Annotated in this window: 100 protein-coding genes and 2 pseudogenes (2 of these 102 running past the window's edge); 40 read left to right on the plus strand and 62 right to left on the minus strand. The window is 71.2% G+C overall.

Features of this window, described 5'->3' with window-relative positions:
* Nucleotides 1–337, plus strand: partial view of a YciI family protein gene (locus IPH07_25885; protein ID MBK6920853.1) — the 3' portion only. Its footprint begins 14 nt before the window's first position; only the last 337 of its 351 coding nucleotides appear in the window; its start codon lies off the left edge, out of view; the stop codon is at nucleotides 335–337.
* A gap of 20 nt (nucleotides 338–357) precedes the next feature.
* On the plus strand, nucleotides 358–1,617 hold the full coding sequence (locus tag IPH07_25890) for an RNA polymerase subunit sigma-24 (protein ID MBK6920854.1): 1,260 nt from the start codon (nucleotides 358–360) through the stop codon (nucleotides 1,615–1,617).
* 19 nt (nucleotides 1,618–1,636) lie between these two features.
* Here the strand turns inward: IPH07_25890 and hemN are convergent, their stop codons facing one another.
* Nucleotides 1,637–3,022, minus strand: a complete 1,386-nt coding sequence (gene hemN / locus IPH07_25895; GenBank protein MBK6920855.1) for an oxygen-independent coproporphyrinogen III oxidase — start codon at nucleotides 3,020–3,022, stop codon at nucleotides 1,637–1,639.
* A 3-nt stretch (nucleotides 3,023–3,025) separates the two neighbouring features.
* Here hemN and IPH07_25900 point away from each other — a divergent pair, with 3 nt between their 5' ends.
* The gene (locus tag IPH07_25900) at nucleotides 3,026–3,574 is read left to right on the plus strand and encodes a group II truncated hemoglobin (GenBank protein MBK6920856.1); all 549 of its coding nucleotides are present in this window, start codon (nucleotides 3,026–3,028) and stop codon (nucleotides 3,572–3,574) included.
* 31 nt (nucleotides 3,575–3,605) lie between these two features.
* On the opposite strand, the gene IPH07_25905 is transcribed toward IPH07_25900, so the two are convergent.
* Nucleotides 3,606–5,915 carry a hypothetical protein gene (locus IPH07_25905; protein MBK6920857.1) on the minus strand — a complete coding sequence of 770 codons (2,310 nt, stop codon included), beginning with the start codon at nucleotides 5,913–5,915 and terminating at the stop codon, nucleotides 3,606–3,608.
* Nucleotides 5,916–6,067: 152 nt separating this feature from the next.
* Between IPH07_25905 and IPH07_25910 the strand changes: the two genes are divergently transcribed.
* Nucleotides 6,068–7,513: a hypothetical protein gene (locus IPH07_25910; GenBank protein ID MBK6920858.1), complete on the plus strand. Its 1,446-nt coding sequence runs from the start codon at nucleotides 6,068–6,070 to the stop codon at nucleotides 7,511–7,513.
* Here the strand turns inward: IPH07_25910 and IPH07_25915 are convergent.
* A complete protein-coding gene (locus IPH07_25915; protein ID MBK6920859.1) occupies nucleotides 7,501–9,345 on the minus strand; it encodes a hypothetical protein in 1,845 nt (614 codons plus the stop codon). The two genes, IPH07_25910 and IPH07_25915, sit on opposite strands and share 13 nt — an antisense overlap.
* 134 nt (nucleotides 9,346–9,479) lie before the next feature.
* Between IPH07_25915 and IPH07_25920 the strand changes: the two genes are divergently transcribed.
* Entirely contained in the window at nucleotides 9,480–11,228 is a 1,749-nt protein-coding gene (locus tag IPH07_25920; GenBank protein ID MBK6920860.1) for a hypothetical protein, read from the plus strand.
* Between the two features lie 42 nt (nucleotides 11,229–11,270).
* Nucleotides 11,271–13,268 carry a hypothetical protein gene (locus IPH07_25925; protein MBK6920861.1) on the plus strand — a complete coding sequence of 666 codons (1,998 nt, stop codon included), beginning with the start codon at nucleotides 11,271–11,273 and terminating at the stop codon, nucleotides 13,266–13,268.
* A gap of 143 nt (nucleotides 13,269–13,411) precedes the next feature.
* On the opposite strand, the gene IPH07_25930 is transcribed toward IPH07_25925, so the two are convergent.
* On the minus strand, nucleotides 13,412–14,149 hold the full coding sequence (locus IPH07_25930) for a DUF4331 family protein (GenBank protein MBK6920862.1): 738 nt from the start codon (nucleotides 14,147–14,149) through the stop codon (nucleotides 13,412–13,414).
* An 11-nt stretch (nucleotides 14,150–14,160) separates the two neighbouring features.
* Nucleotides 14,161–14,829: a DUF4331 family protein gene (locus IPH07_25935; protein ID MBK6920863.1), complete on the minus strand. Its 669-nt coding sequence runs from the start codon at nucleotides 14,827–14,829 to the stop codon at nucleotides 14,161–14,163.
* 224 nt (nucleotides 14,830–15,053) lie between these two features.
* Between IPH07_25935 and IPH07_25940 the strand changes: the two genes are divergently transcribed.
* Entirely contained in the window at nucleotides 15,054–15,812 is a 759-nt protein-coding gene (locus IPH07_25940; protein ID MBK6920864.1) for a hypothetical protein, read from the plus strand.
* Nucleotides 15,813–15,879: 67 nt separating this feature from the next.
* Here IPH07_25940 and IPH07_25945 read toward each other — a convergent pair whose 3' ends face one another.
* Entirely contained in the window at nucleotides 15,880–16,233 is a 354-nt protein-coding gene (locus IPH07_25945) for a hypothetical protein (GenBank protein MBK6920865.1), read from the minus strand.
* Nucleotides 16,234–16,310: 77 nt separating this feature from the next.
* On the minus strand, nucleotides 16,311–16,613 hold the full coding sequence (locus tag IPH07_25950; GenBank protein MBK6920866.1) for a hypothetical protein: 303 nt from the start codon (nucleotides 16,611–16,613) through the stop codon (nucleotides 16,311–16,313).
* A 312-nt stretch (nucleotides 16,614–16,925) separates the two neighbouring features.
* On the opposite strand from IPH07_25950, the gene IPH07_25955 reads away from it, so the two are divergent.
* The gene (locus IPH07_25955) at nucleotides 16,926–17,582 is read left to right on the plus strand and encodes a hypothetical protein (GenBank protein ID MBK6920867.1); all 657 of its coding nucleotides are present in this window, start codon (nucleotides 16,926–16,928) and stop codon (nucleotides 17,580–17,582) included.
* Between the two features lie 42 nt (nucleotides 17,583–17,624).
* Nucleotides 17,625–19,832, plus strand: coding sequence for an MMPL family transporter (locus IPH07_25960; GenBank protein MBK6920868.1), 2,208 nt, complete (start codon nucleotides 17,625–17,627; stop codon nucleotides 19,830–19,832).
* Here IPH07_25960 and IPH07_25965 read toward each other — a convergent pair.
* The 4 genes from IPH07_25965 to IPH07_25980 are packed head-to-tail and all read right to left on the minus strand — an operon-like array spanning nucleotide 19,820 to nucleotide 22,533.
* Nucleotides 19,820–20,344 carry a hypothetical protein gene (locus IPH07_25965; protein ID MBK6920869.1) on the minus strand — a complete coding sequence of 175 codons (525 nt, stop codon included), beginning with the start codon at nucleotides 20,342–20,344 and terminating at the stop codon, nucleotides 19,820–19,822. The genes IPH07_25960 and IPH07_25965 overlap by 13 nt on opposite strands.
* Nucleotides 20,341–21,387, minus strand: coding sequence for a stilbene synthase (locus tag IPH07_25970; GenBank protein ID MBK6920870.1), 1,047 nt, complete (start codon nucleotides 21,385–21,387; stop codon nucleotides 20,341–20,343). Before IPH07_25970 ends, IPH07_25965 begins: the two co-directional genes overlap by 4 nt.
* Nucleotides 21,384–22,193 (minus strand): nitroreductase family protein, encoded by an 810-nt coding sequence (locus IPH07_25975; protein MBK6920871.1) that lies wholly within the window; start codon nucleotides 22,191–22,193, stop codon nucleotides 21,384–21,386. The genes IPH07_25970 and IPH07_25975 overlap by 4 nt, the downstream gene beginning before the upstream one ends.
* A gap of 52 nt (nucleotides 22,194–22,245) precedes the next feature.
* Nucleotides 22,246–22,533, minus strand: a complete 288-nt coding sequence (locus IPH07_25980; GenBank protein ID MBK6920872.1) for a hypothetical protein — start codon at nucleotides 22,531–22,533, stop codon at nucleotides 22,246–22,248.
* A 126-nt stretch (nucleotides 22,534–22,659) separates the two neighbouring features.
* Here IPH07_25980 and IPH07_25985 point away from each other — a divergent pair, with 126 nt between their 5' ends.
* The 4 genes from IPH07_25985 (at nucleotide 22,660) to IPH07_26000 (ending at nucleotide 26,578) form a co-directional block, all read left to right on the plus strand.
* On the plus strand, nucleotides 22,660–24,519 hold the full coding sequence (locus IPH07_25985) for a thioredoxin domain-containing protein (GenBank protein ID MBK6920873.1): 1,860 nt from the start codon (nucleotides 22,660–22,662) through the stop codon (nucleotides 24,517–24,519).
* Between the two features lie 26 nt (nucleotides 24,520–24,545).
* On the plus strand, nucleotides 24,546–24,974 hold the full coding sequence (locus tag IPH07_25990; GenBank protein MBK6920874.1) for a hypothetical protein: 429 nt from the start codon (nucleotides 24,546–24,548) through the stop codon (nucleotides 24,972–24,974).
* Nucleotides 24,975–25,112: 138 nt separating this feature from the next.
* Nucleotides 25,113–25,742, plus strand: coding sequence for a hypothetical protein (locus IPH07_25995; GenBank protein ID MBK6920875.1), 630 nt, complete (start codon nucleotides 25,113–25,115; stop codon nucleotides 25,740–25,742).
* A complete protein-coding gene (locus IPH07_26000; GenBank protein ID MBK6920876.1) occupies nucleotides 25,739–26,578 on the plus strand; it encodes a hypothetical protein in 840 nt (279 codons plus the stop codon). The genes IPH07_25995 and IPH07_26000 overlap by 4 nt, the downstream gene beginning before the upstream one ends.
* A gap of 10 nt (nucleotides 26,579–26,588) precedes the next feature.
* On the opposite strand, the pseudogene glgX reads toward IPH07_26000, so the two are convergent.
* From glgX to IPH07_26015, 3 genes and pseudogenes are all read right to left on the minus strand, one after another.
* Nucleotides 26,589–28,698: pseudogene (gene glgX / locus IPH07_26005) on the minus strand (glycogen debranching protein GlgX).
* A gap of 28 nt (nucleotides 28,699–28,726) precedes the next feature.
* The gene (locus IPH07_26010; GenBank protein ID MBK6920877.1) at nucleotides 28,727–30,403 is read right to left on the minus strand and encodes a VCBS repeat-containing protein; all 1,677 of its coding nucleotides are present in this window, start codon (nucleotides 30,401–30,403) and stop codon (nucleotides 28,727–28,729) included.
* A 205-nt stretch (nucleotides 30,404–30,608) separates the two neighbouring features.
* Nucleotides 30,609–31,562: a hypothetical protein gene (locus IPH07_26015; protein MBK6920878.1), complete on the minus strand. Its 954-nt coding sequence runs from the start codon at nucleotides 31,560–31,562 to the stop codon at nucleotides 30,609–30,611.
* Between the two features lie 158 nt (nucleotides 31,563–31,720).
* Here IPH07_26015 and IPH07_26020 point away from each other — a divergent pair, with 158 nt between their 5' ends.
* Entirely contained in the window at nucleotides 31,721–34,204 is a 2,484-nt protein-coding gene (locus IPH07_26020) for a serine/threonine protein kinase (GenBank protein MBK6920879.1), read from the plus strand.
* Here IPH07_26020 and IPH07_26025 read toward each other — a convergent pair.
* From IPH07_26025 to IPH07_26035, 3 genes are all read right to left on the minus strand, one after another.
* The gene (locus IPH07_26025) at nucleotides 34,201–34,824 is read right to left on the minus strand and encodes a sigma-70 family RNA polymerase sigma factor (protein MBK6920880.1); all 624 of its coding nucleotides are present in this window, start codon (nucleotides 34,822–34,824) and stop codon (nucleotides 34,201–34,203) included. The genes IPH07_26020 and IPH07_26025 overlap by 4 nt on opposite strands.
* Before the next feature lie 80 nt (nucleotides 34,825–34,904).
* On the minus strand, nucleotides 34,905–35,795 hold the full coding sequence (locus IPH07_26030) for a hypothetical protein (GenBank protein ID MBK6920881.1): 891 nt from the start codon (nucleotides 35,793–35,795) through the stop codon (nucleotides 34,905–34,907).
* Nucleotides 35,795–36,601, minus strand: a complete 807-nt coding sequence (locus IPH07_26035; protein MBK6920882.1) for a hypothetical protein — start codon at nucleotides 36,599–36,601, stop codon at nucleotides 35,795–35,797. The genes IPH07_26030 and IPH07_26035 overlap by 1 nt, the downstream gene beginning before the upstream one ends.
* 173 nt (nucleotides 36,602–36,774) lie before the next feature.
* Between IPH07_26035 and IPH07_26040 the strand changes: the two genes are divergently transcribed.
* Entirely contained in the window at nucleotides 36,775–37,611 is an 837-nt protein-coding gene (locus IPH07_26040; protein MBK6920883.1) for a site-specific DNA-methyltransferase, read from the plus strand.
* A gap of 59 nt (nucleotides 37,612–37,670) precedes the next feature.
* Here IPH07_26040 and frr read toward each other — a convergent pair whose 3' ends face one another.
* The 4 genes from frr to rpsB form a co-directional block, all read right to left on the minus strand.
* Nucleotides 37,671–38,228 (minus strand): ribosome recycling factor, encoded by a 558-nt coding sequence (frr, locus tag IPH07_26045; GenBank protein MBK6920884.1) that lies wholly within the window; start codon nucleotides 38,226–38,228, stop codon nucleotides 37,671–37,673.
* Between the two features lie 46 nt (nucleotides 38,229–38,274).
* Nucleotides 38,275–38,994 carry a UMP kinase gene (locus tag IPH07_26050; protein ID MBK6920885.1) on the minus strand — a complete coding sequence of 240 codons (720 nt, stop codon included), beginning with the start codon at nucleotides 38,992–38,994 and terminating at the stop codon, nucleotides 38,275–38,277.
* Between the two features lie 168 nt (nucleotides 38,995–39,162).
* Nucleotides 39,163–39,819 (minus strand): translation elongation factor Ts, encoded by a 657-nt coding sequence (gene tsf / locus IPH07_26055; protein ID MBK6920886.1) that lies wholly within the window; start codon nucleotides 39,817–39,819, stop codon nucleotides 39,163–39,165.
* A gap of 12 nt (nucleotides 39,820–39,831) precedes the next feature.
* Nucleotides 39,832–40,743, minus strand: a complete 912-nt coding sequence (gene rpsB / locus IPH07_26060) for a 30S ribosomal protein S2 (GenBank protein ID MBK6920887.1) — start codon at nucleotides 40,741–40,743, stop codon at nucleotides 39,832–39,834.
* A 401-nt stretch (nucleotides 40,744–41,144) separates the two neighbouring features.
* Between rpsB and IPH07_26065 the strand changes: the two genes are divergently transcribed.
* The 4 genes from IPH07_26065 to IPH07_26080 are packed head-to-tail and all read left to right on the plus strand — an operon-like array spanning nucleotide 41,145 to nucleotide 45,584.
* The gene (locus tag IPH07_26065; GenBank protein ID MBK6920888.1) at nucleotides 41,145–42,320 is read left to right on the plus strand and encodes a rhomboid family intramembrane serine protease; all 1,176 of its coding nucleotides are present in this window, start codon (nucleotides 41,145–41,147) and stop codon (nucleotides 42,318–42,320) included.
* A gap of 20 nt (nucleotides 42,321–42,340) precedes the next feature.
* A complete protein-coding gene (locus tag IPH07_26070; protein ID MBK6920889.1) occupies nucleotides 42,341–42,970 on the plus strand; it encodes a hypothetical protein in 630 nt (209 codons plus the stop codon).
* Nucleotides 42,967–43,566 carry a hypothetical protein gene (locus IPH07_26075; protein ID MBK6920890.1) on the plus strand — a complete coding sequence of 200 codons (600 nt, stop codon included), beginning with the start codon at nucleotides 42,967–42,969 and terminating at the stop codon, nucleotides 43,564–43,566. The genes IPH07_26070 and IPH07_26075 overlap by 4 nt, the downstream gene beginning before the upstream one ends.
* Nucleotides 43,567–43,595: 29 nt before the next feature.
* Nucleotides 43,596–45,584, plus strand: a complete 1,989-nt coding sequence (locus IPH07_26080) for a hypothetical protein (GenBank protein MBK6920891.1) — start codon at nucleotides 43,596–43,598, stop codon at nucleotides 45,582–45,584.
* A 123-nt stretch (nucleotides 45,585–45,707) separates the two neighbouring features.
* Here the strand turns inward: IPH07_26080 and IPH07_26085 are convergent, their stop codons facing one another.
* Nucleotides 45,708–46,565: a hypothetical protein gene (locus IPH07_26085; protein MBK6920892.1), complete on the minus strand. Its 858-nt coding sequence runs from the start codon at nucleotides 46,563–46,565 to the stop codon at nucleotides 45,708–45,710.
* Between the two features lie 173 nt (nucleotides 46,566–46,738).
* Between IPH07_26085 and pcnB the strand changes: the two genes are divergently transcribed.
* From pcnB to murE, 3 genes are all read left to right on the plus strand, one after another.
* Nucleotides 46,739–48,142 (plus strand): polynucleotide adenylyltransferase PcnB, encoded by a 1,404-nt coding sequence (pcnB, locus tag IPH07_26090; GenBank protein ID MBK6920893.1) that lies wholly within the window; start codon nucleotides 46,739–46,741, stop codon nucleotides 48,140–48,142.
* On the plus strand, nucleotides 48,139–49,011 hold the full coding sequence (locus IPH07_26095; GenBank protein ID MBK6920894.1) for a class I SAM-dependent methyltransferase: 873 nt from the start codon (nucleotides 48,139–48,141) through the stop codon (nucleotides 49,009–49,011). The genes pcnB and IPH07_26095 overlap by 4 nt, the downstream gene beginning before the upstream one ends.
* 70 nt (nucleotides 49,012–49,081) lie before the next feature.
* The gene (gene murE, locus IPH07_26100) at nucleotides 49,082–50,323 is read left to right on the plus strand and encodes a UDP-N-acetylmuramyl-tripeptide synthetase (protein MBK6920895.1); all 1,242 of its coding nucleotides are present in this window, start codon (nucleotides 49,082–49,084) and stop codon (nucleotides 50,321–50,323) included.
* Here the strand turns inward: murE and IPH07_26105 are convergent.
* Both IPH07_26105 and IPH07_26110 read right to left on the minus strand, forming a co-directional pair.
* Nucleotides 50,307–51,299 (minus strand): hypothetical protein, encoded by a 993-nt coding sequence (locus IPH07_26105; GenBank protein MBK6920896.1) that lies wholly within the window; start codon nucleotides 51,297–51,299, stop codon nucleotides 50,307–50,309. The two genes, murE and IPH07_26105, sit on opposite strands and share 17 nt — an antisense overlap.
* Before the next feature lie 2 nt (nucleotides 51,300–51,301).
* Nucleotides 51,302–51,922: an LDL receptor domain-containing protein gene (locus IPH07_26110; protein ID MBK6920897.1), complete on the minus strand. Its 621-nt coding sequence runs from the start codon at nucleotides 51,920–51,922 to the stop codon at nucleotides 51,302–51,304.
* A gap of 309 nt (nucleotides 51,923–52,231) precedes the next feature.
* On the opposite strand from IPH07_26110, the gene IPH07_26115 reads away from it, so the two are divergent.
* On the plus strand, nucleotides 52,232–54,346 hold the full coding sequence (locus IPH07_26115) for a VWA domain-containing protein (protein MBK6920898.1): 2,115 nt from the start codon (nucleotides 52,232–52,234) through the stop codon (nucleotides 54,344–54,346).
* A gap of 4 nt (nucleotides 54,347–54,350) precedes the next feature.
* Here the strand turns inward: IPH07_26115 and IPH07_26120 are convergent, their stop codons facing one another.
* Nucleotides 54,351–55,616, minus strand: a complete 1,266-nt coding sequence (locus IPH07_26120) for an MFS transporter (GenBank protein ID MBK6920899.1) — start codon at nucleotides 55,614–55,616, stop codon at nucleotides 54,351–54,353.
* 33 nt (nucleotides 55,617–55,649) lie between these two features.
* Between IPH07_26120 and IPH07_26125 the strand changes: the two genes are divergently transcribed.
* Nucleotides 55,650–56,732, plus strand: coding sequence for a Rieske 2Fe-2S domain-containing protein (locus tag IPH07_26125; protein ID MBK6920900.1), 1,083 nt, complete (start codon nucleotides 55,650–55,652; stop codon nucleotides 56,730–56,732).
* Nucleotides 56,733–56,738: 6 nt separating this feature from the next.
* On the opposite strand, the gene IPH07_26130 is transcribed toward IPH07_26125, so the two are convergent.
* The 3 genes from IPH07_26130 to IPH07_26140 form a co-directional block, all read right to left on the minus strand.
* Nucleotides 56,739–58,463 carry a sigma 54-interacting transcriptional regulator gene (locus tag IPH07_26130; GenBank protein ID MBK6920901.1) on the minus strand — a complete coding sequence of 575 codons (1,725 nt, stop codon included), beginning with the start codon at nucleotides 58,461–58,463 and terminating at the stop codon, nucleotides 56,739–56,741.
* 86 nt (nucleotides 58,464–58,549) lie between these two features.
* Nucleotides 58,550–60,373, minus strand: a complete 1,824-nt coding sequence (locus tag IPH07_26135) for a protein kinase (protein MBK6920902.1) — start codon at nucleotides 60,371–60,373, stop codon at nucleotides 58,550–58,552.
* Nucleotides 60,374–60,429: 56 nt separating this feature from the next.
* Entirely contained in the window at nucleotides 60,430–61,947 is a 1,518-nt protein-coding gene (locus IPH07_26140) for a serine/threonine protein kinase (protein ID MBK6920903.1), read from the minus strand.
* Nucleotides 61,948–62,314: 367 nt separating this feature from the next.
* On the opposite strand from IPH07_26140, the gene IPH07_26145 reads away from it, so the two are divergent.
* Genes IPH07_26145 through IPH07_26155 form a run of 3 tightly spaced genes read left to right on the plus strand, consistent with a single transcriptional unit; the run spans nucleotide 62,315 to nucleotide 64,908 of the window.
* A complete protein-coding gene (locus IPH07_26145; protein ID MBK6920904.1) occupies nucleotides 62,315–63,625 on the plus strand; it encodes a hypothetical protein in 1,311 nt (436 codons plus the stop codon).
* Between the two features lie 26 nt (nucleotides 63,626–63,651).
* Nucleotides 63,652–64,257 carry a YdcF family protein gene (locus IPH07_26150; protein MBK6920905.1) on the plus strand — a complete coding sequence of 202 codons (606 nt, stop codon included), beginning with the start codon at nucleotides 63,652–63,654 and terminating at the stop codon, nucleotides 64,255–64,257.
* 60 nt (nucleotides 64,258–64,317) lie between these two features.
* A complete protein-coding gene (locus IPH07_26155) occupies nucleotides 64,318–64,908 on the plus strand; it encodes a hypothetical protein (GenBank protein ID MBK6920906.1) in 591 nt (196 codons plus the stop codon).
* Nucleotides 64,909–64,945: 37 nt separating this feature from the next.
* On the opposite strand, the gene IPH07_26160 is transcribed toward IPH07_26155, so the two are convergent.
* The 4 genes from IPH07_26160 to IPH07_26175 form a co-directional block, all read right to left on the minus strand.
* Nucleotides 64,946–66,658 (minus strand): AAA family ATPase, encoded by a 1,713-nt coding sequence (locus tag IPH07_26160; GenBank protein MBK6920907.1) that lies wholly within the window; start codon nucleotides 66,656–66,658, stop codon nucleotides 64,946–64,948.
* Nucleotides 66,659–66,710: 52 nt separating this feature from the next.
* On the minus strand, nucleotides 66,711–67,061 hold the full coding sequence (locus IPH07_26165) for a hypothetical protein (GenBank protein MBK6920908.1): 351 nt from the start codon (nucleotides 67,059–67,061) through the stop codon (nucleotides 66,711–66,713).
* A 204-nt stretch (nucleotides 67,062–67,265) separates the two neighbouring features.
* Nucleotides 67,266–67,673, minus strand: coding sequence for a YeeE/YedE family protein (locus IPH07_26170; protein MBK6920909.1), 408 nt, complete (start codon nucleotides 67,671–67,673; stop codon nucleotides 67,266–67,268).
* A gap of 17 nt (nucleotides 67,674–67,690) precedes the next feature.
* On the minus strand, nucleotides 67,691–68,110 hold the full coding sequence (locus tag IPH07_26175) for a YeeE/YedE family protein (protein MBK6920910.1): 420 nt from the start codon (nucleotides 68,108–68,110) through the stop codon (nucleotides 67,691–67,693).
* A gap of 228 nt (nucleotides 68,111–68,338) precedes the next feature.
* Here IPH07_26175 and IPH07_26180 point away from each other — a divergent pair, with 228 nt between their 5' ends.
* Both IPH07_26180 and IPH07_26185 read left to right on the plus strand, forming a co-directional pair.
* A complete protein-coding gene (locus tag IPH07_26180) occupies nucleotides 68,339–69,124 on the plus strand; it encodes an enoyl-CoA hydratase (GenBank protein ID MBK6920911.1) in 786 nt (261 codons plus the stop codon).
* 18 nt (nucleotides 69,125–69,142) lie between these two features.
* Entirely contained in the window at nucleotides 69,143–69,367 is a 225-nt protein-coding gene (locus IPH07_26185; GenBank protein ID MBK6920912.1) for a hypothetical protein, read from the plus strand.
* Here the strand turns inward: IPH07_26185 and IPH07_26190 are convergent.
* The 5 genes from IPH07_26190 to IPH07_26210 form a co-directional block, all read right to left on the minus strand.
* Nucleotides 69,327–70,811: a DUF4215 domain-containing protein gene (locus IPH07_26190; GenBank protein MBK6920913.1), complete on the minus strand. Its 1,485-nt coding sequence runs from the start codon at nucleotides 70,809–70,811 to the stop codon at nucleotides 69,327–69,329. The genes IPH07_26185 and IPH07_26190 overlap by 41 nt on opposite strands.
* Nucleotides 70,812–70,915: 104 nt before the next feature.
* On the minus strand, nucleotides 70,916–71,644 hold the full coding sequence (locus tag IPH07_26195) for a peptidylprolyl isomerase (GenBank protein ID MBK6920914.1): 729 nt from the start codon (nucleotides 71,642–71,644) through the stop codon (nucleotides 70,916–70,918).
* 44 nt (nucleotides 71,645–71,688) lie between these two features.
* Nucleotides 71,689–74,472, minus strand: coding sequence for a serine/threonine protein kinase (locus tag IPH07_26200; protein ID MBK6920915.1), 2,784 nt, complete (start codon nucleotides 74,470–74,472; stop codon nucleotides 71,689–71,691).
* Nucleotides 74,469–76,970 carry a glycoside hydrolase family 31 protein gene (locus IPH07_26205; protein ID MBK6920916.1) on the minus strand — a complete coding sequence of 834 codons (2,502 nt, stop codon included), beginning with the start codon at nucleotides 76,968–76,970 and terminating at the stop codon, nucleotides 74,469–74,471. Before IPH07_26205 ends, IPH07_26200 begins: the two co-directional genes overlap by 4 nt.
* A 69-nt stretch (nucleotides 76,971–77,039) precedes the next feature.
* Nucleotides 77,040–78,074, minus strand: a complete 1,035-nt coding sequence (locus tag IPH07_26210; GenBank protein ID MBK6920917.1) for a pirin family protein — start codon at nucleotides 78,072–78,074, stop codon at nucleotides 77,040–77,042.
* 119 nt (nucleotides 78,075–78,193) lie between these two features.
* On the opposite strand from IPH07_26210, the gene IPH07_26215 reads away from it, so the two are divergent.
* Both IPH07_26215 and IPH07_26220 read left to right on the plus strand, forming a co-directional pair.
* Nucleotides 78,194–79,231: a hypothetical protein gene (locus IPH07_26215; protein ID MBK6920918.1), complete on the plus strand. Its 1,038-nt coding sequence runs from the start codon at nucleotides 78,194–78,196 to the stop codon at nucleotides 79,229–79,231.
* 42 nt (nucleotides 79,232–79,273) lie between these two features.
* A complete protein-coding gene (locus IPH07_26220) occupies nucleotides 79,274–80,332 on the plus strand; it encodes a hypothetical protein (GenBank protein MBK6920919.1) in 1,059 nt (352 codons plus the stop codon).
* A gap of 280 nt (nucleotides 80,333–80,612) precedes the next feature.
* On the opposite strand, the gene IPH07_26225 is transcribed toward IPH07_26220, so the two are convergent.
* Nucleotides 80,613–80,834: a hypothetical protein gene (locus IPH07_26225; GenBank protein MBK6920920.1), complete on the minus strand. Its 222-nt coding sequence runs from the start codon at nucleotides 80,832–80,834 to the stop codon at nucleotides 80,613–80,615.
* Between the two features lie 84 nt (nucleotides 80,835–80,918).
* On the opposite strand from IPH07_26225, the gene IPH07_26230 reads away from it, so the two are divergent.
* Entirely contained in the window at nucleotides 80,919–83,279 is a 2,361-nt protein-coding gene (locus tag IPH07_26230) for a glycogen-debranching protein (GenBank protein MBK6920921.1), read from the plus strand.
* A gap of 8 nt (nucleotides 83,280–83,287) precedes the next feature.
* On the opposite strand, the gene IPH07_26235 is transcribed toward IPH07_26230, so the two are convergent.
* The 3 genes from IPH07_26235 to IPH07_26245 form a co-directional block, all read right to left on the minus strand.
* Nucleotides 83,288–85,006 (minus strand): glycosidase, encoded by a 1,719-nt coding sequence (locus IPH07_26235; GenBank protein ID MBK6920922.1) that lies wholly within the window; start codon nucleotides 85,004–85,006, stop codon nucleotides 83,288–83,290.
* A gap of 165 nt (nucleotides 85,007–85,171) precedes the next feature.
* Complete coding sequence (locus IPH07_26240) at nucleotides 85,172–85,558, minus strand: hypothetical protein (protein MBK6920923.1); 387 nt, start codon at nucleotides 85,556–85,558, stop codon at nucleotides 85,172–85,174.
* 127 nt (nucleotides 85,559–85,685) lie between these two features.
* Entirely contained in the window at nucleotides 85,686–88,886 is a 3,201-nt protein-coding gene (locus tag IPH07_26245; protein ID MBK6920924.1) for a hypothetical protein, read from the minus strand.
* A gap of 256 nt (nucleotides 88,887–89,142) precedes the next feature.
* Between IPH07_26245 and IPH07_26250 the strand changes: the two genes are divergently transcribed.
* Nucleotides 89,143–89,289 (plus strand): hypothetical protein, encoded by a 147-nt coding sequence (locus IPH07_26250; GenBank protein MBK6920925.1) that lies wholly within the window; start codon nucleotides 89,143–89,145, stop codon nucleotides 89,287–89,289.
* Nucleotides 89,290–89,621: 332 nt separating this feature from the next.
* Here the strand turns inward: IPH07_26250 and IPH07_26255 are convergent, their stop codons facing one another.
* Nucleotides 89,622–89,894 carry a hypothetical protein gene (locus IPH07_26255; GenBank protein ID MBK6920926.1) on the minus strand — a complete coding sequence of 91 codons (273 nt, stop codon included), beginning with the start codon at nucleotides 89,892–89,894 and terminating at the stop codon, nucleotides 89,622–89,624.
* 142 nt (nucleotides 89,895–90,036) lie between these two features.
* Between IPH07_26255 and IPH07_26260 the strand changes: the two genes are divergently transcribed.
* Complete coding sequence (locus IPH07_26260; protein ID MBK6920927.1) at nucleotides 90,037–90,183, plus strand: hypothetical protein; 147 nt, start codon at nucleotides 90,037–90,039, stop codon at nucleotides 90,181–90,183.
* A 160-nt stretch (nucleotides 90,184–90,343) separates the two neighbouring features.
* Here IPH07_26260 and IPH07_26265 read toward each other — a convergent pair whose 3' ends face one another.
* The 8 genes from IPH07_26265 to IPH07_26300 form a co-directional block, all read right to left on the minus strand.
* Nucleotides 90,344–90,727, minus strand: coding sequence for a hypothetical protein (locus IPH07_26265; GenBank protein ID MBK6920928.1), 384 nt, complete (start codon nucleotides 90,725–90,727; stop codon nucleotides 90,344–90,346).
* 8 nt (nucleotides 90,728–90,735) lie between these two features.
* Nucleotides 90,736–92,223 carry a caspase family protein gene (locus IPH07_26270; GenBank protein ID MBK6920929.1) on the minus strand — a complete coding sequence of 496 codons (1,488 nt, stop codon included), beginning with the start codon at nucleotides 92,221–92,223 and terminating at the stop codon, nucleotides 90,736–90,738.
* 53 nt (nucleotides 92,224–92,276) lie between these two features.
* Nucleotides 92,277–93,581, minus strand: a complete 1,305-nt coding sequence (locus tag IPH07_26275) for a hypothetical protein (protein ID MBK6920930.1) — start codon at nucleotides 93,579–93,581, stop codon at nucleotides 92,277–92,279.
* 63 nt (nucleotides 93,582–93,644) lie between these two features.
* Entirely contained in the window at nucleotides 93,645–94,067 is a 423-nt protein-coding gene (locus IPH07_26280; GenBank protein ID MBK6920931.1) for an FKBP-type peptidyl-prolyl cis-trans isomerase, read from the minus strand.
* 16 nt (nucleotides 94,068–94,083) lie between these two features.
* A complete protein-coding gene (locus tag IPH07_26285; GenBank protein ID MBK6920932.1) occupies nucleotides 94,084–94,770 on the minus strand; it encodes a DUF2007 domain-containing protein in 687 nt (228 codons plus the stop codon).
* A 70-nt stretch (nucleotides 94,771–94,840) separates the two neighbouring features.
* Nucleotides 94,841–95,065, minus strand: coding sequence for a hypothetical protein (locus tag IPH07_26290; GenBank protein MBK6920933.1), 225 nt, complete (start codon nucleotides 95,063–95,065; stop codon nucleotides 94,841–94,843).
* 14 nt (nucleotides 95,066–95,079) lie between these two features.
* Nucleotides 95,080–95,298: a hypothetical protein gene (locus tag IPH07_26295; protein MBK6920934.1), complete on the minus strand. Its 219-nt coding sequence runs from the start codon at nucleotides 95,296–95,298 to the stop codon at nucleotides 95,080–95,082.
* A gap of 78 nt (nucleotides 95,299–95,376) precedes the next feature.
* Nucleotides 95,377–96,015 (minus strand): GNAT family N-acetyltransferase, encoded by a 639-nt coding sequence (locus tag IPH07_26300; protein MBK6920935.1) that lies wholly within the window; start codon nucleotides 96,013–96,015, stop codon nucleotides 95,377–95,379.
* 189 nt (nucleotides 96,016–96,204) lie between these two features.
* Here IPH07_26300 and IPH07_26305 point away from each other — a divergent pair, with 189 nt between their 5' ends.
* Nucleotides 96,205–97,449 carry an MFS transporter gene (locus IPH07_26305; GenBank protein ID MBK6920936.1) on the plus strand — a complete coding sequence of 415 codons (1,245 nt, stop codon included), beginning with the start codon at nucleotides 96,205–96,207 and terminating at the stop codon, nucleotides 97,447–97,449.
* Here the strand turns inward: IPH07_26305 and IPH07_26310 are convergent, their stop codons facing one another.
* The 4 genes from IPH07_26310 to IPH07_26325 form a co-directional block, all read right to left on the minus strand.
* Complete coding sequence (locus IPH07_26310) at nucleotides 97,450–99,348, minus strand: IgGFc-binding protein (GenBank protein MBK6920937.1); 1,899 nt, start codon at nucleotides 99,346–99,348, stop codon at nucleotides 97,450–97,452.
* Between the two features lie 121 nt (nucleotides 99,349–99,469).
* On the minus strand, nucleotides 99,470–101,308 hold the full coding sequence (locus IPH07_26315) for a phosphoenolpyruvate carboxykinase (GTP) (GenBank protein ID MBK6920938.1): 1,839 nt from the start codon (nucleotides 101,306–101,308) through the stop codon (nucleotides 99,470–99,472).
* Between the two features lie 247 nt (nucleotides 101,309–101,555).
* Complete coding sequence (locus IPH07_26320) at nucleotides 101,556–102,116, minus strand: class I SAM-dependent methyltransferase (protein ID MBK6920939.1); 561 nt, start codon at nucleotides 102,114–102,116, stop codon at nucleotides 101,556–101,558.
* Between the two features lie 7 nt (nucleotides 102,117–102,123).
* Nucleotides 102,124–103,413: a hypothetical protein gene (locus IPH07_26325; GenBank protein ID MBK6920940.1), complete on the minus strand. Its 1,290-nt coding sequence runs from the start codon at nucleotides 103,411–103,413 to the stop codon at nucleotides 102,124–102,126.
* 56 nt (nucleotides 103,414–103,469) lie between these two features.
* Between IPH07_26325 and IPH07_26330 the strand changes: the two genes are divergently transcribed.
* Nucleotides 103,470–104,441, plus strand: coding sequence for a hypothetical protein (locus IPH07_26330; protein MBK6920941.1), 972 nt, complete (start codon nucleotides 103,470–103,472; stop codon nucleotides 104,439–104,441).
* An 18-nt stretch (nucleotides 104,442–104,459) separates the two neighbouring features.
* Here IPH07_26330 and IPH07_26335 read toward each other — a convergent pair whose 3' ends face one another.
* The 4 genes and pseudogenes from IPH07_26335 to IPH07_26350 form a co-directional block, all read right to left on the minus strand.
* The gene (locus tag IPH07_26335) at nucleotides 104,460–105,089 is read right to left on the minus strand and encodes a hypothetical protein (protein MBK6920942.1); all 630 of its coding nucleotides are present in this window, start codon (nucleotides 105,087–105,089) and stop codon (nucleotides 104,460–104,462) included.
* A gap of 9 nt (nucleotides 105,090–105,098) precedes the next feature.
* Nucleotides 105,099–105,173, minus strand: a pseudogene (locus IPH07_26340) (hypothetical protein).
* 61 nt (nucleotides 105,174–105,234) lie between these two features.
* Nucleotides 105,235–106,365, minus strand: coding sequence for a serine/threonine protein kinase (locus IPH07_26345; protein ID MBK6920943.1), 1,131 nt, complete (start codon nucleotides 106,363–106,365; stop codon nucleotides 105,235–105,237).
* 97 nt (nucleotides 106,366–106,462) lie between these two features.
* Complete coding sequence (locus IPH07_26350; protein MBK6920944.1) at nucleotides 106,463–107,347, minus strand: ChaN family lipoprotein; 885 nt, start codon at nucleotides 107,345–107,347, stop codon at nucleotides 106,463–106,465.
* Between the two features lie 74 nt (nucleotides 107,348–107,421).
* Between IPH07_26350 and IPH07_26355 the strand changes: the two genes are divergently transcribed.
* The 4 genes from IPH07_26355 (at nucleotide 107,422) to IPH07_26370 (ending at nucleotide 112,805) form a co-directional block, all read left to right on the plus strand.
* Nucleotides 107,422–107,838 (plus strand): OsmC family protein, encoded by a 417-nt coding sequence (locus tag IPH07_26355; GenBank protein MBK6920945.1) that lies wholly within the window; start codon nucleotides 107,422–107,424, stop codon nucleotides 107,836–107,838.
* Between the two features lie 5 nt (nucleotides 107,839–107,843).
* Complete coding sequence (locus IPH07_26360; GenBank protein ID MBK6920946.1) at nucleotides 107,844–108,521, plus strand: glutathione S-transferase family protein; 678 nt, start codon at nucleotides 107,844–107,846, stop codon at nucleotides 108,519–108,521.
* A gap of 157 nt (nucleotides 108,522–108,678) precedes the next feature.
* A complete protein-coding gene (locus tag IPH07_26365; protein ID MBK6920947.1) occupies nucleotides 108,679–111,561 on the plus strand; it encodes a hypothetical protein in 2,883 nt (960 codons plus the stop codon).
* A 41-nt stretch (nucleotides 111,562–111,602) separates the two neighbouring features.
* Complete coding sequence (locus tag IPH07_26370) at nucleotides 111,603–112,805, plus strand: hypothetical protein (protein MBK6920948.1); 1,203 nt, start codon at nucleotides 111,603–111,605, stop codon at nucleotides 112,803–112,805.
* Here IPH07_26370 and IPH07_26375 read toward each other — a convergent pair.
* The 4 genes from IPH07_26375 to fdhF form a co-directional block, all read right to left on the minus strand.
* Complete coding sequence (locus IPH07_26375) at nucleotides 112,792–113,247, minus strand: DUF2203 domain-containing protein (protein ID MBK6920949.1); 456 nt, start codon at nucleotides 113,245–113,247, stop codon at nucleotides 112,792–112,794. The genes IPH07_26370 and IPH07_26375 overlap by 14 nt on opposite strands.
* A gap of 105 nt (nucleotides 113,248–113,352) precedes the next feature.
* A complete protein-coding gene (locus IPH07_26380) occupies nucleotides 113,353–113,811 on the minus strand; it encodes a hypothetical protein (GenBank protein ID MBK6920950.1) in 459 nt (152 codons plus the stop codon).
* A 105-nt stretch (nucleotides 113,812–113,916) separates the two neighbouring features.
* Nucleotides 113,917–114,153, minus strand: a complete 237-nt coding sequence (locus IPH07_26385) for a formate dehydrogenase subunit delta (protein MBK6920951.1) — start codon at nucleotides 114,151–114,153, stop codon at nucleotides 113,917–113,919.
* A protein-coding gene (fdhF, locus tag IPH07_26390) for a formate dehydrogenase subunit alpha (protein ID MBK6920952.1) crosses the window boundary here: on the minus strand, nucleotides 114,150–114,409 show its end. The gene runs 2,587 nt beyond the window's last position; the window shows 260 of its 2,847 coding nt (coding positions 2,588–2,847); its start codon lies off the right edge, out of view; its stop codon occupies nucleotides 114,150–114,152. The genes IPH07_26385 and fdhF overlap by 4 nt, the downstream gene beginning before the upstream one ends.

A 114,409-nucleotide genomic window follows, 5' to 3' on the forward strand; every position in this document is an offset into this window, starting at 1 on the left:
CCTCATCTACGAATCCGAGGCCGAGACCGAGACCCGCGGCCCGGCGGCCTTCCAGGAGATGCTCGCCGAGTACCGCAGCTTCAGCGCCGCACTCAAGGACAGCGGCAAGCTCGTCGGCGGCGATGCGCTCGACGGCATCGCCACCGCCACCACCGTACGCGTGCGCGACGGCAAGACCCTGATCACCGACGGACCGTTCGCCGAGACCCGCGAGCAGCTCGGCGGCTACTACCTCGTCGACGCGACCGACCTCGACGACGCGATGGCGATCGCCGCGAAGATTCCCTCGGCGCGGTACGGCAGCATCGAGGTGCGGCCGATCATGCGGTGGTCGTAGCCACCGCGGACGCCGGGGTTATGCTCGCAACCGTGAGCGACGCCCGCAACGAGCTGCAGGAGACCGTGCGCGCGCACCACGGCTGGGCCCTGGCCCGACTGGTGCGATCGATCGGCGACCTGCAGCTGGCCGAGGACGCGCTCTCGCGGGCGATCGAGGCCGCGCTGGTGCAGTGGCCGCAGCAGGGCGTGCCCGAGGCGCCACGGGCGTGGCTGGTCCGCACCGCGCGACACAAGGCGATCGACGAGCTGCGTCGGCGCGACACCTGGACGCGCACGCGTGACGAGCTCGCGCTGCTCGATGCGCTCGGTGACGACGACGCTCGCGGCGACGATGCGCCGCTGGGCGACGACATGCTGCGGCTGCTGTTCACCTGCTGTCACCCTGCGCTGGCCGAGGATGCCCGCGTCGCGCTCACGCTGCAGGTCGTCGGTGGCCTCCAGGCCGACGAGATCGCCCGCGCGTTCCTGGTGCCGACCGCGACCATGGCCCAGCGGCTCGTGCGGGCGAAGCGGAAGATCAAGCACGCCGGCGTGCCTTACCGCGTGCCCGCAGCCGACGAGATCGACACGCGCGCCAGCGGGGTGCGAGCGGTGGTCTATCTCATCTTCAACGAGGGCTATGCGGCGACCCACGGCGACGCGTGGATCCGCCACGACCTGTGCCGCCATGCGATCCGCGTCGGTGAGGCACTGTGCGAGCTGCTCGGCGACGCCGAGACCACCGCGCTGCTGGCCCTCATGCTGCTGCACGCCGCTCGCCACGCGACCCGCGAGGACGAGCACGGCGATCTGGTGCTGCTGGCCGATCAGGATCGCAGCCGCTGGGACCACCCGCAGATCGCCCGCGCCACCGCGCTCACGACCGCCGCGCTGCGCCAGGGCCCGCCGGGGCCGTACGCCCTGCAGGCCGCGATCGCGGCGGTGCACGCCAACGCTGGCGACGCCGCCGACACCGACTGGCGCGAGCTCGTCGGCCTCTACGATCGTCTGCTCGCGCAGGTGCCGAGCGCCGTCGTCGCGCTCAACCGCGCGGTCGCGATCGCCCACGTCGCAGGCCCGCGCGACGGCCTCGCCGCGATCGATGCCATCACCGCCCGTTTCGGCGACGCCCTCGACGACTACTTCCCGCTGCACGCCGCACGGGCCGATCTGCTGCGCCGCGCGGGCGACGTCGACGACGCCATCGCGGCCTACCGCCGCGCGCGCGCGCTGTGCCGCAACCGCGCCGAGCTGCGCTTCCTGGCCCGCCGCCTCGCCGAGCTCGGGGCCGACGATTGAGCTGGGCTTGCGCTGCGGCTCAGGCGGTGCGGCTGAAGCTCGGCTGCGCGGCCCCCGGGCTCGGCACGTCGAGATAGGCGTCGAACGCCATCGCGACGTTGCGCACGAAGTAGCGTCCGCGCGGTGTCACCCGCAGCCGCGTGCCGGTGCGCGTGATGATGCCATCGAGCTCGAGCCCATCGAGCTCGTCGCGGGTGCGCGCCGAGGCCAACAACGAGGTCGCGCCCGCCAGCTCGACCTCGCCGTAGCACATGAGGTCGTGGATGATGCGTTCGCGCAGCAGATCGTCGTCGCCCAGCCGCATGCCGTGGACGATGGGCGAGCGCCCCTCGCCGGTGGCCTGCATGTATGCCGGCAACTCCTTGGTGACCTGCCCGAAGTCGCGACCGACCCGGCTGATCGCGCTCACGCCGAGCGCGAGCAGATCGGTACCGGCGCGGGTGGTGTAGCCCATGAAGTTGCGCCGCAGCGTGCCATCGTTGCGGGCGCGCGTGAGCTCGTCCTCCTGCAGCGCGAAGTGATCCATACCGATCGCGTCGTAGCCGGCGCGGGTCAGCGTGCGCGCGGCCACGCGAAACAGCTCGACCCGCAGCTCGGCGTCCGGCAGCGTGGCAGGCCGGATCGCCCGCTGGTGCTTCACGCGCTCGGGCAGGTACGCGAAGTTGTAGACCGCGACGCGATCGACCCCGAGCGAGGCCACCGTCTGCACGGTGCGCTGGAACGACTCGATGCTCTGGTGCGGCAGGCCGTACACGAGATCGACCGAGATGCTGCGGATGCCCAACGAGCGCGCCCCCAGCACCATCGACTCGATCTGCGCGACGCTCTGGTGGCGACCGATCGCGCGCTGCACGTCGCCGTCGATGTCCTGCACGCCCATCGAGAGCCGGTCGAGTCCCAGCGAGACCAAGGTCTCGAGCTGGGCCATCGTGGTGACGCGCGGATCGACCTCGATCGACTGCTCGCGGTCGGGCAGCAGCGCGACGCGCTCGTCGATCGCACGGAACAGCGCCCGCAGATCGGCGATGTCGAGCCACGTCGGCGTTCCGCCGCCCCAGTGCATCTGGACCACCTCGGGCCGCACCCCGCCGGTCTTCGCGAGCGTGCGATCGAGTTCGCGGCGTACGTGGTCGACGTAGGCGCTGCCGCGGGTGTGCACCCGGCTCAGCACCACGTTGCAGGCACAGAACAGGCACCGCTGCTCGCAGAAGGGCACGTGCACGTACAACGAGATCGGCTGCCCATCGGCGCCGAGCCCCGCGAGCGCGTCGTCCCACTGCGCCGCGCCGTAGCCCGTGGGCCAGTGCGGCACCGCGGGGTAGCTGGTGTAGCGAGGCCCTGGGCGGCTGTACTTGCTCAGCAGTGCTGCGCTGGGTGCGTGGGGAGCGGTCGGGGTCGCGAGCATCCGATGGGCCTCGTTCGAAACAATGTACCGCCGGCACGTCGCACCGGCCGCGCGCAAAGCCGGCCCGCGCACCGAAGAATCGGAACGCCGCGGGCGGGCATCTGCGCAGCGATTGCGCGGGCGCACGCGCACGCCTGCGTTGGTCGGTGCCATCATCTCGCACCACCCGTGACCGTCAGCCCCTACGAGCTGCTCGGCGGCGATGCAGGCGTCCGCGCGCTGGTCGATCGCTTCTACGACGAGATGGACGCCGCGCCGGCTGCCGCGAGCATCCGTGCGATGCACCCCGCCGATCTCGCGAGCAGCCGCGAGAAGCTGTGGCTGTTCCTGTGCGGCTGGCTCGGCGGTCCGCCGCGCTACGTCGAGCGCTTCGGCCACCCGCGTCTGCGCGCCCGCCACCTGCCGTTCACGATCGGCGGCGACGAGCGCGATCAGTGGATGGCGTGCATGCGCACCGCGCTGGCGACCTGCGTGGACGATGCCCAGCTGCGCGCGAGTCTCGACCAGGCGCTCGCCCAGCTGGCCGATCACATGCGCAACCGCGTCGAGTGACGCCGCAGCCGCGCCGGCACACCGTGGCCTGCTAGCGCCCTGCGAACTCGCGGACCTGCTTGCACAGGAACTCGCCGTTTTCGTAGAGCTTGAACTCGAAGTCGAGCGCGCTGGCCTTCTCGACGTCGAACACCACGTTGCTGCACGAGCCGTCGTAGTAGTCGGGCGCCGCGCGGCAGTAGGCCAGCTCGACCGCCTGCGTGAGGTCGAGCAGCTGCTGCATCTGCGCGTCGGTCATCAGCGTGGTGGTGAGCGCGGGCTTGCTGGCCTTGGGCTTGGCGAACCGTGTGACGGTGAACGCGACCGGCTCGCCGGGCAGGAACGCGGCGATGACGTTCTCGGCGACCGTGCCGCTCTTGGGGTTGGTGACGACGTTGTTGCCCTTCTGGCTCGAGAAGGTGTAGCCGTACACGCCGCTCGAGTTGAGCACGCGGGTGATCACCACCGAGTTGGCCGCGATGTCGCCGCGTTCCTTGTAGCGCGCGACCACGGCCAGGCCCATCGCGGAGGTGGCGTGGTCGAGCCGCGCGAAGCTGCGCTCCTCGACGGCGCGCTTGTTCCACAGACTCGCGTAGACCGCCTTCACCGCGCACGACACCGTGCGTGGCGAGACCTCGAGGTCCTCGTCGTCGGTCGGTACGACCTCGCAGTGGTGCTCGGCGTTGTCGAGCGCGTCGAAATCGCCGCGGAAGCTGTCGTAGAGCCCGGCGCCGTCGAAGCCCGGGATGTCCTCGGCGTTCGCGCTCGAGCGTACCTTGACGCTCTTGGTGCCGGCCGGCAGCTCAGCCTGCGCGGCGGCGACGATCTCGGCGACCAGCCCCTCGGGCAGCTCGGCGTCGAGGAACTGCTGCCGCAGCAGGTCGAGGTGGGCGGCGCGCTGCAGCGGCGAGAAGCTGCCTTCGCGCTCGGCCGCCACCGCCGCGGCGATCGACTCGCGCAGCGCGGCGTTGGGCTCGAACGCGACGACCTGCTGGTAGAAGCGCACCGGCACCCCGACCCCGGCCGGAGTCGCGTCGTAGCCGAGCTCGGCGCTGACGCTGCCGGCATCGCCGGCGCGACCGAGCACCTTGGGGTGGACCAGGAACCCGAGGTTGCCGGCCTTGTTGCCGAAGCTCGCGGACTGGTCGAGGCACTCCGCGGGATCGGCCGCGCACATCTGCGAGAACGCGGTGATCTCGGCGGTGGGGTCGACGTCGAGCTCGACCCACGGCTTGTTCATGCGCTCGGCCAGCTTGGCGGCGACCTCGGCGTCGGTCGAGGGCTCGATCACGAAGCCGGTGGCCGTGACCGACATGTGCACCGGACGATCGGCGAACTGCCGCAGCAGCGTGTGGTCGAGCGCGGCGCTGCGCAGCACCATGTTCGGCGTGCCGCGCTCCTTGGCCTTGAGGTTCACGTGGGAGCTCGCGTCCTGCACGTCCTTGGTGATGGTCGCGGCCACCACCGTGAGATCGAGCGGCAGCGTGGCGAACACCGGGATGTCGAGCGCCGAGAGGGCGTCGTTGTTCTCGGGGAACACGCGCAGGTAGCCCCACGCCTCGCCGAGCTGCATCGGAATGAAATCGAGCTGGCCGAGCACGCCGTCGATGGTGAGGTTCTCGACCTCGATCGCCGCCAGTGCGGCGTCGATGGTATCGGCGTGTTGCTGGCTGCCGGTCGCGACGAAGCCGACCCGCGCACCCTCGACGTGGAAGTGCTCGCGCACCGCCTGGACCCCGCGCACGATGGTCTGCTCGGCGAGCACGTCCTGGGGGTAGAACTGGATGCCGTAGAGCGTCGGCTGGTCGGCCGCGATGCGGTAGGCCTGGATGGTGCCGGCGAAGAAGCGCTTGTCCTGGCTGAAGTAGGTGGTCTCGTTGAACTGCTCGAGACTGTCACCGACCTGCAGCACCTGCTTCGCGAACGCGTAGTGGTACTTCGCCGCGTCACCACCGCCCGGGAAGTTGGCGTTGATGAAGTGGACCTGCGGCGCGGCCGGGTTGCGCGCATCGACCAGGAACTTCACCGAGCTACCGAGCACCAGGCCACCGTCGCCGGTGAACGCCAGCGCGTCGAAGCTCGCAGCGCTGCCGATCTCGAGCAGCTCGCGGCCGAGCTCGTCGAGCTCACAGACCGCCTCGCGATCGCTGCAGCAATCGCCGAACTCGGTGCACTGCTCGTCGCACCAGCAGTTGCCGTTGGACTTGCCGCCGCAGTGATCGTCGTCACCGTCGCGGCAGCTGCCGATCGCGTCGGCCTTGCCGAGCGGGTGGCGGTCTTCGGCGTCGCGGGCGTCGAGCGAGGTGACCGAGCAGGCGCCGAGCACGGCGAGCAGCGACCAGGGGAGCCAGGGCGAGCGCATCGACGCGCGCCGTTTCCAAGTCGCGTGCCGGCCGCAAGTGCGCGGGATCGCGTGCGGGTCGTGGTCCGCAGCGCCGAGCCCTGGGATCGATTGCGCCCGACGCGTGGCCACAGTCGGCGCCACCCGAGTCGGATGGGGGCATCATGGGCGCCATGCGTGCGAGCCGGGTGGCGTGGCGGGCGGGGTGGATGACGGGGCTGCTCGCGTGCGGCCCGCTGGTCCCCGCGCTCGGCGATGGTGGCAGCGACAGCTCGAGCGGCGGTGGCGAGGTCGACACCGGCGACCCGAGCGACACCGACACGCCGGGCGACCCGTCGGTGCCGGGCACGACGATCGGCTCGAGCGGTGATCCGACCGTGGGCAGCGGCCCCGACACCACCACGAGCGGCGGCAACGATCCCGTCTGCGGCGACGGCCTGGTCGAGGGCGACGAGCAGTGTGACGATGGCAACGTCGACGACGGCGACAGCTGCACGTCGCAGTGCACGAACGTCGTCGAGGTGCCGTGGACCTACAGCCATGACGGTCTGGCGTCGTCGTTCGACGAGGCGACCGACGTCGCGATTGCACCCGACGGATCGATCTGGGTGCTGGGCTCGACGCGAACCATCGCCGCCAGCTCCGACGTATGGCTGCAGCAGCTCTCGCCCGACGGCGCGCCGCTGCTGACGTTCACGTACGATGGCCCCGAGGGTCTCGACGACCACGGCACCGCGCTGGCGTGGACACTCGACGGTCACCTCGCGATCGCGGGCAGCAGCGAGTCGAGCGCGACCCGTGACGATATCCTCGTGCTGCGGGTCGATCCCGCGAGTGCACAGCTGGTATGGGCGCAGACCTTCGACGGCCCCGACGCGGGCAACGGCCGCTACGACGACACCGACGTCGGCAACGGCATCACCACCACGGCGACCGGTGCACTCGCGGTGGCCGGCACGATCCGCATCGGCAACGGTGACTATGATGCCTGGCTCGCGCAGCTCGACGCCACCAACGGCGCGCTGCAGTGGGTACGCACGATCGCGGGCCCGGCCGGTGGGCGCGACGAAGGCCGCGACGTGCTCGCGGATGCAACCGGCGGCGTGATGTTGCTGATGACCGAGGACGACGACCACGGCTCGTCGCTGCGCCAGTTCGACGCCAGCGGGCTCGGCTTCAGCAGCATCCCCATCGAGGGTGCGATGGTCGCGGCGGCGTGGCGCAGCGACGCCGGCATCGTCACGACCGGCGCCGGCGACCCGCAGGAGGGCGACATCGTGGTGCAGGCGATGCAGCCGAGCGGCGTCACCGACTGGCGCGTGTCGTACGGCAACGGCGGCTTTGGCGACGACGCCGGCGCCGGCGTGGCGGTGGGGCCCGGCGACACCGTGATCGTGGTGGGCTCGGTCGGCACCGGGGGGCAGCAGGACAACGCCTTCATCGGCGGCTACGACGGTGCCGGCCACCTGGACTGGATCGACGCGTACGACGGCCCCGCGAGCCTCAACGACAGCTTCGCGGCGGCGGCGGTGCTCCCCGATGGCGGCGTGATCGCGGTCGGGCAACAGACCGAGCTCGGGCAGCAGACCAACGCGCTGGTGCGACGCTACCTGCCGTGACGATCGCGCGCGCTCGCGAGGCCCATCGCGACCGCGACCGCGTGCGCGAGATCGAAGCCCTCGAGCGCGACTTGCTCACCCACGGCGGGCGGTCGCCACGGCACGAAGCCGTCGCGGGTCCACGCGCGCCAGAGGTAGTGAGGATCGTCGAGGTCGAGCGGTAGCGTCACGCGGACGCGCGCAGGCCTGGCATCGTCGGTGATCGCCACGACCTCCACCTGCCCACCGCCGCCCAGCAATGCACGCTCGCCGACCGCGAACGGCACGCGCGTCGATCGGAACATGCGCTCGATCGGCGTGGTCAGCAGGCCGTCGCGGGCGTCGATCACCAGCGTGCGTCGATCGACGCGGCGGATCGAGACCGACCCCGTCGAGGTCGCCAGCACGCGCGCGGCCGTCGGCGCAGGCACGCCGGCCGACACCCGCGTGACCCCGAGGTACGACGCCGGACCGTCGTTGGGCGCGAACACGACCATCACCTCGCGACCGACGATCGACCCATCGCGCGGCACCGTGACGTCGAGGGTCGCGAGGGCCTCGCGCACGGTGACCATCGAGCGACTGCGCACCGGCAGCAGCAGCGGCGCAAGCACCAGGTGCACCACCATCAGCGCCCCGATCGCGAGCCGGGTCGGCCACCGCATCGCCACGCCGGCGGCGGCCCGCGTGATCGCGGGCATCAACACCAGTGCGAGCGTGGCGGCGCCGCCGAGGCCGACGAAGCCGAGCAAGCGATCGGCGGGGAACGTGCCCGCGATCGGCACGCACGCGAACACCGCGCCGATCGAGAACACCCACGCGCCGACGGCGTCGCGACCATGGCGACGCAGCGCCAGCAACATCGCGGCGCTCACGAGCGCCGCAAAGCTGCCGACGATGAGCGCGAGCCACCCGGGATAGGCCAGCCAGAAATCCGACCACGGTCCGAACCACTGCGCGCCGAGCAGCGCCAACATGCGCCCGGGCAACACCGCCAGGAACGCCAGGGGCTCGCGCCCCGGATCGATGTAGATGTCGGAGCCATGGCTGCCATAGCCGGTGAGCTTGTACAGCACGGTCCACGCGATCCCGATCGCGAGGTACGGCCACAGCGCCACGGGCCGACGCAGCGCAGGGCCGCGCTCGAGCAGGCACGCGTGCGCGAACAGATAGCCCGCGACCGCGACCGTGCCCTCACCGGCGAGCAATCCGGCCGCGAACGCAGCGGGACCGACGATCGCGCCCGCGCGCCAGCCCCCACGACGCCAGCGATCGTGGGCCCACAGCGCGACGAACCCGAGCGTGGCCATCAAGAGCGCGTTGCGATTGGAGATGTAGCCCACGACCGGCCCACGCGCGTCGTCGAGGGCGAACAGCGCCAGCGCGAGGCCGGCCGTGGTGGCGGGCAGTAGCCTTCGGAACACCGCGCGCGCGGCCACCAGCATCAGCACGAAGTACACGATCGAGTGCACGTACATCGCCGCCGGCGAGCTCGGCCACACCGCGAAGTCGAGCGCGTGGGTGATCGACGACAGCGGCCGCAGGAACCCGATGCGGTAGTGCGGCGCCGTCCACCACGACAACATGCCCGACTCGAGCAACGCCTGCCGCTGGGCCGGATCGTCGCGCACGAAGACGAAGAGGTCCCAGCGCGACGGCGGGAGCCCGCCGAAGCCGAGATCCTCGCCGGCCCGCACCCGCAGCATCGCGTCGTCGGCCGCGAAGCCGAGCGGCACGCATGGCAACACCAGCAGCACCGCGAGCACGATCACGGCGCGATCGAACGCCGGCGTCGCGAGCAGCCGGAGGCTCCGCGCCGCAAGCGACCGCAGCGGGCTCGTGGACGACGTCACGTCGCGGGCCCGACGATACCCGGCTTTCGCGAGCACGCCAGCGGCGAATTGCATGCGACGACCGACGACCTGCGGCGTCGTCCACCCGAACGGGCCACGCAACAGCCCCTCTCGCCCGCCAGGACCCTTGGACGATGTCGATCCTCAACACCCTGTTCGCCACGTGGGCACTCGCCCTGACGACGACCGCCGAGCCGCCGACACCGCTGGCCCCCGACCCCGCGATCGTTCGCGCCTGCATGACCGAGGGCGGTCACGAGTCGGAGTGCACGCAACAGGCGCTCGTCGCCGCGCTGGCGCAGGCGTGCGTCGACGACGGCGGCACCGAGGACGCCTGCGTGGCCCAGGCGCAGGCCCAGCTCGCGGCCGACGCGGCAGCGGCCGCCGACGGCGAGGTGGTCGAGATTGCCGAGGATGCTCCGGCCGCGGCGGCAGCCGGCGAGCCGGAGGTCGCTGCGGCGCAGGCCGAGGCCGCGATCGCCGAGGGCGACGCGCCGGCCGGCGAGACGATGGAAGAGGCCCACCCAGGCATCGATCCAGGGGAATACCTCGCGTTGCTCCGCGAGGTGCTGCGCGCCCAGAAGGAGAAGGTCGCCGAGCGCCTCGAGGAGAAGATCGCCGCCAAGCAGGACGCCAAGATGGCGACCATGTCGAGCGTGCTCAGCTGGTTGTCGCTCGCGGGCCTGCTGTTGCTGGCGATGCCGCTGGTGCTGCGCAAGAAGTACCCCGGGCAAGGCCCTCTGCTGTTCAAGTACTCGGCGATCGCCGCTGGCGTGTGCACGGTGGCGATCTTCCTGTTCGCGCAGGTGCTGCTGCTGCTGCGCGCGGTACAGGGAGCGCTCAGCTCGCTGACCAACCCCCAGGTTGCCGTGATCGACGCGACCTTTCAGGTGCTCGACGACAACGTCGAGGACCTGGTCGAAGTCGGGCCGGCGCTGATCGAGGCCCCGCTCGCGCAGGTCGCCAGCGGCGAGCAGGACAGCCTTCCGCTCGCGATCCTCGACAACGTCAGCCGCATCAACGAGGACATCACCGTCTTCAAGACCATCGCGCGCCAGTTCGAGGGCGTGTTCGCGATGTTCGGCTACCTGCCGATCGTGCTCACGGTCGTCGCGGTGGTGCTGTTCCTGCTCTCGATCAAGCCGGTCATCGTGCAGATCGTCGCGATGCCGGCCCGCGTGGCCTCCGGTGAGGCGCAGGCGAGCGCCGTGATCAAGGACGTCTTCCGCACGATCGGTCGCGAGGTCCTCGCGACGCTGTGCCTGATCGGCGGCCTGATCGTGGTGACGATCTTCTCCGGCATCATGTTGTCGTTCGCCGTGCAGCCCGCGATCGAGGCCTTCCTCGCCTACGTGTTCACCTCGCTGCTCTACACCATGGCGGCCAGCGACTTCTCGAAGTTCGCGGTCTACGCGAGCGTGCTCGGGGCGCTGTTGTTCCTGGTGCTGAACATCGCCGCGGTGCTGGTCACCAACGTGCTCTTCCTCGGCAAGCTGCAGAAGATCTGCAAGCGGCGCTTCCACGAGAAGGTGCCGTTCGCGGCGCACCGCCGCTTCTGGGGCTGGGGCAGCCTCTCGTTGGTGTGGGCCCACGTGCTGCCGCTGCTGTTCGTCAGCGGCGCGCAGGAGGGCGTGGGCGTGCTCATCGAGCGCATGACCAAGGGCGACGGCGAGCCGCCGTGGACGGCGTTGCTGCTGTCGGGCCCCGCAATCCTCGTGTTCGGTTTCATCGTGGTGTTCTGGGCGGCGCGAGGGCTCGCCGCGATTCGCTTCATCCTGCGCTATCGACCGCAGGACGCCCAAGCTGCGGGGATGCCCGGGGTCGAGTCCGCGGGCGCGCGCAGCGGCACGGCGCGATACCGATCGACCTCGGGCGCGCGCTAGGCGGGTCGCTGCGATGCCGCGGGCTATACTCGCGGGATCGCCATGCGCACTCGCCCTTCGCTCCTGCTCGCCCTCGCGCTCGTCCCCGCCTGCAGTGATCCCAAGGGCGGCGACGCGGCGGACTCGAGCGAGGGCGGCACCACGGCCGGCGATCCCGATCCGGTGGTCGACTGGCCGACGCTCGCGTGCGATCCGCTGGTGCCCGAGTACTGCGGTCATCCGTTCCCCTCGAACGTCTTCACCAAGGCCGACGACACCACGCCCACGCTGCGGCGGGTGGTGCTGGCCGACGAGACCATGCCCACCAGCTACTACGGGGTCCGCGGCGACCCCGGCCCGTGGCTGCGCAGCGACGGCTTCTCCCCCGGCGCAGCGATCCTCACCTTCTTGCCGCGCGCGAGCGCAGCGGGGTTGCCCAGCGCGGCCGACATCGCAGCCTCGCTCGCCGACGACGCGCCGACCATCGTGCTACACGCCGAAACCGGCGAGCGTGTGCCCCACTTTGCCGAGCTCGACCTGTCGGCGACCGATCCCGACAAGCGCACCTTGTTCATCCGCCCGGCGGTCCGGCTCGAGAACGGCGCCCGCTACATCGTCGCGCTGCGTGGCGTGGTCGACCACGAAGGCGCCGTGATCGCGCCCTCCCCCGCCTTCGCCGCGCTGCGCGACCGCACGCCCTCCGACGAGCCCTCGGTCGAGTCACGTCGTCCGCTCTACGCCGACATCTTCACGCGCCTCGAGTCGGCCGGCTTCGCGCGCGACCAGCTGCAGCTGGCGTGGGACTTCACCACCGCCAGCGACGAGAACCTCGTGACCCCGCTGCTGCACATGCGCGACCAGGCGCTGAGCCTCGTCGGTGACGCGCCCGCGTTCACCATCGACGACATCCAGACCGACTTCGATCCGCGCGTCGCCTACCGCGTGCGCGGCACCTTCGAGGTGCCGCTGTTCGTCGACCAGCCGGGGCCCAACGCGGTCATGAACCTCGACGGCGCGGGCCTGCCGACCGCGATCGGCACCCACGACTTCGAGTTCGAGCTGCTGGTACCGACGCGCGCGCTCGAGCAGCCGGTGCAGCTGCTGCACTACGGCCACGGCCTGCTCGGCACCCACGCCGAGATCGAGCGCGACGAGTTCCTCGAGCTGTGCCAGAACCATGGCTGGGCCATCTACTCGACCGACTGGATCGGGCTCGCGAGCGCCGACCAGGCCTACACCGGCGTGATCCTGCAGACCGGCGAGATCGAAGACTTCGACGGCATGTTCGCGCGCCTGCAGCAGTCGGTCGTCAACGCCATCGTGCTCGACCGCGTGATGACCCGCGCGATGGTCGACGAGCCCATGATCGGCCCCACGATCGATGCCTCGCAGCAGGCCTACTACGGCATCAGCCTGGGCGGGATCATGGGCGCGCTGTACATGAGCGTCACGCCCGACGCGACCCGCGGCGGGCTCGAGGTGATGGGCACGCCGTTCGGCGTCCTGCTCGGGCGGAGCGCGCAGTTCGACGCGTTCTTCCAGATCGCGCAGTCGACCTACACCGACCCGCGCGACATCCAGTTCGTGCTCGGCTTGGTGCAGATGCTGTGGGATCGCGTGGAGCCGAACGGCTTCCTCACGCACCTGCGCGACAACCCGCTGCCGGACACCCCTGCGCACGAGGTGCTGATGCGCGCGGCGGTCTCCGACCACTCGGTGAGCACGGTCGGTGCCCACATCATGGCGCGCTCGCTGGGCGTGCCGCTGGTCGACGCCGGCGTGCGCGACGTCTTCGGGCTCGAGACCGTGCCCTCGCCGGCACCCGCGGGCAGTGCGTTCATCGAGTACGACTTCGGCCTGCCGCCCGAGCCGGCGTGCGCGCTGCCCCAGCGCGCCTGCGACGATCCCCATGGCTCGATCCGCGTGCTGCCCGAGGCCGCCGAGCAGCTCGATCACTTCCTGCGCGAGGGCGAGGTCGTGAACACCTGCCCCGGCGGCGTCTGCAAGTTCCCGCAGAGCGGCTGCGACCCGACGCCGGCCGCGGACGTCTGCGCCGAGTAGCCGCCACCACGCGAAGCGCCGCCACCACGCGAAGCGCCGCCACCACGCGAAGCGCCGCCACCACGCGAAGCGCCGCCGCAACGCCCGCCGGACCGGTAAGGTCCCTGCGAGGCGACGACGGCGGCGTGGGTGGGTCGACCGGATTAGTGCGGGTCGGCGAAGTACGGGAAGTCCGCCGGCAGATCGAGGTCGCCCTCGGCGGGGTTGAGCGGCAGCCCCGCGAGCACGCCCGGCGAGTGCACGCCGAGGTCGAGCAACACCACCGCCAGCGTGATGTCGATGACCTGATCGGTCGGCGTGCGCCCGTTGGGGAAGCCCGCGTCGGCGGTGAGGTCGATGTGCAGCACGTCGGGGATGACCAGCGGAGCCCCCTGCGCCACGCAGGTGTCGATGTCGCACGGCGTGAGCCCGGCGAGCATCAGATCGTCGTCGAGTGCGGCGTGCAGGCCGGTGAGGTTCTCGACGATCTGCGGCACGAAGTCGCCAGCGACGTCGTCGTCCGGGGTCGACTGGTTGTAGAGGTCCTTGTCGGTGATCACTGCAGTCGCGACCGCCGGCATGCCCATGCGATCGACCTGCGTGAAGTCGGTCGGGTCGGCGTCATCGAAGGCGTACTCGCTGCCGCCGGTGCTGTCACCGGTCGCGGTGGTGTCGGTGGTCGGGTCGGTATCCGTCGTCGTCGACGTCGTCGACGCGGTGGTCGATGCGGTCGTCGATGCGGTGGTCGATGCCGTCGTCGATGCCGTCGTCGAGGCGGTGGTGGCATCGCCGGTCGAGTCGGCGCCGGTGGTGTCGTCGCCGCGCTGGTCACCGTCGTCGGTGCAGGCCAGCGGAGCCGTGATGAGCGCGAAGAGGGCGAGGGTCTTGATGTTGATCTTCATGGCGTCGTTCCTCACCCGTTGCGTCCGCTGCTGACCCACAGCGTCAGGTTGTCGCCACCGCCGGCGACGGCGTCGAGGCTCATCTCGACCACGAACATGGTCACGTTGGTGCCCGCGAAGGTGTCGCGGGTGTTCACGAAGCTGAGATCGCCAGTCCTGAGCGTCTGGTGGAACCCATCGAGATCGAAGAAGAACGCGTCGTCACGCTGCCCCGCGAACACGTGCAGGTCGAGGCCGGCGTCGATGACGGTGTCGACCGGGCCGATCACTGGGTCGGCCACACCCGGAAGGTCTTCGACCTTCACGCCCCACTCGCCGGCATCGTTGCTACCGAAGCGGACGTAGACCTGGTGGTCGTCGGTGCCGTCACCATCGTTGTCGATGTGGACGGTGTAGAGCACGTGGGGGTCGTACATCGCGGGCTGGCCGGCCTCTGCGAGGCCCGCGAAGCCCACGCCGACGACGAGCTTGCTGCCGCTGTGCCACGCGAACACGTCGGTGATGTCGGCGGCGGGATCGTCCTGCGTACCGGGCGAGTCGGCGTGGTCGGCCGCGCGGCCGGGCGTCGAAGCCCACGGAGCGAAGGCGAGCGCGATGGCCGTGAGCGCGGTCGCGCGCATCGCGAGGCGTCCGCGGCGTGGTGGATTGGGGGCCTGCGGCCCGTGAAGGTGCATGAACATGTCGGTCCTCCCGCCGGGGCTCGAGAAGCGCTCCGGGTCGGCAGGTCTACGGGCCGAGTCCCCGCCGCGGATCGGTCAGCCGGTCGCTTCGTTGCGCAGTGGAGTGGATACGGCCGCGCGAACCGAGCGACCGATCCGAACCTCTGCGCGGCGCCGTACCCCCACGCAACAGGGTCGGGGGGCGACAGGCCGCTCGAGCGGCCGACTCGACCGAGGAGTTCAACATGCGAAACGCGATGTCATGGTTTTGGTACGCACTGCTCGTGGGCGGCTGCGCGAGCGGCAACGGCAACGACGATGGCGCGGGCGACAGCTCGGCCTCGGTCGGTAGCGAGGACAGCGGCGGCAGCAGCAGCACCGCCGCCAGCGATGGCATGACGACCGCGCCGACCAGCGCCGCCACGCTCACGACCTCGGCCTCGACCACCGACGCGACCGACACGGATGCGACCACCGCCACGACCACCGACCCCACGATCGGTGACAGCAGCGGCGGCACCACGCTCGACTGCGCCGAGTACTGCGACGTGTACATGTCCTCGTGCGTCGACCACAACGAGTACGCCAACGACGAGGACTGCATGGCCAACTGCGCGCAGTGGCCCATCGGCGAGGCCACCGACACCGGCGTCGACACCCTCGGCTGTCGCATCTACCACGCCACGGTCGCCGGCAGCACCGACCCGGCCATGCACTGCCCGCACGCCGGCCCGAGCGGCGCTGCGACCTGCGTCGACGCCGAGGCGCCGGCCTGCGACCTCTACTGCATGCGCTACTTCTCGAACTGCGACGGTGACCTCAATGCGTTCGCCGACGAAGCCGAGTGCATGAGCGAGTGCAGCGCCTGGTACCCCGGCACCGAGGGCGACGTCGATGGTCACACCATCGGATGTCACAGCTACCACGCCAACGCGGCGCTCGGCGATCCCGACACCCACTGCCCGCACGCCGGTCCCGGCGGCGGTGGCATCTGCGTGCTCTGATCCGCTACCCGAGCGTCGTCGCCGGCCCGCGCGAGGATGTGCGGGCCGAAGCAGCCGACGCGCTCGATCACTGCCCCGGGCAGGCCGGGAATTCGCAGCTCGCCCCGGTGCGAGAGAGCACCGAACCGTCGGGGCAGCGCTTCGCGTCCTTCGTGCAGCCGTGAGCCGGCGGCGGCGCGTCGGGGTGGGCGGTCGACGGGTTGGGCTCGGCACCCGAGTCCTCGGGCACCACCTCGCCGCCCGCGGGGCACGGCGCGAACTCGCAGTCGGGGGCGGTGCGGCCGACCGCGGATCCGTCGGGGCAGATCTTCGCTTCCATCGTGCAGACCACGTCGCCCCCATCGGGTGGCGCGCTGGCGGGGGGCTTCTTCTCGCACGCGGGGACGAGCGCGAGCAGCAGGAGGGCGACGGCGGTGCGCATCGCCGACAGGTTGTCACGTCGCCCGTGGCTTTCAACTGCGGTGACGTCGCCGCAATCGGCCGCGTTCGCGCCGGTGATCAGGGGGCGAGGGCCACGAACAGGGCCAGCCCCACCGCGAACGTCACGAGGTGGTCGAGCACGAGCAGGCCCACGAGCTCGACGCCTTGGCCCTCCCACAGCGGGTAGCTGATCGCCAACAGCACCGGGAAGCCGAAGTGGATCGCAAAGAAGCCCAGCTGGAGCGCCCACTCCAGCTCGAAGTGGTGCAGGAGCCAGATGACCAGCGGCAGCAGTGCGTGCACCGGCACCGTCCATCGCCACAGGCCGAGCACGTCGATCCGCTCGGGCGCGCCGCCACCGGGCTCGGGGGCCGTCTCCACCCAGCAAGGCCTAGCGCAGCCCCCCGCGCGACGTGAAGCGAAGAAGCTGCCGGCGTTGCGTCCGAGCCCCTGCGCGCGGGTACGGCGTGCTCGCGCGTTCGATGGCGAGAAGAAGCTGCGTGGTACGATCGTCGAGGTTCCATGCGAATTTCGGCCGCGCTCGCCCTCCCCACGCTCGCCCTCGGACTGATGTGTGCACTGGGGTGTGGGCCACGGCCGGGCGCTCCCGTGCAGACCAGCGCGCCGACATGCCCGGCGTGCAAGTGCGAGTGCGGTAGCGCGACAGCGCCCGCCACGGGGCCGGCGCCGACGGTGACCGGCACCGCCTCGACGGGCGGCGCCGCAACGAACCCCGCCCAGCTGAGCGCACTGCTCGACGCGGCGCAGAAGAAGTCCGCCAAGCGTGACGGCCGCGGCTGCCTCGCCGATCTCGATGCCGCCGCCAAGATCGATGCCTCGGCGGTCGCCCGCATGGACTTCTTGCGCGCGCAGTGCACGATGTTGGCGGGACGGTGCGACGACGGCAAGTCGCTGGCGCGCCGCTACTTGAGCGAGAACATGGACATGCTCACCGAGCAGGTGAGCATCGCGGTCGACAGCTACGCGAGCATGTACTGCGAGGGCAAGATCTCCGATCGCGACGCACTGCTGCGCGCCAGCATGCAGCTCAGCCGCGGCGCGTACCAGGGCAACATCGGCATCCGCGCGTGCGAGCAGGCCAGCGCCACGGTGGCGAGGCTGGTGACGTCCGTGCGACCGCGCGACGACGACGACCACCAGATCTCGTCATTGCCGGATCACTGGCACTTCACCGCCGCCGCCTGCTTCGCGCGCGCGGGCGACTGCGCAGCGGCGTGGCGGGTGTTCGACGGCAACTTCAAGCTCGCCGGCACCGATCCGCGGCTCGTGCCCGAGATGAAGCGAACGACATTCGACAGCGTCGTGCCGAAGTGCAAGGGTAGGTCCTGACGCGACCGGCCGCGACCCGCGGTGGCCGCTCGCCCACCGCCCATGTCGCGCCCGAGTCGCTTCGCCGCCATCGCCGGCTTCGTGCTGCGCCACCGTGCCGTGGCCGCGATCTGCCTGGTGCTCGCGCTGGTCGCCTGTGCGGCCGGGCTCGCGCGGCTGCGCATCGATCTGTCATCGAAGGCGTTCTATGGCGACGACGACCGCGAGGTCGCCACGCTCGCGCAGCTGCACGCGCGATGGGGCCATGACGACGCAACCGTTGTCGTGGTGGTCGACAGCGACGACGAGCACGGCGTGCTGACCCATGCGCGGCTCGACGTGATGCGCGACCTCGCCGACACGCTGCGGGGATGGCCCGAGGTCGCGCACGTCGACGCGATTCCCGATCACCCCGCGTCGGCCGCGGTCGCCAAGGGCTCTCGGACCGCGCGCGCGTGGCTGCACGTGCCGCCGCTCGTGCCGGTGTTGCTGTCGCAGGACGAACGCACCGCCGCCCTCGCGGTGGCGCTGCGCTTCAGCTCCGACGCGCTCGAGCCCACGGTCGATGCGGTCGACCGCATCGACGCGCTGCTGCGCAGCCACGACGGCCGCGAGGGCCTGCGACTGCGCCTGGCGGGCCTGCCGGCGATCCGCGCCACCTTCGCGCGGGCCACCGTCGCCGACCAGCGCGTGCTGGTGCCGGTGGCGTTGCTGGTGGTCACGATCGTGCTCGCGCTGGGCTTTCGTCGCCGCTGGCAGGTGACGACGACGCTGGCCCTCGCGCTGGTCCCGACCGTGATGTTGGTCGGCTTGATGGGTTGGTTCGGGGTCCCGATCGGACTGCTCAACCAGGGCTACTTCACGCTGCTCCCGGTCATCGCGCTCGCCGATGGCGTCCACGTGGTCGCACGGGTGGCCGAGCTCGCCCGCGATGCCACGACCCGCGACGCCCGCGAGCGCGCCGTGATCGACGGCTGCGGCCAAGTGGGACTGGCGTGCCTGCTGACCTCGGTCACCACCGCGATGGGCTTCGGATCGCTGACGTGGTCGCAGATGCCGATGCTGCGCAGCTTCGGCCTGTGGGCCGCGATCGGCGTGATGCTGGCGTTCGTGGTGCTGTTGGTCGCGGCGCCGCTGCTGCTCTCGACCCAGCGCGACCTCGGCGGGCGCGGGGTCGCGACCGCGATCGAACGCGACGCCCTGGTCCGCGCCACCGCGATCGCACGCACGCACCCGTGGTGGGTGGTATCGGCGGCGCTGCTCGTCAGCGCCGTCGCGGCATGGTTCGGCTCGCGGGTACCGATCGACAACCGGCTGTCGGACTTGGTCGATGCCCGCACCTGGGCGGCGCAGGCGAGCCGCGCCGTCGATGCCCGCCTGGGCGGTGTGCTGTCGCTCGAGCTCGAGCTGGCGTGCCAGCGCGGCTGCTTCGACCAGCCTGCGACGGTGGCCGAGCTGGTGGCGCTCGAGCGCGAGCTCGCGACCCTGCCCGACGTGCGCACCGTGATCGGCCCCGCCGTGATCGCACACGCCAGTGGCTCGAGCCTCGACGGCGACGGCGAGGGCCTGCGACGCAGCTGGCGACGACTCGACGAGCTGGGGCTGCGCGCCGCCGTGCTCGACGACGCCCACGCCATCGCCCACGTCAGCGTGCGGGTGCCCGACCTCGGCGGCGTCGCGTTCGAGCGGCTCGCGGCGGCGGTGACCGAGCGGGCGCGCATGATGTCGGACGTCGAGGTCCGCGTGGGCGGCACGACCGCGCTGGCCTACCGCGGCGTGAACCGCATCGCGGACGAGCTGCGGCGCAGCTTGCTGCTGGCGTTCGTGGTCATCACCGTGACCATCGCACTCGCGTTTCGTAGCCTGCGCGTCGCATGGATCTGCTTGGTGCCCAATGCGGTGCCGCTGGTGGTCGGCTACGCCGCGATCGCGGGGTGGCAGGGCCACTTCGATCCCCTGGGCGGCATCATCCTGGCCGTGGCGCTCGGCATCGCGGTCGACGACACCATCCACCTCATGGCCCGCGTGCAGCAGGGGCGCCGGGCGGGTGTCGACCGCGAGGCCGCGATCCGTGCGGCCATCGCCGGCTCCGGGCGCGCGTGCACGATCACCTCGGTCGCGTTGGTCGCTGGGCTGCTGACCTTCGCGGGGTCGAGCTTCCCGCCGCTGCGCCTGCTCGGCGGGCTCGGGGCCTGCGTGATCGCGATCGCATGGGTCTGCGACCTGTGGTTGTTGCCGGCCGTGCTGCAGCTCGGTGGTCAGCGCGACTGATCGGCATCGCTCGCCCAACGCAGCGCCGCGACCTCGCAAGGAATGCGAACGCCGAGCAACAACACCAGGTTGGCGATGCTCGCGACCACGGCAGTCACATGCGCACCGAAGACGAGCGGCACCGCGGCGAGCTCGATCACCACCGCGACATAGTTGGGGTGCGAGAGCATGCGGTAGGGGCCGCGCCGCAGCGGCGCGTCGCCCGGCACCACCAGCACGCGGGTATTCCAGCGCTCCCCCAGGCTGGCGATGGCCCAGTACCGCAGCAGCTGCGCCGACAGCAGCGGCACCAGCCACGGCCACGCGAAGGTCCCACGGCTCCAGCCCTCGAGCGGCCACGCCAGCAGCCACGCGCCATGCAGGAGGAAGAACGCGGGATAGTGGCGCGCGCCGAACTCACGCGCGCCGCGGGCCTGCGCGCGGCGTTGGTTGCGTCGCGCCAGGCGCAGCTCGAGCGCGCGCTGGATCATCAGCGCGACCACCACCGCCACGATCGCGGCGTGTGAGCTCATCGGCGAAACCCCGCCGCCTCCGCGCAGAAGCCGGGGCCCAGCCCGACCACCAGGCCCACGCGACCGTCGGGCGCGGTGTGCCGCAGGTGGTGGTCGAGCACGAACAGCGCCGTCGGGCTCGACATGTTGCCGTGCTCGCGCAGCACCGCGCGCGCGCTCGCGAGGCGATCGTCGTCGAGGCCGAGCGCCGCGCCGTAGGCCTCGAGCACCTTGGCACCGCCGGGGTGCACGACCAGGTGCTCGATGTCGCCCGGCGCGACGCCGAGTCCCCGCGCGGCCGCAGCCACGAAACCCGGCATGAGCTCGCGGACGATCGATGGGATGCTGCGGGCGAAGCGGACCTGCAGGCCCTCCTCGCGCAGGTCCCAGCCCATCACGTCCTCGCTGTCGTCGATGAGCTGCGAATGCCCGCCGAGCAGCGCCGGGCCATGGTCGCCGTCGGGCTCGATCACCGCCGCCGCCGCGCCGTCGGCGAACAGCGCCGTCGCGATGAGGTTGGCCTTGCTGCAGTCCGCCGCCACGAAGGTCGCGCTGCAGATCTCCGCGGCGAGCAACAACACCGGCTGCGCCAACCCGCGGCACAGTGACGTCGCGCGGGCCAGGCCTGCGGCCCCGCCGGCGCAGCCGAGGCCCCACACCGGGATCCGCTGCAGCGTGCGCGGCAGGTCGAGCGCCTGCACGAGGGTCGCGTCGAGGCTCGGCGTGGCGATGCCGGTGCTCGTCACCCACACGATGCCGCCCAGCCGATCGCGATCGCCCGACCACTGCGAGAGCGCGGCCTCGCCGGCCGCCTGAGCGAGCGCCAGCGCCGAGCTACGCCACAGCGCGTTCTTCTCGGCGAAGCTGCGGGGCTGGGCGTACCAGTCGAGCGGTCGCACCAGGTGGCGCGTCGCGATGCCCGCGTGATCGAAGGCCGGCAGCAGGCGCTCGATGCCGGGCAGCGCCGCGAACTGTTCTCGGGCGAAGGCCCGCGCGGTCGCAGCGTCGATGCGGTGCTCCGGCACCGCGGTCGCGAGCGCGGCCAGCCGTGGCAGCGGCGTCATCTCGAGGTGCCGCCATCGTCGGTCGGATCCGCCTCGGGTCGATCGCAGCGATCGCGGAAGACGTACTGCGACAGACGCTTGCGGTGGGCCGAGGTCCAGTCGATCGCCGGTCGCTTGCGCTCCGGCGGCAGGTAGCCCAGGCGGTACATCGCGACCAGCTCGAGTTCGTCGGGCACCCGTAGCAGCGCGGCGATCTCGGCCCACGCCTCGGGGAATTCCATCGGCGTCGAGATGAACTGGATGCCCATGCCGAGATCGACGGTGGTCAGCCAGATGTTCTCGATCGCCATGCCGAGGCCCAGCAGGCTGTACAGACCCGAGAGCTCGCCCTTGCGGTACTCCTCGCGCGTCAGCATCGCGCCCAGCAACAACGGACTACCGGCGACCAGCTTCTCGTTGTCGCGTCCGAGGGTCTTGGGCACGCCGAGGGTGTTCACGACCTTCTGGCCGGTCTCGCTGAACACGTGGCGCGCGAACGGGCGCAGCGGCGCCGGCAGGTGATCGATGTAGATGCCGTCGCGGCGCTCGTCCATCTCGGCGGCCGAGAAGCGAAAGTAGCGACGGTAGCGCGTGAAGAACTTACCGCCGCTCATCAGCCCCTCCATGGTGCGACCGGCGATGCTCGAGATCGACGCGCGCAGCTGCGGGTCGGTGACCAGCACGAAGCGCCAGGGCTGCGAGTTGAAGTGGCTGGGCGCCCGTGAAGCGGCCTCCATCAGGCGGTGCTGATGTTCCAGCGAGACCGGCTGACTCGAGAGTTCGCCGTTGGTCGTGCTGCGACGGAGGATCGCGTCTCGGAGTTCCATGGGGGTCGCCTCGTGGCGATGCGCCCGACGGCGGGCGTCACCGTGGCCTTGCTTAGCACGTCCACGCCAGGAGGTAGCCGATCGCACCCAGCAGCGCGAGGGCGGGGTGCCACCAGGTGTGCGGGCGCGCCCGCGGGAACGCGGCCAGCGCCGCGACTACGAGCCATAGCGCGGGGTGGTACGCCAGCAGCACGCACGCGCCGGTCGTCACGCACACCGCCGCGTAGGCGGCGTGGTGCCACCGACCGAAGTGCAGCCCGGCGAGCCATGCGAGGGCACCGAGCGCGCAGTTCACCGCGAAGGCCGTGGTCGCCAGCAGCAGCACGAGCGACGCGAGCATACCCGTGCCGCCCGCGCGCGACCGCCCATCGTCGGCCGCTCGCCCCGGCGAGGGCGCCGTCGGGGCCGATCGTCGATCCGAACCGGTGGGCGCCGCGTACGCTCTCGCCACGAGGTCCCCACGCGAATGTCTGCGCGTCGTTGCATCGCCGCGGTGTTCTCGCTCGCGGTCGCCCTGATCGGCTGTCACCGGCACGATGGCCCCACGCGGGCGCCGATGCCGGCCTCGTCGAGCGCCGGCCACGGCGCGATCGAGTGGTCGCCGTGGACGCGCGAGAGCTTCGCGCGCGCCGCCGCCGAGCACCGCATCATCCTCGTGAACGTGGTCGCGACGTGGTGCCACTGGTGCCACGTGATGGAGGAGACGACCTACGACGATCCCGAGGTCGTCGCACTGCTGCGCGAGCACTTCACGACCATCCGCGTCGACTCCGACGCTCGACCCGACGTGGCGGAGCGCTACCGCGAGTGGGGCTGGCCTGCGACCGGCTTCCTCAGCCCCGATGCAGCGCCGGTGCTCGAGCTACGCGGCTATCAAGACCCGCGATCGTTCGCGAAGATCCTGCGGGGGCTCGTCGCCGACCGCGAGCGCGGCCAGCTGGCCCATCGCGGCGCACCGCCGGCGCCCCAGCCCGCCGACGTCGCCGAGCTCGACGCGCTGCGCGTCCGCGTGACCGCGCAGCTCGACGGCTTCTACGAGCCCGAGCTCGGCGGCTGGGGGAAGGCCCAGCGCTACCCCTCGCCGGCGCCGATCGAGCACGCCCTGTTCCGCACCGTCGCGCACGCCGACGCCGCCTGGCGGGCCCGCGCCGAGCAGACCTTGGCGGGCGCGGCATCACTGATCGATCCGGTGTGGGGCGGCATCTATCAGTACTCGGTCGACGGCGACTGGCAGCACCCGCACTACGAGAAGATCACCACGCTGCAGGCCGGTGCGATCGGCGTGTTCGCCAAGGCGCACCGCCTCACGGGCGAGCGTCGCTGGCTCGACGCCGCGTCGTCGATCGCCCGCTACATGGCGACGCGGATGCAGGCGCCCGAGGGCGGCTTCTACACCAGCCAGGACGCCGACCTGCGCGTGACCGGCAAGCCCGCGGTCGAGGGCGCCCGCTACTACGCGCTCGACGACGCGGGCCGCCGAGCGCTCGGCGTGCCGCGCATCGATACCCACGTCTACGCGGACCAGAGCGGCATGATGATCGAGGCGCTCGCGGAGCTCTACGCGACCACCGGCGACGACACCTGGCGAGCGCTGGCGATCGACACCGCGTCGGCGATGATCGAGCGCCATCGCACCGACGACGGCGCGTTCACCCACGCCGCGGGCGACGCAGGTCTGCTGCACCTGCGCGATCAGATCGCGATGGGCCGCGGCCTGCTCGCGCTGTTCCGCGTCAGGGCCGACCCGCGGTGGCTCGCGCACGCCGAGGCCACCGCGCGCTTCATGCTCACGCACCTGCAGGGCCCGCGCGGCGGTTTCTACGCCCACACCGCCGACCCGGAGGCGGTCGGGGTCTTCGCCGAGCGCCGCATGCCGACCGAGGAGAACGGCCAGGCCGCGCGGATGTTGGCGGCGTTGCATCGTCACGAGGACGGCGATGGCGGCCTTGCCACGCCGTATCTCGACGCCGCCCGCCGTGCGCTCGCGGTGCTGGGTGATCCGAAGGCGATCGCCGCCGAGGGCCGCATCGTCGGCAGCTACCTCATGGGCCTCGAGGAGGTCGTGATGCCGATCGTGGACATCACCGTCGTTGGTGATCTGGGCGACGGCGGCGCGACGGCGGCACTGCACCGCGCCGCGCTCGCGATCTACGAGCCCCGCGCCGTCATCGAGCTGCAGCACCCGGGCGAGCGCTACCCCGACGTGGGCAAGCCGGCGGTGTACCTGTGCACGCAGACCGCCTGCAGCACGCCCATCACCAAGCCCGCGCGCCTCGCCGCAACCGCCGCCGCGTTCATCGCGGACTCGCTGCCCACTTCACGGTGACGCCACCACGGTGGCATGCTGCCCGCGTGTCGAACTCGGTCACCGCCGCCACCATCTCCACCCTCACCCGCATCGCACTCGCGCTCGCGCTGGCCGGCGCGTGGGCGTGCAAGGCGAGCCCCACGGGCAACGATGGCGCCGACTCGGTGCCGCCACCGGCCACCACCGCCCACGACACCGCGGTCGCACCCCACTCGGGCGATGACGCCGCGGTCGCACCCCACTCGGGCGACGGCGCGGCGGCGCGGACGTGTGCGAGCGACGACGACTGTGACGGGGGCATCTGCGAGGGCGAGGGCTGTGGCGACGTGCTCGGCACCTGCGTCGCGCGCGATCGCATGTGCACGCGCGACGCCCAGCTGTACTGCGGCTGCGACGGCGTCGAGTTCCGCGCCTCGGGTCGCTGCCCCAATCGACGCTATGCCCACCGTGGGCCCTGCACCACCGAACCTTAGGAGACACGCCCACGACCGCGCGCCGCTGGGCCATCGAGATCGCCCCAAGCGCGGGCCCGCCCCGCCGGAACGTGGCTTCGATCACTCGCCGCGCCCTGGAGGCATCCGCGGCGGGCGGGCGTGGACTATCCTCGGACGATGGGATGGCTGGCGACCGCGGTGATGCTGGCGAGCCTCGGCGAGCTGCCATGGCAGGGCAACGAGCCGCAGGCGGCGAGCAGCTCGGGTGACACCGGCGCAGCGACTGGATCGGAGTCCGGCACCGACGGCAGCACGGGTGTCGCGACCGACGGCGGCACGGGTGTCGCGACCGACGGCGGCACGGGTGTCGCGACCGACGGCAGCACGGGTGTCGCGACCGATGTCGGCACCGGCTCCGACGGTGGTGGCACCGACGCCGCCACCGCGGGCAGCGGCTCGGACGGCACCGCAAGCGGTGGCGCTGGCTCCGGCAGCGACAGCGGTGATCCCTCGACCACCAACGACGGCGGCACCCAGGACGACGCCGGCGCCAGCACCGAGACCGGCATCGGCATCGACTTCGGTAGCGATGGCTGCGGCGGTGGCAGCAGCGACGACGACATCGACGACGGCGACGCATCCGATGGCTGCGGCGACGACGAAGATCCCGGCTGCCTCGACGACGACGCGAACAACAGCGACAACTTCTGCGGCGTGTCGCGACGCGGACGGGAGCGCGCCGCGATCGCGGCGCTGCTGATCCTGCTCGCACGACCGCGACGCCCCCGCGCGCAGGTGCGCCGATGACGACCACGATGCAGCTGGCCGCCGTGTTCGCGGCGACCCTCGTGGGCACGGCCGCGCACGCCAGCCCGCCGTCGACGCTCGCCAGCCGTGCACAGCCCGCAGCGTCACCTGGGTCGCCCACCACCTGGGACGAGGTCGATCGAGAGATCGACGTGCACACCACGACGACCACGACCACCACCCACGACGGACCGCCGCCGCCGGTGGTGGTCTACGTGCAGCCGGCCGCACCGGCAGCGACGCCGGCCCCCGCGATCGACCCCGACGTCATCGAAGACCACCGCCGTGAGGGCAACGGACTACTGGTCGGCGCCGGCGTGGCGTCGGCGTTCGGCCTCGTCCTCAACGGCGTGCGTGGCTTCCTCGTCCAGGGCCCCTGCCAGACCGCCAGCCAAGGCGGCTGCCGCCCGGGGTGGTTCCTGGCCTCGACCGGGGCGTGGATCGCCAACGTCACCAGCTTCACCCTCGCGGGCGTCGGCGGGTCCACACGGGGTCGTGCCGACGCGACCCGGGACCGCGAGCGGCACCGACTGCGATCGACGCGGTTCACAGTCACCGGCGCGTCGCTGCTGACGCTCGGCGTGATCGGCAGCGTCGGCCTGCGACTGGTGTGGTTGGTCGACTACTCCAGCCCGGGCGGCGCGGAGATGCTCGACTTCAAGTATCCGCTCGACGCGGCCGCCTACTACGGCGGGCAGCAGCTGAGCGCGATGGCGGTGGCCTACGGGCTCGCAGCGCTGACCTACGGCACCGCGCGTCCGATGCGACGGCCGCTGTCGCTGGCACCGATGACGGGCCGCAACCTCGTCGGCCTGCAACTGGGCGGACGCTTCTAGTACCTCGGTACTAGCAGCCCACCAGGACCACCACCGAGCGGGCAGCGAGCTGGAGCACCGCCGGCGCGATCGCACAGTGCCGCGAGGTGTCGACGATGTCCTCCGGGCTCGGCCGCGCGGTGTCGATCGCGACACGCCAGCGGCGGCTGCCCCCCGGTGACGGTAGGCGGAAGCGCACCGCGTCGTCGTGGGCGTTGATGATGACGTGCAGGGGATCGTCGTCGTCGTGGGCGACGAGCGTGAACGCGAGCGTGCGACAGCCGAAGCTCCAGTCGGGCCGATCGGGTTCGACCCCGTGCCAGCGCACGCGGGGTGGTGCCGGCACCGTCGCTCGGGACGTCGCCGTCGTCGCCCTGCAGGTAGCGTGTGCGTCGCAGGCTCGGGTGACGCCGACGGAACGCGATCAGCTCACGGGTGAAGCGATGCAGCTCGGCCTCGCGCTGCAGCCCGCCCCAGTCGCACCAGCTGGTGGGGTTGTCCTGGCAGTAGGCGTTGTTGTTGCCGCCCTGGCTGCGGCCGAACTCGTCGCCGGCCAGCAGCATCGGCGTGCCCTGCGACAGCAGCAGGATCGCCAGCAGGTTCTTGCTCTGACGCAATCGCACCGCCGTGATCGTGGGGTCGGCGGACTCGCCCTCGACGCCGTAGTTGGCGCTGTAGTTGGCGTCGGTGCCGTCCCGCCCCTGCTCGCCGTTGCGCAGGTTGTGCTTGTGCTCGTAGCTGACGAGGTCGCGCAGCGTGAAGCCATCGTGACAGGTCACGAAATTGATGCACTGGTGCGGCTCGTGGCCGCGGTGCTCGTAGAGGTCGGGGCTGCCGAGCATGCGCTTGGCGAGCGCAGGGGCGAGCCCGAGGTCGCCCCGCACGAAGCGACGCACGTCGTCGCGGAAGATGCCGTTCCACTCCGACCAACGCTCGCCGGGGAAGTGGCCCACCTGGTACAGCCCACCTGCGTCCCACGCCTCCGCCACCAGCAACGCGTTCTGCAGCACCGGGTCCGACTCGATCTCCCACGGCAGCGGCGGGTCGGCCATCGGGCGGCCATGGACGTCGCGCGCGAGGATGGTCGCGAGGTCGAAGCGAAAGCCGTCGACCCGCATGGTCCCGGCCCAGTAGCGCAGCGCGTCGAGCACCATGCGTCGCGCGATGGGGTGGTTGCAGTTGAAGGTGTTGCCGGTACCGGAGTAGTCGAGGTACTTCGCCGCGCGGCCCGGCTCGCGCTCGAGCAGGTAGTACACGGGATTGTCGATCCCTCGGAAGCACTGCGTGGGGCCGTCGATCCCACCCTCGCCGGTGTGGTTGAAGACCACGTCCAGCACGACCTCGATGCCGGCGCGATGGAACTCGCGCACCATGTCGCGGAACCCCGTCAGGTACCGCATGCGGTGCCAGTCCTCCTCGTAGTAGCCGCGGTGCGGCGCGAAGAAGCCCAGTGGGTTGTAGCCCCAGTAGTCGGTGAGCTCGGCGCTGGTCGTGGGGTCGCGAAACGGCAGGCTGTGCGGATCGAACTGGAACACCGGCATCAGCTCGACGGTGGTGACGCCCAGCTCGCGCAGATACGGCACCTTCTCGACCAATGCCTGGAAGCTCCCCGGGTGCCGCGTCTGCGACGACGGGTGCCGCGTGAAGCCGCGGACGTGGAGCTCGTAGATCACGCGCTCGGCCGCCGGGATGCGTGGTGGCTCGACGCCCTGCCAGTCGAAGCGCGAGGGGTCGACGACCAGGCTCTTCATCGCGGTCGCGACGTTGGAGCCGCGCGAGATGGCGTCGACCCGCGAGACCGACGGGCCATAGACGATGCCGCGGGCGTAGGGGTCGAGCAGCAGCTTGTCGGCGTCGAAGCAGAGCCCCCGCTCGGGATCATCGGGCCCGTCGCAGCGGTAGGCGTAGACCAGGCCCTCGCCCACGCCGTGCACGAAGACGTGCCAGTAGCTGAAGGTCCGATTGCGTCGCGGGTCGAGCGCGATCACCTGCATCGGCGCATCCGCGTCGAAGCTACGGAACAGCAGCAGCTCGACCGCCGTCGCCGACGAGCTGAACAGCGAGAAGTTCACACCGCCGGGCGCGACGTTGGCACCGAGCGGATGGGGCGAACCGGCCGAAACCTCGAGGACGGGTGACACGGGTGGGCCACCCACGATACGCCGGCTCTCAGCCCGGCGGGTCGCAGATCATGCCGCCCTCGATCTGCGAGTTCGTGCGGAAGGTGTTGAGCAGCTGCCACCACCGCTTCTCCATCATCGGGATGCGGCCGTCCTCGAGCACGTTGGTCACGTGGTAGGTGTGCTGATTCCAGATGCGGCGGGCCTGGATCCATCGCTCGCGGACGTCGCGGATGACCTGCACGGTGGGCGCGGTCTGCATGTTCGAGAAGCCCGAGTCCGAGACCACGACGATCTCGGCCGCGCCGTCGTTGTCGACGTCGGCGACCACGGGGTACTCCGCGAGCGTCTTCGCGCTGCGCGGCACGCTCAGCAGCGGCATGCCATCGCCGTCGAAGACCCACAGGTTGGTCTCGTCGGCGTACATCGCCTCGGCCACACCGTTGCCGTCGAAGTCGAAGGCGGTGCCCCCCGCCCAGCCGCTGCCATCCTGCACGCTGGCCTGCCAGCCGACCGTGAAGTCGTTCTCGAACATGACGTAGGCGTTGGCCGAGCTGGTCGCGACCTCCGAGACGTTGTCGCCGTCGAAGTCGTGGACGGTCGCGGGTCGGAACCAGCTCGCGCCGCCACCGGGGGCTTGGTTCATCGCCACGACGGCGCCGGTGTGATCGAGCACCGTCACGCCGCCGTAGCCGGTGATGAGCACCTCGGGCTCGGGGTCACCGTCGAGGTTGGCGACCTGTGCAAAGCCGCGTTCGAGCTGCGGGTTGCTGAAGTAGACCGTACCGTCGTGGTGATAGGCGTTGGCACCGATGACGATCTCGCCATCGCCGTCACCGTCGAGATCCGCCGCGACGGTCGTGAAGTTGTCGGCGACCTGGGTCTCGGGCAGCGTCGCAATGGTGTTGCCGAGGTGATCGATGATCAGCCGATCCATGCTGATCTCGACGTCGCCGTCGTTGTCGAGGTCGGCCAGCGTGATCGCACCGCCTTGGCTGTGATCGATGGTGCTGGTGTTCTGCCACTTGACGGTGCCGTCGTGCTCGAAGGCGATCGCCGACGAGGGCCCGCCGAAGCCCGGGCCGGTGGCCGCGACGATCTCGGGGATGCCGTCGCCGTCGATGTCGCCGATCGCGGGATTGATCGACCACGTGATCGCGGTGGGGATCATGAAGTGCTCGCTGCCGGTGGCGCCATCGAGCACGTAGATGTGGCCGTCGTTGGGGAACGCCGTCACGGCCACCACGATGTCCGGGATGTCGCAGAGGTCGATCTCGCCGTCGGCATTGTCGTCGGTGAGGTTGGCGACCAGCGGCGTGACCAGCGACTCGCGCTCCGCACCGGGGCCGTCCCAGGTCCACTGCACGTCGGGCTCGAACGCGTCGGGCGGTGACTGCTGCATGCAGTCACCGATGTTGTTCATGTCGTCCTCCGAGGCCTTGCAGCTGACCACCTCGCCGCCCGAGCTCGACTCGGATCCACCGGAGAGATCGAACTTGGTGTGGCCACCGCTGCTGTCGGCGGGACTCGAGGTGCCGGTGGTGTCGACGCCCGTGGCCGAGCCCGCGCTGCTCGTGCCGCCGGTGCTCGTGCCGGCATCGGTGGTGCCGGTCAGGGTCGCGCTGCCCGATGCCGAGGTGGTCGCATTGCCCTCGGGGTCGAAGCAGGCGCTCGCGGTCGCGATGCAGAGGAGGCCAGTGACATAGGGAGCTCGCCGCGGTTGCATGTCCATCCACCTCGTTGGGCCGGCCTTCGGGGGCCGATGTGTTCGCGTCGCGGCGCCGCTGGTGCGGTCCTGCGGACGAGCGCTCGCGAGGATTCTAGCGGGCGGCCCAGCGCGCGGTCCAGCGCGGCCGATGGAACCCGATCAGGCTGGTCGGCTGCCACCGGCTCGACGAGCGGCTCGGCGCCGACGGCGGCCCTCGGCCCGCCTACTCGAGCGGCAGCCAGTCGAGTACGTCGACTCGCCCAGGTCCGATCACCAGCGCGTCGCAGAGCGAGGGCCAGGGTTCGACACACCTCCCTTCGGCAGAACAGTAGCCGACCGTGCCGCACGCTCCGGGCGACTCGCCGTCACACGCGTCACCGACCTGCAAGTAGGGCGTGCACACGCCGGGCACGTCGGGCGCGTCCAGGTCGAGGCCGGCGCAGACTGAATCGTCGCACCCGTGCGGGAAGCTGCAGGCGGCGCCTTCGTCGGCTTGCCCAGGATGACAGACGCCGTCGATACCGCACCCTGCGGGCGTCATCGCATCGACGTTCGCACAGTGGTGTCCGCTCGTGATGTTGCACGGGGCGCCGAGCGGGAGATCCTTGACGGCATCACCGCATCGACCATCGACACACTCGAGCTGGCCACTGCACTGTGCGTAGGCAAGCCCACCTCGCAAGTGCAGAGACGGCGACCAGTCCGCGATCAGCTGCGCCTCGGGCGTGCACGCACCACCCGCTTGCACCGTCCCCGCAAACACTTGGCACCCGCGATAGCCCAGCAGTTCGTCCGTGTCGCAGGCCCCGGTGGTGAAGACGTCGAGGAGTGACTCGAAGCAGTCGTCGTGGAACTCGAGGCTCGGCGTGGCAGCGATGGCCTCGAACAGCTCGATCGCTGCGCCCTCGCATGCTGCCGCATCGTCGAAGACCTCGCCGATGCAGCCGCAACGCGCCTGTGCGCCGCACACCGCCTTCGCGTAGCGCGTCGCCGCGTCGTCGGGGACGACATCGGGCAGCCGCCGCTCGGGGCCGCACGAACCACACGACGCGACGGCGAGCAGCGGGAGGACCTGCAGCCAGCGCAGTCGCGGGGTGCACTCCGCCGGAGACGACGATCTCGGTCGGCCTCGGGCTGGCAGGACGCCAGTGACGTAGGGAGCTCGCCGCGGTTGCATGTTCTTCACCTCGCGGCCGGCTGTCAGGGCCGATGTGTTGCCATCGCGATGCCACACGTGCGGTCCTGCGCGCGATCGCTCGCTCGATTCTAGTGGGTGGCCGAGCGCGCGGTCCACCGCCGCTACGCTACACTGGTCGCCGAGCACGAGTCCCGATCTTGGCGGAGGACGACAACGGCAATCCCCTCGGCGTGCTGCTCGAGCGGGCCAAACCCGACGGCGGGTTCGCGTCGCAGCAATCGCTGGAGATGCTGCAGGCGCGGCTCTTCGGCCGTTCGGACCCGACCAAGCTCGTCGGTCGCTATCGCCTCGAACAGCGGCTCGGCGCCGGCGGCGGCGGCACGGTGTACCGCGCGCGCGACCCCGAGACCGGGCGCGTGGTCGCCATCAAGCTGCTGGTCGCGGACAACCGCGCCAGCTCGGCGCGCGCTCGATTGATCCGCGAGGCGCAGTCGCTCGCCAAGCTGAGCCACCCGAACATCGTCGAGTTCCTCGAGGTCGGCACCTTCGATCCCGGTGTGCTCGAGGCCCATGCGACCGGCCACGAGCACGGCGTGTTCATGGCGATGGAGTTCGTCGAGGGCCGCAACCTCGCCGAGTGGGGCGCCGAGCGACACACCTTCAAGGAGATTCGCGACACCTTCGTGGCCGCGGGGCGCGGGCTGGCGTTCGCACACGCACGCGGCTTCGTGCACCGCGATTTCAAGCCCAGCAACGTGCTCGTCGGCGACGACGGTCGCGTGCGCGTGGCCGACTTCGGTCTCGCGCGGGTGACCCGCGAGCTCACCGCACCGGTTGCGGTGATGGCCTCTCGCTTCGGCGGCGACGTGTCGCTGCCGGGGATGCACGTGTCGCTCACCAAGCCCGGCACCGTGCTCGGCACGCCGGCGTACATGGCCCCGGAGCAGCACCTCAGCTCGCGTGCCGACGCACGCAGCGATCAGTTCAGCTTCTGCCTCGCGCTGTACGAGACGCTCTACGGCCGCGGACCCTACGTCGCCGGGACCGCCGGCAAGATGCTGGAGGCCAAGCTGCGCGGGATGATCGCGCCGCCGCCCCGCGACGTGAAGATCCCGCTGCACATCCACCGCGCGGTCGTGCGGGGCCTGCAGCCGGATGCATCGCTGCGACACGCATCGATGGACGACCTGCTCGCGATCCTCGAGACCGAGCACGATCACAGTCGCACGGTGCGTTGGATCGCGGCCGCCGGCGGGCTCGCGCTGGCGACCGCCGGTGCGACGGCGTTCGCGCTGCACCGGGCCGACGACGGCGGCTGCAGCGACGCGCTGGCCGACAGCGGCTGGGACTCGAACGCGTTCGATCGGCTGCGCACCGCACTCACCGGCTCGACCGCGGGCTTCCGCGAGACCACCCTGACGCGCGTGGGCGAGCGGCTCGACACCTGGTCGACGGTGTGGAGCGCCGCGCGGGAGCGGGTCTGCGACGCGAGCTCGAGCGGCGCCGACGTGGCGACGCAGCGCGCCTGCCTGCGAGACGCCAAGGCCCACGTGCTCGCGTTCGTTGCCGCGGTGCCGGCGGGCTCCGGCGGCACCGCGATGCCGGGCCGACTCGAGCGTGCGATCGCGACCCTCGATCTGCTGTGGGATCCGTCCGAGTGCGTCACCGCGGCGGCCGAAGCCGCTCCGCCCGCGCTGGCCGACGAAGTCGCACGCGCCGAGATCGCCGTGGCGCTCGGTGACCCCGCCGCGCCCTCGTTGGCCGACGCGCTCGGCGACCGTGGCCGCGAGCTCGGCGACCCGATGACCATCGCCCTCGCCGAGGGCCTGGGACTGCGGGCGCGGGGTCGCTTCGACGATCCGACACCGTGGCGCACCGCCCACGCCGCGCTCGTGGCCCTCGCCGCGCCGCGACGTGCCGAGGAGCTGGCCCTCGCCGCACTCACGGGGGCGGCCGAGCTCGGCGATCGCGAGGCCGCCGCCACCTGGGTCGCGGCGATCGACGGCGACGCGCGCAGCAGCACCGCGAGCGTGCGCGCGCGGGTGTTCGCAGCCATGGCCGCGCTCGCCTACGCACGCGAGTCCTACGACGAGGCCACGGCGTGGTGTCGCAGCGCCCACGACGTGACCGCGCAATCCATGCCCGGATCGGTGGTCGACGCCGAGGTCGCGATGACCTGCGCGCGGGTACCGGTCGCCGCCGGCCGCGACGCCGCCGCGATCGCAGCCTGGGAGGCCGCCGCCGCCGCGACCGAGCGCGCCTGGGGCGGCGACCACCCGATGACCGCGTTCGCGCGGGCCGAGTTCGCGTTCGTGCTGTTCATGGCCGGGCGCCGCGACGCCGCGCGCCCCCACGCCGCGATCGCCCTCGACGTGCTCACCCGCGGCACCACCGACGACGACGCCCGCCGCATCGCGCCGCTGCTGTTGCTGGGCGAGCTCGACCGCAGTCGCGACCCCGAAGCCGCGGCGCGCCACTTCGCCCAGGCCGAGGCCATCGCCAGCGCCGACGAGCGACGGGCGCTCGCACAGGCGGACGGCTTCTTCCGCCTCGCCCGCGGGACCGTGGCGATCGATCCGCGTCGCAGCGAAGACCTCGTCACCGCGGCGAGCTCGCGACTGGCCCGCATGGGTCCGGCCGCCGACGGCCTGCGCGCAGCGATCGTCCGCTGGCGCGACTAGCCGCCCTGATCGGAGCGCATGTTGTCGCGCAGCGCCCGGGCCCAGTGCTCGAGCCCCTCGATGGTCGTGCGCTGCAGCTGCGCGGGCACGTCCATCACCGTCAGCTGCTCGCGCAGCGCATCGCGGGCGCGGAACAGGCGGCTCTTCACGGTGCCAGCCGGCACCTCGAGGATCACGGCGATCTCGCCGACGGGCAGCTGCTCCCAGTAGTAGAGCTCGACGATGGTCTGGAGATCGAGCGGGATCTGCCGCAGCGCCTGCAGCAGCAGCTTCTCCTCCTCGCGATCCGCCATCACGCGGCTGGGCGAGCCGTACACCGACGCGACCGACATCTCCTCGGGTGCGTAGGGTGTCTCGCGTCGCTCGCGTCGACGCATGTGCATGAGCAGCTGGTTGCGTGCGATGCCGAGGATGTAGGCCTTGAGGCTGGCGTCCTCGCGCAGCCGATCGCGGCCCTCGACGCACGCCAGGAAGGTCCGCTGGATGAGGTCGTCGACGTCGTCGCTCGCCTTGTTCACGAAGAACCGGTAGACGCTCATGAAGTTGCGGCGGACCAGCTCGTTGCCGGCCTCGTTGTCACCGCCACGCCACGCACGCAGGAGCTCGACGTCTGAAGGCATGGGAGGCGCTCTAGCCCGCGCTGCGAACCCGCTCGCGGCGTCGACGAGTGTACACGGCTACCGCGCGCGAGCGCGCGCGCTCACGGCAGGACCACGTCCTGCCCCGCCGACAGCACGATGCGCGGGAACTCGGCGCGCACCGCGGCCATGACCTCGACCAGCTCGCCCACGGTGACGCCGTCCATGGGCCGCAGGATGATCGCCTGCTTGCCGGGGTGGCGCTTCTTGATCTCGTGCAGCGTCGCTCGCAGGCTGGCGAGGTTGTCCGTCCTCAGGCTTCGCACGGCGCTGGGGTCTTCGGCGCCCAACTCGTAGCGGCCGTGGGTGAACGCCAGCTGCAGACCCAACGCCGCAGAGCCCTGCCCGAGCTCGAGGCCTTGGGGTGGCAGCAGCGAGAACGGCTGCCCCCGCAGGCCGCGGCCGGAGCTGCCGAGCACCAAGGCGAGCGTCGGCGGACGCAGCGGTCGCGCCGACGCAGCGGCGTAGGCGGTGGCCAGTAGCGTGCTGGCCGGCACGCGCCCGTGCGCGGCGATGACCAGCGAGTTCGGCAGGCCGATCGAGCGCTCGCTACCCTCGATCGCGAGCGACAACCACTCGGCCTGGAACGCGTCGAACAGCGAGATCGGGCAGCGACGCGCGCAGGCCGGTGCGGCGACCGTGTCTTGGATGCGGCCGTCCTGCAGCCGCGCGATGTCGCGATCGAATACCTGCACGCGATCGAGCCCGAGCGTGATGAGCAGGCCCGGCTCGAGCGCGAAGCCCTCTGCGCCCGGCAGCACGCCCAGGCCCAGCGACGCGCCGACGTGACTCATCACGATGGTGGCGAAGCCCGGCAGGCGCTCGAAGCCACGTGGTCCGTCGTCGCGCATGCCCGCAGCGTCGGGTGCAGCGGGCGGCGCGACCAGCAGTGTGGTGCCGAGCAACGCGCGCCCGGCCAAGCCGTGGGCGACGGCGGCGATCCAGCTCGACATCAGAGCTCCTCCAGCGCAAAGGGCATCCACGGATCGACGGCGCCCTCGAGCACCGGGACCTGCGCGGAGCCGAGCCCCAGCGGCGCGCTGGTGAGGCGCACGTCGACGTCGCGGCGCGACGGCACGTCGCCACCGAACTCCGGCGCCAACGAGGTCGTCATGCCGACCACGACCATGCGGCCGTCGCGTTCATGGGTCGCGAGGTAGACCCGGAAGGGATCCCGCGCGCAGTCGAAGCGCACCACGGCGCCGCCATCGAGCGACGCGTGCGCCTCCTCGCGCAGGCCCTCGACCACGTCGGCGAGTCCGCCCTGCCACATCCCGAGCCGCTCGAGCCGCTTGCGCGCCGCACTGGACGCAGACTCGACCAGCGCCGCGGCCGGTTGCGACGCGACCGAGTCGCACTCCGCTCCGCGCAGCACCGCGGCATAGCGCTCGACCTCGCGAACGAAGCGTTCCTGCACGCGCAGACCGTTGCCGTGATCGTAGAGCTCGCGCGGCAGCGCCTCGAGGATGCCGCTGGGTGAGCCCGAGGCCAGCCACAACAGCAGATGCAGCGCGTCCCAGCCGCCATGGTTGTCGCCGGCGGCCACGCACGCACTGTTGCCAGCCTCGACGCAGTGCAGGAACGACTCCGCCGTGCGGCGCGAGGGTTCCTCGTCGGGCAGGGCGCTGGGAATGCTGCGCTCGCGGTTGCAGCCCGCGGCGGCGATGCACGCCAGCACGCCCGCCTGCGCCCGCCCGCGCCACCACGCGGCCCTGCGCGTCCGCTCCCGATCGCTACGGTTGGTTCGAGGCGACGACATCGTGGAACTCGCTCGCGATTGCATAGCAGGTCGTCGCGCGCGGCAGCAACAAACTGCGACGAGTGCGTGTCGCGGCGCGAGCCCGCGTCTTCGCCACCGGGGCTCGCCACCGACGACGAGCGCGCTTCGTCGAAAATTTGGGTTCTCACGCGAACGCTCGCCACTCTCGCGGCGTGGGCACCCTCCCCACCCCATCCACATCCGCATCGGCACCACACTGGCGCAGCCCCGACGGCAGCGCCACGCTGTTCGCCGGCGATTGCCTCGAACGACTCGCCGAGCTACCGGCCGAGTCTGTCGATGTCATCTTCGCCGACCCGCCGTACTTCCTCTCCAACGGCGGTAGCACCTGCAAGTCGGGTCGACGCGTCAGCGTCGACAAGGGCAGCTGGGACAAGAGCCTCGGTGTCGACGACAACCACGCCTTCAATCGCGCGTGGCTGGCCGCGTGCCAGCGGGTGCTGCAGCCCAACGGCACCCTGTGGGTCTCCGGCACCAGCCACGTGATCTACTCGGTCGGCTTCGCCATGCAGCAGCTCGGCTTCAAGCTGCTCAACGAAATCGTGTGGGAGAAGCCCAACCCGCCGCCCAACCTCTCGTGCCGCTACTTCACCCACAGCACCGAGACGGTGTTGTGGGCGGCACGCGATCGCAAGAGCAAGCACCACTTCGACTACCCCGCGATGCGACGCCAGAACGGCGGCAAGCAGATGAAGTCGGTGTGGCGGATGCTTGCGCCGGGCAAGTCCGAGAAGAGCCACGGCAACCACCCCACGCAGAAGCCGATCGAGCTGCTGTCGCGCATCGTCGCCGCCAGCTGTCCGCCTGGCGGCGTGGTGCTCGATCCGTTCAACGGCAGCGGCACCACCGGCGTCGCGGCGCTCCGCGGGCATGCCCGCTACATCGGCATCGAGCGTGAGGCCCAGTACCTCGAGCTCTCGCAGCGCCGGCTCGAGGCCGAGCTGCCGGCGCGCGGTGGCCGTGCGCGCCTGCACGTTGCTGCGGAGTAGCGGCGGGCGCAGGCCCGGTACGGGAGCAGCTGGGACCCCCTCGCGGGGTCCAGGCTGCGCTAGCCGTCGAGGATCTCGGCTTCCTTCTTCGCGACCGTGTCGTCGACGCTCTTGATCTCGGCGTCGGTGAGCTTCTGGATCTGTTCGAGGCCGCGCTTGAGGTCGTCCTCGGACATGGTGCCGTCCTTCTCGGCCGCCTTGAGGAAGTCGTTGGTCTCACGACGGACCTGACGGATCGCGATCTTCGCGTCCTCGCCGGCGTCCTTGACGGTCTTCACCAGCTGCTTGCGGCGCTCCTCGGTGAGCGGCGGAATCGGCACCCGCACCACCACGCCGTCGTTGTTGGGGTTCAAGCCCAGCTGCGAGTTGTTGATGGCCTTCTCGATCGCGGCGATGGTGCTGCGGTCGTAGGGCTTGACCACCAGCAGGCGCGCATCGGCGACGCTCACGGTCGCGACCTGCTTGAGCGGCATCAGGCTGCCGTAGCTGTCGACCTTGATCTCGTCGAGCAGCGCGGGATTGGCACGCCCCGCGCGTACGCGCGAGAGCTCGCGCCTGAGCCGCTCGATGGCCTTCTCCATGCCGTCCTTCGCGAGTTGCACTGCGTCGTCGTTCATCGTCGTTCCTTGCCTGTCTCTGGGTGAGCGCGCCCGTCAGCGCGGCCTAGGCGGGTGCCACGATGGTACCCAAGGATTCGCCGCACACGACCCGGCGGATGTTGCCGCGGCCGAGCATGTCGAACACCACGACCGGCAGGCCGTGATCGCGGCACAGCGCGATCGCTGCGCCGTCCATCACCGACAGCCCGCGCGCCAACACCTCGACATAGTCGAGGCGCTCGTAGCGACGTGCGTCGGGGAACTTGGCGGGATCGCGGTCGTAGATGCCGTCGACCTTGGTGGCCTTGAGCAGCACCTCGGCGTGGACCTCGAGGGCCCGCAGCGCGGCGGCGGTGTCGGTCGTGAAGTACGGGTTGCCGGTGCCGGCGGCGAACAGCACCACCTGCGAGTTCGCGAGGTGGTGCACGGCGCGGCGCTGGATGTACGTCTCGCAGATGCCCTGCATCGGGATCGCCGACAGCACGCGCGCCGGCACACCGATGCGCTCGAGCGCGTCCTGCATCGCGAGCGCATTGATCACCGTGGCGAGCATGCCCATGTGATCGGCGCCGGCGCGGTCCATGCCGCCCGCCGCCACGCTCACGCCGCGCAGGATGTTGCCGCCGCCGATCACGACACCGACCTCGGTGCCGAGCTCGGTCACGGCGTGGATCTCGGTCGCGATGGTGCGCAGGACCTCGGGATCGATGCCGTACCCGCCCCCCTGCAGCGCCTCACCCGAGAGCTTGAGGAGGATGCGCTTGTAACGGGGCTTGGACGACACGGCAGGCAGGAGCCTAACGCAACCCGAGCGAGCCGGGATAGGGCGGCCGCCAACGCGGGAGCACCGCGGGATTTGTGCGGTGCACGAACGACTCGCGGCCCGGCCCCTCGCGAGTCGAACGAGGACGCGTGGGGGAGCGGGCCGCGAATCGTGCGCGTCTTGGGAACGCTAGGTCTGACCGGCCATCGCGGCGACCTCGGCCGCGAAGTTGTCGGCCTTCTTCTCGAGGCCCTCACCCAGCTCGTAGCGCACGAAGCGACGCAGCTGGATGTTCTCGCCGATCTTCGAGACCAACTCCTTGAGCACCTGCTCGATGGTCTTCTTGTCGTCCTTGACGAACGCCTGCTCGAGCAGCACGCGCTCGGCGAAGAGCTTGTTGATCGAGCCCTCGACGATGCGGTCGATGATCTTCTCGGGCTTGCCGTCGGCGATGGCCTTCTCGCGGGCGATGGCCTTCTCCTTCTCGATCACGGCGGGATCGAACTCCTCGCGACGGACGCAGTCGGGGTTCATCGCCGCGATCTGCATGGCCACGTCGTAGGCGAAGGCCTTGAAGTCGTCGGTCTTGGCGACGAAGTCGGTCTCGCAGTTGACCTCGAGCAACACGCCGACGCGGTTGTTCGAGTGGATGTAGCTGATGACCACGCCCTCGGACGCGATGCGACCGGCCTTCTTGGCCGCGGCCGCGAGGCCCTTCTTGCGCAGGTACTCGACGGCCTTGTCCATGTCGCCGTCGGTCTCCTTGAGCGCAGCCTTGCAATCCATCAGACCGGCGCCGGTCGAATCGCGAAGCTGCTTGACGAGTGCTGCACTGATCTCTGCCATGGGGTCCTCGGTCTAGTTGTTCTCGGGCACGAAGGTGTCTTCGTCGACGTCGGGGCTCGCGGCGGCCTCGGGGGTCGGCAGGGGGCCGCGGCGCGACACCACCTCGACCTTGGGGCCGTCGCCGCCGGTCATCACGCGGATGGTCTCGGGGGCCTCGTCGTCGTGGGCCGACATGACCGCGCGGGCCTTGCCGATGCGACCGCCCTCGATGCACGCGTCTGCGATCTTGGTGCAGAACAGCTTGATCGAGCGGATCGCGTCGTCGTTGCCCGGGATCACGTGGGTGATGAGGTTCGGGTCGGCGTTGGTATCTGCGACGGCGACCACCGGGATCTTGAGGCGGTTGGCCTCGGAGACCGCGATGTGCTCCTTGGCGGGGTCGATCACGAAGATCGCGCCCGGGAGCTTCGGCATGTCCTTGATGCCGCCGAGGTTGCGCTCGAGCTTCTGCCGCAGACGGTCCATCTGCAGCACTTCCTTCTTGGTGAGCTTGCCGAAGGTGCCGTCCTCGGCCATGCGCTCGAGGCCGCGGAGCTTGTCGATCGACTGCTTCACGGTCTTCCAGTTGGTCAGCGTGCCGCCCAGCCAGCGCGACGCGACGTAGAAGTGGCCGGCGCGCTGCGCCTCGCTCACCATGACGTCCTGCGCCTGCTTCTTGGTGCCGACGAAGAGCACCGGGTTGCCGTCGGCGGCGACCGAGCGGATGAAGGCGTACGCGCGGCGGAAGAGCGCCGCGGTCTGCTGGAGATCGATGATGTGCACGCCAGCTCGGGCGCCGTAGATGTACGGGGCCATGCGCGGGTTCCAGCGGTCGGTGCGGTGACCGAAGTGCACGCCGGCCTCGAGCAGGTGCTTGATGGTGATGATGCGCTGGGCTTCTTCGAGCGCCTGCTGGGAGGGCTCGCGATCGGTGGTGGTTTCCATGGTTGCTTTCGTGGCGTTGGGCCGCTGCAGTCGTCGTCGGGTCGCCAGCCCACGCGGATCGCACGTGCGATTCGAGTGGACCTGTTGTTTCAACCGCTCGCGCGGTCACGCCGAGGCGCCCTCGGGCTGCATGGGTGATGGGAAGGCGCGTTTGCTAGCACGCGGCGGCGGGCTTGGGCAAGGCGCCCCCTTGCGCACCGGTCGTGGGGTCCGAGCGCGTACCCCTGGCCGCTGGCCCGCGGCGGGCCGGCGGGCCCCAGAACGGGCGCGCGGACCGGCGGCTGCGGATGCCGCCCCAGCCCACGCCCGCCCGTGGTCGCGCCGCGACCGCACCGTATAGCGATGGCGTGGGGACCCCGCGCGCACCGTTTCCCGGCCCGGTCGTACCGGGCTCCCGGCGCGTGCCGTGGGTCACGCTGGGCCTGTGCGTGCCCTCGGTCGTGATGCTGGTGCTCGTGCAGCTGGGCTGGGTGCCGCCCACGCTGGCCCCAACGCCGACGCTCGACCTCGGCGACGCGGTGCACGTGGTCGAGCTCGGGGCCCGCAGCACCGCGCTGGTCGGCGACGCGAGCGAGCGCTGGCGGCTGCTGACCTCGCACTTCGTCCACACCTCGTGGACGCACCTGGTGTTCAACCTCGCGTTCCTCTTCCCTGCCGGCGGCGCGCTCGAGCAGGTCACGCGACGTGTCGACTACCTGCACCTCGTGCTGGTCGCGATGGTCGGCTCGGCCGCGGCGAGCCTCGTGCTCACGCCGCAGGTGTCGGCGGGCGCCTCGGGCATCGTCTTCGGCCTGCTGGGCGCGGCGGTGGTCTTGGGCCTGCGACACCGCGGCCGCCTGGGCCCGCGCGTGCGCCATCACTTCGGGTTGTGGGTGCTGCCGTTCCTGCTCGTCACGCTCGCCGTCACCGTCGGCAACCCCACCGTCGATCACGCCAGCCATCTGGGTGGCCTGGTCTGCGGCATGGCGTTCGCCCCGTTCATGCGGCTGCGATTGCCCGCGCACATCGAGCGCTCGTCGCCGGCCAACGCGATCGCGGCGACACTGGCGATCGTGATGCTGGCGGCCGCGCCGGCGCTCGCCCGCGGCGGCGCGCCGGCGCGTGTGGAGCTCGGCTCGGGCTGGACCGCCGACGTGCCCGCGCAGTGGAACACCCGCTTCGGCCCGCTCGGCGAGCTCGAGTGGACCACGGCGGGCGGCATGGTCGTGCTCACCGCCGGCGAGGCACCCAGCGATCGCGGACCGCCGGTGGATTGGTACCGCGAACACCGCCTCGATCCTCTGAGTGCGGTCGGCCGCGGCCTCGACGTGCGCGAATTGCCAGTGCGGCAGCCGCTGCCCCTGCCGCCGGGGGCGATCCACGCCCGCTTCGCGTTCCGACGTGAGCAGACGCCCATGATCCGCGACGTCGTGTTCCTGCCGGGCGCCGACCACCGGCTGTTCGTCCTGAGCCTCGAGCTGCCGCAGCCCTGGGCGGACCGCTACGATGAAACCCGGACGTCGCTCATGGGGTCGCTGCGCGCACCGCGGCCGATGTTGCCTCGGGTAACTCGAATCTCCGTCGCTGCGATAGAGTAGCGCCGCCCGGGCCCTCCTCCATGCGCCACGTCTTCTCGCTCTCGCTCGCACTCGTGGTGGGCGTCGCCTCAGCCTCCGCTTGCTACTCCGATCGCCAAGCACCACCGTCGTTCCGCTACACCTGCGACGACGATGGTGACTGCCACACCGGGCAATCCTGCCGCGCCGGCCTCTGCGAGACGCCCTGCACGCCCGACACGTTCGACGAGGTCTGCACCGACGACAGCTATCTGGTGTGCCTCAACGGGGTGTGCTCCAGCGGCTGCGAGGTCGGCAAGACCACGTGCCCGGCCGCGCAGGAGTGCCTCGACCTCGGCGTGAACCTCAGCAGTGGGGGCAGCTTCATCAGCGGGGGCTCGACCGCCAAGGTCGGCGTCTGCGGTCGCCGCTGCGATCCCGCCAACGCCGCGTCGTGCCCCAACGGCGACGTCTGCGTGGAGGGCTTCTGCTTGACGCCGTGCACCGACGCCACCGAGTGCAGCGCCGGCTTCACGTGCCAGCTCGGTCTGTGCCTGCCCGACACCGGCACCGGCGACAGTGGCTCGAGCGACGGCAGTTCGAGCGGCGGCGAATCGAGTGACGGCGGCGCCTCGAGTGGCGCGACTGCGACTGCGACCGCCGGCGACGCGTCGACGGGAGGCGCGACATGAAGCGACTGTGCATCGCGCTCGTGCTGCCGGGCCTCGCCTGCCAGCGCCTCGCCGCTCCGCCGGTGCTGGATCCCGCGGCGGTCGAAGCCCACGCCGTCGCGCACCGCGTCGTGGAGCCCGATACCACGCCACCGCCACCGCCACCGGGCACCGCGCCAGCGGCCCCCGCGGCCCCGGGGACCGACGACGGCGTGATCATCTCGGACGACGCACCCGCGTCGAACGACGGCGTCACCGTGGTTCCGCCCGCGCCGCAGGTCGACGCCGGACCCGATCACCAGCGCACGCGCTCGGGCTTCTTCTGGGCCGGCGTCGTGATGGCCGCCGCCGGCGGCGGTCTCTTCCTCGGCACCGCCATCGGTGGCCGCATCACGCAGGGTCAGCTCAACAAGGCCTATGACGCCAACGATCTGACCTACGCCCGCGAGGGGCAGCTGCGCGACCGTGGCAAGATCTTCAACGGCCTCGCCGCCGCCGGCGGTGCGATCGCGCTGACCGGCATCATCACGCTCGCGATCGCCTACGGCATCGACTACGCGCACTGCGGGAAGCTGGCGAAGCGTCGCAAGGACTGCCCGCGCCGCGCGGCGCAGTAGCGGCGGCCGCCACGGGCGAGCACGCCATCATGGCGCCCCCCGACCCGAGCCCGGATCGTGCGACCTCGCTGCCGCCGCGGGTCGTGCTGGGTGGCGTGCTCGTGCTGGTCGCGGTGGTGTACCTGCCGACGCTATGGTTCGGCTTCGTCTACGACGATCACTGGACCCTGCTCGCCAACGGCTTCCTGCGCAGCCCCGGCGATCTGCCGCTGCTGCTCGGCCGCAGTGCCCACGCGGCCGCGGTGCCCGACGCGTTCCGGCCGGCGGCCGTCGCCTTCGACGTGCTGAGCTACCAGCTGCTGGGCGCGCACGCGTTCTGGCACCACCTGCTCTCGATCGCGCTGCACGTCGCCACCGCGGGCCTGCTGGGTGCGTGGCTGCGCGCGCGCGAGCTGCCGCTGACGACGGTCGCCATCGTGGTCGCGATCTTCGGCACGCTGGCGATCCACGCGGAGGTCGTCGCGGTGGTGTCGTACCGCGAGGACGCGCTGGCGGCCCTGCTCGCGCTGGCCGCGATGATCCAGGCGGATCGCGGCGCGCATGCACGGGGTCGCGCGCGCGCGTGGTCGCTGGTCGCCGCCGCCATGCTGGCGCTGCTGGCGTGCCACAGCAAGCTCAGTGCCGCTCCGCTGCCGGCGCTGTGGTGCGTCAGCGTGTGGTCGTGGCCGCGGCCATGGCCGTCGCGTCCGCGCGTGCTGGCGCCCGCACTCGCGTTGACCGTCGGCTGCGTGGCCGCGCTCGCGCATCAGCGCTACATCCTGGGCGAGCTCTCGCCCTACGCCGCGCAGCTGGGCATCCACGCCGCGGCGTGGTCGCGCAGCGAGGTGCTCGCATCGAGCGTGCAGATCCACCTCGGCTACCTGCAGCAGATGCTGCTGCCGTTGGGGCTCTCGCCGGAGTACGTCGATCGCCCGGGCTCCTGGACGGCGCCCGCGACCGTGCTGGGGGCCGCCGGGCTGACGCTCGCGCTCGGTCACGCCGCCGTCAGCTTCGTGCGCGGCCGCCATCGCACGTGGTCGTTGGTCGCGTTCGCCACCGTGCTGGCGTGGGTGCCGACCTCGAACCTGGTCGCGTTGCCGAACATGCGCGCCGATCGCTTCGCGTACCTGCCCAGCATCTTCGTGTGCCTGGGCTTGGGCACGCTCGCGTGGATGCTCGGGCGCGCGCTGGCCCGCAGGCTCGGCCACGATGCGATCGCCTACGCCCCCGCGGTCGCGCTGGTGGTGCTGCAGGGCGCCTTCGCCCAGGCGGCTGCGACCGCGTACAAGAGCGACGCACGACTGTGGGAGGTTGCGCTGCGCCGTGCACCGGACTCGGCCCGCGCCCACGCGTTGCTGGGCGAGCTGACCATCGCGACGATGCGTGCCACCGAGGGTGACGAGGACCCCGTGCTGCTGGCGCGCGCGCGTGCCCACTGTCGGCGCGCCCTGGCGCTGGCGCCCGAGGACGCGCTGCCCCACCTGTGCGCCGCCCGCCTCGCGGTGCAGCTCGAGCAATGGACCCTCGCGCAGCGTCACTTCGAGGCCGCACTGGCGCGCGCACGTGCCCGCGAGGATCGGATCCTGACCGCGCTCGCCAGCGTGACCCTCGACGTGGCGGAGCTCCCCTACGCCGAGCGCGTCGCGCGGGTCGATGCCCTGCTGGCCCGGGCCGAGCGCGAGTTTCCTTACGCCTCCGAGGTCGCCGCCGCCAGCGGACGGCTCATGCATCGGCTCGGGCGCGCCGATGCAGCCTTCCATCGCTATGCCCGTGCAAGGCGGCTGCGTCCCGAACGTTGGGACGTGGCGCTGTGGGGGCTGGAACTCGCCCTCGATCTCGGCGATGCTCCCGCGGCGCAGACCCTCTGGGCACGCGGCAAGGACCTCTGGTCCGACGCCGACCCCAAACTGGTCGACGCAACCCGCCGAAGGGTGTACGACGGCGGGCGCCTGTTCAGCGCCGGAACCCCCAAGTGGCCCGGCGAGCACGCCTTACCCTTGATCGACCTCCTGCCGGAAAGACCCCGCGATGATCCGTAAGTTCTGCGCCTTGCTCGTCTTCGTGGCCTTCGCGATCGCGGTCGGCGGCATGGCCTGCGTCAACACCGTGCAGCAGCTCGACAACGCCGACGAAACCGACGGCGCGACCTGAGCTCGCCTGCGCTAGCGTGACGCGCCGACACCGGCGTCGAGGCGGTCGAACAGATCGCGCGGCGCCAACGGAACCAGGGCCGGGCGCTGCTCCGGATCGAGGTGGCACTGCGCCGAGCATCCGCAGTGATCGAGGCGCAGGCCTGCTGCATCGGCCGCACGGCGCAGGGCGTGGCGCAAGGCGGCATCCGCCATCGGCGAGAGGTGCACACCGCCCGCCGGCAACGCCTCGGGCTGCTCCGGATCGATGCCGTAGGCCCGCGCCGCGGTGGCGACCACGGGCCACGGCGCCGCGTCGATCAGGCCGCGAAGGCGCGCCGGCGTCAGGCGACCCAGCACCGGGTGGGCGTCGCGGAGATCCGCCGCCACGATGTGCCGCACCAAGGCCGTGATCGCCCGCTCGTCGGAGATCGCGGGCATCAACGGGCCGAGCCAGACGCCGACCTCGAGATCGTTGGCGCGTAGGTGCTGGGCGTGCTGCAGCAGCGACGCCGCCGACGCCGAGCCCGGGCCGAGCAACGCCGCACCGATCGCCGCGTCGAGGTGGGCGATCTCCAACATCACCGTGACGCCGTGGCGCCGCAGCTCGGAGATCGCCTCTCGGGGCAGCGGCACGGTGGTTCGCAGGATCATGCGTCGACCGTGCCCAGCGACCCAGCGGACCGCGTCCGCGATCCAGGCCCCACCCTGGCGATCGGTCACCCGCAGGGTCACACTGGAAATGGGGCCGGCACCGGCCTCGGCCTCGCCGACGATCGAGGCCAGCGCCAGATCGACCGCACCCGCCCCGTCCTGTACCGCCGCACCCAACACCAGGCCTCGCCCCGCGCAGGTCGCGAGTTCGGAGAGTCGGTGGACGGAAGCAGTCATCGCAGGGCCTGTACATTTGTATAGCTCTGCCCCGGGCGCCGTGCAAGGCGCGGTCGGTCGGCGCCGCGCGAGCCCCCGCGCACTGCGGATCGCGTGCCCGATTCGGGGCGCCTGGCGGCTTTTCCGCGGGTCGGAGGGCCGTTTCGTGGTAGAGCGACGGCTGATCACGGCAGATGGCCGGCTCTCAGGATTTGCCCTCCGAAACCCCAGACACGCACGACGGCGCGACCCCGGCGCTCGCGGCCACAGAGCCCTCGCCCGGCACCGGCATCCTCATGGAGGCGATCGATCCCGACGCGCTCAAGGTGGTGCGACGGCTGCTGACCGCGGGCCACGAGGCCTACCTGGTCGGGGGATGCGTCCGCGACCTCTACCTCGCACGTCGGCCCAAGGACTTCGACATCGCCACGAGTGCGACGCCCGAAGCCATCCGCCGGCTGTTTCGCAACAGCCGCATCATCGGCCGCCGCTTCAAGCTCGCGCACGTGTTCTTCGGCTCGAAGATCATCGAGACGAGCACGTTCCGCACCGCGCCGCAGCCGAGCGAGGCCGACGACCCGCTCATCACGGCGGACAACGAGTGGGGCAGCGTCGAGGATGATGCGCGACGCCGCGACTTCACCATCAACGGCCTGTTCTTCGACGTGGAGACCGAGAAGATCGTCGACTTCGTCGACGGCCTGACCGATCTCGACGCGAAGCTCATGCGCACCATCGGTGACCCACGGCTGCGGTTCCAAGAGGACCCAGTCCGCATGATCCGCGCCGTGAAGTTTGCGGCGCGGCTGGGCTTCGACTTCGAGGCCGAGACCTACGCCGCGCTGCTCGAGGTCGCACCCGACATCGTCAAGTGCAGCAAGGCGCGCGTGCTCGAGGAGATCTACAAGCTGCTGCGCAGTGGCTCGGCCCGCCGCAGCTTCGAGCTCATGCTCGAGGTCGGGCTGTTCGAGCACGTGCTCGGCCCCTACCTGCGCCAGTTCGGCGAGCCCGCGGCGGCCAAGGCGATGCTGCTCGAGGCCGCCGCTGGCAGCACCGAGGGCGACGGGCTCGAGCCGGCGCGCCTGCTGTTCGCGCTGCTCGGCGCGCTCGACCGCTACGTCGGCCAGACCCACGAGCAGGTCGTCAACGGCGTGCTGCATGCGGTGTTGTTCGCACCGTTCATCGGCCGCGAGCTCGCCAGTGGCCAGCGACACAACCTCGACCGCAGCATCGACGCCCGCATGACGGCGGTCGGTGGGGTCGTGGGCCTGGCCCGTCGCGACCGCGAGATGGGCCGCCAGATCCTGCTCTCGCACCAGCGATTGCTCGAGCCCGGCCGACGCCGACGCGCGGGTGCGGCCGCGCGGCAGAACTTCCACGACGCGCTGGTCTTCCTGGGCCTGTGGGTCGATGCCGTCGGCAACGGCCGCGCGGGCCTCGACAGCTGGCAGTCGCTGACCAGCGGCACGCCGACCGCCGAGCCCGAGCCTCGCACGCAGCGACGACGGCGACGACGCTCCGGCGGCCGCCGCGGGGGCTCGCAGGCGCCCGAAGGTCCGCCCGGCAACGGCGGCGAGGCGCACGCGGGCGAGTCGTGAGCCGCAACCGCGCGCCGCGGGGCGCCAGCGCGCGCGTCGATCGGCTCGCGCTCGAGCGCGAGGCGCTGCTGACCGCGGGCACCCGCGATCACTACGAAGACACCGCGCTGTACGATTTCGAGTACAGCGATCGCACCGACGACATCCGACACTATCGCGAGCTCGCGGCCGGCATCGGCGCGCACACCCGCGTGCTCGAGCTGGGTGCCGGCACCGGGCGCATCTCGATCCCGCTCGCGCGGGACGGCCACAGCGTGGTCGCCCTCGATGCGATGCCGCCGATGCTCGAATCGCTCGAGCGCACGGCCGCTCGGGTCGGCCTCACCGACCGCATCCGCCCGCTGCACGCCGACATGCGCGAGGTCCCGCTCGGCGACGACGAGGTCGACCTGGTGATCGCGCCGTTCAACGCACTCATGCACCTCTACCGCTGGCAGGACCTGCTGGCGTGCTTCCGCGAGGCGCAGCGCGTGCTGCGAACCGGGGGCATGTTCGCGTTCGACGTGCAGATCCCCGATCTCGAGTGGCTCGAGTGGGACCCCGAGGTTCGCCACGCGGTCACGCGCTTCGTGCACCCGGTGACCCGCGAGCCGCTGATCTACTCGACCAACCACAACTACGACCCCGAAACCCAGATCTGTCACATCCGCATCTACTACGACGACGTCCCGCCAGCCGGGCGCCGCTTCGTCGCGCCGGCCCAGCCACGCAAGCTCGTGCACCTCGCCCATCGCCAGATCTTCCCGGAGGAGCTGCGCATGCTGGTGGCGACCGCCGGCCTCGAGCTCGAGTCGCTGACCGGCGACTTCGACGGCCGGGCGCTACGCGACGGCGAGGACTCGCAGGTCGCGATCTGCCGCAAGCGCTAGCGGCCCGCCGGTGCGGCCCGGCGCACGCCCGTCGCGGAGCACCAGCGCGGGCTGCTACGCTCGCACCGGCATGTCCGCGCCGACACGACCCGTGGCAGCGGCCGCCCCGTGGGCCGCGTCGTTGTTCAGCTACGGTGTCACCGGCACCAACGGCAAGACCTCGAGCTGTGCCTTCATCGCCGCGTGCCTGCGCGCGGCCGGCCGCGACGTGCTGCGGGTCGGCACCACCGGCGCGTTCCACAACGAACGCGAGCTGCCCAAGGGCAGCAGCTTCGCCGACTTCCTCGCGCTCATCGAGGGTGTGGCGGCGCAGGGCGTGCGCGACCTGGTGATCGAAGCCACCAGCTTCGCGCTGCACAACGGCTACGCCAAGAAGTGGCGCTTCGATCTCGGGGTCTTCACCAACCTCTCGCCCGATCACCTCAAGACCCACGGCACCTGGGAGAACTACCTCGCCGCCAAGGCGCAGCTGTTCCTGCATCTGGGACCGGGGCGCGCCATGGTCCTCAACGCCGCCGATCGCCACGCGTTGTTCATCGATCGCGCGACCCCGAGCGACGTGCGTCGGCTGTGGTTCCGCGCGCCGTCCCGAGGCGAGGCACTGGTGGCGGCCGATCTCGAGGCGACCACGGTGACGGTCGATCGCCACGGGACGCAGCTGCGCCTGGCCCCCTCGCCGCTCGCCGAGGCGCTCGGCGGTGCGCTGCGCGTGCGCATGATCGGTGAGATCTTCGCCGAGAACGCGCTCGCGGCCGCCGCGGCGTGTCTCGCCAACGACGTGCCCGCCGAGGCGGTGGTTCGCGGCCTCGCCGAGTGTCCGGTCGAGCCCGGGCGCTTCGAGCTGCTGGCCCATGCGCCGATGGTGGTCGTCGACTACGCGCACAGCCCCGACGCGCTCGCGCGCACCTGCGCGACCGCACGCACGCTGGCGCAGGCCGGCACGCCGGCGGGCCGCGTGGTGCTCGTGTTCGGTGCCGGCGGCGACGCCACGCCCGAGAAGCGCGCACCGATGGGCGCGATCGCGGCGCGCGTCGCCGACCACGTGGTGGTCACCAACGACAACCCGCGGCGCGAAGACCCCCAACACATCGCCGCGATGATCGTGCATGGCGCCCGCAGCATCTCCGGTGGCGCGACGCTCGAGGTCGTGCTCGATCGCCGCGAGGCCATCGAGCGCGCCATCGCCGGCGCGGCCCGTCACGATGTGGTCGTGATCGCCGGCATGGGCCACGAGCAGGGCCAACGCATCGGCGACACCGTGCTGCCCTTCTCGGACCGCGACGAGGTGCTGCGCATCACCGGCGGCGCGTGATCGCGAAGCAGTCGAGCTCGGTCGAGTCGGGGTCGTAGTGGTGATGTGCGTTGGTCGACAGCGCGCTGCCGAGATAGGTGAGCAGCGCCCGCGTCGAGAGCTCGCGCAGCGCGACGCCGCGGAAGCCGGTGGTGTCGAACATCTGCAGCGCGCGGCGGCCCGGGGTCCGCAGCAGGATCATCATGTGATGGTGGTAGCGGGTACCGAGCTCGACGCCGGACGCGTGCGACGCGGTGCACACGTGCACCACCCCGGGTCGCAGCAGCGGCGCGAGGTCGTCGACGTCGCGGGGCTCGAGGTGCACGAACTCGGGCGGTGCGATCGCAGCGTCGTTGCGCTCGACCGCGGCGGCGACCGCCGCGATCGCGTGCAGGCCGAAGTTCTCGGCCGCACAGGTGGCGGGCGCCGCGGCGCCGAGGCTCGCGAGCGCCGCGGCATCGCAGTGTGCCAGGTCGTCCATCTCGAGCGACGGCACCAGGATTGCCCGCACGCCCTCGAGGAAGCCGCCCGCGCAGCCGAGCTGGTACTCGCCGGGATCTTGGGCGAGCGGCCGACCGTCCCGCCGCACGACGAAGCCGCGCGGCCCATCGGCGGCGGTGCGGACGAAGCCGGTGTTGTCCCAGTCCTCGACCGCGGCCCAGCGGTGGGGCGCCAGCGCGTCGGCGAGCTCGCGCAGCACCACGTCGGCGCGGGCGTGCCCTCGCACCGCCGCGGTCAGGCTCGGCGGCAGCTCCGGGTAGTGGTCCCACGAGCTCGGCAGCTCGACCGCGTCGTCCTGCTGCGGGGCCGGCGGCCGCTCCGTCGCGGCCACACGCTGCGGCGGCTGCGATGCCGCGTCGCGCGGCGCCACCACGCCGGTGCTGCCGGTGTCGAGCGTCGCGGACGCGGGGTCCTCGACGTCGCACGCGATCGGCGACAGTGCCCCGATCGACAGCAGCGCCACCCGCAGAGTGCGGCCCCTCCCCGTGCGCACCATCGTCATCCGCACATGGCTTCGTCGCTGCCGTCTTCGCAGTCGGGCATGCCGTCGCAGACCTGCGCCATCGGCACGCCGCCTTCGTCGCACGCGAAGCAATCGACCTCGTCGGAGCCGTCCTCGCAGTCGGGATAGGCATCGCACTGGTACGAGGTCGGGATCTGCGTGCCGTCACCGCAGGTGAACATCGGCGACATGCACTGGTCGTTGTTCTCGTCGCTCGCGTCGGGGCAGTCGAAGTACTCGTCACAGACGTAGAAGCTCGGGATCTGCGTGCCGTCGGCGCAGGTATAGCCACAGCCCTCGCCGAGCTCGTCGCTGTAGTCCTCGCAATCGGGCATGCCGTCGCAGATCTGCTCGGCCATGAGCGGCGTGCCATCGGTACACATCGCCGCGCCGCCGGTGCCGTCACCGCTGCTGTCGGCCGCGGTGGTGGACGCGTCGGTGCCGGTGGTACCGGTGCCGTCGCTCGCCGTCGTGGTCGCGCCACCACTGCCGGTGGTGCCGCCCGTGCCTTGGCTGGCAGCCCCGTCGTCGGCGGCGTTGTCGTCACTCGCCACCAGCACGCAGCCGCCGCTCAACAGCGTCGCAGCAGCGAGGAATTTTCCGAAGTCGATGTTCATGATCGGGGCTCTGCCTTGGGGTTGGATCGAGCGCGCGCGGCCGAACGCGAACCGTGGCCGCCTCGTTGCTCCGGTGCCGCGCCCACGCGATCGGTTCCCCGACCAACTGGAAGCAAGGTCGGGGCGCCGCCGGTGGGTGCACTGACACCGACGCCGAATCCAGCGCCGATCTTCCGAGGATGTCGTGGCGCCGCCGCGCGACCGCGTCGGCGGCTGGGAACTTGTGGCTGCGCGCACCGTCTCCTAGGGGGACCCGTGCCGCCGACGACCCACGCTCCCGCGACGCTGCGCAGTGCTAGGCGCCAGGGGGTGCGTTCCCCCGTCGCCACCGCCCGGGCGCTGCTCCAGCACGGCGCGCTCGCGCTCGCGCTCTCGTCCTCCGGCTCGGCCCACGCCGACCAGCTCGACGCCCAGGTCGACGACAGCGAGCGCGGCTACTACCCGGTGCAAGAGCTCTCGTACGAAGTCATCGTCGAGGCGGGGGCCGAGCACGGCGAGGCCGCGACGGTGCGGATCCGCGTCGCGCTGCACAACGCCAGCCCGATCGCCCGCGACGCGGTGCACATGCTCGCGCTGCCCCGCGGTGCCGAGCTGGTCGGGCTCTCGATCGCCAAGGACGGGGTCTGGCACCCAGGCCGCACCACCACGACCACCGACGATCCCGACGGACGCGATCCGGGCACCGTCTGGGCCCGCAGCACCGAGCCGGCCCGTGCCGGCGGCCTGCCGGGCGCCGAGATCGTCGCCTACGGGATCGCGCCGGAGAGCACGCTGCAGGTCGAGGTCGCGCTCAAGCTGTTCCCGGTGCTGCGCGCAGGCCGTTGGGAGTTCGAGCTGCCCTCGCGCGGGCGCGAGCAGCCGCAGCTCACCACCGAGCGACGCGTGCTGGTGCGCGGGCTCCCAGCGGGGCGAACGTTCACCGTCGACGACACCGTCGGCAGCGACGCCCGTGCGGTCCTCACCGACGGCTTCAACCCCGCCACGGTCGCCTGGCAGGCCCGCGGCAGCGAGCGCGGGGCGCTGGTCGGTCGCTACGACGTCACACCGGGACCGCCGGGCTTCGACGACGGCCGCTTCCGCGTCATCCTCCGCGCCGGGTCGATGCCCGCGGCCACACCGGACCACGTGGTGTTCGTCATCGACCGCTCGCGCAGCACCGCGGCGCGGATGCACCGCGACGCCGCGCAGATGATCGAGCGCATGCTCGACGCGCTGCCGCAGGGTGCCAGCTTCGACGCCGTCGGATTCGCCCGCACCGCGGTTCCGCTGCTCGCCGGCACGGCAACCGCGTTCGACCACGGCGATCGCAGCGCACGCGACGAGCTCGCGCGGGTGCTCGACGCCAACCTGCGCGAGCAGGGCACCGACCTCGCGGCGGCGCTCGAGCTGGCCGCGCGGCGGATCGGCAGCGGCCACCACAAGCGACCGCTGGTGTTGGTCATCACCGACGGCATGTTGCCCGCCAGCCTCGACGCGGGCGCCCTGCGAGAGCGCTTCGACACCGCGGCGGGCAAGCATCGCCCTGAGCTGATGTTCGTGGTCGACGATCCCCTGCTCGCCCGCAGCGGCCTGCCATCGACCCACCCGGTCGCAGCGATGGCGGCCGGCTTGGGCGCTCGCATCAGCCTCGAGTCGCTGGCGCAGGTATCCGACGACGCCGTGCTGCAGCTGCTCGCGGCGCCGCGCGTGCTCGGCGATCTCGCGCTCGACCTCCCGCCGCGCATGAAGCTCGACGAGACGCTGCCGGTCGGGCTGGTCGCCGGCAACGCGCTGGTTGCCCGCGGGCGCTACACCGGCACGCCGGTCAAGCACGTGACCGTGCGCGGGCGCGTGGGCAGCAAGCGCATCAGCCAGCGCCTGCGCGCGGAGATCGGGCCGCCGCAGGCCGAGGCCTTCGTGGCCACGCTCGCCGGCGACGTCTCGCTCGCGGTCGCCGAGGGCTTCACACGACCGACGTGGCTGCGTCCCGGACAGCAACGCACCGCCCGCGAGGGTGTCGCCCGCAGCGGGCTCGGACGCGAGGAGTCGGGCTACCTCACCAGCAAGATCTTCCGCAACTACCTCACGACCCGCGTCGTGCCGCGGGCACGCGCCTGCTACAACCGCTCGCTCGTGCGCAACCCGGACCAGGCCGGCCGCGTGGTGCTCGAGATGGAAGTCGGCAAGGGCGAGGTGATGTCGGCCCGCGCGCGCACCGAGGGCCTCGCGCACGACGACGAGACCCTGCGTGGCTGCCTCACCGAGGCCGCGTGGGCGCTCGACGTGCCCGCCGCCAAGATGGACGACCAGATCTACGTCGTGCGCTATCCCCTGCGCCTCATCGCCCCGGTGCGCCAGGGCGAGACCGGCAGGGTCGATCGCGGCGACGATGCCATGCTCGAGGTGTTGCTCGCACAGCCCGCCGGTCGCGTGAAGACCCGCTGACCTCTCAGCCCGCGGGGATGCGGATCCGCGGCGCGCCCAGCAGCAGCACCAACAACACGATCACGGCGCCCACCGCCATCGGCGCGCCGGGGGCGATGCGCTCGAACAGCACACCTGCGAGCGCGGGGCCGACGATCCGCGCGAGCGCGGCCCCCGATTGCACGATGCCCTGGTTGAGCCCCTGGTTGTCCGCCGAGGACACACGGCTGACGATCGCGCTGGTCGCCGGGCTCACCAGGCCGTTGCCCAGCGCCAGCGCGCACGAGCCCACGATCATGCTCCACGGTGCGTGCGCGGCCGCGAGGATCGCCAAGCCGGTGCCCTGCACGAGCATGCCGCTGACCAACGCACCGCGCTCGCCCCAGCGACGCACGGCGCGGGCCAGCAACACCCCTTGCGAGAACGCGATGCAGACCCCGACCAGCGTGAAGAGGTAGCCGGTCTGCCGCGCGCCCCACGACAGCCGTGCCTCGGTCAGCAGCGCGAAGGTGGACTCCATCGCCGAGAAGGCGAGGAAGAAGCCGAACGTCACCACCACCAAGGCCGCCAACGGCGTGCCACGCACGGCCACGAGGTTGCGCAGCGCCGTCAGTGGCGAGAGCGCTCGCGGTGCGGCGGCGCCACCCTTCGTCGCGCGGCGGCTCTCGGGGAGGAACCGCCACGCCATCACGAGATTGGCAAACGCCAGCCCGGCCGCGCAGAAGAACGGCAACTCGGGAATGGCCTCGGTCGACAGCAAGCCGCCGACCGCGGGCCCGAACACGAAGCCGAGGCCGATCGCCGAGCCCATCATGCCCATGTAGCGGGCCCGATCGCCCGGCGCGACGCGGTCGGCGATGTACGCGTTGGCGGTCGAGACGTTCGCGTTGCAGATCCCGCTCACCACGCGCGCCGCGAACACCATCCACAGCGCGCTGGCGAAGCCGAGCACGAGCATCGACACGCACGATCCCGCGATCGAGATCATCATCACCGGTCGGCGTCCGATCTGGTCGCTGATCCGCCCGAGCACCGGCGACATCACGAACTGCGCCAGCGAGAAGCTGGTCGACAGCAGCGTCACCACGGCCGCCGAGGCGCCGTGGGCCTTGGCGTAGTACGGCAGCACCGGGATGATGATCCCGAACGCGAACAGGTCGAGGAACAGCGCCAGCCAGATGGTCGCGAACGTGCCGGCGGTGACGGCCGGCGGGGTCTCGCCCGCGGTCGGCCCGGGCGAGGCCGCACTCGGCTCGGGCGAGCGCGGCGCGGTGGGCTCGTCACCGTGCATCAGCCACTGCGATGGTATAGAAGCTGGTAGCGCATGGGGACGTTCGAGATCGATCCGGACATCCGTCGCGCCGAGACGCCCCCTTCGGAGCTGTACTTCGACGCGGCGTGGTACCGCGCGGTCACGGAGCGCGTGATGACCCGCTCGTGGCACGTGGTGCCGTTCGAGCAGCCGCCTCCGCAGCCCGCGTCGATGATGCCGTGGGTGCTGCTGCCAGGCTGCATCGACGAGCCGGTGTTGTGGACGCGCGACGAGGGCGGGACGTTACGTCTGCTCAGCAACGTCTGCACGCACCGCGGCAAGCTGCTGGTCGATCGACCCTGCAGCGCCACCGGCATGCGCTGCAGCTACCACGGCCGCCGCTTCGCGCTCGACGGTCGCATGCTGGCCGCGCCCGAGTTCGACGACGCGCTCGCGTTCCCCCGTGCCGTGGACCACCTGCGGGAGCTCGCCGTCGAGCACGCGCCGCCGCTGTGGTTCGCCAGTCTCGCGCCGGTGATCCCGGCGGCGACGTTGCTGGCGCCGCTGCGCGAGCGCCTGGGCTTTCTCCCCTGGTCGCAGGCGCGCTTCGACGCCGGCCGCAGCCGCGACTACTTCGTCGAGGCCAGCTGGGCGTTGTACTGCGACAACTACCTCGAAGGATTCCACATCCCCTTCGTGCATCCGTCACTCGCGCGTGCGCTCGACTACCGCAGCTATCGCACGGAGCTGCTGCCCCACGGCGTGCTGCAGATCGGCGTCGCCAGTGACGCCGAGCATGCCTTCGAGCTGCCCGCCGACCACGTCGACGCCGGCCAGCGCATCGGCGGCTACTACTTCTTCTTGTTCCCGACCACGATGGTCAACGTCTATCCGTGGGGCCTGTCGATCAACGCGGTGCAGCCGGTCGGCCCCGAGCGCTGCCGCGTCGTCTACCTCACCTTCGTGTGGGACCCGACCCTGCTCGATCGCGGCGCCGGCAGTGGCCTCGATCAGGTCGAGTTCGAAGACGAGCGCGTGGTCGAGAGCGTGGCGCGAGGAGTCCGCGCGCGGTGCTACGATCGTGGCCGCTACTCACCGTCGCGCGAGACCGGCACCCACCACTTCCACCGCTTGCTGGCCGCGATGCTGGCCTGACGCCGCTCACTTCTTGCGCGGGCGCGGCAGCCCGTAGGCATCGAGCCGCTTGATGAGGGTGCGACGGGCGATGCCCAGCAGCTTCGCCGCCTCGGTCTGGTTGCCGTGACAGCGCTCGAGCGCATCGATGATCCGCTGCCGCTCGGCCGCGACGTACTGTTCCTTGACCTCGCGCAGCGGCGGCACCGCGGCGGCTGGCGGCAGCGAGCCCTCGCGGCTGGGCTGGGCGAAGCTGGCACTCAGCTTCTCGACCGGCAGGTGTGCCGGCTCGATCTCGTCGCCATCACACAGCAACAGTGCCCGGCGCATCACGTTGCGGAGCTCGCGAACGTTGCCCGGCCATGGGTAGCTCGACAACAGCGCGAGCGCGGCGTCCGAGAGCATGGGTGCCTCGGCGCGCCCGGCCGCCTGCGCGGCCTCCTGCACGAAGCGCTCGGCCAGCGCAGAGATCTCGCGGGGCCGTCGGCGCAGCGGCGGCACCGCGAGCGTGATGCCATCGAGCCGGAAGTACAGCTCCTCGCGCAGACGTCCGGCCGCGACCTCGGCCTCGAGGTCGCGACAGCTGGTCGCGACCACGCGCACGTCGAGCGTACCGCCGGCGCCATCGAGCAGGGCGAGCAGGCGCGCCTGGGTCGCGAGCGACAAGAGGCACACCTCGTCGAGCAGCACCGTGCCGCCCTCGGCGGCCGCGAGCGCACCGGGGACGTCGTCGGCGCCGAACAACACCGCGTCGGCGCGCTCGGCCGGGAGCGCTGCGCAATCGATGCGACGCAACGGCGCGTCACCGCGGCCGCTGCGGCGATGGATCTCCTCCGCCAGCACCTCCTTGCCGGTGCCGGTCTCGCCGACCACCAGCACGTGGATCCGCGAGGGCGCGATGCGCTCGGCGAGCCGGAACAGCTCGCGCATGGACGGATCCTCCACCACAGGACCCCGCTCCGACTCGGCGGTCGATTCCTCGTCGGCGCCGTCGACCCGCGCTGCGACGGCGGTGACGAGCTCGTCGGCGGTGCTGCCATCGATGGGATAGGCCGCTGCGCCCACGCGCACGCGCACGCGGTCGTCGGCGAGCCCGAGCGTGAGCCGCGAGGCCACCGCGCTGGCCTGGGCCTCGTCGGCGCCGACCAGCAGCACCTGCCACTCGCCCGGCACGTAGCGCGCGACGACGTCGAGGTCGGGGAGCAGCGCCACCAGTCGTCGCTCCACCACCGCACCGGCGGTCGGTGGATCGCAGCGCACGTGCAGCAGCGCGAAGCTGGTCGCAGTGCGGATCGCACGGCGGCACTCCTCGTCGATGCGGGCCTCGAAGTAGTCGTAGCTCCATAGCCGCCGCGAAGCGGTCTCGACCGCCCGCTCGAGCACCAACAACGTCGTCGAGCCCACCCGCACCGGCTCGCCCGGCGCCAGCGTCACGACCTCGCGGGGCGAGAGCTGGCGCTCACCGATGTGCGTGCCGTTGCTGCTGCCGAGATCCTCGAGCGAGATGGTCTCGCCGAGGTGCAGCACCAGGTGATTGCGCGACAGCTCGGGGTCGTCGATCGCGATGAGGTTCTCGTTGGAGCGACCGATCGTGACCTTGCCGCTGGCAGCGAGGGGGTAGCTGCTGTGGAAGCCCTCGCCCAGCACCTGCAGCGTGCGGCGGCCACCGCCGCCGCGCGACTCCCGGCGCACGGTCGCGTCGGGCAGCTCGGCATCGTGGCCCGGAGCGGGGTGCTTGGTCGGAGCGCTCACCGTCGCCGCAGGATACCGCGTCGGCGGGGCTTCTCCCGCACCGACGGCGAGCGAGCCGCGCGTGCGCGCGACGACCGGCGCGCGCGTCAGCGTCGCGGTGGGGTCGGCGGCGTACGGGGCGGCTGCGGCTTGGTACGCGGTGCGGTCGCCCGCCGCGAACGCAGCCGCGACATCAGCTGCTGCCACAGCTTCGCCAGCGAGCTCTCGCGCTTGCCGGCGCTGCTGCTGGTCGGCGACAGCACCAAGGTCCCGGGCCGCGTCGGCATGTACGTGCCGAAGCCGCCGTACAAGGCCCGCAGGTCGTTGACGAAGGCGCTGATGCCCGTCGTCGTGACATCCGAGGCTTGGCAGTAGCTGTCGGCCTTGTTGCGGATCATGGCCTTGGCGATCACCTTGATGATGATCTTGTCGATCAGCTCGCCATTGCCGTCGAGGTAGTGCTTGTAGCTGAAGAAGCGGTCCGCGGGCGCCAGCACCGGCTGGTTGTGCTCGTCGACCTTGGGCGCGCGCAGGCTCTGGATCACCGAGTACTCGTGCTCGATGTAGGCCTCGACGGTGTTCTGGTTGGCGGCCTCGCCGTCGGTCGGCCCGTCATACTCGATGAACTTGTAGAACGCGTCGTACAGCGTCTTCGGGTTGCCGTGCGTGCCGGTGATCAAATAGTAGAACAGCGCACCCAGCGAGTAGATGTCGGCGGGGCGATCGACGCTCTTGATGATCTTCGCGCGGACGTTGTTCTCGGTGCCGTCTTCGAACGCGCGTGCGAGGTACAGCCGGCGCTTGGCCAGATCGGCGCTCGCCACCGGGTAGCGCTTGCCGCGGTTGAACAGCTCGAAGGTGTCGTTCTGCGCGATCGCGATGTAGAAGTCCTCGAAGTAGGTGACCTCCTTCGAGCCCTGCTGCACGTTCACGAGGATCTCGAACGCGTTGGTCTCCTGCTCGGGGGCCTGGAAGAACAACGTGCCGGGCACGCCGTGCAGGCGCGTCACCGAGAGGTCTTGCGCGTCGTCGCGGATCTTTCCGACGTTGAAGTCGGCCAGGCGCACGTCGAGCGTGGAGCCCTGCAGCTGCGGGTTGGGTAGCCGCAGCAGGATGTTGCCGGGCTTGATGTCGCGGTGGCAGACGTTGCACGCCAGGTGGGCGTACTCGACCGCCGAAGCGATCGGCATCAGGTACTCGAGCACGCGGAAGAGGCGGTCGCGGGGGCTATAGGCCAGCAGCTCCTCGCGCTCACCGCCGCGCGAGCCCTTGAGCCGCTCCTCGAGCGACATGTCGCAGAGCTCGAGCACCATGAAGTCGTTCTCGACCTTGTCGCGGATCGACGGCGGTACGAACTCCTGGTTGTCGGACTCGCCCGAGGCGAACAGCGTCACGATGTTGGAGTGGCCCTGTACCCGCTCGAGCACTTCCTTCTCCATCTGGAAGCGCAGGCCGTCCTCGGGGGTGACGCCCTTTTGCAGGATCTTGATGGCGACGCGGCGGCGGAACGAGGTCTTCGACTCGAGCCACAGCTCCTCGCCCAAGAACGCCTTGCCCGAGCGACCCGAGCCCAGCTCGATGGGATTGCCGTTCTCGTCGCGGATGAACGAGTAGGCCCGCGATCGCACGATGTGCATCGGCGCGCGCGGTTGCACGGCTGCCGGTGGTGGTGCGCCCATCGGCGCGGGCGGGGCCATCCCCGGCGACGCGCCGATGCCCTGTCCGCCCATGGTCGGCCCGCCGATGGCCGGCGGCATCGCGCCCGCCATCGCAGGCGCGCCGACGGGATGCATGCCGCCATGGCCCTGCTGCGGCCCCGGTGCATGGCCGATGGCGGCGGTCTGCGGGACGATCGCGGTGTCCCCCGAGTACGCCGCGTCGACCGTCGGCACCGGTCCGGTCGAGCTGACCGGCGGCAGGGTCTGCGGCATCGCGCCGGAGGCTGCCCGAGTCGCGGGCGGTGGGGGAACCGAACGGGGCGGTCTGTTCACGCGCGGACTCCGTGACCTCGAACCAACAACAATGTCTCACGCCCGGGCCCGAGATCCAGCACCACGGCCCAGTCGGCGCATGCCAGCGGCACCGCCAGCGGCGCGCCCGGCAGGGCGAAGGTCCGCAGCACGCCGTCGCTCGTGCCCAGGTGCACGGTCACGCGATCGAGGACCTCGCGTGACGGCGCGATGAAGGTGATGTCTTCGTCGCGATCGAGCTCGGCGCCCGACGACGGGCGACCGCTGCCGCGGATGACGAAGCAGTTGAGCCCCTTGACGTGCAGGTGTCCGCCCAGCTCGCGCGAGGTGACGCGGAAGCGGGCGAGGCTGCCGACCAGGCCCTCGTCGGCGCCGATGGTGCGCTCGCTGCCGATCTCGACCAGGCGGATGCGACGTCCGCCGACCACGATCTCGGGGATCGCGAGGTTGTCGACCACGAGCACGCGCGACGCCATCGGCATCGCCGACGACGACTGCGAGGCCGCCTGCGTCGGGTGCAGCGAGCCCGAGGTGGCCGGCACCGCGGGCGCCTGTGCGGCGGCCGGCGCGGACGTGGCCATCGGCTGCGCCGGTCGTGTGCTCGATCCCGGCAACCAGCGGGCCTGCTTGCTCGTCACGTTGCGCCACGACTCGTGCACGCTCTCGCGCAGCTGCTCGACGAACTGCTCGATGCTCTGGATGCGGTCTTCGGGGTTCTCGCGGCACGCGTGCGCGATGACCCGCTGCACGTCCTCGTCGACGCCCTGCTCGGCGATCGTGCGCCGCACATAGCTGTCGCCCAGGCGCCGCAGCTCGAACAGCTGCAGGATGTCGTCGCCGGGGTAGACCATCTTGCAGGTCAGCATGTACGCGACCGTCAGGCCCAGCGCGAAGACGTCGGCCGAGGTCCCGACCCGCTCGCTGCGCAGCTGCTCGGGCGCCGCCCAGCCCAGCGAGTAGAGCCCGACCTTGTCGGCGCTGTTGAGGGTGTCATCGGCACGGTTGGGGATCGCGTCCTCGACCGCCTTGGCGATGCTGAAGTCGGCCAGCTTGACCACCAGCGAGGGCCCGGCGCGCGAGAACAGGATGTTCGAGGGCTTGATGTCGCGGTGGATGATGCCGGCCGCGTGGGCCTCGCGCAGCGCACCGGCGATGGGCTCGATGATCTCGAAGGTCTCGTGGCTGGTCAGGGGGCCGTGCTTGCGCACGAACTCCTTGAGCGTGCCGCCGTCGGCGTACTCGACCACGAAGAACGGCGTGGCGAGTTCGTCCTCGAGATAGCCGAAATCGAAGATGCGGATCGTGTTGGGGTGGCGCAGGGCCGACAGCGCGAAGGCCTCCTGCACGAAGTGCTCGTGCACCGTGCGGTACCCCGGTCGGGACGGGTCCAGACCGCAGAACACCTTCACGCACACCGGACGGCGCAGGCGCTCGTCCTCGCCCCGGTAGACCACGCTCATGCCGCCGCGGGCGACGCGTTCCGTGATGGCGTAGCGATCCATGACCCGCTGCCCGACCAGCTCGGTCGAAACCAACGGACGCTCCTCATGTGCATCGCCCACGTCGTCGATCACGATGGCGAATCCCCAACCGCACGTCAACGCGCGCTCCCGAACTGCGTAGTACGTGCGAAGGTGGGGTTTCGGGCCCGAATTCGTCGGATCGCGCAAGTCGCTGCACGCCCTTGCTCGCGCGTCGTCGTCACGGGCGAGGCGGCCGCGAAGGCATGTTCGGGTCCCCCGAGCCGACGCGCCCGATCGAACCGCGCCCGGGGTTTTCCCGCGCCTCGATGACCGACGAAGCGCGGGAATTTCGGCGAATCCCGGCGGGATCGCCCCGGATGAACCCACCCCAGGCGGTGTCGGACCGTGCGGTCCTTCCCCCCGACCGCCGAGGCCCCCCATGCGCACGCGTCTGCACCCCCTGGCCCTGTGTCTCGCCGCCGCTGCCTGTGGTGGCGGCGAATCGGACGGCCGCTCGAGCGAAGGCAACAGCGCCTCGGGCATCACCGGCATCAGCATCACCGGCGGCACCGACAGCGCCGGGGATGCCTCCGCAGAGGGCGGCACCTCGGGCGCGAGCGCAGCAAGCACGGTGACGGCAGCCGACGGCAGCGACGAGGGCGGCATCAAGTTCGACATGGGCATCCAGCCCGACATCAACCTCGGCTGCGGTGGCGGCGGTGGTGGCGGTGGCGGCACCGCGGACTTCTCGTACATCTGGATCGCGAACTCGGCGGAGAGCACGGTCAGCAAGATCAACACCGAGTCGCTCGTGGAAGAGGGTCGCTACATCACGCGCCCCGACCAGAACGGCAACCCGTCGCGCACATCGGTCAACTTGAACGGCGACGCGGTGATCGCCAACCGTAGCGGCGGCGTGACGATGATCTTCGCGGTCGCCGACGACTGCCCCAACCCCAACAACACCTCGACCGGCCCGGCCGACGTCAAGCCGTGGCCCGACGGCTGCGTCGGCTGGCACACGCCGATGGCGTACGCCAGCCAGCGGCCGGTGGCGTGGACCGCCGGCACGTTCAGCAATCAGACCTGCCGCTACGAGGACGCCAAGGTGTGGACCTCGGGCGCCAACGACCCGCTCATCGACGTCGTGCTGCTCGACGGTGAGACCGGCGTCATCGAGCAGACCGTACCGCTGCCGGGCAACGTCATCGCGAACTTCTACGGCATCTACGGCGGTGCGGTCGACTCGGGCAGCAACTTCTGGGGCAGTCAGCTGAGCCAGGGGCAGATCGTGCGCGTCGACTTCAACACCTACGTCCCGCAGACGTGGGCGATGCCGGTCGCGGGCTACGGCATGGCGGTCGATCGCAACGACCGCGTGTGGACCTGCAGCTCGCAGGTGGGGCGCTTCGACTATCCCTCGCAGACGTGGCAGACCGCCGCCGCCGGCGGTAGCGGTGGTTGCATGCCCGACGGCCAGGATCTGATCTGGCTGGCCAACGACCCGATGGTCGGGGTCGACATCAACACCCTCGCGGTCGTCCAGTCGCTCGACGTGCCGAACTACGTGCACGGCGTGAGCATCGACTTCAACGGCTACGTGTGGGGTCCGGCGATCAGCAACAACGAAGCCTATCGCGTCGACCCGGCGACCGGCATCGTCGACACGGTCACCGGCCTCAACTACCCCTACACGTACAGCGACATGACCGGCTTCGGACTGTCGCAGGTCGGCGGCCCGAGCGGTTGATGCGGGGCGCCGCGACCACCTTGGCCATGCGACGTCGGACGCTGCTGCTCGGGGGTGCGGGGCTGATGGTGGGTACCACCGCGGCGAGCTTGGGGTTCTCGTGGTGGCTCGAGCGCTGGGCGGGGTCGCGGATCGAGGACGACATCCAGGCGGTGGAGCGGGTGCCGTGGGCGATCGTCCCCGGTGCCACGGTGCGCGACGACGGCACGCCGTCGGTCGTGCTCGCCGATCGACTCGACGTCGCCGCCGCGCTGGTGCGAGCCGGCCGCGTCGAGCGCGTGCTGGTGTCGGGCAACGACGGCACCCGTCCCCACGGCGAGGTGGCGGTGATGCGCGAGCACCTGCTCGCGGCGGGAGTTCCCCGCGCCCAGCTCGCGGAGGATCCCGTCGGGTTGCGCACCCTGGACACCCTGCGAAACGCCCGCGATCGGCTGGGAATCGCCGTCGCCGCGATCTGCACGCAACGCTTCCACCTGCCCCGCGCCCTGTGGCTCGCGGACGCGGTCGGCATCGACGCGACCGGCGTCGCCGCCGATCGCCACGCCTACGCCCATGCGACCAAGGACGCCATCCGCGAGCACTTCGCCCGCACGCGCGCATGGCTCGACGTCGCGGTCCTGCGTCGCGCCTGACGTCGCGCGCGCGTGCGCCCATCTGGCGCGGCCCGGGGCCTTCGCGCTACGTTCGGCCTCGTGCGCGACGCGAAACTGGCCGCCCTGGTGACGGCCCTCGGCCTCGTCTACGCGATCGTGCGCTACAACGTGTTCCGCGGCGATAGCTGGGAGCAGCTGCCGGTCTTCATCGTCAACAAGGCGGTCTCGGTCTCGGCGCTGGTGTTGCTGGGGGCTTCGCGGGTGATCGCCGACAAGGCGCGTCGCAAGCGATTGGGCTTGCTGGGGTTTCTGTTCACCGCGCTGCACCTGGTGCTGTCGCTGATGATCTTGAACCCCGAGTACATGTCGAAGATGTACCTGTCGACCGGACGCATGACGTGGAGCGGCGAGCTGTCCATGCTGACCGGCAGCGTCGCCACCGTGCTGGTGATGTGGCTGGCGTACACCACCACCATCCACCCGCTCGATCGCCAGGTCGACAGCACCAGCCTGGTGCCGGGCATGGCGCGCATCGTGCTGGTGCTCGCGGCGGCGCACGTGCTGTACATGGGCTACGCGGGGTGGTTCGCGCCCTCGACGTGGCCGGGCGGACTGCCGCCCATCACGGTGCTGTCGTTCGCGCTCGCGTGCGGGTTCTTCGTCCTGCCCAAGCGGCGGCCGCGGGCCTGACGCTGCCGCGGGTTCGATCGCCGCGTGTCCTCGTGGCTCACGCGGCGTCGCCCGAGGGCGGCGCGAGGCCGGCGGCGGCCATCGCCCGCGAGGCTGCCTCGCGACCGGCGTTGAGCTGCCGCACCATCTGCTCGACCTCCTGGTCGAACCGCTTGCGCGCCGCGGCCTCCTCGGCGTCCTTGTGGAACGCGATGTAGTCGCTGACCAGCTGCTGGATCTTGGCGGTGTCGACCCGCCGCGACAGCTGCTCGATCATCCGCAGGCGACCATCGTAGTCGGCACGGAAGTACTCGTCGGGGTACTCGAAGTCCTGGATGAGCGCACGGATGTTGCCCGCCACCGACTCGACCGCGCGTCCCGAGAGATCGGCGGCGGCGCAGAGCTTGCCGAGCTCGAGCCACTGCGCGTCGTTGGCGTCGACGAACTTCACCTGCGCGCGCAGCAGCACGTCCCGCAGCAGCCGCACGTAGTCCTCGGGGGCGGTCGGCCCGCGCACCTGGAACGGGTTCTGGGCGATGCGCGACACCGTGGCTTCGTCCATCTGCATGAAGTTGGCGTCACAGATCATGAACCACTTGCCGTCCTTGGGGATCAGCGTGCCGTCGAAGATGCCGAACACCGCGCCGAGGTTGTTCTTCTCTTCGCTGCGCAGATCGCCGCTGTCGCGCGAGGCGAACGCGGTGTCGATGTCGGGCCAGTAGACGCCACACACGCCCTCGAAGCCGTAGACCTCCTCCTTGAAGATGCGCACCAGCTCGTTGGCGCTGGCGTTCTGATAGGCACTGGCCCAGTCGGTGCGGCGGATCACCCGGAAGCGCGCGGGCACGTCGCGCGCCTTGCAGTACTCGAGGAAGTCGTTGCCGATGGCGTGCGCGGTGATCGTCTTGCCGCAGCCGGGCCGACCGAGCCCGAACAACACCGGGTTGATCTGCTTGGGGCTGCGACCGCGCCGCAGATCGAAGGCCGCCACGTCGCGCGAGAGCTTGATGCCGGCCTGGAGATACTCCTGGTTGCCGACGATGTCGCCGAGCGCGACCGGCTTCAGATCGACCACGGGGTCGCCCATCGGCCGCGCGCGGAATCCCTCGTAGCGGTGGCTGCCGACGGTGACCTTGCGCTGCGCGAGCGCGATGCCGAAGGGTCGCAGACGGCCGGCGTGGGTGAGCCGCTCGATCGCGGCGCGCAGCTGCACCACGAACGCGTGCAGGGTCGTGCCCAGCCACGACTCGCGCTCGACCAGGCCCTGCGCCGTGGCACCGGGCTTGAGCGTGGCCTGCACCTCGACGTAGCGTCCGGCCAGCTTGAGCACGCGTGCGATGACCTCGCGGGGTGGCTGCTGCAGCAGCTCCTCGAGCCCGTCGGCCTCGAGGCTGCCGTCGGTGCCGGGGGTCGGGGCCAGCTCGGCGAAGCCGCGCACGGCCGCGTCGCACGCGACCGTCGCCGTGAACGCGCCGATGAAGAGTCTCTGATCGCTGGTCGGCTCGGGCAGCGCGAAGCTGCCCGATCGCGCGATGTCCTCGAGCAGCGCGGCGTGGATCGCCTCGCCGGCCGCAAGCGCGAGATCGCCGGCCTCGACCACGACGTCGAGCAGGCGCAGCGTCAGCACCGTGTGCCCGAAGGGCGCCTTGACGATGCGGTGCAGCTGCTTGGCCAGGCTGCCGTCCGCCACCAGCGCGCGGATGCCCGCCCGGTCGAAGCCGCCCGGCGGTGGGGACACGGTGATGGGGGTGCGTTCGTTGGACTCGGCCATGGCGCGGGGGCGCAAGCGTACCAGCAGCCACGCGGACGGATGGCTGCGGCGTCTAGGCCCGGGTGCGCACGGCCGCGAGCGCGTCGAGGAAGCCGGTGGGGTCCTCGAGCGAGACCACGGCGTAGCGGGCGTTGGGTAGCTCGAAGGCCCCCCACACGTTCATCGGCCGCGGCCGCACGAACGCGACCCGCACGACGCCCTCGGGGCTACCGACGTAGGCCACGGTGTCGTCGGGCCCGGTGCGCGCGCCGAGCCCGAACTCGATCGGCCACGTGTGCCGCGCGACCTCGCCGATCTCGGGCAGCGGCACACGCTCGTCGGCGGTGCCGTAGCAGAACCGCAGTCCGTGTTCGTCGAGCTCCACATAGGACTGTCCGTCGCGGAAGCCGAACAACCAGCCCATGGGCGGGGAGGGTTGGGGAAGTCGGATCGGGAAGCGCATCGTCGGGCGACGGGCCCGCGTGCGGGCCCCCCGAAGATGAAGTCCTTCGCGTCGCCGATCTGATCCCGAAGAAACGCGCCAGGCCGGCGAATTTTCCCGCCCACCCGAGCGCACGCGGCCCATCCGCGCTCGCACCCGCGCCCGCGGGCGTCGCGCAAGCGGTCGTCACCGACCGCGGAGTCGAGCGCCGAGGCCCGTGCGGTCGTGCAGGACCATGCCGACCACCAACGCGACCACGAACACGACCGCAGAACCGCCCGAGCCCAGCACCACGAGGGCGGGCCCAGGGCACACGCCGGCGAGCCCCCAACCGATGCCGAACAGCGCGGCACCGAGCAGCAACCCGCGGTCGAGCTCCCGCGCGGTCGGGAGGTGGAAGACATCGCGCAGCAGCGGCGACCCGCGTCGGACGATCACGCGGTGCGCCAGGGAGTGCACCGCGATCGCACCGAGCATCACGAGCGCGAGGTTGGGCCGCCAGTCGCCACCGACGTCGAGGAAGCCGATGACGTTGCGCGGGTCGGTCATGCCCGCGAGCACGAGACCGGCCGCGAACAGAACCCCTGCGAGCATGGCGAGTGCCGGGGCCTTCACGTCGCGCCCCCGAGCAGCCGCACCGTTGCGACCGTGAGCACGCCGGCAGCAAGGAAGGTCGCCGTCGCCACCAGCGAGCGCGGCGACAGTCGCGAGACCCCGCAGACGGCATGGCCACTGGTGCAGCCGTTGCCGAGCCGGCTGCCGAAGCCGACCAGCACGCCGGCGATCGCGACGACGACCGGCGAGGCGTCCGGCGCGACGACGGCCTCGACGCCGAACACCGCGAGCGCGAGCCCGACCGCGAGCAGCCCCGCGATGAAGCCAGCGCGACAGCGCGTGTCGGGGTCGCGGACGAACAGCAGCCCCGCGAGGATGCCGCTGACACCGGCGATGCGACCGTGGCTGAGCAGGAGGATGGATGCGGCGGTGCCGATGAGCACGCCACCGAGGAGGGCGAAGAACGCGTCGTGCATGGAGAGCGAGAACGCAGCCGCTCGAGCAGGTCCCGTGCCAACGCGATGCGCCCGTGGTCTCGGGCGATCCGAGGCCGTCGCTGAAACACGGCGAAACGTCCGCTGCATTTCGTCCCGCCCCGCCGCCGGCGCTGCGAAGCAGGCCAGCGAGCTGCACGCGTGCGGCGGCGGCCGGCGTGCGTGGGCCGTCCGCGCGCCGTCGCGATCATCGTAGACTCGCCGGCGCCGATGACCGAGACCAGCGAGACCTCCGACGTTGCCGTGACGCTCGACCAGCGGGTGCTGACCATCCGCCTCGATCGCGTGAAGAAGAAGAACGCGCTGACGCTGGCGATGTACGACGCGATGAACGCCGCGCTGCAGCGAGCCGTCGACGACCCGCAGATCCGCGTCGTGGTGCTGCGCGGCGCCGACGGCTGCTTCACCGCCGGCAACGACCTCGCGGACTTCATGCAGCGACCCCCGACCAGCGCGGACTCGCCGGTGGGGCGGTTTCTCGGCCTGCTGGGGAGCTTTCCCAAGCCACTCGTGGCCGCGGTCTCGGGGGTCGCGATCGGCGTCGGCACGACGCTGCTGCTGCACTGCGATCTGGTCTACGCCGCCAGCGACGCGCGACTGCAGCTGCCGTTCGTGCCGCTGGGACTCTCGCCCGAGGCGGGCTCGAGCGTGCTGCTGCCCCAGCTGGTCGGCCACGCCCGCGCGTCGGAGCTGCTGCTGTTCGGCGAGCCGTTCGACGCCGCCACCGCGCTCGCGCTGGGGCTGGTGAACCGCGTGCTCGAGCCGGCGCAGCTGCACGACTACGTGCAGTCACGCGCGCATGCACTGGCCGCCCTGCCGCCGGCCTCGATCCGCCTGACGAAGCGACTGCTCCGCGAAGGTGGTCGCGAGACGCTGACGGCGTGCATGGCCGCCGAGGCCGAGGCGTTCTTCGAGCGCCTGCGCTCGCCCGAGGCCGCCGAGGCGATGTCGGCCTTCTTCGGCAAGCGCAAGCCCGACTTCTCGCGCTTCGACTGAGCCCAAGAGGGACCGTCCATGCCCAAGCCCAAGTCCAACGGCGGCAAGTCGGAGCCGCAGCTGGTGCACCAGGACTTCGCGTTCGCCGACGACCGCGAGCTCGACCGCAGGATCGCCGAATTCCGCGAGGCACACGCCCGCGATCACGGCCAACGCCTGGCCATGCACGCGCGGCGCGAGCTCGGACGCGGCAAGGTCCGCGTCACGTTCCGCGTGGTCGAGGCGCCCGCCGGCAAGCGCTGACCCAACGTGCTTGCGGGATGCTCCGCCCGCCGCGACCGCCGGTGCGACGGCGCAGCGCGGCGAACCCGAGCACGAGCCACGCCAGCGATCCGCGTCCCCCACCCGGGGCGTCGGCGCGACAGCTGCAGCCGGAACCGCCGTCGCCCATCGGCGCACCCGAGCTCGAGCCCTCGTCGGCCCCGCCGGTGCTGCCGCCCGCCTCCGCCCCGCCGGTCGTGTCGCCACCGCTGGCGCTCGCGCTCGCACTGCCGCCGTCGCCGGAGCCACTGCTCGAACCACCGTCGTCGGTGGTCGCGATGCCGCCGGTGCTGTCGTCGGCCACACCGCTGCTCGAGCCGCCCGAATCGCCGCTGCTCGAGCCACCGCTGCTCGACTCTGCGCCGGTCGTCGCCGGCGGCGGCTCGTTCTCGCAGATCGCACTGCAGCCGTCGCCGTCGAGGTTGTTGCCGTCGTCGCAGTACTCACCCGCGACGTTGTTCTCGTAGCCGTCGCCGCACACCGGCAGGGTGCAGTCGGCGTCGCAATCCGGCGAGGTCACGCCGTCGTCGCACTCTTCACCGGCGAGCGTGTTCGGCACGCCGTCGCCACACATCGGCGCGGTGCAGTCGGCGTTGCACGTCGGGGTCTCGCCCATCTCGTCGCAGGTCTCGCCGGCGACCGCGTTGACCACGCCGTCGCCGCACACCGACAGCGTGCAATCGGCGTTGCAGGTGATCGAGGCCGGGCCGTCGTCGCACTCCTCACCCGCAGTGACGTTGAGGGTGTCGTCGCCGCAGCTCGCGAAGGTGCAGTTGGCGTCGCAGAGCGCGGTCTCACCGGCGTCGTCGCAGTTCTCGTCGGGCGTCGTGATGCCATCGCCGCACGGCGTCAGGTCCATGCCGTCGCCGACGATCAGATCGTCGATCTGGAAGTAGCCGCCGGTGGTTGCCGCGCCACCGGTGAGGCCGAAGTGGATGCTCTGGATGCGCTCTGGCGCGGTGACGCCCCAGAAGCTGCCCCCCGCCGGCAGCTGCACCTCTTGGACATCGCCGTCGCCGAAGGTGATGTACGCGTAGTACGGGTTCATCAGATCGTGCGAGAGCACGCTCAGACCCGCGCCGACGACACCCTCGTCGGTGCCGACCGAAGTCGTCAGGAACGACAGCTGGAACGATCCGTTGCAGCCGGCGCAGTAGGTCGCGCCGCCGACGATGTTCAGGTTCATGAACCCGGTCGACATGTAGTCGGTCTCGCCGAGCACCGAGCTCATCACCGCATCCGAGTTGATGACGCCGTAGCCGGGGTTCGCGTAGTCGTCGGTGACCGAGAACTGGATGTCGGCCTGGAAGTTGACCAGCGAGTCGTAGTACGTCGGGTTCGCGGCACCTGCCTCCGCGGCAAACGCAAGCCACAGCGGCAGGAGCAGCACAGCACCGGTGATCGGGAACCGACTTCGTGTCTTCATGGGTAAGCTCGGGACGCGGCGACTGCCGCGCCCCGACGGTAGCAGGTGCACGCGCATCGCCCTCGCCTGCGGCAAGCCGCCGCGGCTGGCGGATCGCGCCCGAGCTACTCGCGCGTCGCGGCCGTGACGACGATGGGATCCACGGGTACGCCCTCGTAGGGCCCCATCGTCTCGGTCGGCACCGCCGCGATGGCGTCGACGACCTCGAGCCCCTCGACCACACGGCCGAAGACGGCATAGCCGGGCGGGGTGTCGAGGAAGGCGTTGTCGACCAGGTTGACGAAGAACTGCGAGGTCGCGCTGTCGGGATCGTCCGTGCGCGCCATCGAAATCGCGCCGCGCACGTTGGTCAGGCCGTTGCCCGACTCGTTGACGATCGCCGGCATGGTCGGCTTGCTCACCAAGGTCTCGGTCAGGCCGCCGCCCTGGATCACGAACCCCGGCACCACGCGGTGGAAGATCGTCGGATCCTGACCATCGGCGCCGTCGAAGAAGCCAGCGTCGACGTAGGCGAGGAAGTTGGCGCTCGTGATCGGCGCGGCGACCTCGTCGAGCTCGAAGACGATCGTGCCGGCGGTGGTCTCGAAGACCACCCGCGTGGGCGCGCCCGCGGTGGTGCCGCTGTCGGCCGCGGTGTCACCCGAGCTCTCGGCGCCGCTGTCTGCCGTCTGGCCGGTGGTCGCAGCGACGCTGGTGCTCGCGTCCGAGCTGTCGCCCCCGGTCCCGCTCGCACTCGCGCCGCCGGTGCTCGCGTCGGTGCCCCCACCGCTGCCGTCGCCCTGATTCCCGCCGCAGGCGAGCACGAACACCGCCACCGTGAGCCATCGCGCCATCGCCATCCGCCGCACGCTAGCACGGCCCCGATGCCGGCGAGGGCTCACCGCTGCTGCGCCCACGCGTCGATCTCCGCCAGCCGCCGCCCCCACTCCGGGCTCGCGGCATAGACCTCGCGGGCCTCCGCGACCAGCGCGGGGATCTCGGCCCGCTCGGCACGATTGCCCGAGGCCCGAAGCGCACGGGCCAGCAGGTAGGCCCCCTCGGCGCGCACGTTCTCGCTCTCGATCGCCGGCGACTGTCCGATCGCCCGCACCTCGCGGGCCATCGCGATCGCCGCGGCACCATGGTGCTCGAGCAGCTCGAGCTCGACCAAACCCGTGAGCGCGCGACCGACCTCGGCGTCGACGCGCCCGAACTCGCGCTCACGCAGCGCGATCGAGCGGGTGAGCTTGTCGCGGGCCTCGTCGCGGGCGCCCCGCTGCAGCGCGACGAGCCCGCTCTCGAGCAGCAGCTGGGCGACCATTGGATGCGCCTCGCCGAGCGCGCGGGTGCCGATCTCGAGCGCCTCGTCGGCAGCCGCCCGGGCCTCGATCAATCGCCCGCGCTCGAGCTGGATCGACGACAGCATCGACAAGCTCCGCGCGAGACTCTCGGTGTCACCCGCGTCGCGTCGGGCGATCGCCAGGGCGCGTTCGGCGAATCCCAGCGCCTCGTCGTGGTGGAGGCGGACCAGGCCGTTCCACGCCAGCATCCGCAGCGCCGGCGCGGCGGCCGGGGTGTCGGCGCCGAAGTTCTGCTCGTAGATCTCGAGCGCGCGCAGGTGCTCGGCGTGCGCGCCCTCGAGATCACCGAGCTCCCCCAGCGCGCTGCCGACGTTGATCGAGGCGCCCGCGACGTTGGGGTGCCGCGGGCCGTAGCGACGCTCGAGGTGATCGCGGCTGTTGCGAAAGTACGCGAGCGCCTCGGCGAAGCGGCCGTGCGCGGCCTCGATCGAGCCGAGGTTGGCCTCCGCCCCCGCCACCAACACGACGTCGACGCCTTCGGGGAGCAGCTCGATTGCCCGCTCGAACTCGAGCTTGGCCTCGTCGTAGTGGGCCATGCGCAGCCGGATGTTGCCCATCGCCACCCGCAGCTGGATCTCCAGCGTCGGGGCCCCGCCCATCGCCGACAACATGGCGCGACAGTGCTGCTCCCACTGCTGCGCGCGCGTGATGCCGCCGACGGTGTCCGGCTCCCACAGCTCGAGCACGCCGATGATGGCCATCGCCGCCACGCGGTGGTGCTCGACCGCGAGCGCGGCGCTCAGCGCATCGTGTTGGGCCTGCTCGGCGTCGGGCTCGGCGCGCCACTGCTTGATGATGGCGAGCTCGAGCAGCGCCTCGGCGACCGTCCAGCGATCGTCGACCTCGTGGGCGCGCTCGAGCAGCGTGCGCGCGAGGGCTTCGGACTCGGGATAGTGCGCGGTGTCCCGCAACAGCTCGATGCGGGCCACCATCGCGTCGAGCTCGGCCTGGATCGCGGGCTCGACGGTCGCCCGCGCGGCCGCGCCCCGCCCCAGCTGCAGGTCGTCGATGCACACCTCCGGCCGCGGTAGGTGGGCGACGGTGTCGGTGGCACGGCGCACGCCCTCGGCATCGACGTCGGCGAACGCACCGACGAGGCCCTCGAGCCGCTCGAACTGTCGCTCGAGACAGCCCATGCGCAGCGCGATCACGGCGCTCGGCACATCGCCGCGCTCCTGCGCCGCGCAGGCATCGGCGGTGGTCGACAGCCAGGCCTGCGCAAAACCATCGAAGCGCTCGCGCACCGCCGCCCACGCGTCCGCGGCCGACGGTGCACGCGTGGCCGAGAACTCGGCCTCCAGCCGTCGCACGGTCTCGTCGTTCCACACGGCGCCCAGGCGATCGGCGACGCCGGCACAGTAGCTGCTCCGACGCGGCGGCTGGCCCGACGCGGCGGCGAACACCACCACGCCGGCGAGCGCGGCCGTCGAGGCCGCGGCCAACAACAACGGTGCGCGACGGCGGGGCTCGAGTGCGGTGAGCAGCGCGTGCATGCTCGGCCAACGATCCTGCGGGCGGGGCGACAGCCCACGCAGCACCGCTCGACGCAGCCGTCGCGGGACCGCAGCCGCGCCCGCGATCGGCGTCACCGCCCCCGCCGCGGTCTGCTCCGCGAGCAACTCGACGCTGTCGCCCTGGAACGGCCGCGCCCCGAACAGCCCCTCGAACAGCGCCACGCAGAAGCTGAACTGATCGGCGAGCGCATCGCTGCGCGCGCCTTCGTGCAGCTCCGGCGCGGCGTAGGCGGGCGTGCCCTCGAAGCCGCCCTCTTGGGTCGCCTCGAGCGGCATCGGGAACGACGGCGAGCGGACGTCGTCGCCACCGGTGTCACCCGCGAGGTCGCCATCGCGACGTGCGAGCCCGAAGTCGGTCACCACCACGCGACCCGACGGGGTGATGAGCACGTTGTCGGGCTTGAAGTCGCCGTGCACGATGCCAGCGTCGTGGGCCGCCGCGAGCCCGAGACCGGCGTCGCGCAGCACCGCGAGCACCTCGCGCCAGGAGTGCGCGCGGGCCAGCCAACGCTCGAGGGTCTCGCCCTCGATCAGCTCCATCGCGAGGAACGGCTGGCGATCGACCACGCCGACGTCGTGGATCGTCACGACGTTGCGATGCGCGAGTCGAGCCACCGCCTGCGCCTCGCGAAGCAAGCGCGAGCTGCTGCCCGCACGCGGGTGCAGGAGCTTGATCGCGACCGCACGATCGAGATCGGGATCGAACCCTGCGTACACGACCCCGGTCGCGCCCTGCCCGACCACGCGCCCGATGACGTAGCGCCCCACCCGATCGCCGGGCTGCAGCCGCACCGCGGGGTCGCTCACCACGTCACGACCACCTCGTGGGTCCCGGCCGGCACGCCGAGCCACAGCGTGCCGCCGCGATCGTCGAGGTGCAGCCAGCCCGGCGTGGTCGCCAACGCTCCGGCATCGGCGACCGCCGACAGCTCGGCGCCGTCGAGCGTCACGCCGGCGGGCGCGGCCGCGGCCAGCACTTCGACCACCGCGCCGCGCGAGAACACCTCGCCGTCCTGCCAGCGCAGCGTGGTGGCGGTATCGTCGACATCGAATGTCAGCGCGGCGCCGTCCCACAGCGTCGCGCCACCGCTGCGCCCGGCCGCGATGCGTGGGTAGAGCACACCGGCGTCGCCGTCGAGGCTGTCGACGCGCGTCGGCTGACCGGTCGGGGCGATCGCATCGATGGTCGGCCGCAGCAACGCCACCGCACCACCGTCGCGCAGCCACAGCGGCAGCGTCGACAACGGCGCGTCGATCTCGATCGTGCTGCCGTCGATGCCAGCGTCGACGACCACGCCGTCGAACCACCCGATCCAGCGACCGGCCGGGAACGTGACCGTGCGCGAGCTGGCGCCGGGCTCGACCACCGGCGCCACCAAGAGATCGTCGCCCAGCAGGTATTCGTCGCCGGGGTGCACCCCGAGCTCGGGGTACGCCAGGCCCAGCGGGCGCACGATCGGGCGGGCGTGCTCGTCGTCGAGCTGCTGCACCGCCGTCCACAGATAGGGGAACAGCCGCAGGTGCAGCCGGGTGAAATCGCGGTACCAGCCGAGCATCTCGTCGTCGAAGTCGGTGCCGGCGAACTCCCATGCGACGTTGCTCGAGCCGGTGCCGATCTGCATCACCGGCGTCAACGCGGTGTGCTGGAACCACCGCGTGAAGGTCTCCTTGGTCGGCGGGCCGTGGCGGTAGCCGCCGGTGTCGGACGCGAACAACGGGAAGCCCGAGGGTGACAGCGAAAGCCCCGCGGCGACCGCCGCCGGCAGGCCCCCGACCGCGAGCTTGCCGTCGCGATCGTCACCGAAGCGCGAGAGATCGGCGTCGAGGTCACCCGGCCAGATCACGCTGGCTTGGGTCTGCTCGCCCCACGTACCGGCCCGCGCGAGGATGAAGCCGCCGTCGGCGGGCAGCGCCGCGGCATAGGGCGCGTGGTAGCCGGTGTGGTAGCGCCCGTGCATCGTCCGCTCGTCGCTGCCGTCGGCGAACGACCACGCGATCCGGCCGGGCCCGATGCCGCTCATGACGTCTTCGCCGTAGTCGAGCTTGTAGCCCTCGATGCCGAGCGCAGTGTAGCCACCGAGCAGCTCGGCCCACCACGCGAACGCGTCGGGGTTGGTGAAGTCGAGGGGTGCCGCGCCCCACTTGTTGAGCAACAGCCCGACCACCGGCGGGAAGTAGCCCGCCGCGGTGGCCTCGTCGTGCAGCGCGGTCGCGGGCTCGTCCATGTCGCTGACGTACGGCGTGTGCCACAGCGCAACCCGCAGGCCGAGGTCGTGCAGCGCAGCGATCATGCCGGCGGGATCGGCGAAGCGCGTGGCCTCGAAGTCGAAGGTGTTGACGCCGGTCGCATAGGGGCGATCGATCCACAGCGCGGTGTGGGGCAGATCGAGGTCACGCAGCGTCTGCGCGTCGGCGATCACCTGCGCAGCGTCGGTGTTCTCGTTGCGCCACAGCCACGGTCCCAGCGCCCACGGGGCCGGGCGTGCGGGTGCGCCGGTCTGCGCCCAGTAGTGCGCGGTGACGTCGAGCGGATGCTCGGCACCGTACAGCGCGAACTGCAGCCCCTGCCCGCCGTGCGGGCCCATGCCGTAGGTGACCTGCACGAGGTCGTGCTCCTGCGTGGCGACGTCGAAGCGACCGGGATGATCGTCGCGCACGAACAGGCCCCACCCGCGGGTGCCGACGAGCAGCGGCACCGGCACGTGGATCTCATTGCTGCCGCCCTCGTAGCGCAGGTCGGCCTCGAGCTGCATCGCGCGGGTGCGGCCGCGGTGCTCGGGGTGATCGAAGACCTCACCGAGCCCGTAGAAGTGCTCGGCGGGATCGCAACGCACGCCGAGTCGGTAGCCACCGACCTTCGCGTCGCCGCCGGTCGGGGTCCAGGTCGCGCCGAAGCGCCCGGGTGCGAGTTCCTCGAAGCGCACGGTCGCGGTGGTGCCACCTGGGTACGCCAGCGCGAGCGTGAGCACGCCGCCCTCGGCGACACTCACCGTGCTGGGCACGATGAACTCGAGCGGGAGCTCGGCCATCGGATCGTAGCTGGCGTCGTCGTCGATCGCGTCGGTGACCCCGAGCGCGAACGCATCCGACGGCAGCCGCAGCAGCACCACGTCGTCGCGCAGCAGCGCGGTCTCGCCGGTGTCTTCGTCGAACGCAAGGCGATACACCGCGGGCCCCTGCGGCTCGCCGCCGCTGGTGCTACCGCCGCTGTCGCTCGCCGCGGTGTCGGCCGCCCCGTGCCGACAGCCCCCGACGCCCGCGAGCAGCAACACGGCTGCGACGCCGATCCTGCGCACCGATGCCACCACCGGAGCGTAGCGGAAGCCCGCGCGCTTTTGGGGACACCGCCACCCCCGCGGCCCGCGGGCGCTCGCTCACGGCTCGTGGGGCGTCTGGGGTGGCCGTTGCTCGATGGTGCCGTCAACATGCCGCGCGAAGCGGCCGCGATCACCTTCGTGCACCGGGTCGTCGCTGGGCCACGGCCAGCCGCCGAACTGCGTGCGACGGTAGTCCGCGAAGGCCTGCTGGATCTCCTCGCGGGTGTTCATGACGAACGGGCCCTGCTGCGCGACCGGCTCGCCGATCGGGCGCCCCTGCAGGAGCAGCAGCTCGACCGCCGCATCGCCAGCCACCAGCGGGACCTCGCGTTCGGCATCGAGCAGCAGCACGCGGTGCTGCGACTGCAGCTCGCCGTCGACGCGCACGCCGTCGCCGACGAAGAAGTAGAGCGTGCGCGTGGTGCCGGGCGCCGCAGGCAACGTCCAGTGCGCGCCGGCATCCATGCGCACGGTCCAGATCGCGACGTCGCTGTCCGCACGCGCGGCCCACGAGCGCGGCGGCGGTGCAGGCGGACGGGCCTGGTCGAGCCGCCCCGCGACCACCGTGATCGTGGTCGCGCGGCCGTCGTCATCGCGGTGGGTCACCACCGGGATGTCCTCGGACCACAGCATCGCGAAGTGGGGCGGCGCGAGCTTGTCGGTGGCCGCGAGGTTCAGCCAGATCTGGAACAGCTCGAGCGGATTGTCCTGCTCGGTGCGCAACAGCGGGAACATCTCCGCGTGCACGATGCCGGCGCCGGCGGTCAACCACTGCGCGTCACCACCACCGAAGCGCGCGGCCGCACCCAGCGAGTCGGAGTGATCGACGAAGCCGCGGCGCACGATCGTGACGGTCTCGAAGCCGCGGTGAGGGTGCTGGGGGAAGCCGGGCACACGCTGGCCGTGGTACATGCGCCAGCCGTCCTTGACCTCGAAGTCCATGCCGAGGTTGCGACCCGCGAGCGAGGCCGCAGGCGCCATCGCCCCGTCGCCGCGCGGATAGGCATCGAGGTGATGCACGCAGAAGAGGAACGGATCGACGCAGGGCCAGGGGAAGCCCAGCGGTGCGCTCTGGAGAATCGCGGCGGTCATGGGGTCCTCGAACGGGAATTGGCCCCAACTGTAGCGCGCGTGGCCGCGCGAGGCTGCCCGCAGGGCACCATGGCCATCGACGACAACCGCGGCGCCCGCGGCTATCCTCGCCCTCGTCCGTGACTGCGCCGCTTCGTCCCTCGCCCCGTCGCGTCCTCACCGTCGGCCTCGCGTGCGTGGCCGCGCTCGCTGCGTGCCGCCCCGATCACGCGTCGGAGCCGCCGGAGCTCGACGCCGACGAGCACCTGCTGCTCACGCCACGGGGCAACCCCGAGGAGCTGCTGGGGCGCACCGTCACACCCGACGACAAGGGTGGCTTCGTGCTCTCCGACGAGCGCCCGCCCGGCTGCGAGGTCACCGTGAAGCGTGTGCCCGAGCGATGGCACCGCACGTACCAGCAGGACATCGGCAAGGTCGCGCACATCGGCACCGGCAACACGCCGATCGGCGATCTCACCGCGCGCTACGGCAAGACCATGCGCATCGACGCCGACATCGCGAACCTCGAGGTGCTCGAGGGTGATCTGCGCGGCTGCACCGGCATGGTCGTCGGCGCGGTCAAGGTCGGCACCGGCAAGCGCGAGATCCGGGCCGCCGAGGAGGCCAAGGTCGAGGCCCACGTGAAGGCCAAGGGCGTGCCGGTCGGTGCGGGCGCGGGCAAGTGGCGCACCGTCGAGCGGGGGCTCGAGTGGACCGATCCACAGGCATGGGCGTTCGTGGTGCGCGACCAGGGCGGCACCAGCGATCTGCGCGTCGAGCTGGTGCTGCTGCCCGAGTCGGTGCGGCACGGCGAGGTCTTCACGGTGCGGGTGCTGGCCGCACGACAGGTCTATCTGGTGATCGGCTTCGTCAGCGAGGCCGGCAAGACCGGCCTGCTGCTCCCCAACGGCCGCCAACCCACGCCGATCGTCAACGCCGGCGGCAACGTCGAGCTGACCCTGCAGGCCTCGCTGCCCCTGCTCGACACCCCGTCACGCGACAAGTTCGTGCTCTACGCGTTCGCCGAGCGGGGCGATTTCGACATGTTCAAGCCCCCGCCGGGCAACCTCGACGCGGCCACCGTCGCGAAGTACTTCGACGAACTGCCGGGACGACTCGCGTCGATCCCCACGCGGCGTTGGACCAAGACCGAGGGCTACCTCCTGATCGAGCCGTAGGCACCGCCGATGCCCCCACGCGACCTGCTACCATCGCCGCGCATGTTCCTGCGCGCCGCCCTGACGGGCGTCATCACCCTCGCGCTCGCGCTCACGCCCGTGCACGCCCGCGCGATGCAGCAGCCCTCGGTGCCCGATCGCGACGTCGATGGCGTCGCCGACGACGTCGATCAGTGCCCCGACACCTATGGCGCCCCAACCAACGGTGGCTGCCCGCCCCAGGCCCAGCCGCCGGTCGTCACCGATCGCGACTACGACGGTGTCCCCGACGCGCAGGACGCCTGCCCCGACGTCGCCGCGGCCACGCCCAACGGCTGCCCCGCCGACGCGACGACCACCACGACCACCACACCGCCGCCCGCCGACGTCGATCCCAACGACGAGTACCAGGTGGTGCTGCGCTCGCTGCCGAACGACTACGACATCAACTACACGTTCGACGGCCAGGCCAAGAAGTTCAAGCGAGAGAACGACCCTGGCCGCGTGGCCAAGCGGGCCAGCGCGCTCGGCATCGCCGGCGGCACCTTGACGTTGGTCGGCGTGGTCGCCGGGCTCAGCACGATGACCGCGGGACTGGTCATGTCGAAGCAGGCCAAGGACGAGCTCGAGGGGATGGAGTTCGAGAACACCTCGCCGATCGATCCCAACGGCGAGCGCGCCGGGCTGATCGAGAAGGGTGAGCGCGGCGACAAGGTCGCGATCATCGGCTCGGCGGCCTCGGGCGGCGTCGCGGCGCTCGGCATCATGCTGCTCCTGGGCGCCCGCTCGCTGCGCAAGAAGCAGTACAACACCGCGGCACCGTCGGCGGGCTCGAGCCGCATGTCCGACGCCGACCGGAAGAAGTTCATCCTCACCGGTGGCTTGCTGGTGGTCTACGGCGCGATCGGCATGGCCATCGGCGGCGCGCTGATGGCCAACAAGGACGAGACCAAGAAGAAGCGCGGCAAGGCGGTGCTCGGGGTCTCGGGCGCGCTCGCGGGGGTCGGTGTGCTGCTGCTGCTGCCGCCGTTCATCGCCAAGCGCCGCGGCTCGGCCCAGATGACCGCAGGCCCGATGTACGTGAAGCGCGGCGGCGGAGCCGGCCTCGCGATGCGCTTCTGAGCGCGCAAGCACGTCGATCGGAAGTCGTGCTCGCCGCGACGTGCCACGCGAGCCCGTGACAGCTGCGGCTTCGTCAACCGCGCCGGTCTCGGAGCCGTCGCAGGACCTCCGCATCGGCGAGATCCTTGGCGCGACCAGCCGCGAGCTTGTTCCTCAGCATCGCCTCGAGACCGATGCAGCGCACCGCCACGCCACCGATGGCACCAACGAGCGCATCGTGGACCGCGTCGTCGAAGCTGACGCCGCAGGAAGTCGACGAAGTCGTCGGGTGCGGACTCCGTCATGTCGGTCGCAGCACCCGACCCGGCATCTCGGCGCGCGAGTACTCGGGGAACGACAGCCCAGCCAGCAGCCACTGCTCGCGCGTGAGCGCCCAGACGAGGGCCAGCCGTTCGTCGGCGGTGCTCGGATCGCGTTCGTCCACGAGCGGCTCCTCGCCGAGCGAGAATGTGCGGATCGGCCAGCTCTGCCGCGCCCGCCGACGCTCTTCGAATGTGCTCACGACCTGGAGCGTAGCATGCGTGGCGGCGCGCGGCGCGGCGCGTGCGACCTTGAGCGTCACTCATAAGAGAGTTACGATGGGAAGATGCTGGCACCGTCGCGACCGTGGCTGCTCGCCCTCGCCCTCACCGCGTGCGGCGACGGCGGGCCCGCGCAGCAGGACGCCGGCAGCTCGGGCGGCGCAGACTCGAGCGCTGCGACGATCACGATCACCGCGCCGGACACCTCGGCCACCGGGTCGAGCTCGGGCGCCGGCGACGACACCACGGACACTGGCGCCGACCTGGGCGTGCCGGTCGCGCCCGTCGAGATCGTGATCCACTCGCAGCGAGCGACTCGCATCGACGTGTACGTCTATGCCGCGCCGACCGACGCGGCCGAGGTCCTGGTCCGCACGCTCGAGCACGGCGAGGGCGATGCGTTCCGCACCACGCTCGACCCCGACGATCTCGTCGCGGCCGGCGTCGGCGACGTGCTCTACTACGGCCTGCGCGCGTGGGGCCCCAACTGGCCCGAGGATCCGCGCTGGCTCCCAGGCTCGGAGGCGGGGTTCGTCGCCGACGTCGACGACGAGGGCAACCGCTTCAATCCCAACAAGCTGCTGGTCGACCCGCGGGCCCGCGAGCTCAGCCACGATCCGATCACGCCGACGTTCGGCGACGCGGGGGTCTATCGCACGGGCCCCGAGTTCCGCGCGCTCGACAGCGGCCCGTCCGCGCCCAAGTCGGTGCACGTGCTGGCGCCGCAGCGCGCCGTCGAGCTCGGGCCCCGGCCCACGCGCGCGCTGGCTGACGACACGATCTACGAGGTCCACGTCCGCGGCTTCACCCGTGCCGATCCCAGCGTGCCCGAGGCGTGCCGCGGCACCTATGCGGGCGTCGCCGCGAAGGCCGACTACCTCGCGACCCTCGGCGTCACCGCAATCGAGTTGCTGCCGGTGCACGAGACCCCGAACAGCACCAACGACGTCGCCGAGGGGACCGACGGCGACAACTACTGGGGCTACTCGACGCTCGGCTTCTTCGCGCCCGAGCGACGCTACGCCTGCGACGATTCACCCGGCGGACCCACGCGCGAGTTCCAGGCCATGGTTGCCGCCCTCCACGAGCGGGACATCAAGGTCTACCTCGACGTCGTCTACAACCACACCGCCGAGGGCGGGGTCGGCGATCCCGACGTCGCCCGGCTGTACTCGCTGCGCGGCCTCGACAACCGCGGCTACTACGAGATCGACGCCGATCCGGGGCACTACGCCGACAACACCGGCGTGGGCGCCAACACCAACGCCGACAACCCGATGTTCCGCGACCTCGTGCTCGATTCGCTCGCGTACTGGCACCACGAGATGGGCGTCGACGGCTTCCGCTTCGATCTCGCGTCGGTGCTCGGCAACGGCTGCGACCGCGACTGCTTCATGTTCGAGCCCGACGCCGAGGACGGCATCCTGCGCCGCGCCGTCGCCGAGCTCCCGGCGCGGCCGGTCGACGGCGGCGACGGGGTCGATCTCATCGCCGAGCCGTGGGGCATCGGCGCGGGCACGTACCAGCTCGGCAACTTCCCCACGGGCTTTGCCGAGTGGAACGGGGTCTACCGCGACACGCTGCGCCGCGACATGAACCTGCTCGGCGTCACGAACGTCACCCCGCGCGAGCTCGTCCGCACGATCATCGGGTCGCCGCAACTCTTCGACGAGGGCGATCGTGGCCCCGCGGCGAGCATCAACTTCCTGGTCGCCCACGACGGCTTCACGCTGCACGACCTGTTCGCGTGCAACGCCAAGGACAACGACCAGCCGTGGCCACTGGGCCCGTCATCCGGCGGCTCGGACGACAACCTCAGCTGGGACCACGGCGGTGATCCGGCGCGTCAGCGGCAGGCCGCGCGCACGGGGCTGGTGCTGCTGGCGACCTCCGCCGGCGCACCGATGATCACCGGCGGCGACGAGGCCCTGCGCACGATCGGCTGCAACAACAACCCCTACAACCTCGACGCGGCGACCAACTGGCTCGATTGGTCGCTCGACGATGATGAAGCGACGCACGCGGCGTTCACCGCCGCGGTGCTGCACCTGCGCCGCGATCACCCGGCCCTGCGGCCCCGCGCGTGGATCGACGGCGCGCCCGCGGGCTGGTCATTCCTGACCGACGCCGGCACGGCCGCGGGCGGCGGCTACCTCGACGATCCGACGCGGCATTTTCTCGCGTGGCGCATCGACGGTCGCGACATCGGCGATCCGGCGCGCTCCATCTACGTCGGCTACAACGGATCCGCTGGCACCGTGATCGCACACCTCCCCGCGCCCGCGCAGGGCCACGCGTGGGTGCGCGTGCTCGACACGGCGCAGGGCGAGGTGGCGGCACCGGGCAACGAGCCGCCGATCGCGGGGGCCACCTACGACACCGTCGCGCGATCGATCGTCGTCGCCCTCGAGCTGCCGGTGCGCTGAAACGTCCCTCAGCGCGCGCGAGCGTAGACCGCCATCGTGCGCCCCGGCAGCGCCAGCCGCAGCTCGCCCTCGGTGATCGTCACGGACCGAGGGCCGCCGGCGCCGAGCAGCTCGACGAGCTCGGTGCCGTCGGTGAAGAGCGCGAGATCGGCCTCCGACAGCGCCTCGTTGGCTGCGATGCGGATGGCCACCGGGCCCGCCGCGTCATCGTCGTTGTTGAACGCGACGACAATCGGATCGACCACGTCCGTGCGCACGAACGCGAAGATGTTCGCGGCCTGACCGCCCTTGCGCCACAGCTCCACGTAGTCGCCGCGCACGAGCGCTGGGTGCTCGCGGCGCAGCGCGATGAGTTGCTGCACCCGCGCGAAGGTCACGTCGGCGCCTGGCAGCGCGTCGTCGGGGTGATCGACCGCGCGGCCGTCCTCGGTGAACGCCCAGCTCGGCATGTCGCGACGGTTGTCGGGGTCCCCCGCGCCGAGCAGCCCGACCTCGTCGCCGTAGTAGAGCATCGGGATCCCGGGCAAGGTGAACAGCGCGCCCAGGGCCAACAGATGGCGGCGGTGGATCTCCTGCGGGTCCGCATCGACGGCGCTGGTGAAGCGCGGCACGTCGTGGTTGTCGACGAAGCTGGTGAGCGCGCGCAGCCGGGCTTGCCCGAGCACGTCCACCTGCTCGGCGACGCGCGACGCCAGGGGATTCACCGAGCCGCCGCCGCCGAAGACGTGGCCGAGCTCCGCCATCAGCGGGAAGTTGAACAGCGAGTCGAAGCCGGCGTCGAGGTACGGCACCAGCTTGGCGGTCGATCCGGTGTCGAACACCTCGCCGACGACGAACAGGTCCGGCTTTGCCCCGTGCACGGCTGGGATCCACCGCTCGGCCCAGTACTCGACCGGGACGTGCTTGACGGTGTCCATGCGCACGCCGTCGATCGCGACCCGCTCGATCCAATCGACGCTCTGCGTGTCGAGGTAGTCGGCGACCTCGGGGAGCTCCTGGGCGAAGTCGGGCAGCGGTGAGCCGCCGATCGGGCAGAACACCTCCGCGGGACCGAGCTGCGCGCAGCCGTCGGGATCGTGGAACCACTCCGGGCGCTGCTGGACCACGCGCGCGCCGGGCCCGGCGTGGTTGACGACCATGTCGAGCACCAGCCACCGGCCCGACGCGTGGAGATCGTCGGCGAGGCCCTGCAGATCCGCGAGCGTGCCGAGCGTGGGCTGCATCGCGCCGTCGTCGGGTTCGGCGAAGTCGGCCCAGTAGCCGTGGTAGCCGCAGCGATCCGGCGACTGAGCGTACACCGGCGTGATCCACAGCGTCGTCACACCGAGCGACTCGAGGTGATCGAGCCGGTCGCGGATGCCCTGCAGATCACCGCCGTGGAACTTGCGGGGATCGTCGGGATCGAAGCAGCCCTCGGGGCCCAGCAGGTCGTTGTCGGCCTCGCCGTCGACGAATCGATCCGGCATCACGAGGTAGATCACCTGCTCGGCAGCGTCGAGTCCGGGCGTGTCGCCGCCGGTGGTGGTGGCGTCGTCACCGCTGGCGTCGGAGGCAACGCCCGAGTCGACCTCTGCGCCGCCCGTGCTCGCCGTCGCGTCCACGGTGGTCGGCGACGTCGAACCGTCGGTCGAGGCGCCGACCCCGGATGTCGTGCCGACCGGCATCGACTCGAGCTCCGCGGCGCCGCACGCAGCGACCGACATCAGGCACCAAGCGAGCCGGGTCATCGCGGATCACGGTACACCCTCGAGGCGCACTGGTGTGGTCGTCGGGGCCGTCGAGCGAAACTCAGCGCTGAGTCACGTCAAAGGCTCGACCGGGGTCGAACCGGGGGCCGAGGATGGGGACGGTTCGGTCGTGTCGGCGCAGCACCAAAGCGGCTGGTAGATGTCCTACTGCCGGTTCTTACCCGTGTGGCACGGGTAGACCTGCGGCGCGGTGGCGAAGTCCACGCCGTAGGGAACGTCGATGTACTCACCGGTAGAGACGTTACGGATCCGGCCGACGGTATCGTTCTCGCCCGTGTCGAGGTCGCCTCCCCAGACGTCGGCGAATTCGATCGGCTTGTCGCTCTCGAGCTCGATGAGCTGCCACTGCTGGCGTGGATCAGTGGCGTCACATCGATCCATGATCAGCCCGTGTGACCCGAGCTGCAGGTCGCTGGTCCGCAGGTCGTCGTCGTCGCCCCCATTGTGCTCGGGGGTCATGAGATCGACGCAGTTGGGGGTCTCATCGCGCGCCACCATCCGAGCTCTGACTGTTTCCGAGAACTCCTTCATCTCTCTTCATCACGTCTCGCCCCGGGGTCAGATCTGCGGCCCGTCCTGCTGCCGCGTGGAGGCTGCAACTACCCTGACAGAGGGGGCGGGCGGGCTCGGCAGGCCCGCGGCTCCCGCGGTCACGACGTCACGGCAACGGCACTGCATCGAGCGTCGCCCAGATCCCGACGAATGCCTCGGCGACGGGCGGAGGTGGCATCGGGCCGGGGCCGATGTACCGCCCGATCACACCGTCGGGTGCCGACTCCGGTGCACCCGCCGAGCAGCACAGATGCGCGACCGGCCCGGTGTCGACCGCACACTGGACCAAGAAGCACTCGGGGTTGCGCAGGCTCGCCGGCAAACTCGGCGTGCAGCCGCCGGCCAACGGGAAGCCCATCGCGCCGTGGGCCCGATCGTCACAGACGTCCTGGCCGTAGCTGCAACGGAGGTCGTCGAGTGCCACACCGGGCGGTCCCTCGACGCACGCGGTGAAGCGCTTGCCGATGGCGTCTCCGATTCCGCAGCTCGAGTCGCAAAGACCCTCGGCGCACTGGGTGCCGAGGTCGATGGACTGGGTGATTCGATGATCGTCGTCCGAGCTGCGCGCGATGCCGAACTTCTCCTCGGCGTGGAAGGAGAACGCGTGGATGGCCTCGTGCATCAGCGTCCTCGACAGGTACGCACCGGGGTCGATGCCGAGCTTGTCCGCCTCGGCGAACGCCCTGGAGACGTCGACGATGATCTGCACGAATCTCACGTCTCCGGCCTCGTACAGGGTGGCCGTGCCCAACGCACCTCGGGGCACGACGCCGTAGTCCGCGTACGCGAGGTCCTCCGCGACCGCACCGTCGATCAACTCGCCGACTTCTTCCTCGCTGAGGCCGGCGTAGCGCGGGTTGTCTCGGATCGCGTCGATGAGCATGCGCCGTGCGAGCCCGCCGTTGCGGAGCGTCTGTGTCACTCGTTCGATCGCATCTTGGTACACGTCGAGCTGGCCCTCGGTGGGCGGCGTGTAGGGGGCGGTCTCGGGTTCGTCGGGGGCGTCGGCATCGTCCGGTGGGGGATTCTCGGTGGTGTCGCCTTCGGGCTCATCACCGGCCACGCAGAAGTCGCCGAGATCGATCGCCAAGTCCCGCGGAGCAGAGGTGGCATCGAGCGCGCACCGCATGATCGTGTCCAGCTCGGGGTCGGCGGAGAACCTGCCGCGGCGCGCGTCCAGCGGTGGTCCCATGCATCCGGCCATCGCGACGCCGGCGGCACCGCCGGTGCCGTCGCGGCCCGAGCCTCCGTCGCAGCCATTCTGCTCGGCAAGATCGGCGCGGGAGGTCCGCAGATGGGTGAGTGGACTGTCGGGCGCGCCAGGATTCGGCGGCGCCGCGCCAGGTGTCAGATCGAACGGGGTCGAGCCCGCGGCGCAGGTCCTGGCCGAGCGGCACATGAATCCCCCGGCGATCGCCTCGAGCAGGGCACAGTCGCCTTCACCGAACTGCCGGAGATCCTGGAGCTCGCGCAGCATGTGATAGGGATCGATGTCGACGCGCTGCAGTCGCCCGGATCGCATCGGATCGGGCAACCACACTCCGAGCCGATCCAACACGAGCCCGCGTCCGTTCGCCAGCGCGCGCCGAGGCAGGTCGTAGCTGCGACACACGAACGACTCGCACGCCGGATCGTCGGCAGCGTGTTCGAAGTCGAAGCCTTCGTCGGGCACGTCGCCCGCAACGAGCACACGGCCATCGAATCGCGCCCGCAGCAGGCGATAGGAGCCCGGAATGGTCGAGTACTTGGCCGCGTCGAATGTCAGCAACGTGATCGGCAGGGCATTGTCGAGCAACCAACGGACCGCCTGCTCGTGGCCGGCATCGGCGAGATCGGCCGCGGTCTCGAGTACTGCGTCGGACCATGCGGCATCGAGGCGTGCGATTTCGCCGTGATTGAGGCAGCGGAATCCGCCATGAATCGCCGTGAGCGCGTCGACCATCTGTTGGGTCTGCAGCTCCCGGTCGGTCGTGCGTAGCGCTCGCGCGTACGCGAACAGATACGACGGGGTCGATTGCGGCCAGCTGGCGTCGGTCGTCGACTCGTGGACCACGACATTGGCGCAGTCGGTGCCTCGCGCGCTGGTCCCGAGTGGCGTAGCTGCCAGGATCGTTCGACCGACGGCGACGAACATCGCGTACTCCTGGATCCGGCGCACGTCTTCGTCGTCGTCCACCTCCGACTCGGAGCTGATCGATCCCCGTACCTCCGCGATCGCGGACGCGACGGCGTCCATCAGCTGGGTTCTGCGTGCCTGGTACACAGCCGGCGGTAGCGCCGAGGTATCCGCGGGGACGAAGTCGGGGCCGAGAGCGGATAGGTTGGCGGTCAGCTCCGCCTGCGCATCCGCGATGCGCGAGCGCCACTGCGCGGTCGAGAAGCTGGACAGGGCGAGCGAGGCCGCCTCGAGGCGCCCGCGGGCATCCAGCGTCGGGTGCAGGTGGACGTCGCCGTCGGGGGTGATGCGCACGAGATCGTCGAAGCGATCGCCGTTGAGGTCGGCCCATAGGCAACGGTCCTCGGTCCCACAGGTCGCGGCCTGGGGCAGCGCCAGGGGTAGTTCCCATTCGTACGATGAGGACCACACGAGCGTGCCTTCGGGATCGGCTTGCAGGATGTCGGTGCGCCCGTCGCCGTCGAGATCCGCGAATTCGCAGCGGTCGGTCCCGCAGTCGGCCGCGACGGAGAACCTCGAGGCACCATCGGCCCCGAACGCGCGGACGCCCGCCTCGCCATTCTGCCACGCCAGCCACTCGGCGCCGACGCTGCCATCGAGCTCGACCAGGCGACACTGCACGCCTTGATCGCAGGGCGTCGGTGCTTGTTGGACCTCGGTGTTCTCGCCGAGTCCGGCGGCGTGCACTCGGGCAGCCTCGTCGATCCACACTAGCTCGGCGCCAGGCGACTTGTCCCACGGCGCCGCGGCACAGCGGGCGTCTGCATCGGCGCAGAATCCGGCCGTGACCAACGGGTCCGCGATGAGTTCGATGTCCTCGCCGACCGACGCGAGTCGCTCGACCCTCACCTTGCCATCGCCCCGAGCGATGTGCGCGAGCTCTGCTCCGCGAGCACCGTCGAGATCGGCAACGATGCAGATGTGGTCCAGTTCACAGCGATTTGCCAGCAGGCGCGGCGGAGCTAGCCCCCACCCGTTGCCGTAGGCGACGGCGATCGTGCCAGGGTCTGCGAACGTGCCACTGGGATCGCGGCGGACGAGGTCGGCTTTGCCGTCGCCGTCGACATCGCTGAAGCTGCACACGACGGTGGCCGGGCACGGCGCCTGCACGCTCGCGACGGGCTCGAGCACGGGAATCCGCAGACCTACGCCGGCGCCGAGAGGGGTTGCTGCCCGTGGACTGTCGGGTCCGTCGGGCAACGGATCGCTGTGGCAGGCCGTGGACGCGAGCAGTGCGCTGACGACGAGGCGGCACCGCTTCGGGGCGAGTGACGGAGAACCGTGAAACATTGGCATGTCGGGGCCGCAGTACCGCGACCGCCGGCATTGTTCCCCACGAAGTCGCCGCGCGGATCGAGATCCGGCGAACTTCCCCAACGCTGCGTCCGTGGTGTTCGCCAACAACTACGAGTTCCTCTACGGCACCGGCGACGTGATGGCGTGCGACGTGTCGGCCTGGCCGGCTTCGATCCGCCGCTGCCCTCGACCGCGGAGCTCCGCGACATCGTGGTGTGGATCGACGCGCAGTACCTGAGTTCACCGATCTCGCGGTCGAGGCCCGGGCCAAGCTCGGCGACATGGCCCGGGCAGACGGGTGCGGTCACGAGGCGGACACATTCGTCCGGTAACTCCGGTGGCAGCTCGGGCGAGTCATCGGGTGCGGTGGTGCCACCTCGAGAGCTGCCGAGGCCTGCGTCGGGGTCGATCGAGGACGCGGCGGGAATCGAACATCAAGGGGGGCATCACTTGGTGACCGCGCTGTGGCACGCGGCGCAGGTTCGGCCGGGGACGAGCACCGGCGCCCACTTGGTCGGACCGCGCCTCGAGGTCTGACGCCAGACGATCGGCGACGTGCGACGCGTACGGTCAGCTCTCGCTGCCCGGCACCGCAGAGACACCCTCGTAGAAGACTCGCGCCAGCTCGATGTCGCCGGTCTTGGTCAGCGCGTCGCCCATGGCCATGAACATCAGCTCGAGGTTGTGGGGGCTCTTCTCGCTCCAATGGCAGCGGGCCACGCCCTCGGTGGGGGCGTCATGATAGCCGGCGACGTAGGCCGCGAGGTCGGGATTCTCGCGATCGAGCGGCGTGCCGTTGCAGAGGTCGAAGTGCGTCCAGAAATCCTCGATCGCGGTCGGCATGCCTACCCTCGATGTCTCATGCTGGTGACCCGCACCGCCCGCGCCCTCGACGATCGACGGCGACGCCACCGCGCTCGTCGACCTGTCGCTCATCTTCGACGATGCCGCCCTCGGCGGGTTCTCGACCGGGACGAACCTCTCGGTGGTGCGTGCCGAGGACACGCCGTGGGTCACCGCCGGCAAGTCGGGCGAGAGCCTCGTGCTGGGCACCTCGGTGCTCGACGATGCCCGCGCCGGCTGTCGTGTGTGCCGCCGCGGGCAGACGCTTGGTCGCCGCGCGAGCGGCTAGTACCTCGACACAGCGATTGTGATGGGTCAGAACGCCGTCATGGCCGCGACTCCGCAAGGCGCCGTGCCGCCGGAATACCGGGCGTATTTCAAGGTGCGGCAACGCAGCGAGGCGCGGTCAGGGCGGTGTTATGGCCCGTCACAATCGCTGTGTCGAGGTACTAGCAGCAGATCGCGGTGACGTTGTCACTCGCGTAGCACGTGCAGTCGCAGCTCGGATTGCTGGTGTCGCCGTAGCTACACGTCTGTACACAGCTGACGGTGCTGGTGTTGCACACGAGTCCGTCGCAGCACGCCAGCATGTTGCAGGGGCCGTTCTCCGCCGAACATTGCGCGTCCTGCTTCGGCGGCGGCTGACAGGTGCGATAGCTATAGAGCGCATCTTGCAGGCAGACGCTGGTGCCGGGGCAATCGCCCTCGTCATCGCAGGGCAGGCCCTCGATGGCTTCGTCGGGCTCGAAGCACGCCGTCACCGCGACTGCGGCGGTGACCAGCGCCAACGCGATCGGCAGCACACGAACTCGAGTCGTCTTGGCGGTCGGCATCGTCGATCTCACGGCGTGGGGGTCGGGTTGGCCGAGGGGCTCCCGGTGGGCACGATCTTCACGTCGGACAGCGACGGCACCTTGGCCTTCTGGCCCCGCTGCAGCGCCTTGAGGGCGCGGCGGACGTGCTTGATGTGCGGGTAGTCGGCCTCGGCCAGATCGTTGTAGCCGCTCAGGAAGGCGGCGCACGCGGCCTGCTTCTGGTCCTTGTTCTTGTGCGCGAGCGTCAGGTAGTCGCGGAGGTACTCGTAGTCGTTGACCATCGAGGTCTCCTTGTTGCGGAGCGCTCGCGCATAGACCTGCCACTCGCGGCACATCTTGAGCGCCTGCACGCGGTAGGGGTTCGTGCTCTGCGACAGCCGGGCCAGTGCGCACCAGGTCGAGGCGCGCGTCTCGGGCAGCGCGGTCTCGTCCTTCTGCAGCTCGAGCGCTTGGCCGTAGAGCTTCTCGGCCTGCATGTCGGATTTCTGGTTGAAGTTGACGCTACCGCCTTCGAACAGCGCGGCGTCGGGCACCGCGAGCGTGTCGGCGTTCATCTTGAGGTCGTTGGCCGCGGCGCCGCGCATGCGCATCTCGGTCAAGTCCGGGCCCGGCTCGCCGGCCGAGATCGCGAGCGACTGGTCCGCACCGACACCGCCGACGATCTCGGGGGTCTGATGTCGCCCCTGCAGCAGCATCTCGAGCGCATCCTTCGAGTAGCCGACCGCCTCCTGCACCGTGATGGTGCCGTCCTTGTTGGTGTCGCCCCAGCCGCGCATGGCACCGAGCAGGAGGTACGAGAACGCGGGGCGATTGAGGCCCGGCAGCGAGCCTGCGTACTCATCGGACTTCGAGGCCGACAGCACGATCGAGCGCGAGCCGGTCTTGAGCGACACGAACACCAGGTCCTGCAGGCCGGCCTCCATCACGCTGCCACCGGTCGAGGTCTTGCCGTTGAAGCAGGCGTCGAGCACGACGATCGGCTGCACGCCCTCCTTGCCCTCGAGGATCGCCAGCAGCTCCGACTGCGCGACACCGCGGGCCTCGATGCTGTCGGGGGTCGGTCGCACGTCGGCACCGACCAGCCACGCGTCGTCACCGGTCTTCTTCGGCGCGCCGTGGCCGATGAAGATGAACCACAGCCGGCCGCCCGGCGAGACCTTCTCGGCCGCTCGGCGGGCGTCGGCCAGCATCTCCTCGCGCGTGGCCTCGTGGTTCCACAGCAGGTGCGTGTTGGTCTCGGGCACGCCCTGCGTCTTGGTCAGGAACTTCACCCAGTCGGCTGCGTTGGCCCGCGCGCCGGGGATGTCGTCGACGCTCTGGTAGTCCTCGATCGCAACCACCACCGCGGCGTCACGCAGCGCCGAGTTCTGCACCGGCGGCGGCGGCTCGGTGAGGCTGGGCCATGCGGTGCCCTCCTTCTTCAGCGCCACGTCCTTGCCACCGCGGTGGCAGCCAGCCGCGAGCACGAGGCTCGCTCCGAGGGCAGTCGCAACGAATGCATGGCGCGCGCGCATGGGAGGCTCCGACCTGGGAACGATACCGTCGCCGCCCCGGGCGCAGCAAGCCGTCAGCTGCCGCGCGTGATCACGAGCGTCACCGGTGCGCCGCGGCGCTCGATCTCGATGGTCCAGCGATCGGTGGTCCGCCGCTTGTCGAAGACGCCCATCAGCGACTCCATGTCCGTGACCGCAGTGCCGTTGATGTGGGTGACGAGGTCGCCGTTGCGGAAACCCAGCTCGTGTGGCGACAGGTCGCCCGCGCTCGGGGTCCTGCGGATGCCGTAGAGCTTGAAGCCGCGACCGCTGCTGTCGGGCACGATGCGCACGAGCTTGGCGAAATCCAGCGGCGCATCTTCCCATCGCTTCAGCGCCGCCGCCGGGATGGTGTACGACTCGGTCACCGCGGCCGTCGACGACGCGCTCGGCGAGGCGAGCGGCTCGGGCGCGAGGCGCGGGCCCGCATCCGGCAGGGACGCGCGCGCGGCCGTGAGCAGGGTCGGGTCGACCAGGCCCGCACGGGGCTCGAGCACGACACGCCGACGGCCGGCCCCGGCCGCGTCCTCGAGCTGCAGCTCGACCTCGGTGCCCGCCGTCTTGGCGGCCGCCAAGGCGGCCACGAACGACAGCGGCGAGTCGACCGGCGCGCCTGCGATCGCCACCACGCGGCCGTCGCCGCCCACGAGCGCGCGCGTGGTCGCCTCGGGATCGAGCGCATACGCGAGCGCGAACAGCTCGAGTGCGGCTTCGTCGACCACCCGACGATCCTCGCCCGAGGGCACCACCGCGTCGGCCAGCAGATCGATCGCGCGCTCGACCTCGTCGGCCCGCGCGCGGCGGCGCACGAGGGTGCGCAGGCGATAGCGGTGGTTGTGCGGGGTCCCGTCGCGGGACAGCTCCAGCGCAAAGCGCCCCTGCGCGGTCGCAGCGTGGAGCGCGTCGCGCCACGAGGCGGCGTCACCGAGCGTCACGCCGGCGAGTCGCTGCAACAGATCACCACGCACGAGCCCGAGCCGCGTGAGCACCGATGTCGGAGCGATCGTCGAGAGCCGACAGCCGCCGGTCGTGGGCTCGCAGACGGAAGCCTGCGACCACAGCTCGAGTGCGAGCTCGAGCAACGCGCGCTCCTCGATCCGCCACGACGTCGCGGTGATGGCCTCGATGTGTGGCCCTGGCGACGCGGCGGCATCGCTGCGCGCAGGCTCGTGCGGCACCGGGCTCGGGGGCGGCGTGTCGGGTGGTGCGTCGCCCGGAGCGCCCGCGGCGGGCGGGGTCTCGGCGACCGGCGCAGGGCTCTCACCCGCGCGATCGCAGGCGACCGTGCCGAGCGTCAGCGCGAGCCCCAAGCAAGCCCGCTGCGAGCGTGTCGCGATCATGCAGCAGCGAACATGCCCTGCCGCGTGCGTCGACGGCAAGTCCTCGCGCGGCCACGACGTAGGTCAATCGATCGCGAGCAGCTCGACGTCGAACACCAACATGCCCGCCGGTCGCCCGGGCTGCCCGCGATACGCCAGCGCCTCGGGAATCCACAGCCGCCGCGACTCGCCGACGACCATGAGCTGCAGCCCCTCGGTCCAGCCGGGGATGACCTCGGTGAGGCGGAACGTGATGGGCTCGCCGCGCTGGACCGAGCTGTCGAACAGCTTGCCGTCGGTGGTCCAGCCCGAGTAGTGCACGGTCACCGCGGTGTCGCGGTCGGGGTGACGGGCGCCCGTGCCGGGCGTGAGCACCTTCGACGCGAGGCCGGAGTCGGTGCGCTCGGCCTCGGCCGGCGGCGCGGCGACGTCGGTCGGCACCGCCGGCGTGGGACCACGGTTGCACGCCAGGGCGAGCACGAGAACGGAGGCCAGGCGGCGGAGCATCGGCAGGCGCAGGCTATCAGGACGCGACGCGCTTGGCAGCGGCGGCCGGCCGCAAGGCGCGGTTGAACGCGGACACGCTCGCGGCCGCGGTCACGACATCGATGCACCACACCGCGGCGAGCAGCGCGAGGCCCGATGGGTCACCGCGTGCGAGCAGCCACATGGCCATCGCAGCCCCGGCGAACACCACCGCGCCGCGACGGCCACGACCGACGTAGATCTGCGCGAGCCCGAGCAGGTTCAGCCCGAACAGCGCCAGGAGCACGACCACGACGATCGAGCGCGGTCGCACGGTCGCAGCGGCGAGATCGTCGTCGTCGTCATCGTCATCGTCGACGGCGGACAGCGACGACGCCCCCTCGTCGTCCGACGAGGCCTCGTCGTCGAGCGGCTCCGGCAGGTCGTCCTCGACCAACGGCCGCGGCCGCAGGGGGTCGCCACGCGACGGCGCCTCGTGCTCGCGACCGGGCTCGTCGAACGGCCCCACGATCTCGGCCGCGAACGCCCGCGCGTCGGCGAGCTGTGCGTGCGGCACAAGCACGCGCGTGCGATGGGCACCGCCGTACAGCCCGCCGAGCACCGCCTGCGTGTGCATGCCCTGACAGTGCACGGTGATGCCGCGGGCCTCGAGCGCGCTCGCCAGCAGCTGCGCCTCACCGACATGGCTGCACTCGCACAGCAGCACCATGCTTCCGGATGCCATCACCGGAGCATAACAGCCCGCGCGCGCGATCTGCCCGACGGGCCGTTCGCGCGCGCATGGGCTCGGTGCACTACTTCTTCTTCGGCGACGGCAGCGCGACGACCTTGCAGTTCATGGTCTCGCCCGAGGCGTTGCAGCTGTACATGGTGCCCTGCACCTTGAAGAACTTGGTGCGACTCTCCGTGAGCAGGTAGCTGCCATCGGGCTGCTGCCGGATGCTCGAATAGGCGACGCTGCAGCCGGCAGCGCTGGCGAGGGCGACGAACACGAGGCCGTGGGTGATGAGCTTGCGCATGGTCGTGACTCCCTTCACTTCGACACCGAGACGTCGACGAGCTTGCACGCATCGGGCGACGCGTTCTTGGTGGGGCAGAGCCACACGGTGGCCTTGGTGTTGAAGACCTTCTGGCGCGCACCCGCGGCGTAGACATAGCCGTCCTGCGCCGCCGGAGCGGTGTCGTTCAACCAGGTGGAACATCCGCCAGCGCCGAGCGCCAGCCATGCAATTGCGAGCTTCAGTTTGGTCATTTGGGTGGGAGTGCCTCCGACTTGGCGCGCTTCGACGCCGGCCGTGCCGGAAAGCTACAGGCCAACCTGCGATCTACGTCACTGCGCGTCGCCGTCCTGGGACTTCGGCTGACGCATGGCGCGGGGCGGCAGCAGCTCGGGCTCGCTATCGATCTTCTGGGCCAGGAACAGCGACGCGTCGAGCTTGAAGAAGTTGCGCTTGCGGTAGAACGTCAGCGCCGGCCGGTTGTTCTCGGCGACCTCGAGCACGAGGTGCGTGCAGCCACGCACGCGCGCGAGGTGCTGCAGCTGCTCGAGCATGAAGCTGCCGATGCCGCGCCCGTGGTAGTCGGGGTGCGAGGCCAGCTCCTCGACGAACAGCGGTCGCATGTCGCGCTTGTCGAAGTAGCGGGGGTTCACCCAGTTGTCGCTGCCCGTGACCTCGTAGGCGCACTCGGCGTAGCCGACGATCTGCCCCTCGAGCTCGAAGATGAGCTGCTCGATGCCCTCGTCGTCGTACTGCTCCTCGAAGCGCTGCTTGCTGCGCGGGCGCTGGTACTCGACCGTCTCGCGGTTGACCCCGCGGAACACCAGCTTGAGGAACTCCCACACGCGGTTGAGATCGCGCCGGTGCATGCGACGCACACGGAGCTCCCCGGGTGACGCGGCCACCTCGGGCTCGGTGGTGTCGGGCTCGGCGGCCTTGGACTTGGACTTGCGCTTCGGCGTACGCGCCATTTTCGGCGAGTGTACCCGACCCGTGCCTCGGGCCGTGAGCGGCATCACCCGCAGCGTGCCGGCAACGCACCGCTGCCCACGGGAGCCACAAATGGCCGCCGGATGCCGCTGGCTCGCGGGCCGCCCCGAAGTAACCTCGACAGCGACCGCGCCGACGCTACGGAGCCCGAAAGCCCCCCTCGCATGGACATGCCCGCCAACAGCACCACGACTGGCCTCGGATTCTCCGAGCGCGGCGTGCTCTTCATCGTCGGCGCGGTGCAGTTCATCAACATCCTCGACTTCATGATGATCGCGCCGCTGGGGCCGCGGCTGGCGGTCGCGGTCGGGATGCCCGAGTCGCACCTCGCCGACGCGGTCGCGGCCTACACCTTCGCCGCCGCGGCCTCGGGGATCATCGGCTCGACCTTCCTCGATCGCTTCGATCGCCGCAGCGCGCTGCTGGTCGCGCTCGCGGGTCTGGTGCTCGGCACCGCCGCCGGTGGCCTCGCCACCAGCTTCGGCGGCCTGATGCTCGCGCGCATGCTCGCGGGTGCGTTCGGCGGGCCGGCGACGTCGCTGGCGGTCGCGATCGTCTCCGACGTGATCCCGCCCGAGCGTCGCGGTCGTGCGATGGGTGCGGTGATGGGCGCGTTCGCGGCGGCCTCGGTGCTCGGCGTGCCCGCCGGGCTCGCGCTCGCCGAGCTCGGCGACTGGCGCACGCCGTTCTTCGCGGTCGCCGGCGCCGGGATCGTGGTGGTCGTCGCGGTCACGCGGCTGCCGTCGCTGCGGCTGCACCTGGGCGCGTCGCGACCCAAGCCGCTGCCGCTACGCGAGATGCTGGGTCGCCGCACGGTGCTCATCTCCTACGCGATGACGTTCACGGTCAACGCCGGCGCGTTCGTGCTGCTGCCGAACATCGCCACCTTCGTGCAGAACAACCTCGGCCTGCCCGAGGGCCAGCTCAAGTGGATGTACCTCGCCGGCGGCGTGATCAGCTTCTTCACCACCCGCACGGTCGGCCGCCTGCTCGATCGCGTGGGTGCGTTCCGCATCGCCGCGGTGGGCTCCTTCGGCTTCGCCGCGGTCAGCTGGATCGGCTTCGCCGAGCCCGATCTCCTGCCGGTGCAGACCCACCTGGTCGCCTGCATGTTCGCCATGTTCATGTCGTTCATGTTCTTCAACGGCGTCCGCAACGTCGCCTACCAGACCCTGACCACGCGCGTGCCCCGGCCCGCCGAGCGCGCGCGCTTCATGTCGCTGCAGTCGGCCGTCCAGCACATCGCCGCGGCGTCGGGCGCGGTGCTCTCGGCGCGTGTGCTGTCGACGGCGCCCGATCACAGCCTCGTCGGCATGCCGACGGTGGCGTGGATCTCGATCGCGATCAGCTTGGTGCTGCCGGTGTTCGTGCGGACCGTCGAGCAGCGCCTGCGCGCGCCCGGCGAGTCGAGCTAGTCACCCGGCCGGCTCGAGCACGACCTCGTTGATCGGCCGCACGTTCATCCCACCGGGGTACGCGTACGATCGATTCTGCGTGAAGACGCTCGTCGCGGGCGTGCCCCAGCCCCACACCCACAGGCCGAAGGGGCCTTCGCTCTCGATGACGTGGGCTCCGGCGGCGCAGCCGGCGACCGGCTGGAAGTCGCCGGTGCCCATCGACACGCGTGTCCACTCGTAGTCGCCGACGGGCTCCCAGCCGTCGACGGTGCCGAGGCAGTCGAGCTCGACGTCGTGCCAGCCCTCGGCATCGCGCGCGCGCACCAGCACGAGGCTGTTCTCGGGATACGAGGGATCCATGAAGAAGACGTAGCGCTCGAGGTACTGCTGCGGCGGCACACCGATCACGAAGTCGGCATCGCCGGCGCCGCTGAAGCCGCCCGGCGTGATGAGGTCCCACGCCGAGCCACCCATGTACGAGAACAACAGGAACGGATGCTCGGCGTCCTGGCTCGACACGACGAAGGCATCGGGCGTGGTGAACTCGGCGATCTCGCCCTGCCCGAGGCTCGCGGGGCCACCGACGTCGTCGGACCAGGTCAGCTGGGTGCCATCGACGGCCCCGACCACGCGCCACACCGAAGGCTCGGTGCCGCGCGGCTGGTGCATCACGCCCACGTACTCGTGACCGAGCGCGCGCACCGGCGGGATCATCTGCTCGGCGTGATCGGCGAACAGCACCCCGGTCGGCACCCGCAGACCGTTGTGCCCCGCCATCAGCCCGATCGGCTTGTCCGACGAGATCACGCTGCCGGTCAGCTCGGCAGACTGGGTGAACTGCGCGTGCTGGCCACGGTCGAGCACGAACTGCAGCGGCACGCCGGCGGGCCCCGACGGCAGGCCGCCACCGCCCTGCACTGCCGCCACCGGCAGCATCGTGATCGTGGTGTCGTCGTGGGTCGCGACCAGGTTCATCGACGGCTGCTCGGTCGAGAGGTCGGGCAGATACGCGTCGGCGGCGATGTAGTTGGTGTCCCAGGTGCTGGTCGGCAACAACAACGACGCGCCGGCGATCGCACCGCCCGTGCCGGCGCCGTACGGGTTCATCTGATACGCCACCACCGGTGCGTCGGTGGCGATGCGGAACGAGCGACCGACCGCGGTGCCAGCGATCATCACCTCTTCGGTGACCGCCGGCGTGATCGGACACGGCACCTTGCCGGTCTCCTCGATGCCGGTCGGCCCGGACAAGAACAGGATCGCGACCTCGCCGGGTGGCAGCCCCGCGACCGGGTCGTACGGCGAGAGCGTGAGACCCGGCCCGACGCCGCTGGGAATCCGCGCAAACGCCTCGACCGGCAGCGACGCGCCGTCGAACTCGACTTCGATCGCCACCGGGGCCGACCAGGTGTTGGCGACGAACGCCGCGAAGCAGACCCCGAGCGCGTCGTAGCTGGCCGGGTGGTCCATCTTCGTCGCCCAGTACTCGCAGCCGACCGATGACTGCGCGTGCGCGACCGCGTCACAGGCCGGCGCGCAGGCGCCGACGGTGACATCGCAGGCCTCGTCGTCGTCGCAGGTCTGCACCGGATAGCCATCACAGTCGAGCAGACGATGCATGTCGGACGAGCACGTCACACACGACGGCGGGCCGACGTCGAGCACACGACCGACGTCGAAGATGCCGGGACCGGCGCTGCTGCTGCTGCCGTCGCCGGCGGAGCCGCTGTCGTCGGTCGGCACCGCGACGGTGCCGACGCCGATCGACGTGCTGCTCCCCGAACTCGCGGTGCCGTCGTCGTTGACGGTGCCGGAGCCCGTCGGTGTGCGCGCCTCGCCACCCGCACAACCAACCGCCGCCGCGCCCACCAGCGACCAGGCGCGCAGCTCCACGCGAACCATCGATCCCCAACCCATGACCACCTCCGACCCACGGGTATCGCTTCGTGACGAACGAAGCGGCCCGCGTCACCTCCATCGGTAACGCGGGCCTCGGGATGGTTCAGCGGCGAGCGCCGAAATCGATCCAAGCGAGTCTCTACAGCCCGCCGGGCTGGCCGCCCTGATCCGCAGCCCAGCGATCGGGCGAGCGCCACAGGCGCGAGCGCAGCAGCTCGCGCTCGTAGACGAACTCCTTGGGCAGGCGGTCGAAGAAGCGATCGAAGAGCTCCTCGTGGGCGTGGGCCTCGATGTTGCCGGGCTCCTTCGCGACCGCCATCAGCTCCTGGAACTTGTCCTTCTCGAAGCTGCTGCCGTCCCAGTTGATGTCCTCGTGGCGCGGCATCCAGCCCAGCGGGCTCTCGATGGCGTAGCCGCGACCCTTGACGCGATCGACGATCCACTTGAGCACGCGCATGTTGTCGCCGTAGCCGGGCCACAGGAACTTGCCGTCGGCGCCGCGCCGGAACCAGTTCACGCGGAAGATCCGCGGCGGGTTGGGGATGCGACGACCGACGTTCAGCCAGTGGTTGAAGTAGTCGGCCATGTTGTAGCCGCAAAACGGCAGCATCGCGAACGGGTCGCGGCGCATCGCGGCTTGACCGACCGCGGCGGCGGTCGCCTCGGAGCCCATCGTCGCGGCCAGGTACACGCCGTGGGTCCAGTTGAAGGCCTGGTACACCAGCGGCTGGTCCTTCGACATGCGACCGCCGAAGATGAACGCGGCGATCGGCACGCCTGCGGGGTCCTCCCACTTCGGATCGACCGACGGGCACTGCGACACCGGAGCGGTGAAGCGCGCGTTGGGATGGGCCGCCGGCGTGCCCTTGCTCGGGGTCCACTCCTCGCCCTTCCAGTCGATGAGGTGGCCCGGCGCGGAGTCGGTGAGGCCCTCCCACCACACGTCGCCGTCGTCGGTCATCGCGACGTTGGTGAAGATGCAGTTGGCGTGCAGCGCCGCGATCGCGTTGGGGTTGGTCTTGCCACCGGTGCCGGGTGCGACGCCGAAGAAGCCCGCCTCCGGGTTGATCGCGTAGAGCTTGCCGTCGCGGGGCTTGATCCACGCGATGTCGTCACCGACCGTCCACACCTTCCAGCCGTCGAAGCCGGCCGGCGGCACCAGCATCGCGAAGTTGGTCTTGCCACACGCCGAGGGGAACGCGGCCGCGACGTAGGTCTTCTCGCCCTGCGGGCTCTCGACGCCGACGATGAGCATGTGCTCGGCGAGCCAGCCCTGATCGCGGCCCATCACCGACGCGATGCGCAGGGCCAGGCACTTCTTGCCGAGCAGCGCGTTGCCGCCGTAGCCCGAGCCGAACGACCAGATCTCGCGGCTCTCGGGGAAGTGCGCGATGTAGATGTTCTCGGGGTTGCACGGCCAGCGCACGTCCTTGTCGCCGGCGGCGATCGGACGACCGACCGAGTGCAGGCACGGCACGAACTCGCCGTTCTCGCCGAGCACGTCGAGCGCGCCCTGCCCCATGCGCGTCATGATGCGCATGTTGGCGACCGCGTAGGGGCTGTCGGTGATCTGCACGCCGAGCTTCGCGATCGGCGAGCCGAGCGGACCCATCGAGAACGGCGCGACGTACATGGTGCGGCCGCGCATGCAGCCGTCGAACAGCGTGCCGAGCGTGGCCTTCATCTCGGCGGGGTCGCGCCAGTTGTTGGTCGGACCTGCGTCGGTGCGGTTGGTGCTGCAGATGAAGGTCCGATCCTCCACGCGGGCGACGTCACGCGGGTCGGAGCGGGCGAGGAAGCTGTTCGGACGCTTCTCCGGGTTGAGCCGGATCATCGTGCCGGTCTCGACCATCATGTTGCACAGGCGGTCGTACTCCTCCTGGCTGCCATCGCAGATGTAGACGGAGTCAGGCTTGCACAACGCCTTGATCTCGTCGATCCAGGCCAGCAAACGGGCGTGCTTCGTGGTGCCGGGCATTGCGCCCACGTTGATGCACCCCAAGCACCGCTGCTGCCAAGGGGGTATGGCGAACAACGTGCAGTGCCGCCGACGTGCCACGACACACGGGCAGCGAGTCAGCGCACGCCGCAACGCGTCTGCGCGAGCGCAGCCTGCGCGACGGTGCGAACTCGCGTGCACGGGCTTGTCCGTGCGATCGCGGGTGCCAACGCCGGCGGCACCACGCCGGAGAACGGTGGTGGGCGCCTGCAACGGATGCGGGCCGTCACCCGTGACGGCTGCGGTACAGCCGCGCCCGCACGCGATGCTCGATGAAGTAGCGCTCGTCGTCCAGCGCGAAGCCCCACGCGTCGCGCAGCTCGGGGCGCTTGTGCGGCGTGATCACGAGCAGCACCGGCGACGCGCTGGCCATCGCGAACACCAGCTTCGGCAGCCACGATGGCGGACACAGGTGCAGCGCGAAGCTGCACACGATCGCGGCGAAGCGGCGCTCGAGCCCCTGCGACAGCTGCTCGAACGACCACGACTCGGGCACGACGCCGGTGCGTTCGCGGTACGCCACCGCGGTGTGGGGATCGCACCCGACGATGTCGGCGGGATCGCGACCCAGCTCCCGCAGCGCGAGCGTGACCTCGCCGGAGCCGGCCGCGAGATCGAGCACCGTCCCCGCCGGCAAACGATCGACGAAGGCCGCCACCGCGGCCCGCACGCCGGCCTCGTGGGGGTTGCGATAGTGCTCGCCGTGGGCGGCGTAGAAGCCGGCCACGCCCAGGCGCGCGTAGCCACCCCGGACCGAGTCGTCGGCGTCGTCGGGTGCGTCGGCCACGTCGCCCTCAATAGAGAAACGGCACGATGCGGTACGGCACCTTGCGGCAGTAGCGATCCCAGTCCTCGCCGTACTTGCGCTGGCACATCGCATTGTCGCGTCGCTCGCGATCGAGCAAGAGCGGGGTGAAGTACAGCACGTAGAAGTACGGCACCACGCTACCGAGGCCGCAGGCCAGGCACCACGCGTAGGCCATGCACAGATCGCCGAGGTAGTTGGCGTGCCGCGCCAGCCCCCACCAGCCCGAGAGCAGCAGCTTGGTGCCGCGTGCGGTGTCCATCGTGACCGGTGGCTTGCCCCACACCGGGCGCGTCGGGTCGCGACGGAACCCCTGCTTCTGCAGGTTGGCGGTGCGGAACACGTAGTAGCCGCCGAAGTTCAGCGCCACCAGCACGATGGCGGCGACCGTCGGCAGCTGGGGTTTCGCGGCGAGGATGTACTGCTGCTGCAGCACGAAGTTGAACGGCATCCACACCAGGAACGCGAACCACAGCATCAGGCCGAAGTTCTCCTCGATGATGTCGATCATCGTGAGCAGGGTCGACTCGAACACGAAGAAGTCGACGATGTAGAAGACCTGACACAGGCTCACGACCAGCATCGCGGTCGAGATGGTGCCGTCGGCCTGCAGCTGGGCGGCGGGCAAGAGGATCGCGAACGCGCCCCAGGTCGCCATGCCGATGCGCGACTCGAAGAAGAACTTGAGATCGTAACGGCCGAGCTTGGGGTTCAAGATCGTGCCCATGTAGAAGTCGTAGACCGGGTGCCCGGTGCTGCGCTCGAGATGGGCCCGACGACGACCGGCGACGTAGCTGAGCGCCGCGGCTCCGAACGCGAACACGGTCGCGATGGTGAGCAGCGGGCCCCACTGCGCGAGCACGTCACGCGGCGAGATCCACTCGAAGCGGATGCCCGCGAGCAGCGCCACCGCGGTGACGCCGAACGCGAACAGCCCGTTGATGCGGTACTCCGCCCGCTCGCCGTGCTCGGTCGGCCAGCCCTGCACCACGCGACCCGGGCCGAACACGTACAGCACCGCCTGGAACGCCAGCCAGCCCGCGAACAGCAGCGCCGCCTCGAGCGTCGGTGCCGGCACCATCTGCCCCAGCTGCGCGAGCGATCGCGGCAGCCACAGCGAGCCGCCGTGGTGGGCGTTCGCCGACCACAGGTAGAAGGTCGCCGCCGGCATCACGATCGTGAGCGCGAGCGCCCCCAGCGGTCCACCGAACTGGTTGGGCTTCGCGCCGTGGCCGGCGGGCGGCGGGTTCGCAGCGGAGTCGCCGTGCGTCGTGCTCATCGCGCCGGACGATAGCAGGCTTGGTGGACCCCGCATCACTCGCGTATCCTGCGGACGTGGATCGTGGATTCCTCGTCGCGACGTGCTGCCTGCTCGCTGCGTGCTTCAGCGAGTCCACCGGCGGCGACACCGGCCCGGCGAGCGCGGGCTCGACGGGCTCTTCCTCGGGCAGCGCGTCCGCATCCGCGTCGACGAGCAGCTCGGAGGGATCCTCCGACACGACCCGCGGGGTCGACGGCACCGCCGACACGACCGCGAGCAATCCGAGCACCACCGGCGACGACGACTGCGCGCCGCAGGACACCGTGCCCGAGCTCGCGGCGGGTTGGACGGGCCCGTTCATTCTCGTCCCCAAGCTGGGGGGTGGCGATACGCCACCGCCCTGCCCGATGGCGCTCGACGGTGAGGGCGTCGCCTCCAGCGGACCCGCGGCGCAGTCGTGCGACTGCAGCTGCGACCCTTCGTGCTCGGCGATCCTGTCGTCGAGCCCTGGATGTGGCACGGAGGTCGACACGCTCGCGATCCACGGCGGCTGCAACGCGACGTCGGCGACGGGCTACGTGGGCGCGGTCGCGGACGACAACAGCCCTGGCTCCTGCGACGCGCCGGTCGCCGCCGCAGCGACCGTGACGTGGGAGGACCAGCTGCGCGTGTGCGCCGGGCCGGTAACCGCCCGCTGCCTCGAGCGCCCACCGCTTGGGCTCGGGCCCTGCATCCGCCATGGGGGCGATCAGCTCTGCCCCGATCCATCGCTCGCTCGCATCGTCACGCACGACGAGGCGATCGCGACGTGCAGCAGCTGTCCGGACTGCGCACCGGCACAAGCCTCCGCGTGCGCCCTCGCGAACCTCGTCGGCTACACGGGCGACGCCTGCGATGGTGACGCGACCCTGATGTACCAAGGGGCATCGTGCTCACCGATGCCGGTGAACTCGGTCGACCTCACGATCCCGCCGCCGACGTGCCCACCGGCGGAGGGGACGATCACGGGCCTGGTCGGCACCCAGACCTACTGCTGCACACCGTAGGCCACGGCACGCGGCCGCCTACGGGCACGCGCCGAACATCGGATCGGGATCGCAGTCGGAGCCGGGATCCTGCGCGGCCGGAGCACCGGCGACGCAGCTCAGCACATACTGGTGATCGCCGCCGTTGCAGCTGTACTTGATGACCGGCATGCCGGCGCGAAGGGCCGCGAAGTCCTCGCTGGTGAGCGTGACCTGGTGGCAGTGGCCAGCCGAACCGGACGCGTCGTAGGTGACCTCGATGCCGGCCTCGATGTCGGCCAGCGGCACCTCGAGCGCGTGGCCGTGGTTGTTCGAGATCTCGGCGACGATCATCGCCTCGGTGCACATCGAGGCCGAGCCCGAGTCCGAGCCACCGCTGCTGCTGCTGCCGGCGCTGCTGCCCTCGCTGCTGCCCTCGGTGACGCCCGAGTCGCTGCTGCTCGAGTCGCCGGCGGTGGTGCTCGCGGTGGTGCTCGCGGTGGTCGAGTTGGTGGTGCTCGCGGTCGTGCTCGCGGTGGTCGAGTCGGTCGTGGTCGCGCCGCCGCTCGAGCCTCCGCTCGAGCCCCCGGTGTCGTCGTCGCCGTCGCTGCTGCAGCCGACCAGCAGCGCGGTGACGCCAGCGGCACAGCCGGTGAGGAACGACTTGCGCGAAAGAAGAGGCTTGATCATGCGCGGATGCTAGCCCAGCTGCGCCGCGCGACGACGGTGCGTGCACGTGCTTTGTCGGTGACCCCGATGACACGGCGTGCAAGCGGCCCCGCCGTCGCGTCGACGAGTGCCACGGCAACGTCACGACGGCAGCGGCACGACCCTGCTAGTCGCGCAGTCCCAACGCGAGCACGACGGCGAAGAGGAGTACCGGCGCCGCGAGGACCACGAGCGCGACCCACGGGCGTGCGTCGAGCAGCTGCGACAGCGCATGGCTGATGCGCTTCACGAGCGTCACCGGGCACTCGACGGGGACCTCGCCGGCGCGCAGGCGCTGCAGCGCTTCGAGCACGGCCGGCACGTCGGCGAAGCGCCGCGCCCGATCGGGCTGCAGTCCGCGGCGCAGAAAGTGCCGCAGCTCGGTCGGCACCGGCGGCTGACCGCCCCGCGTGAAGCTGGGGTCGATCGCCGACGGCGGCTCGCGGCTCTCCAGCAAGAGCCGCTCGGGCGTGCGCTGTGCGGTCGGCACCAAGGCCTGCAGGGTCAGCAGCTCGAAGAGCACCACGAACGCACCGTAGATGTCGCTGCGCGGATCGAGATCCTCGTGGCCCTTGGCCTGCTCGGGCGACATGTAGCCGAGCGTGCCGGCGAAGCTCGGCCCCGGCGCGGTCCCCGAGCGCTCACCGAAGCCGCATGCGATGCCCCAATCCATCAACATGACCTCGCCGAACTCGCCGATCATGATGTTGCTGGGCTTCAGGTCGCGGTGCAGCACGCCGTGCTCGTGGGCGTACTGCAGCGCGCGCAGCAGCCCCTGGAAGAGATCGAGGCGTCGCTCGAACGGGAAGCGACGGTGGGTGTCGGCGTCACCGTGCGCGAGCTTCTCGATGACCGACAGCAGGGTCTCGCCCTCGACGTACTTCATCACGAAGTACGTGCGCCCCTGGGCATCGACGCCGATGTCGTGCACCGGCACGATGTTGGGGTGCTCCATGCGTCCGACGATGCGAGCCTCCTCGACGAAGCGCGCGACGTCGTCGGGGCTGGTCCGCAACAACCGCTTGATTGCGACCGTGCGATCGATGCCGCGATCGAGCACGAGCTCCACCTCGCCCATGCCGCCGCGGCCGAGCGCGCCGCGGCGCACGTAGCGGTGCTCCGGCGCCAGCACGGTCGGCAGGTCGAGGGGCGCCGCCGCACTGCGGTCGACCGCGGCGTCGGTCGCCGCATCGGATGCGCGCTCGGGCGCCAGCAAGGTGGGCGCGACGGACTCGGCTCGTAGGGTTGCGTCGGTCATCGTCGTCGGCTCCAAGTGGCAGGGCCCCGCGGGCGCTCTGGTGGTACGGCACGGCGGCCGCGATGGTCACGCCGGACCGCGGAACTTTTCGCGGTGGTCAGCCGCCGTCGGCCACCTTGACCACGAGGTCGCCCTCGTCGCGATCGTTCGGCTCGAAGCCCACGCCGCCGCCCTTCATGGTCAGCACGGCCACCCGATCCTCGGGCCGGCGCTCGCGGTACGCGGTGACCGTGCCGAGTCGGCCGGCGACGTGGAACGCACCGACCACCAGCAGCACCACGCCGTCGGGGTGCTCCGCGCGCCAGCGGGCGCACGACTCGGCCATCGCGTCGTTCCACAGCGCCATCGAGCGAAAGAACGGCGGCCCGCGCTCGGGCCCCATCAGCGCCAGGAAGCGCCGCTCGTGCTCGTCGTGGGGCGGCACCGAGGTCGCCGGCAGCAACGCGCGATCGGTCTCGGTCTGGCTCGCCAGCCACGTCGCGTACGCGAGCCCCGACTTGCGGTAGGCGGTCACCAGCGGCCGCGGCGCGTTGGCGGCGATCACCGTCGCTCCGGCGGCGCGACAGGCCTCGACGAGCGGCCGATGCGAGCTCGCGTAGGCCTCGTTGCGCTCGCTTCGCGCCACGAACGTCGCCTCGTCGATCTCGCCCGCGAAGTAGGCATCGATCGCCGGCTGGGTGTCGCGCTCGAAGAACTCCATCGCCAGCGCCACCGGCCGCGTCCCGCCCAGCAACGCGCGCAGCACCTCGAGCTCGTCGTGACTGGCGACCGGATGCTCGTGCAGCTCGCCGAACGCGACGAAGTCGGCCGCGCCGGCCAGCTCGACGAACGCCGCCAGCGACGACGGCTGGCCCTGCGCGTCGAAGTACGCCGGCGGTGGCGGAGGCTCGGGGGTCTTGGTGCCGGCACGCGAGCGCGGGCCGCATGCCGCGGTCGCGATGGTTGCACCCGCGAGGAGGAGGCCACGGCGCGACAGGCTCACGCGGTGCAGCATAGCGCGGGCGCAGAGCCTTCGGCGACCGCCGTTGCCCACGCGCGGGCATACTCCGGCCCGACATGTCGAGCACGCACAGACCCCGCGAGGTCCGAGTCGCCACCGCCGTCGGTCATCGCTTCACGCAGGACATCGAGGTCGGGCCCCATCGGCTGGTCGCCGACGAGCCCACCGAGCTCGAGGGTGAGGACCTCGGGCTCGCGCCGCACGACTTCGTGCTCGCCGGTCTGGGCGCGTGCACCTCGATGACGATCAAGATGTACGCCGATCGCAAGGGTTGGCCGGTGGCGTCGGTCGACGTGCGCTGCAACGGTCGCCACGAGGGCGGTCGCTACATCATCGAGCGGGCCATCGCGCTGCACGGGCCGCTCGACGCCGAGCAGCGCGCGCGCCTGCTCGAGATCGCCAACAAGTGCCCCGTGCACAAGACCCTGTCGGGCACGATCCAGATCGATACCCACGAGCGGAGCGCCCCGTGAGCACGCTGCGATTGGTGATCGCCAATAAGAACTACTCCTCGTGGTCGATGCGGCCGTGGGTGCTGCTGCGCGCGGCTGGCATCGCCTTCGAGGAGGTGATGGTGCCGTTCGACAGCCCCGCATGGGCCGCGCGCGTGCCCGAGCAGACCCCGAGCGGCCAGGTGCCGGTGCTGTGGATCGACGACGACGACGGCCGGGGGCCGCAGGCGGTGTGGGACTCGCTCGCGATCGCCGAGACCGTCGCCGAGCGCCACCCCGAGTGTCGCCTGTGGCCCGACGACGCCCACGCGCGCGCCCATGCGCGCTCCGTGAGCGCGCAGATGCACGCCGACTTCGGCGCGCTGCGCCGCGCGATGCCGCTCAACATCAGCGCATCGCTGCCGGGGCGCGGGCACACACCCGAAGCGCTGCACGATCTCGGCCGCGTGATCGCGCTGTGGACCGAGTGCCGCCAGCGCTACGGCCAACACGGCCCGCTGCTGTTCGGTCGCTTCAGCATCGCCGACGCGATGTTCGCCCCGGTGGTGCTGCGCTGCGACACCTATGGCGTCGAGCTGCCGCCGGTCGCCGCGGCGTGGGCCGACGCCGTGCGAGCACTGCCCGCCGTGCAGGCATGGTGCGCAGGGGCCCGCGACGAGCACGCGTTCGTGCCGCACGACGAGCCCTACCGCGACCGCCCCTGACGCGGTCGGCCCGGGCATCCGCGAGCACGCTTCGCGCGTCGCCGCGCGCGTGTCCGCCCGAGCGTGGGCTCGCGCCCCACGCGGGCCCGCGATCGCAGGGCGGCTGGGGTATGCTCCGCGCCGCGGTACGCCACCGCCCGCAGCCATGCCGCACGCGATGCGAGCCCTCGACTCCGCCCTTGCGATCGCGATCCGACGTCGCGAGCCCGAGGCCGTCGCGACGCTGCTGCGCAGCGCCCTGCAGCCGACCGCGTCGCTGGTGCCGCGCCCCTGGGGCGGCGACGCGATCGCGGCCCACAAGCAGCTCGAGATCGATCGCGACGACACCATCGGCGAGTCGTTCGAGCTCGCCGCCGCGCCATCGGATGGTGAGGCCGCCGCGTTCGGCAGCTTCGTGGAGCTCCCCGACGGCGGCAGCCTGCCGCTGTCCACGGTGCTGCACGCGTGCCCCGAGATCCTCGGCGCCGCCCACGTCGAGGCCTACGGCCACGAGCTCCCGCTGCTGCCAAAGCTGCTCGACGTGCACACGTTGCTCTCGCTGCAGGCGCACCCCGCTGGGCGACCCGAGCTCTACGTGGTGATCGACGCCGAGCCTGGCGCGACCATCCACCTCGGGCTCTCGCGTCCGCTCGATGCCGAGCTGCTCGTGCGCCGGGTCGCCGAGGGCACCGCGCTGCAGGAGCGCCTCGCGGCCGGCTGTGCCGAGGACCCCACGCGTGCGCGACGATGGTCGCAGTGGCTGCTGTCCGATGGCGGCCCCCCACTGCCCGACGCCACATCGGAGCAGGCCGAGGACCTGCGCGCACTGGCGGCGATCAACGCCGAGCTCCGCGCGGGCATGCACGCGATCCCGGTCGCGCCCGGCACCGTGATCCACAACGCCGTGCCGCACCCAAGCGATGGCCTCGCGAGCTCGACGCTGCACGCGCTCGGCAATTCCGCCGGACGTCGCGTACTCGCGCTCGAGCTGCGGCTGGCGGGTGAGACCCTGCGGGTGTGGGATCACGGGCGGCTGCCCGCGCGGGCGCTCGCGCTGCGTGAGGCGCTCGCCAACCTGCCGACCGCGGTCGACGATCCCTCGAGCTTCGTCGTCACTGCGAGCGACGGACCGGTCGCAATCGACAACGGCGTGTTCACGGCCGAGCGGGTGCCGCTCACCTCGGACCCCGTGGTCCGCAGCGGCACCGAGCTCGCCGTGTTCGTGCACGCGCTGCGCGGGCGCATCACCCTGCGTGGACCCGCCGACGTCGCGACCGTGATCGAGCCCGGCCACAGCGCGCTGGTGCCCGCGACCTGGCCGCAGTGGTCGGCGCAGGCGAGCGAGCACGAGGCCGTGATGATGCTCGCGTCGGCGTGCATCCGCCCCACCCGGCTCGCACGACGCAGCCGCGCGCTCGCACAGCTGCGACACGTCGTCGCCGACAGTCACGGGCCACGCGAGGTGCTGTTGGTCGCCAACGGCGGCGACGGCCCGCTGGTCGCGGCCCGCACCGCAGCGCGCACGCAGCTGCTCTTCCGCGCCGACGGCCGCACCCGCATCACCGCCCACGAGGAACGCTCGCGCCGTGGGCAGCTGCTGGGTCTGCTCGATGCCGTCGCCCACCTGCGCGCGCAGGTGCCCGCGCCCGATCCCGGCGGCGTCGCGCTCGGCATCATGCTGCCCGGTCAGGGCACGCGCCTGTCACCGCTCACGCAGCGCCTGCACGGCATCAAGCCGTTCGCGCGCATGCCGATCCGCAGCCACGTCGACGCGCCGTGGCTCGACGCCGGCGCAGCTTCGCTGTGGTCGTGGGGCCTGGTCACGCAGGCGCTCGCGCGCGCCGGCTTCGCCGGTGTCGCGTGGAAGTGGGGTGATGAGCCGCAGCTGCCCTCCGAGTCGCTCGAGCAGCTCGCGCTCGAGCTGCGCAGCGTCGACGCGGTGCGCTTCGGCATGCGCGTGCAGCTCGATGAGGACCTCGCGCGCAACAAGGAGTGGTTGCTGCGCGACGGCGAGGGTCGCCTCGCCGCGCAGGTGCGACGACGCCCGCTGGCGGCGCTGCGCGAGCGCCTGGCACAGGCACCGGTCGGCACCCGCGCGCTCGTGAACATGGGCTCACCCGCGCTGTCGCACGCCTTCATCGACGCGCTCGCGGCCGCGTTCGGCGATCGCGACGGCTGGCTCGACGTCGATGGCTACCTGTTCGAAGCACTGACCCACGACGAGGCCGCGTGGGCCGCCGAGATCGCCCGCGATGCCGGCCTCCGGGCGCTGCTCGAGCAGTGTCCCGATTTCTACGCCCGCGTGGCCCGCGTGCGCGCGCAGCTCGAGCAGCACCGCGGGGCCCCGCTCGCGATCGCCGTGATCGACTTCGGCGCGGACACCTACTGGGGCGACATGGGCCAGCTCTCCCGCGCCCGCGATGCCCACGCCGTGCTCGCGCGGGCCGACGACGACGGCGAGTTCGCCCGGCGTCTGGCCTGCATCGACGACGTCGTGCCCGATCGCTTCGGCAATCGCGTGGTCGGTGACAGCTGGATCCCCGGTGACGGCAGCCTGCGCGACAGCGTGATCATCGACAGCTGGATCGCGCGGCCGCGCAGCACCACCCGCCGCGCGGTGGTGATCGACAGCGAGCTCGGCGAGACCCAGCTCGGCGACGGCGCCGTCGTGCTCGACACCTCGGTGTGGGCGCTCGACGCCGACGCCGACGCGTTCGTGTTCGCCGCGCTCGCGCCCGCGCTGCAGGTCGCCGCCCACCATGTGCACACCACGATGCCCGTGGATCCCCGCGACGCGAGCGCGCTCACGCTCGAGCAGTGGTGCTTCGACATGCGCGAGGACCCGGGCAGCCCCGAGCACTATCGCAGCCGCGTGCCGCCCAACCCGGCCAGCTTTGCCGAGAAGTTCGCCCAGATGCGACAGCGCGAGCGCGATCCCGAGGCCATCGAGCGTGCGCTGCTCGGGGCACGACGCCCGTGGCTGCAGCGGATCGCCGCCGCAATCGGGCTCGACCCCGCGCAGGTCGATGCACGCCTGCAAGGGCGTGCGCCCCGATCGTGAGCGGTTTTCTTCGCTCGACCGACCTGCGACGATGACGGCCGATGCGCCCGTCCACCATCGTCCTCGTCGCAGCGCTCGCGGGTTGCTCGTTCGACAGCGCCGGCGGTGGTGGCGAGGCCGACAGCAGCGGGACCAGCAGCGGGGCCAGCAGCGGGGCCAGCACCTCGGCGGCGAGCACCAGCGCCGCCGACACGACTGGCGTCAGCGCGAGCGCATCCGCGACCACCGCCCTCGACACCAGCACCGGTACCGGCGGTAGCTCCTCGGGCGGCAGCGACGGCAGCAGCAGCAGCGGCGGCGAGACCGGCGGTGGAGGCATCTTCGAGATGTGCTTCGGCGATCAGTTCGTCAACACGCCGAACCTCGGACCCGACTACGACCAGTTCTCGCCGGTCATCGGCAGCCACTGCCTCGGCACCGATCACCAGGACATCACCGACATCGAGCGCGTGGTGTTCCTCGGCGACTCGGTCACCGTCGGGACTCCGCCGACCTTGCCTGGCGACGTCTACCGCACGCAGCTCGCCGGCGACCTCACCGACGACTTCTCGCTGATGGCGCCGGAGCTGCTCTGGCAGCTCTACGACATCTTCAACGGCACCACGGTCGTGCGCGACTCGGGCTCGTTCGCGAGCTGCTCGAAGTGGGGCGCGCGCACCGACGACCTCCTGACCCCCGGCTACCAGATCGAGGATTGCTTCCCGCCCGAGACCCGCGAGCTGCGCACGCTGGTGGTGATGACCGTCGGCGGCAACGACATCTCGTCGCTCACGCAGGACGCCATCGACGGCGCCAGCGAAGAGGCGCTGTGGGACGAGATCACCTCGGCGGTCGAGCTGCAGCGCGCCGCAATCGAGTGGCTCAAGGATCCCGAGAATTTCCCCAACGGCGCGTTCGTGGTGTTCGCGAACATCTACGAGTTCACCGACGGCACCGGCGAGGTCATGAGCTGCGATGTCTCCGGGCTGGCCGGCTTCGATCAGCCGGTGCCCGCGCCCGACCAGCTCGCCGAGATGATCGTGTGGGCCAACGAGCAGTACATGTCGATCGCCGTCGATACCCAGTCGGACATGATCTTCTTGCTCGAGTCGTTCTGCGGCCACGGCTTCCAGGCCGACAACCCCGAGGCGCCGTGCTACCGCGGGCCCGGCGCGGGAACGTGGTTCGACCTGACCTGCATCCACCCCAATCCCACGGGGCACGACCAGATCACCGACCTGTTCGGCGCGGTCATTGCCGAGTGATGCGCTCGGCCGCGAACGCGTGGCCCTCGACCGACTGACGCCCACCGAAGCCGGCCTCCAGGTCGTGCCACCACTGCACGCTGTGCTCGCCCAGGCGCCAGCACAGCAGCACCTCGCGTTCGCCGTCGAGCCACGACGGGAAGTCGACCAGGCCCTGCTCGATGTCCTTGAGCTCGCCGCCGAGCTTCTCGATGTCGATGACGGTCTCGCGCACGGTGTCGAACACCGCCCGCGCCTGCGCGACGCGGCCGCGAGCCCGCGACTCGCCCTCGATGGTCTCACCGCGGGCGAGCGCCTCGGGGCTGATGCGCACGCCCTCGTGCACGAGGGCGCGGCACATCGTCCTCAGGTGTACGTGCAGCTGCAGCAGCTGGTTCACGCGCCCCGCCAGATCGGGAACGATCGCGTTGACGTGTGCGAGGGAGAAGTGGCGTTCTCGCATCGGCCCCGCTGGTTAGCCGACTCTCCCAACACCGTCAACGGCCACGCGGAGGTAGCGAGCGTCACGGCAGAATCGGGCCTCCGCGACACTGCCGCGAAGGCCCCGTCACAGCTTGCAACAGACCGCGTCGGCCTGCGGTGCGGTGCCCTGCTGCTCGCACATGATGCTGAACTCGCCGGTCGAGACGTTGGGCGCGAGGGTCTTGATCTTGCGGTTGCCCGCGGCACAGCTGCCGCCGCCACCGGTGAGCACGTAGCCCTCGCCGCACTTCGCGGTCGCGCAGGTGCTGTCGAAGTTGCCGGCGTCCTTGCAGGCGTACTTCGTGCTCGAGTGCATCTCGACGCAGCGCAGCCTAGGCGCCATTGCGAGCGGGGGTGAGCCCGCCTCGCTCACGGTCGGCGCGGCGGTGTCGAGTCGCGCCATCGCGACCACGGTGGTGCTCGCGTCGGCGGCGACCTGTTCGATCGCGCGTTCACCCGCGGACGCGCTGGGGGTTCCACCCCAGACGCCACCGACGGTGAGCGCGACGAGGGAACCCAACATGAGAATGATCTTGGTGTGCATGGTTCGTGCTTCCTGCGGTGCGGCTGCTCGCCCACCGCACCCTTCTGGAGGGTCGAGGTCGCACGTGTGACCGCGGGCGCACGAAATCCCGGCGCTCGTGCGGCGTCAGGACGGCGGCGGATCGATCAGCTGGCGCCGCCTCGCGATCGCCTCGCGCACCAGCGGCGCGAGCGACTCGGCCCCACCGGCGTCGATGCACGACAACAGCTCGCGACGCATGCGCGGATCCCAGAAGCGGCGCAGGTGCCCCGCGACGCCGTCGAGCGCGGCCTCGCGATCGGGATCGCCCTCGAAGAAGGCGCCGATCTGGTTGGCCATGTGCACCAGCTTGTCGGTGTTCATTGCGCCGCGTCGCTCCCCCCGGGCAGCAACCCGGCCTGTGCCGCCGCGGTGGTGGCGAAGCCCTGCTGCCACGCCGAGCGCTCCGACACCCGCCGCACCTGCACTGCGGTGACCTTGTACTCGGGGCAGTTGGTGGCCCAGTCGGAGTTCTCGGTGGTGACCACGTTGGCGCCCGACTCGGGGTGGTGGAAGGTCGTGTAGACCACACCGGTCTGCATGCGCTCGGTCAGCACCGCGCGCAGCACGGTCTCGCCGG

Source organism: Deltaproteobacteria bacterium (genome assembly GCA_016709225.1).
In the GTDB taxonomy this organism is placed as follows: Bacteria; Myxococcota_A; Polyangia; order Nannocystales; family Nannocystaceae; genus Xiheibacterium; species Xiheibacterium phototrophicum.

Excerpts from the sequence above, each read along its gene's own strand:
- IPH07_26275 (MBK6920930.1), bottom strand. The coding sequence starts at position 93,581 with ATGATCGCGACACGCTCGCAGCGGGCTTGCTTGGGGCTCGCGCTGACG.
- IPH07_25935 (MBK6920863.1), bottom strand. The coding sequence starts at position 14,829 with ATGTTCATGCACCTTCACGGGCCGCAGGCCCCCAATCCACCACGCCGC.
- IPH07_26000 (MBK6920876.1), top strand. The coding sequence starts at position 25,739 with ATGACGACCACGATGCAGCTGGCCGCCGTGTTCGCGGCGACCCTCGTG.
- IPH07_26025 (MBK6920880.1), bottom strand. The coding sequence starts at position 34,824 with ATGCCTTCAGACGTCGAGCTCCTGCGTGCGTGGCGTGGCGGTGACAAC.
- IPH07_26255 (MBK6920926.1), bottom strand. The coding sequence starts at position 89,894 with ATGCCGACCGCGATCGAGGATTTCTGGACGCACTTCGACCTCTGCAAC.
- IPH07_26300 (MBK6920935.1), bottom strand. The coding sequence starts at position 96,015 with ATGGCGCGTACGCCGAAGCGCAAGTCCAAGTCCAAGGCCGCCGAGCCC.
- IPH07_25985 (MBK6920873.1), top strand. The coding sequence starts at position 22,660 with ATGTCTGCGCGTCGTTGCATCGCCGCGGTGTTCTCGCTCGCGGTCGCC.
- IPH07_26165 (MBK6920908.1), bottom strand. The coding sequence starts at position 67,061 with ATGGGCTGGTTGTTCGGCTTCCGCGACGGACAGTCCTATGTGGAGCTC.
- IPH07_26325 (MBK6920940.1), bottom strand. The coding sequence starts at position 103,413 with ATGAGCACGACGCACGGCGACTCCGCTGCGAACCCGCCGCCCGCCGGC.
- IPH07_26265 (MBK6920928.1), bottom strand. The coding sequence starts at position 90,727 with ATGCCGACCGCCAAGACGACTCGAGTTCGTGTGCTGCCGATCGCGTTG.
- IPH07_25980 (MBK6920872.1), bottom strand. The coding sequence starts at position 22,533 with ATGCTCGCGTCGCTCGTGCTGCTGCTGGCGACCACGGCCTTCGCGGTG.
- IPH07_26375 (MBK6920949.1), bottom strand. The coding sequence starts at position 113,247 with ATGCGAGAACGCCACTTCTCCCTCGCACACGTCAACGCGATCGTTCCC.
- IPH07_25945 (MBK6920865.1), bottom strand. The coding sequence starts at position 16,233 with ATGCGCACCGCCGTCGCCCTCCTGCTGCTCGCGCTCGTCCCCGCGTGC.
- IPH07_25925 (MBK6920861.1), top strand. The coding sequence starts at position 11,271 with ATGCGCACTCGCCCTTCGCTCCTGCTCGCCCTCGCGCTCGTCCCCGCC.
- IPH07_26230 (MBK6920921.1), top strand. The coding sequence starts at position 80,919 with ATGCTGGCACCGTCGCGACCGTGGCTGCTCGCCCTCGCCCTCACCGCG.
- IPH07_26210 (MBK6920917.1), bottom strand. The coding sequence starts at position 78,074 with ATGACCGCCGCGATTCTCCAGAGCGCACCGCTGGGCTTCCCCTGGCCC.
- IPH07_26035 (MBK6920882.1), bottom strand. The coding sequence starts at position 36,601 with ATGTCGTCGCCTCGAACCAACCGTAGCGATCGGGAGCGGACGCGCAGG.
- IPH07_26110 (MBK6920897.1), bottom strand. The coding sequence starts at position 51,922 with ATGAACATCGACTTCGGAAAATTCCTCGCTGCTGCGACGCTGTTGAGC.
- IPH07_26135 (MBK6920902.1), bottom strand. The coding sequence starts at position 60,373 with ATGCCGCAGACCCTGCCGCCGGTCAGCTCGACCGGACCGGTGCCGACG.
- IPH07_26120 (MBK6920899.1), bottom strand. The coding sequence starts at position 55,616 with ATGCACGGTGACGAGCCCACCGCGCCGCGCTCGCCCGAGCCGAGTGCG.
- IPH07_26385 (MBK6920951.1), bottom strand. The coding sequence starts at position 114,153 with ATGAACACCGACAAGCTGGTGCACATGGCCAACCAGATCGGCGCCTTC.
- IPH07_26290 (MBK6920933.1), bottom strand. The coding sequence starts at position 95,065 with ATGCGCAAGCTCATCACCCACGGCCTCGTGTTCGTCGCCCTCGCCAGC.
- pcnB (MBK6920893.1), top strand. The coding sequence starts at position 46,739 with ATGGCCGGCTCTCAGGATTTGCCCTCCGAAACCCCAGACACGCACGAC.
- IPH07_26235 (MBK6920922.1), bottom strand. The coding sequence starts at position 85,006 with ATGACCCGGCTCGCTTGGTGCCTGATGTCGGTCGCTGCGTGCGGCGCC.
- IPH07_25905 (MBK6920857.1), bottom strand. The coding sequence starts at position 5,915 with ATGCGCTCGCCCTGGCTCCCCTGGTCGCTGCTCGCCGTGCTCGGCGCC.
- IPH07_26355 (MBK6920945.1), top strand. The coding sequence starts at position 107,422 with ATGTCGAGCACGCACAGACCCCGCGAGGTCCGAGTCGCCACCGCCGTC.
- IPH07_25900 (MBK6920856.1), top strand. The coding sequence starts at position 3,026 with ATGGGCCTCGTTCGAAACAATGTACCGCCGGCACGTCGCACCGGCCGC.
- IPH07_26070 (MBK6920889.1), top strand. The coding sequence starts at position 42,341 with ATGCGCCACGTCTTCTCGCTCTCGCTCGCACTCGTGGTGGGCGTCGCC.
- IPH07_26085 (MBK6920892.1), bottom strand. The coding sequence starts at position 46,565 with ATGACTGCTTCCGTCCACCGACTCTCCGAACTCGCGACCTGCGCGGGG.
- IPH07_25965 (MBK6920869.1), bottom strand. The coding sequence starts at position 20,344 with ATGAGCTCACACGCCGCGATCGTGGCGGTGGTGGTCGCGCTGATGATC.
- rpsB (MBK6920887.1), bottom strand. The coding sequence starts at position 40,743 with ATGGAAACCACCACCGATCGCGAGCCCTCCCAGCAGGCGCTCGAAGAA.
- IPH07_25940 (MBK6920864.1), top strand. The coding sequence starts at position 15,054 with ATGCGAAACGCGATGTCATGGTTTTGGTACGCACTGCTCGTGGGCGGC.
- IPH07_26295 (MBK6920934.1), bottom strand. The coding sequence starts at position 95,298 with ATGACCAAACTGAAGCTCGCAATTGCATGGCTGGCGCTCGGCGCTGGC.
- IPH07_26015 (MBK6920878.1), bottom strand. The coding sequence starts at position 31,562 with ATGCAACCGCGGCGAGCTCCCTACGTCACTGGCGTCCTGCCAGCCCGA.
- IPH07_25970 (MBK6920870.1), bottom strand. The coding sequence starts at position 21,387 with ATGACGCCGCTGCCACGGCTGGCCGCGCTCGCGACCGCGGTGCCGGAG.
- IPH07_26150 (MBK6920905.1), top strand. The coding sequence starts at position 63,652 with ATGCGACGTCGGACGCTGCTGCTCGGGGGTGCGGGGCTGATGGTGGGT.
- IPH07_26270 (MBK6920929.1), bottom strand. The coding sequence starts at position 92,223 with ATGCGCGCGCGCCATGCATTCGTTGCGACTGCCCTCGGAGCGAGCCTC.
- IPH07_26335 (MBK6920942.1), bottom strand. The coding sequence starts at position 105,089 with ATGATCAAGCCTCTTCTTTCGCGCAAGTCGTTCCTCACCGGCTGTGCC.
- IPH07_26195 (MBK6920914.1), bottom strand. The coding sequence starts at position 71,644 with ATGGCGCGATGGCTCACGGTGGCGGTGTTCGTGCTCGCCTGCGGCGGG.
- IPH07_26075 (MBK6920890.1), top strand. The coding sequence starts at position 42,967 with ATGAAGCGACTGTGCATCGCGCTCGTGCTGCCGGGCCTCGCCTGCCAG.
- IPH07_25930 (MBK6920862.1), bottom strand. The coding sequence starts at position 14,149 with ATGAAGATCAACATCAAGACCCTCGCCCTCTTCGCGCTCATCACGGCT.
- IPH07_26190 (MBK6920913.1), bottom strand. The coding sequence starts at position 70,811 with ATGAAGACACGAAGTCGGTTCCCGATCACCGGTGCTGTGCTGCTCCTG.
- IPH07_25920 (MBK6920860.1), top strand. The coding sequence starts at position 9,480 with ATGTCGATCCTCAACACCCTGTTCGCCACGTGGGCACTCGCCCTGACG.
- IPH07_26365 (MBK6920947.1), top strand. The coding sequence starts at position 108,679 with ATGCGAGCCCTCGACTCCGCCCTTGCGATCGCGATCCGACGTCGCGAG.
- IPH07_26280 (MBK6920931.1), bottom strand. The coding sequence starts at position 94,067 with ATGCTCCGCCGCCTGGCCTCCGTTCTCGTGCTCGCCCTGGCGTGCAAC.
- IPH07_26220 (MBK6920919.1), top strand. The coding sequence starts at position 79,274 with ATGTTCCTGCGCGCCGCCCTGACGGGCGTCATCACCCTCGCGCTCGCG.
- IPH07_25960 (MBK6920868.1), top strand. The coding sequence starts at position 17,625 with ATGTCGCGCCCGAGTCGCTTCGCCGCCATCGCCGGCTTCGTGCTGCGC.
- IPH07_25995 (MBK6920875.1), top strand. The coding sequence starts at position 25,113 with ATGGGATGGCTGGCGACCGCGGTGATGCTGGCGAGCCTCGGCGAGCTG.
- IPH07_26010 (MBK6920877.1), bottom strand. The coding sequence starts at position 30,403 with ATGCAACCGCGGCGAGCTCCCTATGTCACTGGCCTCCTCTGCATCGCG.
- IPH07_26370 (MBK6920948.1), top strand. The coding sequence starts at position 111,603 with ATGCGCCCGTCCACCATCGTCCTCGTCGCAGCGCTCGCGGGTTGCTCG.
- hemN (MBK6920855.1), bottom strand. The coding sequence starts at position 3,022 with ATGCTCGCGACCCCGACCGCTCCCCACGCACCCAGCGCAGCACTGCTG.
- IPH07_26160 (MBK6920907.1), bottom strand. The coding sequence starts at position 66,658 with ATGGCCGAGTCCAACGAACGCACCCCCATCACCGTGTCCCCACCGCCG.
- IPH07_25890 (MBK6920854.1), top strand. The coding sequence starts at position 358 with ATGCTCGCAACCGTGAGCGACGCCCGCAACGAGCTGCAGGAGACCGTG.
- IPH07_26285 (MBK6920932.1), bottom strand. The coding sequence starts at position 94,770 with ATGGCATCCGGAAGCATGGTGCTGCTGTGCGAGTGCAGCCATGTCGGT.
- IPH07_26345 (MBK6920943.1), bottom strand. The coding sequence starts at position 106,365 with ATGACCGACGCAACCCTACGAGCCGAGTCCGTCGCGCCCACCTTGCTG.
- IPH07_26145 (MBK6920904.1), top strand. The coding sequence starts at position 62,315 with ATGCGCACGCGTCTGCACCCCCTGGCCCTGTGTCTCGCCGCCGCTGCC.
- IPH07_26175 (MBK6920910.1), bottom strand. The coding sequence starts at position 68,110 with ATGCACGACGCGTTCTTCGCCCTCCTCGGTGGCGTGCTCATCGGCACC.
- IPH07_25975 (MBK6920871.1), bottom strand. The coding sequence starts at position 22,193 with ATGGAACTCCGAGACGCGATCCTCCGTCGCAGCACGACCAACGGCGAA.
- IPH07_26185 (MBK6920912.1), top strand. The coding sequence starts at position 69,143 with ATGCCCAAGCCCAAGTCCAACGGCGGCAAGTCGGAGCCGCAGCTGGTG.
- tsf (MBK6920886.1), bottom strand. The coding sequence starts at position 39,819 with ATGGCAGAGATCAGTGCAGCACTCGTCAAGCAGCTTCGCGATTCGACC.
- IPH07_26125 (MBK6920900.1), top strand. The coding sequence starts at position 55,650 with ATGGGGACGTTCGAGATCGATCCGGACATCCGTCGCGCCGAGACGCCC.
- IPH07_26080 (MBK6920891.1), top strand. The coding sequence starts at position 43,596 with ATGGCGCCCCCCGACCCGAGCCCGGATCGTGCGACCTCGCTGCCGCCG.
- IPH07_26030 (MBK6920881.1), bottom strand. The coding sequence starts at position 35,795 with ATGTCGAGCTGGATCGCCGCCGTCGCCCACGGCTTGGCCGGGCGCGCG.
- IPH07_25910 (MBK6920858.1), top strand. The coding sequence starts at position 6,068 with ATGCGTGCGAGCCGGGTGGCGTGGCGGGCGGGGTGGATGACGGGGCTG.
- frr (MBK6920884.1), bottom strand. The coding sequence starts at position 38,228 with ATGAACGACGACGCAGTGCAACTCGCGAAGGACGGCATGGAGAAGGCC.
- IPH07_26170 (MBK6920909.1), bottom strand. The coding sequence starts at position 67,673 with ATGCTCGCAGGGGTTCTGTTCGCGGCCGGTCTCGTGCTCGCGGGCATG.
- IPH07_26305 (MBK6920936.1), top strand. The coding sequence starts at position 96,205 with ATGCCCGCCAACAGCACCACGACTGGCCTCGGATTCTCCGAGCGCGGC.
- IPH07_26310 (MBK6920937.1), bottom strand. The coding sequence starts at position 99,348 with ATGGGTTGGGGATCGATGGTTCGCGTGGAGCTGCGCGCCTGGTCGCTG.
- murE (MBK6920895.1), top strand. The coding sequence starts at position 49,082 with ATGTCCGCGCCGACACGACCCGTGGCAGCGGCCGCCCCGTGGGCCGCG.
- IPH07_26315 (MBK6920938.1), bottom strand. The coding sequence starts at position 101,308 with ATGCCCGGCACCACGAAGCACGCCCGTTTGCTGGCCTGGATCGACGAG.
- IPH07_26380 (MBK6920950.1), bottom strand. The coding sequence starts at position 113,811 with ATGCACACCAAGATCATTCTCATGTTGGGTTCCCTCGTCGCGCTCACC.
- IPH07_26105 (MBK6920896.1), bottom strand. The coding sequence starts at position 51,299 with ATGGTGCGCACGGGGAGGGGCCGCACTCTGCGGGTGGCGCTGCTGTCG.
- IPH07_26240 (MBK6920923.1), bottom strand. The coding sequence starts at position 85,558 with ATGAAGGAGTTCTCGGAAACAGTCAGAGCTCGGATGGTGGCGCGCGAT.
- IPH07_26180 (MBK6920911.1), top strand. The coding sequence starts at position 68,339 with ATGACCGAGACCAGCGAGACCTCCGACGTTGCCGTGACGCTCGACCAG.